This is a genomic window from Pseudomonas sp. A-RE-22 (assembly GCF_019956035.1).
GTDB lineage: Bacteria > Pseudomonadota > Gammaproteobacteria > Pseudomonadales > Pseudomonadaceae > Aquipseudomonas > Aquipseudomonas brassicacearum.
The window spans coordinates 1-88,457 of the sequence record NZ_JAHBCZ010000016.1; the positions used below are offsets into that span (position 1 = coordinate 1).

67 protein-coding genes and 1 pseudogene are annotated in these 88,457 nt (G+C 61.1%); 38 read left to right on the top strand and 30 right to left on the bottom strand.

Annotation, left to right across the window (positions count from 1 at the left end; genetic code table 11):
• Positions 1-565 precede the first annotated feature (565 nt).
• From KGA89_RS10115 to KGA89_RS10125, 3 genes are all read left to right on the top strand, one after another.
• Positions 566-1,201 carry a DUF6036 family nucleotidyltransferase gene (locus KGA89_RS10115; RefSeq protein WP_223471450.1) on the top strand — a complete coding sequence of 212 codons (636 nt, stop codon included), beginning with the start codon at positions 566-568 and terminating at the stop codon, positions 1,199-1,201.
• The gene (locus tag KGA89_RS10120; RefSeq protein ID WP_027911406.1) at positions 1,185-1,637 is read left to right on the top strand and encodes a hypothetical protein; all 453 of its coding nucleotides are present in this window, start codon (positions 1,185-1,187) and stop codon (positions 1,635-1,637) included. Before KGA89_RS10115 ends, KGA89_RS10120 begins: the two co-directional genes overlap by 17 nt.
• 337 nt (positions 1,638-1,974) lie before the next feature.
• Positions 1,975-2,238 carry a DUF6124 family protein gene (locus tag KGA89_RS10125; RefSeq protein ID WP_411740653.1) on the top strand — a complete coding sequence of 88 codons (264 nt, stop codon included), beginning with the start codon at positions 1,975-1,977 and terminating at the stop codon, positions 2,236-2,238.
• Between the two features lie 201 nt (positions 2,239-2,439).
• Here the strand turns inward: KGA89_RS10125 and KGA89_RS10130 are convergent, their stop codons facing one another.
• Positions 2,440-2,946: a murein L,D-transpeptidase family protein gene (locus KGA89_RS10130; protein WP_003205240.1), complete on the bottom strand. Its 507-nt coding sequence runs from the start codon at positions 2,944-2,946 to the stop codon at positions 2,440-2,442.
• A gap of 41 nt (positions 2,947-2,987) precedes the next feature.
• The gene (locus KGA89_RS10135) at positions 2,988-3,539 is read right to left on the bottom strand and encodes an NUDIX hydrolase (RefSeq protein ID WP_003205238.1); all 552 of its coding nucleotides are present in this window, start codon (positions 3,537-3,539) and stop codon (positions 2,988-2,990) included.
• A gap of 145 nt (positions 3,540-3,684) precedes the next feature.
• Between KGA89_RS10135 and KGA89_RS10140 the strand changes: the two genes are divergently transcribed.
• From KGA89_RS10140 to KGA89_RS10150, 3 genes are read left to right on the top strand one after another with little or no spacing between them, the layout of a single operon-like run.
• The gene (locus tag KGA89_RS10140) at positions 3,685-4,284 is read left to right on the top strand and encodes a CoA pyrophosphatase (protein WP_003205236.1); all 600 of its coding nucleotides are present in this window, start codon (positions 3,685-3,687) and stop codon (positions 4,282-4,284) included.
• Between the two features lie 16 nt (positions 4,285-4,300).
• Entirely contained in the window at positions 4,301-4,825 is a 525-nt protein-coding gene (locus KGA89_RS10145; protein WP_204127686.1) for a gamma carbonic anhydrase family protein, read from the top strand.
• Positions 4,822-5,031, top strand: coding sequence for a DUF1289 domain-containing protein (locus tag KGA89_RS10150; RefSeq protein WP_003205232.1), 210 nt, complete (start codon positions 4,822-4,824; stop codon positions 5,029-5,031). The genes KGA89_RS10145 and KGA89_RS10150 overlap by 4 nt, the downstream gene beginning before the upstream one ends.
• A 162-nt stretch (positions 5,032-5,193) precedes the next feature.
• Here the strand turns inward: KGA89_RS10150 and KGA89_RS10155 are convergent, their stop codons facing one another.
• Complete coding sequence (locus tag KGA89_RS10155) at positions 5,194-5,847, bottom strand: Pr6Pr family membrane protein (protein WP_223471452.1); 654 nt, start codon at positions 5,845-5,847, stop codon at positions 5,194-5,196.
• 3 nt (positions 5,848-5,850) lie between these two features.
• Positions 5,851-6,081 carry a VF530 family DNA-binding protein gene (locus tag KGA89_RS10160; protein WP_003205228.1) on the bottom strand — a complete coding sequence of 77 codons (231 nt, stop codon included), beginning with the start codon at positions 6,079-6,081 and terminating at the stop codon, positions 5,851-5,853.
• A gap of 498 nt (positions 6,082-6,579) precedes the next feature.
• On the opposite strand from KGA89_RS10160, the gene KGA89_RS10165 reads away from it, so the two are divergent.
• On the top strand, positions 6,580-8,994 hold the full coding sequence (locus KGA89_RS10165) for a glucose/quinate/shikimate family membrane-bound PQQ-dependent dehydrogenase (RefSeq protein WP_223471453.1): 2,415 nt from the start codon (positions 6,580-6,582) through the stop codon (positions 8,992-8,994).
• 318 nt (positions 8,995-9,312) lie between these two features.
• On the opposite strand, the gene purT is transcribed toward KGA89_RS10165, so the two are convergent.
• Positions 9,313-10,494, bottom strand: a complete 1,182-nt coding sequence (gene purT, locus KGA89_RS10170; RefSeq protein ID WP_003205223.1) for a formate-dependent phosphoribosylglycinamide formyltransferase — start codon at positions 10,492-10,494, stop codon at positions 9,313-9,315.
• Positions 10,495-10,571: 77 nt separating this feature from the next.
• Positions 10,572-11,048, bottom strand: a complete 477-nt coding sequence (locus tag KGA89_RS10175) for a preQ0 transporter (RefSeq protein ID WP_003205220.1) — start codon at positions 11,046-11,048, stop codon at positions 10,572-10,574.
• A gap of 196 nt (positions 11,049-11,244) precedes the next feature.
• Between KGA89_RS10175 and KGA89_RS10180 the strand changes: the two genes are divergently transcribed.
• Complete coding sequence (locus KGA89_RS10180; RefSeq protein WP_223471454.1) at positions 11,245-13,539, top strand: hypothetical protein; 2,295 nt, start codon at positions 11,245-11,247, stop codon at positions 13,537-13,539.
• A 70-nt stretch (positions 13,540-13,609) separates the two neighbouring features.
• Here the strand turns inward: KGA89_RS10180 and KGA89_RS10185 are convergent, their stop codons facing one another.
• Positions 13,610-14,395, bottom strand: a complete 786-nt coding sequence (locus KGA89_RS10185) for a siderophore-interacting protein (protein WP_027911403.1) — start codon at positions 14,393-14,395, stop codon at positions 13,610-13,612.
• Positions 14,392-14,967: a PadR family transcriptional regulator gene (locus KGA89_RS10190; RefSeq protein WP_223471455.1), complete on the bottom strand. Its 576-nt coding sequence runs from the start codon at positions 14,965-14,967 to the stop codon at positions 14,392-14,394. Before KGA89_RS10190 ends, KGA89_RS10185 begins: the two co-directional genes overlap by 4 nt.
• A gap of 434 nt (positions 14,968-15,401) precedes the next feature.
• Between KGA89_RS10190 and KGA89_RS10195 the strand changes: the two genes are divergently transcribed.
• The 7 genes from KGA89_RS10195 to KGA89_RS10225 all read left to right on the top strand — a co-directional run bounded on the left by KGA89_RS10195 (position 15,402) and on the right by KGA89_RS10225 (position 23,344).
• Complete coding sequence (locus tag KGA89_RS10195) at positions 15,402-15,887, top strand: CS1 type fimbrial major subunit (protein ID WP_003205213.1); 486 nt, start codon at positions 15,402-15,404, stop codon at positions 15,885-15,887.
• 126 nt (positions 15,888-16,013) lie between these two features.
• Positions 16,014-18,545 (top strand): CS1-pili formation C-terminal domain-containing protein, encoded by a 2,532-nt coding sequence (locus KGA89_RS10200; protein ID WP_223471456.1) that lies wholly within the window; start codon positions 16,014-16,016, stop codon positions 18,543-18,545.
• Between the two features lie 150 nt (positions 18,546-18,695).
• The gene (locus tag KGA89_RS10205) at positions 18,696-19,943 is read left to right on the top strand and encodes a hypothetical protein (protein WP_223471457.1); all 1,248 of its coding nucleotides are present in this window, start codon (positions 18,696-18,698) and stop codon (positions 19,941-19,943) included.
• Positions 19,944-20,005: 62 nt separating this feature from the next.
• A complete protein-coding gene (locus tag KGA89_RS10210; protein ID WP_013694143.1) occupies positions 20,006-21,238 on the top strand; it encodes a hypothetical protein in 1,233 nt (410 codons plus the stop codon).
• A 60-nt stretch (positions 21,239-21,298) separates the two neighbouring features.
• On the top strand, positions 21,299-22,042 hold the full coding sequence (locus KGA89_RS10215; RefSeq protein ID WP_038859429.1) for a pilus assembly protein: 744 nt from the start codon (positions 21,299-21,301) through the stop codon (positions 22,040-22,042).
• A gap of 44 nt (positions 22,043-22,086) precedes the next feature.
• Positions 22,087-22,569: a CS1 type fimbrial major subunit gene (locus KGA89_RS10220; protein WP_003205202.1), complete on the top strand. Its 483-nt coding sequence runs from the start codon at positions 22,087-22,089 to the stop codon at positions 22,567-22,569.
• Between the two features lie 286 nt (positions 22,570-22,855).
• Positions 22,856-23,344 (top strand): CS1 type fimbrial major subunit, encoded by a 489-nt coding sequence (locus tag KGA89_RS10225; RefSeq protein ID WP_027911397.1) that lies wholly within the window; start codon positions 22,856-22,858, stop codon positions 23,342-23,344.
• A 21-nt stretch (positions 23,345-23,365) separates the two neighbouring features.
• On the opposite strand, the gene KGA89_RS10230 is transcribed toward KGA89_RS10225, so the two are convergent.
• Entirely contained in the window at positions 23,366-26,473 is a 3,108-nt protein-coding gene (locus KGA89_RS10230) for a transglycosylase domain-containing protein (RefSeq protein WP_223471458.1), read from the bottom strand.
• Positions 26,474-27,088: 615 nt separating this feature from the next.
• Between KGA89_RS10230 and KGA89_RS10235 the strand changes: the two genes are divergently transcribed.
• Positions 27,089-28,510, top strand: a complete 1,422-nt coding sequence (locus tag KGA89_RS10235; RefSeq protein ID WP_223471459.1) for an amino acid permease — start codon at positions 27,089-27,091, stop codon at positions 28,508-28,510.
• Between the two features lie 475 nt (positions 28,511-28,985).
• Here KGA89_RS10235 and KGA89_RS10240 read toward each other — a convergent pair whose 3' ends face one another.
• The 6 genes from KGA89_RS10240 to KGA89_RS10265 all read right to left on the bottom strand — a co-directional run bounded on the left by KGA89_RS10240 (position 28,986) and on the right by KGA89_RS10265 (position 39,191).
• Positions 28,986-30,605, bottom strand: a complete 1,620-nt coding sequence (locus KGA89_RS10240; protein ID WP_223471460.1) for an FMN-binding glutamate synthase family protein — start codon at positions 30,603-30,605, stop codon at positions 28,986-28,988.
• Positions 30,606-30,824: 219 nt separating this feature from the next.
• On the bottom strand, positions 30,825-32,231 hold the full coding sequence (locus KGA89_RS10245) for an ATP-binding protein (RefSeq protein ID WP_223471461.1): 1,407 nt from the start codon (positions 32,229-32,231) through the stop codon (positions 30,825-30,827).
• Entirely contained in the window at positions 32,228-34,030 is a 1,803-nt protein-coding gene (locus KGA89_RS10250) for a DAHL domain-containing protein (RefSeq protein WP_223471462.1), read from the bottom strand. The genes KGA89_RS10245 and KGA89_RS10250 overlap by 4 nt, the downstream gene beginning before the upstream one ends.
• Complete coding sequence (locus tag KGA89_RS10255) at positions 34,027-34,986, bottom strand: cytochrome-c peroxidase (RefSeq protein WP_223471463.1); 960 nt, start codon at positions 34,984-34,986, stop codon at positions 34,027-34,029. The genes KGA89_RS10250 and KGA89_RS10255 overlap by 4 nt, the downstream gene beginning before the upstream one ends.
• Positions 34,987-35,028: 42 nt before the next feature.
• The gene (locus KGA89_RS10260) at positions 35,029-36,903 is read right to left on the bottom strand and encodes a putative bifunctional diguanylate cyclase/phosphodiesterase (protein ID WP_060614112.1); all 1,875 of its coding nucleotides are present in this window, start codon (positions 36,901-36,903) and stop codon (positions 35,029-35,031) included.
• Complete coding sequence (locus KGA89_RS10265; protein WP_039013839.1) at positions 36,900-39,191, bottom strand: EAL domain-containing protein; 2,292 nt, start codon at positions 39,189-39,191, stop codon at positions 36,900-36,902. Before KGA89_RS10265 ends, KGA89_RS10260 begins: the two co-directional genes overlap by 4 nt.
• Positions 39,192-39,418: 227 nt before the next feature.
• On the opposite strand from KGA89_RS10265, the gene KGA89_RS10270 reads away from it, so the two are divergent.
• The 5 genes from KGA89_RS10270 (at position 39,419) to KGA89_RS10290 (ending at position 44,473) form a co-directional block, all read left to right on the top strand.
• The gene (locus KGA89_RS10270) at positions 39,419-40,783 is read left to right on the top strand and encodes an HD domain-containing phosphohydrolase (protein ID WP_223471464.1); all 1,365 of its coding nucleotides are present in this window, start codon (positions 39,419-39,421) and stop codon (positions 40,781-40,783) included.
• 1,259 nt (positions 40,784-42,042) lie between these two features.
• Complete coding sequence (locus KGA89_RS10275; RefSeq protein ID WP_223471465.1) at positions 42,043-42,375, top strand: DUF6124 family protein; 333 nt, start codon at positions 42,043-42,045, stop codon at positions 42,373-42,375.
• 524 nt (positions 42,376-42,899) lie between these two features.
• Positions 42,900-43,316, top strand: a complete 417-nt coding sequence (locus KGA89_RS10280) for an NUDIX hydrolase (protein WP_003205175.1) — start codon at positions 42,900-42,902, stop codon at positions 43,314-43,316.
• 24 nt (positions 43,317-43,340) lie between these two features.
• Positions 43,341-43,979: a LysE family translocator gene (locus KGA89_RS10285; RefSeq protein WP_013694135.1), complete on the top strand. Its 639-nt coding sequence runs from the start codon at positions 43,341-43,343 to the stop codon at positions 43,977-43,979.
• A complete protein-coding gene (locus KGA89_RS10290; protein ID WP_223471466.1) occupies positions 43,976-44,473 on the top strand; it encodes a GNAT family N-acetyltransferase in 498 nt (165 codons plus the stop codon). The genes KGA89_RS10285 and KGA89_RS10290 overlap by 4 nt, the downstream gene beginning before the upstream one ends.
• Positions 44,474-44,578: 105 nt before the next feature.
• Here KGA89_RS10290 and metR read toward each other — a convergent pair whose 3' ends face one another.
• Positions 44,579-45,496 (bottom strand): transcriptional regulator MetR, encoded by a 918-nt coding sequence (gene metR / locus KGA89_RS10295; RefSeq protein WP_058546066.1) that lies wholly within the window; start codon positions 45,494-45,496, stop codon positions 44,579-44,581.
• Positions 45,497-45,605: 109 nt separating this feature from the next.
• Between metR and metE the strand changes: the two genes are divergently transcribed.
• A complete protein-coding gene (metE, locus tag KGA89_RS10300; protein ID WP_223471467.1) occupies positions 45,606-47,918 on the top strand; it encodes a 5-methyltetrahydropteroyltriglutamate--homocysteine S-methyltransferase in 2,313 nt (770 codons plus the stop codon).
• A 253-nt stretch (positions 47,919-48,171) separates the two neighbouring features.
• Entirely contained in the window at positions 48,172-49,191 is a 1,020-nt protein-coding gene (locus KGA89_RS10305; protein WP_223471468.1) for an alpha/beta fold hydrolase, read from the top strand.
• A 133-nt stretch (positions 49,192-49,324) separates the two neighbouring features.
• Here the strand turns inward: KGA89_RS10305 and KGA89_RS10310 are convergent, their stop codons facing one another.
• The gene (locus KGA89_RS10310) at positions 49,325-50,233 is read right to left on the bottom strand and encodes a LysR substrate-binding domain-containing protein (protein WP_003205161.1); all 909 of its coding nucleotides are present in this window, start codon (positions 50,231-50,233) and stop codon (positions 49,325-49,327) included.
• 160 nt (positions 50,234-50,393) lie between these two features.
• Here KGA89_RS10310 and KGA89_RS10315 point away from each other — a divergent pair, with 160 nt between their 5' ends.
• The 6 genes and pseudogenes from KGA89_RS10315 (at position 50,394) to KGA89_RS10340 (ending at position 57,967) form a co-directional block, all read left to right on the top strand.
• Complete coding sequence (locus KGA89_RS10315) at positions 50,394-52,031, top strand: 5-guanidino-2-oxopentanoate decarboxylase (RefSeq protein WP_223471482.1); 1,638 nt, start codon at positions 50,394-50,396, stop codon at positions 52,029-52,031.
• Positions 52,028-53,476 carry an aldehyde dehydrogenase family protein gene (locus KGA89_RS10320; RefSeq protein WP_003205156.1) on the top strand — a complete coding sequence of 483 codons (1,449 nt, stop codon included), beginning with the start codon at positions 52,028-52,030 and terminating at the stop codon, positions 53,474-53,476. The genes KGA89_RS10315 and KGA89_RS10320 overlap by 4 nt, the downstream gene beginning before the upstream one ends.
• A 216-nt stretch (positions 53,477-53,692) precedes the next feature.
• Positions 53,693-54,797: pseudogene (locus KGA89_RS10325) on the top strand (ABC transporter substrate-binding protein).
• A gap of 345 nt (positions 54,798-55,142) precedes the next feature.
• Positions 55,143-56,051, top strand: a complete 909-nt coding sequence (locus KGA89_RS10330) for an ABC transporter permease (RefSeq protein ID WP_223471469.1) — start codon at positions 55,143-55,145, stop codon at positions 56,049-56,051.
• A complete protein-coding gene (locus KGA89_RS10335) occupies positions 56,048-56,896 on the top strand; it encodes an ABC transporter permease (RefSeq protein ID WP_003205149.1) in 849 nt (282 codons plus the stop codon). Before KGA89_RS10330 ends, KGA89_RS10335 begins: the two co-directional genes overlap by 4 nt.
• 15 nt (positions 56,897-56,911) lie before the next feature.
• Positions 56,912-57,967: an ABC transporter ATP-binding protein gene (locus tag KGA89_RS10340; protein ID WP_223471470.1), complete on the top strand. Its 1,056-nt coding sequence runs from the start codon at positions 56,912-56,914 to the stop codon at positions 57,965-57,967.
• A gap of 135 nt (positions 57,968-58,102) precedes the next feature.
• Here the strand turns inward: KGA89_RS10340 and KGA89_RS10345 are convergent, their stop codons facing one another.
• A complete protein-coding gene (locus KGA89_RS10345) occupies positions 58,103-59,032 on the bottom strand; it encodes an AraC family transcriptional regulator (RefSeq protein WP_003205146.1) in 930 nt (309 codons plus the stop codon).
• 328 nt (positions 59,033-59,360) lie between these two features.
• On the opposite strand from KGA89_RS10345, the gene KGA89_RS10350 reads away from it, so the two are divergent.
• Both KGA89_RS10350 and KGA89_RS10355 read left to right on the top strand, forming a co-directional pair.
• Positions 59,361-59,714: a putative quinol monooxygenase gene (locus KGA89_RS10350; RefSeq protein ID WP_223471471.1), complete on the top strand. Its 354-nt coding sequence runs from the start codon at positions 59,361-59,363 to the stop codon at positions 59,712-59,714.
• A 43-nt stretch (positions 59,715-59,757) separates the two neighbouring features.
• Positions 59,758-60,003 (top strand): hypothetical protein, encoded by a 246-nt coding sequence (locus KGA89_RS10355; RefSeq protein WP_024617534.1) that lies wholly within the window; start codon positions 59,758-59,760, stop codon positions 60,001-60,003.
• 101 nt (positions 60,004-60,104) lie between these two features.
• Here the strand turns inward: KGA89_RS10355 and KGA89_RS10360 are convergent, their stop codons facing one another.
• Positions 60,105-60,725, bottom strand: coding sequence for a flavin reductase family protein (locus tag KGA89_RS10360; protein ID WP_223471472.1), 621 nt, complete (start codon positions 60,723-60,725; stop codon positions 60,105-60,107).
• Between the two features lie 298 nt (positions 60,726-61,023).
• Positions 61,024-61,434 (bottom strand): heme utilization protein, encoded by a 411-nt coding sequence (locus KGA89_RS10365; protein ID WP_223471473.1) that lies wholly within the window; start codon positions 61,432-61,434, stop codon positions 61,024-61,026.
• Between the two features lie 341 nt (positions 61,435-61,775).
• On the opposite strand from KGA89_RS10365, the gene KGA89_RS10370 reads away from it, so the two are divergent.
• The gene (locus KGA89_RS10370; RefSeq protein ID WP_223471474.1) at positions 61,776-62,531 is read left to right on the top strand and encodes a hypothetical protein; all 756 of its coding nucleotides are present in this window, start codon (positions 61,776-61,778) and stop codon (positions 62,529-62,531) included.
• Between the two features lie 124 nt (positions 62,532-62,655).
• On the opposite strand, the gene KGA89_RS10375 is transcribed toward KGA89_RS10370, so the two are convergent.
• The 6 genes from KGA89_RS10375 to KGA89_RS10400 all read right to left on the bottom strand — a co-directional run bounded on the left by KGA89_RS10375 (position 62,656) and on the right by KGA89_RS10400 (position 76,511).
• Positions 62,656-63,975 carry an MFS transporter gene (locus KGA89_RS10375; RefSeq protein ID WP_057452573.1) on the bottom strand — a complete coding sequence of 440 codons (1,320 nt, stop codon included), beginning with the start codon at positions 63,973-63,975 and terminating at the stop codon, positions 62,656-62,658.
• Positions 63,976-64,284: 309 nt separating this feature from the next.
• Positions 64,285-65,610, bottom strand: a complete 1,326-nt coding sequence (locus KGA89_RS10380; RefSeq protein WP_223471475.1) for a sigma-54-dependent transcriptional regulator — start codon at positions 65,608-65,610, stop codon at positions 64,285-64,287.
• Positions 65,603-67,369: an ATP-binding protein gene (locus KGA89_RS10385; protein ID WP_223471476.1), complete on the bottom strand. Its 1,767-nt coding sequence runs from the start codon at positions 67,367-67,369 to the stop codon at positions 65,603-65,605. The genes KGA89_RS10380 and KGA89_RS10385 overlap by 8 nt, the downstream gene beginning before the upstream one ends.
• A gap of 148 nt (positions 67,370-67,517) precedes the next feature.
• The gene (locus KGA89_RS10390) at positions 67,518-70,331 is read right to left on the bottom strand and encodes an RHS repeat-associated core domain-containing protein (protein WP_223471477.1); all 2,814 of its coding nucleotides are present in this window, start codon (positions 70,329-70,331) and stop codon (positions 67,518-67,520) included.
• A gap of 10 nt (positions 70,332-70,341) precedes the next feature.
• Positions 70,342-74,775, bottom strand: coding sequence for a SpvB/TcaC N-terminal domain-containing protein (locus tag KGA89_RS10395; RefSeq protein WP_223471478.1), 4,434 nt, complete (start codon positions 74,773-74,775; stop codon positions 70,342-70,344).
• 212 nt (positions 74,776-74,987) lie between these two features.
• Positions 74,988-76,511: a fumarate hydratase gene (locus tag KGA89_RS10400; protein ID WP_003205127.1), complete on the bottom strand. Its 1,524-nt coding sequence runs from the start codon at positions 76,509-76,511 to the stop codon at positions 74,988-74,990.
• A 378-nt stretch (positions 76,512-76,889) separates the two neighbouring features.
• On the opposite strand from KGA89_RS10400, the gene KGA89_RS10405 reads away from it, so the two are divergent.
• From KGA89_RS10405 to KGA89_RS10415, 3 genes are read left to right on the top strand one after another with little or no spacing between them, the layout of a single operon-like run.
• On the top strand, positions 76,890-77,996 hold the full coding sequence (locus tag KGA89_RS10405) for a sensor domain-containing diguanylate cyclase (protein ID WP_003205125.1): 1,107 nt from the start codon (positions 76,890-76,892) through the stop codon (positions 77,994-77,996).
• Positions 77,989-78,924, top strand: a complete 936-nt coding sequence (locus tag KGA89_RS10410; protein ID WP_003205121.1) for an iron-sulfur-binding ferredoxin reductase — start codon at positions 77,989-77,991, stop codon at positions 78,922-78,924. Before KGA89_RS10405 ends, KGA89_RS10410 begins: the two co-directional genes overlap by 8 nt.
• A 28-nt stretch (positions 78,925-78,952) precedes the next feature.
• Complete coding sequence (locus tag KGA89_RS10415) at positions 78,953-79,702, top strand: enoyl-CoA hydratase (RefSeq protein WP_003205119.1); 750 nt, start codon at positions 78,953-78,955, stop codon at positions 79,700-79,702.
• A gap of 211 nt (positions 79,703-79,913) precedes the next feature.
• Here KGA89_RS10415 and pyk read toward each other — a convergent pair whose 3' ends face one another.
• Positions 79,914-81,365 carry a pyruvate kinase gene (gene pyk, locus KGA89_RS10420; protein ID WP_003205118.1) on the bottom strand — a complete coding sequence of 484 codons (1,452 nt, stop codon included), beginning with the start codon at positions 81,363-81,365 and terminating at the stop codon, positions 79,914-79,916.
• Positions 81,366-81,420: 55 nt separating this feature from the next.
• A complete protein-coding gene (locus tag KGA89_RS30505) occupies positions 81,421-81,555 on the bottom strand; it encodes a hypothetical protein (protein WP_256212897.1) in 135 nt (44 codons plus the stop codon).
• Between the two features lie 120 nt (positions 81,556-81,675).
• Here KGA89_RS30505 and KGA89_RS10425 point away from each other — a divergent pair, with 120 nt between their 5' ends.
• Positions 81,676-82,050 carry a tetratricopeptide repeat protein gene (locus tag KGA89_RS10425; RefSeq protein WP_003205116.1) on the top strand — a complete coding sequence of 125 codons (375 nt, stop codon included), beginning with the start codon at positions 81,676-81,678 and terminating at the stop codon, positions 82,048-82,050.
• 290 nt (positions 82,051-82,340) lie between these two features.
• The gene (locus KGA89_RS10430) at positions 82,341-82,700 is read left to right on the top strand and encodes a PilZ domain-containing protein (RefSeq protein ID WP_003205114.1); all 360 of its coding nucleotides are present in this window, start codon (positions 82,341-82,343) and stop codon (positions 82,698-82,700) included.
• A 145-nt stretch (positions 82,701-82,845) separates the two neighbouring features.
• Here KGA89_RS10430 and KGA89_RS10435 read toward each other — a convergent pair whose 3' ends face one another.
• Both KGA89_RS10435 and KGA89_RS10440 read right to left on the bottom strand, forming a co-directional pair.
• The gene (locus KGA89_RS10435) at positions 82,846-84,156 is read right to left on the bottom strand and encodes a Fic family protein (protein WP_223471479.1); all 1,311 of its coding nucleotides are present in this window, start codon (positions 84,154-84,156) and stop codon (positions 82,846-82,848) included.
• 298 nt (positions 84,157-84,454) lie between these two features.
• Positions 84,455-84,811, bottom strand: coding sequence for a DUF6124 family protein (locus KGA89_RS10440; RefSeq protein ID WP_057452563.1), 357 nt, complete (start codon positions 84,809-84,811; stop codon positions 84,455-84,457).
• A gap of 1,752 nt (positions 84,812-86,563) precedes the next feature.
• On the opposite strand from KGA89_RS10440, the gene KGA89_RS10445 reads away from it, so the two are divergent.
• Positions 86,564-88,457: hypothetical protein (locus KGA89_RS10445; RefSeq protein ID WP_223471480.1), on the top strand; the 1,894-nt coding region annotated here is incomplete at its 3' end.

Sequence of the window (88,457 nt, forward strand, 5' to 3'; positions counted from 1 at the left end):
CGGGGCGCAGGGCCAGGATGTCGTTCATGTGGTGTGTCCGATGCGGTTGTAGGAGTTTTCGCTCGGTGATGGGGATCGAAGCTAATACCACTTGAATACCATGTCAACGCTGGTTTTGGCGGGTTGTCTAGATTTTCTGGGGGGCTTAAAGGTGGCTAGCTTTAAGTGGTATTAGGATGGTGTGGATAGATCGTGGGGTTACTGCGTTGGGTTGGGGGGATTAGAGGTCAGTGGTATGCATGGAGGGCGGGTTTTGAAATTTGATGTTTATTTTCGTGGTGGCCGGTGGTGGGTTGTTTATTTGGTCGGTGTGAATATCCGTTACCGCAGCAAATTCAATCCAAAAAAAGCCTATCTGAAATTTGTGCGAAACATCCCCGATCAGATGGCTGATCTGTCAGACGCCCTGAAGTTTCCGACATGTTTTTAAGGTTGTCCCTCAGAAACGGGGGCTCTAGTTTTCGGGGCCTACATCTCCAAACGCAGGGATCGCTCACTGGTCTTTGGCAAGGCCAAGTGGCAGATCCCAGTTTCAAGGAGCAACATCAGCCTCTGAGGTTCAAACATGGAAATGCCGGATACGATCGCCCCCCGCCTCAATACAAGTACCGCGCTGGGACAGGCTTTGGTTTCAATGTTCAAGTCCGTCGAAGCGGAGCTGACTTCTGAGAATGCAGTGCCTGGGGTGGTCAAAGTCATCGTTTTTGGTGGGTGTGCAGTGCACCTTTATACAAACCATCGTGTCTCCACGGACGTTGACGCCGAAATTTATGAGGCTAGCCTTCCAGAAGGCTTTCATCTTCGAACGTTACTTGCGGAAGTGCCTGAGCAATTTGTCGAAAAGTCCGGCCGTTTGATGGAACTCAACTACGACCTCCAATACAACACCAGCTTTGGTCCGATTCACGAGGACTATTGGGCTCGAAGCCTCCCTCTTGAAGAGTTCCCGGTAGAGTCTCCTCTACACGTTCACGTTGCTGCCCCTGTAGATATTGCGATTTCAAAGTTGGGCAGAGCAACGGATCAGGATATTGGCGACATCATGGCGCTCTTAAGGGCCGGCTTCATATTGACCACTGAGCTGCGTCGACTGGCATTGCAGGCAATTGATGTATATGTTGGCAACAAAGAGCCTCCAATTTCTGTTCTTACTCAAATTTTGCAAGATTATTTGGAGAATACAGATGGCGAAGCCTGCTAACCGCCACGTCCTCTCAGCCGCTCTGGACACATTGGTCAAAAGCCCGTTGGATCATGCAGATGATGCTGCACTCGTGAGCGCGGCCAAGGCTGTCTGGTATTCCAACTCGGACTTGATAAGCGCAGCTCAAGCTTTTCTGAGCCAACACACGGATGAGGTCGAGTTGCGTCGTGCAGGCTATTTGCTCGAACGGCTCACCCGATTTTCGTGTGTCACGGACAGCCGTGCGTTGGAAGTCTTCAAAGCCCTTGAGCTATTTTTACGTTCGACACCCAAGCAAGCCATAACCTCACAAACCGCTGTTGCGCTTCGCAAACGCCGTGATGAACTCGCTCTCTCTTGGGGATTGAATGAAGGTCTTGGCTTGAAGGTGCAAACCCTCCTGCCTTTTCAGACTCGGCATTATGAGGCTGAGCAGCGCGCAGCGTTTGTGTAAGCCCAAATGCCATCCTCAAAAACCGGCTTCGGCCGGTTTTTTGTTGTGTGAATGATCACTCCTTGGTCCGTCAGACGGACCGAAGTTTCCGACATGTTTTTAAGGTTGTCCCTCGGAAGCAAGGGCTCTAGCCTTTGGGTGTCGCTGCCAATTCAGCGACCGGGTTTGACCGTCCGAAAAAAATCAAGGGGCAACAGGCCCGGACGTTTTGTCCTGGGCTCCATTAATTTAAAGGAGCTTCAATTGAAAAATAATTCTGACATGCCAAAACCCGCCTCCACCCTTCCCCTACGGCGACTACGCCCCCGACAAGCTGAAAGAAGCCGCCGACCGCGCGATGGACCATTACCTCAAACCCGACGGCAGCGAACCAGACCCCCAACCCTCGGTGCAGTTGTTCAGCGTATCGGACAACGTTGACACCGAAACCTTACTAGCCAACCTCAGCGAAACCCTGGCCTCGGCCAATGCGGTGCTTAGCGACCTCCTGTTTGACTTGGACGGTTCGCGGCGGCATGTGGCGTTGGGCGTGGCGCAGATGATCGAGCTGGGAACGTTGTTGGCAAACAAGGCCTTGGACCGGGTAGAGCTTCGGACTTGATGCCACGTAACCTGTGGTGAGGGAGCAATCTCGCGCGGGGCTCTGTAGGAGCTGGCGAAGCCTGCGATCTTTTGATCTTTCGCTTGAGACTCAAGTGCCTGGGGCAAGATCGCAGCCTCGTTGCACTCGACAGCTCCTACAGGCGCAGCCCAGCGGGGACTCCCTCGCCACAAGAAGCTCCTGCCGCAGGAGGGGGAGGCGCTACGGCCGGATTTCGATCATCGTGCCATCCGGCACCAGGTTCCAGACCTCGCGCATGTCCACATTGCGCATGGCGATGCAGCCGTCGGTCCAGTCCAGCGTATGGAACAACTGCTCAGGGTTCTCTTCCGAATCAGGCGTGCCGTGGATCATGATCATGCCCCCCGGCTCAACGCCTTCGCGGCGGGCGCGGGCGGCGTCGCTGATGTTGGGGTAGGAAATATGCATCGACAGGTAGTAGTTCTCGCTGGTCTTGCGCCAGTCGATCCAGTAGAAACCTTCAGGGGTGCGCTTGTCGCCCTCGATCAGCTTGGGGCCTTTTTTGGCGCCCCTGCCCAGTGAGATGCGATAGGTCTTGAGCGGCTTGCCGTCGTTGATCAATTGCAATTGATGGGCGGACTTGAGCACCAGCACTTTTTCGATGACCTTGCCGTTGTAGGTTCCCACCGCAGAGGCCTGGGACATCGCAGTGAACGACAAGCAGAACAAGACAAGCAACCAGCGCATTGAAACGATATCCCTAGAGGTGTTGTGGCTATATTGGTTTTTTATGTATTGGCAGGCTGAGCCAGCGGTGGGATCGATTCGGATCGCACAGGGTAATCTTCGGCCCGGCGGTCCGCGTAGAAATATTCCAGGGTACGGCCCACTGTGCGGAAAGCCAGTTCGTCCCAGGGAATGTCCGCTTCTTCGAACAGCTTCACCTCCAGGCTCTCGGGCCCGGCGGCGAAATCCTCATCCACCAGTTCGGCGCGGAAGAATACATGTACCTGGCTGATATGCGGTACGTCAATCAGCGTATAGATGCTCAAATTTCGCACCCGGGCGCAGGCTTCTTCGGCGGTTTCGCGCACGGCGGCCTGTTCGACCGTTTCGCCGTTCTCCATGAAGCCCGCCGGCAGCGTCCAGTAACCGCGCCGCGGCTCGATGGCGCGCCGGCACAACAGGACCTTACTGCCCCAGGTCGGTACGCAACCGGCCACGATGTTGGGGTTCTGGTAATGGATGGTATGGCAGGCGTCGCAGACAAAACGCAGGCGCGAGTCGCCTTCGGGTATGCGCTGGGTCACCGGGTTACCGCACTGGCTGCAGAATTTCATGCTTGGATTCCTGAATGCTGCGCCTATCTTGGCGGTGCGGGCCGGTGTCGGCAAGTTGTCCTTTCGCGACACGACGCGGTGCGGGGGTTGGGCCGCTTGAACGATTGGTGCATGATGCAAGGTAGCGAATAAATCGAGAAGTCTCATGCTGGACGAGCTACTGCATCGAGTAAGCAACCATACCCCGCACGATCTGCAGGCTGACCAACGTTTCCCTGAAGCCGCGGTGCTGGTGCCGATTACCCGCAGCGATGAACCGGAGCTGGTACTGACCCTGCGCGCCAGCGGGCTCTCGACCCATGGCGGCGAGGTGGCGTTCCCCGGCGGGCGCCGCGACCCGGAAGACCCGGACCTGATCTTCACTGCCCTGCGCGAAGCCGAGGAAGAAATCGGCCTGCCGCCCGGGCTGGTGGAAGTGATCGGCCCCCTCAGCCCGCTGATCTCACTTCACGGCATCAAGGTCACGCCTTATGTCGGAGTGATTCCGGACTACGTCGAATACCAGGCCAACGATGCCGAGATCGCTGCGGTGTTCAGCGTGCCGCTTGAGTTTTTCCGCAAGGATCCACGCGAACACACGCACCGGATCGATTACCAGGGCCGCAGTTGGTACGTGCCCAGCTATCGGTTTGGCGAATTCAAGATCTGGGGCCTGACGGCGATCATGGTCGTGGAGTTGGTCAACCTGCTGTACGACGCCGAAATCGACCTGCACAAACCGCCCAAGAGCTTCATCAATACCTGACGCCCCGAGGACTCTCATGAAATACCGCCTGGGCGATGCCCGTGTCGAAACCCACCCACAGAGCTGGGTCGCGCCCAACGCCACGCTGGTTGGCAAGGTCCGCCTCGAAGAGGGCGCCAATGTCTGGTTCAACGCCGTGCTGCGCGGTGACAACGAACTGATCCTGATCGGCAAGAACAGCAACGTGCAGGACGGCACGGTAATGCACACCGACATGGGCTATCCGCTGACCATCGGCACCGGCGTGACCATCGGCCACAACGCCATGCTCCATGGCTGTACGGTGGGCGACTACAGCCTCATCGGCATCAACGCGGTGATTCTCAACGGCGCGAAGATCGGCAAGAACTGCATCATCGGCGCCAACTCGCTGATCGGCGAGGGCAAGGAAATTCCCGATGGTTCGCTGGTGATGGGCTCGCCCGGCAAGGTGGTGCGTGAACTGACCGAGGCCCAGAAAAAAATGCTCGAGGCCAGCGCGGCGCACTATGTGCACAATTCCCAGCGCTACGCCCGCGACCTGGTCGAGCAGGAACCATGAGCGCCCCTGAACGCCCGGTGCCTTCGCCCTGCGTGAACATCTGTGCGCTGGACGATGACGACATCTGCACCGGTTGCCAGCGCACCGTGGCGGAGATCACCCGTTGGAGCCGGATGGACAACGACGAGCGGCGCAGTGTGTTGGCGCTGTGTCATGAGCGGGCCAAGGCCAGTGGGTTGGTGTGGATGTTGCCAGCAAGGCGCTGATGCCGGATATGGAACACAAACCCCTGTGGGATACCTATCTGTGGGAGCAAAGCTTGCTCGCGATGCAGGCGCCCTGGTCTTCAGGTAAACCGCGTGATCTTCATCGCGGGCAAGCCTTGCTCCCACAGGTTTGACTCACACCGCTATGTGCTCTGCAGGCCTCTATTTCAACGATGCCAACCGATCCAACCCCACCACCCCCAACGCAATCGCGATAAACCCCAGCAATATCCCCCCGGCATTGATGAACACCTGTGGATAACCCAGATTCGCCACATCGATGAAAGGGTAGGGGTAAGCCGCCAATAGATCCCCGCGCAGCAGGACATAGGCGAAATACACCAAGGGGTAGATCACCCAAAGCCCGATGTGGCCCAGGCGCAAGCTGCCTTTGGGCACGTAGAGCCACCAATAGACGATGTACAGCAAGGGCACCACGTCGTGCAGTAGCTCGTCGGCCACGAACTGCCAGCCTTCGGGTTGCCAGAGGTGGCGCAGCAGCAGGTTGTAGGCCAGGCTGACCAGGGCGATGCTCACTGCGACGCCGCTGCGCACGCTGGGCAGCAGGAACCAGCGCCGGGCCGCCGACTCGCGAGCGGTCAGTTCCCAGGTCAGCACCACGGCCACCAGGGTGTTGGTCAGGACCGTGAAGAAACTGAAGAAACTCACCAGCCCGCCCAGCAGGCTCGCGTCCAGTTTCCAGCGACCAAGCAGGATCAGATACAGCTGGATGCTCAATCCCACCCAGCCCAGCAGTGCCGTCACGCAGACAAAACGCTGTCGCAGCGTGAGGTGACGACCCTGATTACTCCCCACGACTCAGACCGGCCGCTTGGTGCGCATCAACTTGATGTACAGGCGCTCGACTTTCTCCCGCGCCCATGGCGTCTTGCGCAGGAAGGTCAGGCTCGACTTGATGCTCGGGTCGCTCTTGAAGCAACGGATGTCGATGCGTTCGGCCAGGCCCGACCATTCATAGTGCTGCACGAGGGCGTTGAGGATCTGCTCCAGCGTCACGCCGTGCAGTGGATTGTTGTTGGGTTCGGTCATGGGAGGCCTTCGCGCTAAAGGTGTAAAACCGCGCACCTTAGCCGAGGTGCCCTTAGGGTGGAAGCATAGCCTTCATCATGGCCGCCCAGCGCCAGGCGCACTGTTACCGAATCCGAGATGATTCATGTCAACAAAAGCCCTTTCTCTATTGAGAACGGGACATTATCCTTGCGCCACCTGCTGAAACGCTTCTTCTGGCGTGCCGAAGCCTCTGCGTCCAGCTCGATCCTGCTGAAAGATTAAAAAACGCCCAGTGTCCAGACGCTGAAAGACAGCGCTGTCTCGGCGAATTCCTGTGGGAGCGAGCTTGCTCGCGATAACGATTGCACATTCAACCTTGAAGCCAACTGACACGCCGCCATCGCGAGCAAGCTCGCTCCCACAAGGGATCGCGGCAACCGAATTTGCCTTTTTTCAACTGAACCAAGCCCTCGCAAGATCGTCATCTACAGTGACTACTTGCGCGGGACTCCTTAAAACGTCACGGAGAAACACACTATGAGCACTGAGGGTGCTTTGAGTCGAAGCCGTCTGCTACCGAGTTTGCTCGGCATTCTGCTTCTATTGATGGGCCTGGTCCTGTTGGCCGGGGGAGTCAAGCTGAGCACGCTTGGCGGCTCGTTGTATTACCTGCTGGCCGGGATCGGCCTGGCGCTGACCGGCGTGTTGCTGATCATGGCCCGTCGCGCGGCCCTGGGCCTGTACGCGCTGGTGCTGTTCGCCAGCACCGTGTGGGCGTTGTGGGAAGTGGGCCTGGACTGGTGGCAACTGGTGCCGCGCCTGGCAATGCTGTTTGCCCTGGGCATCGTCATGTTGCTGCCGTGGTTCCGCCGCCCGCTGTTGACCGCCGAAGCCTCGGCCATGGGCACCCGCGCATTGGGCGCCGCCGTGGTCATCGCCGGTATCGCCGCGCTCGCCAGCCAGTTCACCAACCCGGGTGAGATCAAGGGCCAACTGGACCGCGACAGCGTGCCGGGCATGGCCAACACCGCACCGGCCATGCCGGACGGCGACTGGAACTCCTACGGGCGCAGTGCCCATGGCGACCGCTATTCGCCGCTGGCACAGATCACCCCCGAGAACGTCAGCAAACTGGTGCCGGCCTGGACCTATCGCACCGGCGACCTGCCAGGGCCGAACGACCCGGGTGAAACCACTGCCGAAAACACCCCGCTGAAGGCCAACGGCATGCTCTACGTGTGCACGCCTCACAGCCAGGTGATCGCCCTGGAGCCTGACACCGGCAAGGAAATCTGGCGTTTCGATCCGAAGCTTTCCACGCAAAAAGCGCAAAACTTCAAGGGTTGGGCCCACATGACCTGCCGTGGCGTGACCTATCACGATGACGCCGCGTACGCCTCTGCCGAGCAGAGCCCGACGGGTGCCGCCAGCTCCACGCCGGCCAGCACCGTCTGCCCACGGCGGATCTTCCTGCCGACCGCCGACACCCGTCTGATCGCCCTCAACGCCGACACCGGCAAGATGTGCGAAGACTTCGGCGACAAGGGCCAGGTCGACCTGACCGCCAACATCGGCGGTTTCACGGCCGGCGGTTACTACTCCACGTCGCCACCGGCGGTTACCCAGAACCTGGTGGTGATCGGCGGCCACGTCACCGATAACGTCTCCACCGACGAGCCTAGCGGCGTCATCCGTGCCTACGACGTGCACACCGGCAAGCTGGTGTGGAACTGGGACAGTGGCAAGCCGGACGACACCACACCGATTGCCGAAGGCCAGACCTACACCCGCAACTCGCCGAACATGTGGTCCATGTTCAGCGTCGATGAAAAACTCGGCATGCTCTACCTGCCAATGGGCAACCAGACTCCCGACCAGTTCGGCGGCCTGCGCACGCCGGAGTCGGAAAAATATTCCGCCGGTCTGACCGCCCTGGACATCGCCACCGGCAAGGTGCGCTGGTACTTCCAGTTCACTCACCACGACCTGTGGGACATGGACGTCGGCGGTCAACCGACCCTGATGGACATGAAGACCGCCGATGGTGTGAAACCGGCTGTACTGGCTTCCACCAAGCAGGGCAGCATCTACGTGCTGGACCGCAGCAATGGCCAGCCGATCATCCCGATCAAGGAAATCCCGGTGCCCCAAGGCGCGGTGGAAGGTGACCACACCTCGCCGACCCAACCGATGTCCGACCTGAACTTCGTGCCGCCGGTCCTCAAGGAACGCGACATGTGGGGCGTGACCCCGTTCGACCAGATGCTCTGCCGGATCGACTTCAAGTCGCTGCGCTATGACGGCATGTACACGCCGCCATCGCTGCAAGGCTCGATCGTTTACCCGGGTAACTTCGGCGTGTTCGACTGGGGTGGCATTTCGGTGGACCCGGTGCGCCAGATCGCCTTCGTCAACCCGAGCTACATGGCGTTCAAGTCGAAACTGGTGCCGGCGGCCGAAGTGGCTGGTGCCCCGGGGCGCAAGAGCGAAACCGAAGGCGTGCAGCCGAACAAGGGCGCGCCCTATGGTGTGATCCTCGAAGCGCTGCTCTCGCCAATGGGCCTGCCTTGCCAGGCGCCTGCATGGGGTTATGTCGCGGCCGTGGACCTGACCAACAACAAAACCCTGTGGAAGCACAAGAACGGCACCGTGCGTGACAGCTCGCCGGTACCGATCCCGCTGAGCATGGGCGTTCCGAGCCTGGGTGGCACGTTCACCACCGCCAGCGGCCTGGCGTTCCTGAGCGGCACCCTCGACCAGTACCTGCGTGCCTATGACGTGAAAAACGGCAAGCAACTGTGGGAAGGCCGCCTGCCAGCCGGCGCCCAGACCACGCCGATGACCTACACCGGCAAGGACGGCAAGCAATATGTGCTGGTTGTTGCCGGTGGCCACGGTTCCCTGGGCACCAAGCAGGGCGATTATGTGATCGCCTACAAACTGCCGGATTAAGCGGGAGTGATCGTTCCCACGCTCCTGCGTGGGAATGCATCCGGTGACGCTCTGCGTCATCCTCTCCACAAGCGGAACGCGGAGCGTCCCTGGCGGCGTTCCCACGCAGGAGCGTGGGAACGATCTGGGATAAAACAGGCGCTTATGAAAAAGGCGATACCTTTGCGGGTATCGCCTTTTTTTATTATCGATGTCTCCCAGTTAACTGTGGGAGCAAAGCTTGCTCGCGAAACAGGCGACTCGACTTCGGAAAGACCGCATCGCCTTTATCGCGGGCAAGCCTTGCTCCCACAGGTCACCATGGGCAAGCGATATTGGTTACAGTTCGATCCTGACGGCCTGCGAAGCGCGGGTCGCCTTGGCGCGGGCGGCTTCGATGGACTCGTCGCGGGCCAGGGCCACGCCCAGGCGGCGCTGGCCGTTGACTTCCGGTTTGCCGAACAGGCGCAGGGCGGTGTCCGGTTCGCTGAGGGCCGCGCCCAGGTTGGCGAAAGCGGTCTGGGTCGATTGGCCTTCCACCAGGATCACCGCCGAGGCCGAAGGGCCGAACTGGCGGATCAGCGGGATCGGCAGGCCGAGAATGGCGCGGGCATGCAAGGCGAACTGCGACAGGTCCTGGGAGATCAGCGTCACCAGGCCAGTGTCGTGCGGGCGCGGCGAGACTTCGCTGAACCACACCTGGTCACCCTTGATGAACAGCTCGACGCCAAACAGGCCGCGACCACCCAGGGCCTCGGTCACCGCCTTGGCGACGCGTTCGGATTCGGCCAGGGCCACCGGGCTCATGGCTTGTGGCTGCCAGGATTCCTGATAGTCGCCCTTTTCCTGACGGTGGCCGACCGGTGCGCAGAAGGTGGTGCCGCCGACGTGGCGCACGGTGAGCAAGGTGATTTCGTAGTCGAAATCGATGAACCCTTCGATGATCACTCGGCCCTTGCCGGCACGGCCGCCTTCCTGGGCGTAGTCCCAGGCTTTTTGCACGTCATCGGTACTGCGCAGCAGGCTCTGGCCCTTGCCCGAGGAACTCATCACCGGCTTGACCACGCACGGGAAACCCAGGGTTTCCACGGCCTTGCGGTAGTCTTCCACGGTGTCGGCGAAGAAGTACGGCGAGGTCGGCAGGCCCAGCTCTTCGGCGGCCAGGCGACGGATGCCTTCACGGTTCATGGTCAACTGCGCGGCACGGGCGGTGGGGATCACGGTGAAGCCTTCGGCCTCCAGTTCCACCAAGGTGGCGGTGGCGATGGCTTCGATTTCCGGCACGATGAAATGCGGCTTCTCGGCCTCGATCACCGCACGCAGGGCAGCACCGTCGAGCATGTTGATCACATGGCTGCGGTGGGCCACTTGCATGGCCGGCGCGTTGGCGTAGCGGTCCACGGCAATCACCTCGACGCCCAGGCGCTGCAGTTCGATTACCACTTCCTTGCCCAGCTCACCGCTGCCACACAACAAAACGCGGGTCGCGGTGGGCGACAATGGGGTTCCGATACGGGTCATCTGAAGGTCCTCAAACAGGAGCGGATCATCGCGGGTTGCGCGCCGGGCGAGCTTCCCATGGGAGAAAGCGCGGCATTTTACATGAACCGCCCGGCGATGGCCTGTTTGCGTAAACGCCAGGCCATGATCAGCCAGACGGCGGTGACCCCGGCGAATTTCGAGAGCAGGGCGGTGATCACCACAGCAGGCGTCAGGGCGTCGATCAAACCGAAGAAGATGAACGTGTCCAGGGGAATGCTCAGGGCCGAACTGATCCACAACCGGTCATGGAGTGGGCGCTTGGTGATCGTGAACACCAGCCAGTCGATGCACTCGGACACCGCGAATGCCGTGGCGCTCGCCAGGGCGATGGTCGGGTCCGAGGTGACATAGGACAACACCAGCGCCACCAGCATCGCCGCGATGGCACCGTGGCCGAAGCGGGTCTGCACCATGTCCCGCAGGATAAACACCAGGCCGCCCCAGGCCGACCAGATGATGTCCAGGTGCGGTGCGGCGGAAAACGCGAAGTTGATCAGCACGACACTGCTGATGTAGGCGAGCAGGAAAAGCATGGGGCGGGGTACCTGAATGGAATGTCGGCAGAACAATTGATTATCTGGCCGGGATCCGCAAGGTGATATTCAAATCCCCCGCCCAACCGCTCGTCTAAAACCTGTTCGGATCTGTCAACTCTGACAGTAGGCCCCCACGCGCATTCGAGCTCTGATAGAGCCTCGGTATATCTGTTCCATTCCGTGGGGATTACTCATGACCGACTCATCGAAAACGGCTGATTCCACCATACTTGACCTGTACCCGCCCAGCTTACCCGGCGCCACCCAGCCCTTGGCAGGCGCCGACTATGGTGTCCCCATCCACCTTTATGTGCCGCTGCCCTTCGGCTGCGAAGTGTTGGTGCAGGCTTATTGGGGCCAGCAGCCAAACGACAACGTTTCGATCAACCTCAATGGTGAGGAGGCGCTGGATAGCAAACAGACTCAGGGCCTCGATGACGATGTCACGTTGTACATTCCACATGGCAAATTGTTGCCCGGCCTGGTCAATCGACTGACGTACACCGTGAAACGCCCCGGTATGAACGATCAAACCTCGACCCCTCCGCTGGAGATCCTGTACAACAGCATCCGGCCGGGCAACCAGGACAGGTCACCGGGTGAGCCCGGGCATTCGGAACTGGTGTTGCTATTGCCGGACGAAATCAAGAACGGTGTGGGCCCAGGTTTCGTCAGTGCGACGGTCTGCGTGGAATACCCCTACTGCCGGGCCTATGACGAAATCCGGCTCAATTGTAATGGCCATGACGTATTTCACACGGTGGATGCAACCCAGGCCCCCGCCCCGCCAAACCACGGCTCGGCGACGCCTACCCGGATATGTTTCGACGTCACCAGCGCCGATCTGGTCGACGATCCTGAATTCATGTTTTCCTTCACTGTCAGAGACCAACTCTTTAACAGCCCGGATCTCGACAACGTTTGGTCGGCCGTGCAAATAGTGGAGGTGGACAAGGCCGGGCAAAGACTGTTGGCGCCGATTCCACGGGAAATCCTGAGCGAAGCGGGCGATGACCCAAGCATCATCGATCTCGACAAACTGGGTGCCAACCCGCTGTCGTTGATCATCCTGACCAGCGACCCGCGTTTTATGCCTGGGGACCTCATCGAGGCAACTTATACGGCCAAAGTCATGGGCCAGCCGGAGGTCGTGGTGCCCGTGACGGGCATTGTCGAGGTGGATGAGTTGGGGCAGAAAAAGGCCTGCGTGCTTCAGATCCCTAACGACAAGGTCTTCCCGGACAGTACCGTGCACGTGTCATACAGGTTGTTGAGGGGCACCACACCCATAGGCTCTTCAAAAACCGCAATTGCGACGGTCATCGGCACGGCACTGGGGTTGCCACCACCCGAAATCGAAGAGGCCACTGGCAGCGTGCTCGATCCTATCAAGGCCGCCAGTACACTGACCGCGCTGGTGCCGCATTACCAAGGCATGCTGAGCACGGACAAGGTGAGCGTGACCTGGGCCGGGCACGGCACGCCGGAGGGGGGCTCGCACACCACCACGCCGCAAGAGGTGGGGACGGTGGGTGAGAAACCGATCGGTCTGCCACCCGAGGTCGTGGCCTACAGTCTGGGCAGGTCGGTGACGGTCATCTACACCGTGACGCGCGATGTGACCTGGCCACCGTCGCCGCCCCTGACATTGACTGTGCTGGAGCTTTCCGCGCTGCCCAGACCCTTGATCGTGGATGCCGCCAATGGCGGTGTGGGCGCTGAGTTCAACATCGACAGCTTCGCCGGAGACTCCCGCGTCGACGTGGAGCCCTGGCCGCTGATCGCCGCAGGCCAGTGCGTGTGGTTGCGTGCTGAAGGGACTGACTTGAACGGCGTGGATTTCAGTATTGATCTGTACACCGCGAGACCGGTGAGCCCCGGGGAAGTGACTGCGGGCCTGTCGGTGGTGCTGCCGCGGACCCAGATCAATCGCTTGCGCAACGGCTCGGACCTCAAGCTTATCCTGGATGTGACCTTCAATCGCAGCGTTGATAAAAGCCAGGCCACCGCCTTTCCAATACGAACTTATCTGGTAACCCCGTTGCCCCTGGATGACGTGTCCAGATTTGAGAACAATAACTGGAATGGATGGCGCGCTGGACCGGCGGCGCAGGATCCGCGGGATTGGAATTTTGGTCAGGACGAAGGCGGACGCACATGCCTGGGCAATACAACCTACACCAATAATTCCGCCGGGATCGTGCTATGGAAGGGCTACATCGGTCTGAGGGTAGGCGCACGCTACGAATTCAGCCTCGACGCACGACGCCACAACAACACGTCCGATGCGGTGCCCAGCCTGTCGCTTGCGACGAAAACCCATGGACGTATCAGTGAGGTTGTCACCTTGGCAACGACCACCTGGCAAGTGCTCAGGGGGGAATTTGTCGCGACTGCGCGGGACATCGAGCTGCATGTCAACAGTCACCAAGCCAGTGGCATGGGCAATGACTACTACGTGACCGACATCCGTCTGCGCATGCTGTAGCCAAGGTTACGCCGTCATGAGCGAGTGATGGGAGACGATGCCCGTGGCGCAGGGGCCAGTGAACGGTCCCTCATTCTTCGTCGCTACCCTCCGCCTTCCAATACCCCACCGCCTTCACGAAATCCTGGTCCAGGCCTTTCTCCTCCAGCAACACCTTGCGAATCTGCCGCGACACCTTGCTTTCGGTCGCGACCCAGGCGTACAGCTTGCCGCCGGGCATTTCCAGCTGTTGCACGGTGCGCAGCAGGTTGTCCTGGCGGCCTTCGCGCAGCACCCAGATCACGTGCACCTGCGCCGGGCTTTGGAGCACTTGCTGTTCGGCGCCGTTTTCCACTTCCACCACCACCAGGGCACGCCGGTTGGACGCCAGGCCTTCGAGGCGGCGGGCGATGGCGGGCAGGGCGGTTTCGTCGCCGATCAGCAGGTAGCTGTCGAAGATGTCCGGCACGATCATCGAGCCCCGTGGCCCGGCTATGTGGAGGTATTGGCCTGGCGCCGCCTGGGCCGCCCAGGTAGATGCCGGGCCGTCGCCGTGAAGCACGAAATCGATGTCCATCTCCAGGGTGTCCAGGTCATAGCGGCGCGGGGTGTAGTCGCGCATCTCTGGCATTGGCCCCTGAGCCTTGCCGGCGCCGGGGTTGAAGTTTTCCAGGGCGGCATGTTCCTCGGCGTTCTGCGGGAACAGCAACTTCACGTGATCGTCGGTGCCGAGGCTGACGAACCCGGCCAATTCCGGCCCGCCGACGGTGATGCGGCGCATGCGTGGGGTCAGGTCCTGCACCCGCAACACCTGCAGGCGACGGCGTTTGATCTCGTGGGTGACGCGGTGAATGGCGTTTGGATCGACTTCAGTCATTGGCTTGACTCCGAGACAGGTGGACGGTCGGTGCTGTCGATAATGGCTTTGGCGGTGTCGTTGAGCAGGTCGCGCACCCGCCGGATTTCTTCCGGGCTCCAGTGGCCAGGATGCTTTTGCAGCGCATGCCGCAGGTTATACACCGCTTCCTGGATTTCCGGGGGACGATCATGGCCGCGCAGCGTGCGCTTGCTGATTTCAATGCGCGTGCGCACCTCATTCAACGCTTGGGCCTGGTCCTCAAGTAATAGACGTCCGGCATCGGTCACGCTGTAGCATTTTTTTCCATCATCGACGCCGCAGGTGACCATTGCGCTCATTTCCAGGAAGGACAGGGTCGGGTAGATCACGCCGGGGCTGGGGCTGTAGGCGCCGTCGAACATGTTTTCGATCCGGCGGATCAGGTCATAACCGTGGCAAGGTTGTTCGGCAATCAGCGCCAGTGACAGCAACTTCAGGTCACCGGCGGCAAAGACCCGTGGGGCGCGACTGTTACGTTCACGGCGCGCCGAGTGTCGTTCGAAACCGTCGTGTTCGTATTCGCGTTTGAAATGGGAATAAGGATCTGTCATATGCGTTCTCCGTTCTGCATAAGATAGGGCTGAGATATAACTTTGCCGTGAGATATATCTTTAAGGATGGATATAACTTAGGAACTAAGATATATCGAGTTTCGTTGCCCGCTACTTCTGATGAAACAAGACCTTACCTGAATACGATATGGCAGTGGATGATGGGATTTTGCGGCGGTTTTTCTTGACTTTGAAGGGCGCGGCGATACTGCTGGGCGTGTGGGCCGTTTCTGACATACAAACTTAAATTTTATAAAGAATCGGGTATTTTTCGCCCATTCGTGTGCCGGTTTTACTACACGCTTGTGGGAATCTGCCTGCTTTTTTTTAATTGCAAAGAGCCGATCATGCCCCAGCGTTGGAGGAGCAGATCAAGTTGTTGTTGAACTGCCACTTCAACCTTTCTCTTTATGCCAAGAACAGGTGTTAACAACATGCTCAAACAATTCGTAACCGCTGCTTCCCTGACTGCCGCTGCCTTGGGCGCTTCGCAGGTATTCGCGCTCGATGATGCACGCTCCGCTATCCACATCACCGCGAACATCCCGACCCAGCAGTTCCACGTGCAGCCACGTGACCCGAACTTCGGTAAGGATGAAATCATGAGCTACAACACGGTCAGTGGCACCCTGACTTCGCTGCGCCAGACCTTCGACGTGAAGAACACCGAAGGTTCGGTCCATGCCTACATCGAGGGTGGCCCGGCGGCGCTGTACAACGGCAGTGACTCCATTGCCCTGACCACCAACTTCAATGGCGTCACCCTGACCGCCATCGCTCAGGAAGTGGTGGATGATGCGACGTCCACTCCAGGCACCCAGGCTGACATGACCATTGTCGCGGCCAAGCCTCTGGATACCCAGAACGGTCTGTACACCGCCGACATGACCGTGATCTTCGACGCCGTGCCGCGCCCGTGATCCTGTTCGATGCCCGGTGAGTTCCAGCTCACTGCACGGGCATCGCCGCAGGCCGTCCGGCGCTCCCCAGCCGGGCGGCCAGCACCTGAAACGCCTTGATCGCTCGCAGATTATGAGAATCCGTTGATGTTTCCGATGACACCCATCGCGGGTGCGCTCGCGCTATTGTTGTGCGCGAATGCATGGGCCGCGCCGACTGCCCCCGGTACGACACCGAGAAGCCTGTTGTCCCAGGCCAAGGGCCTGCCGGCGGAGTTTGAATCGCACTTCTTCGATGTGCCTCTGGCGGTTCGTATTGAACTCAATCAACAGTACCTCGGCGAAGCCATGGTGGTCTTGTCGCGGGACGATCGTATAACCCTGCTCGAATTCACCGACACGCACGACAGCACGATAAAAGCTGTCGAGCGCGACCAATGGGCGCAGCATCTCAAGCAAGGACAAGTACTGGGCGCCTGTGAAGGCAGCTGTCCGTCAGGGCTGCTGGCCGTGCACTACAGCCTTGAAAATTCATTGGTGTCGATACTGACCCGGGATGTCGAGCGAGGCACCGAAGCCAAGCGCTATTACGATCAACCGGAAGGCGGCAGCCTCGGCCTGATCTTCAACAACCAACTGAACATCAACGGTGGCCAGGAGCAGGACACGGGCGGGCGTTATGGCCTCAATGCCAGTTCCAGCGTGGGCAACTGGAGCCAGTCGCTGGACCTTCAGCTTTCGCGTCTTGGCGGGCCGGACGACAAGCTGTACCGCGCTGTCCATGAGCTCCATACCCAACGAGAAATGGAGGGGACTTTTTTCCGCCTGGGCTATTTCACGCCCAGCTCCGATGGTTTGAATCGGCAGATCCGTTCGTTCGGCGCCAACCCGGACACCGCGTTGGGGGTGATGTACGGCAGCTCCGACAGCCTGGCGATCGAAAATCCCAAACCCAGCGTCTACCCCATTTATGTCACCGCCAGCCGCCAGGCGTCGGTGGAGATTTACCGCAGCGGGCTGCTGATCAACACTCAGGCGGTCAGCGCCGGCTTGCAGAGCCTGGACACCCGGCCCTTGCCCGGCGGTATCTATGAAGTGGAAGTGCGGCTGATCGAGGACGGGCAAACCACCGCCACCAGCCAGGAGCTGGTCTACAAGCCCAATAACTGGAGCGACGCGGAGGACCGCTGGCGCTACAACCTGTTCGCCGGGCGCGAGACCAGGCTCTGGAGCAACTGGGAAGACCAGCCCTCGGGGTTCACGACAGCGGGCGTCGGCTTCAACTACCTGCTGCATCCGCGGGTGATCCTGGGCGCCTCCACGCGCCAGGTGCAGGACAAACTGCAAGTGGGCACCTCGGTGGATTGGACGCTGGCGACCAACACCAGCCTGTACGCCAACGTCTATCAGACCCAGCAGTACGGCACCGGCATGGACGTGCAAGGCTTGTACAGCTATGGCCATGGCAGCGTGGTGGCCAGCCACAACCGCAGTTGGCTGGACACCCGCAACACCTATGAAACCCTTGCGGACGGCACTCGTATCCGCCAGCGCAACGTGTTCGTCGGCCATACCAGCAACTCGTCGCTGTCGGTCAACCATCGCTTGAGCAACAAGACCTCCGTCAACGGACGGCTGGCCTACAGCGAAGGCAATGTCCAGGGCACCGGCCTGGACCTGGGCTGGACCCAGCGCGGCAAGTTGCGCGGCAGCGATGCCAACTGGCGGCTGTCGGTGTTCGACCGCCCCGGCACCTCAAGTACCGCCGACCGGCGCAATCGCGGCGTCGACCTGAGCGTCAGCGTCGCCCTGGGCGGGCCGGGCGAGTACTGGTCGGGCAGCATCGGCACCCGCACCTCGCGGGACGGCGATCGCGACCACAATGCCTCGCTGACCTATCGCCGGGACCTGGAAGATCACGTGTTGCAAAGCGTCTCCGCCACGGCGCTGGCCGACACCTATGGCGTGGGCCTGTCCGGCATCGCCAGTTTCATGACCGATTCGCTTTACGGCGACGGTTTCGTCCAGCGCTCATCCTATAACGACAACCTCACCGGCGGCCTGAACCTGAGCAGCACCGTGGCCGTGGGCGACCAGAAAGCCGCCTTCACCGGCCTGCCCCAGGGGCGCGGCGCGGGCATGATCGTCGATGTGGAAACCGACCTGGACGATGTCGCCCTGCGCGCCGATGACTTGACCGGTGGCAGCACGGCGTTGCGTCCGGGCCGTAACTTCGTCCCTATCACCGCCTACAAAAACAGCATGGTGACCTTCGACTTCGACGGCGTGCATCCGCCGGCGGCGAACATCGAGCCTTCGCGCACCCGTTATCACCTGAACAAGGGTGGGGTGGACTACCGCAAGATCCACGTGATGAAAACCGTGACCGTGCTCGGGCGTTTGCTCGACGGGCAGGGCCAGCCGCTTCGGGGCCATCACGTGATCAACCACGCCAGTCGCGGCATCAGCGAGGTGGACGGGTTCTTCTCCATGGAAATGAATGCCGGCTCGCCCACCCTGGAAGTGCGCTACGGCAATGAGTTGTTCTGCCGGTTCCGCCTCGACCCGGACAACGCCGGCCGCGAAGGCGATGTGCTGATGATCGGTGACTTGCGCTGCACGCCGGACACCCTGGCCGATACGACGCTGGCCGAGGCCGGGACGAAGCAGCGCTCATGAGAACCGTGGGAGCAAAGCTTGCTCGCGATGAACGATAACGCCGTTCACCTGAAGACCCGGGCGCCTGCATCGCGGGCAAGCCTTGCTCCCACAGGTGAGTTGCTCACCACCTATTTGCAATGATTTGTCTTGATGTATGAGGTTGTATAAATGAAACCCTTATCGGTTGCAGTGCGCAACGTGGTCTCGGTGTTGTTGTTTGCGTGTGTGCCTATGGCCAATGCCTTGACCCAGGACATTAGCGCACTGTTCAGGCCTGACTCATCGAAACCCAACGAAAATACCTTTCTCAATACCACGCCTGTTAGCGGTTACTGCGCACAATATCCGTCGGAATGCAGGGCAACAAAGATGTTCAGCATTCGGTTGCCCTTTATCTTCAGTTCGACCAGTCCTATTCAAGCCAACCATGGGGATGCTCGACAGGGCGCGATGTTTAAACTCCCTACTACTTGGCGCACGACACAGGTGACCCATTCAGTGACGGGTGAAACCGAGGTCGTTGAAGTGCGCTGGTCCGGTATAGGTTCGACATACCGACTCTCTGGTAACGTCATCGACTTGGTAGGTGGCGGCGTGTCGCTCTTGATCGCCCATCAACGATTATGGAACGGCCTTAGTTGGGTATATGCCCCATCGCCTTGTAGATACAGCGGTATAGGGTTGTATACCAATACCGACTACACCTTCTTCTGGAAAACCCCGGTAGAGGGGGTATGTGCAAAAGGGGCCAATTATTTGATCCCTGGCTTTTCTTACCGCTATCTGGACTTTGCCTACGAACTGCGCACCCCCAACCCACTGAAAATGTCGTCCGGCCAATACACCGGGTCGCTGACTTATAGCGTCGGGCCGGGGCAGGACATTGACATGGGCGATGTCATGCTCCCCAACGATTCGGCGCTCACGCTCAATTTCAATCTTGAAGTCCAACACACCCTCCAGGTGGAAGTCCCCCCCGGCGGCAACCGCGTGGAACTGGTCCCCCAGGAAGGCTGGCAATCCTGGCTGAACAGCGGCCGCAAACCAACGCGGTTGTTTCGTGACCAGCGCTTCCATATCTCCGCTTCCTCACGTTTCAAGATGGCGCTCGAATGCCAAATCATCAGTGGCAATACCTGCGCGATCTCCGAAGCCGGCACCGGTCATGCCGTGCCGGTGGATGTCAGCGTCAGCTTGCCCGATGGCTTGACCGACGCCGCCGGGCAACCGGTCAACCGCCGCCGGTTACTGCGTGACGGCAGCGGCACCGAACTGTTCCAGCCAGGTTTCTATGTCGATCGCCGGCCGGGCACCCTGCACTTTGAAGTGGCCCGCACCAGCGTCGAAGAGATGCTCGACAGCGGCGCCAAGGCCTACACCGGCAACGTCACCGTTATCTGGGATTCGGAAGTTTAAAAAGGAGTGGCTTGGGCGGTCCGGGCCGATTTGAGGGTGAGGTAGAGATGAAGCAGTTACCAATGGCAGTGCAAGGCATGGTATCGGTGGTGGTGTTGACGTGTGCATCGACGGCTGATGCCGTGAGCAAGGATATCAGCGCGATCTTCAGGCCCGATCCCTCGAAGCCCAACCAAAACACCTTTCTCAATACCACCCCGGTCTCGGGTTATTGCGCACTGTATCCGGCGGTATGCGATGCGGAAAAAATGTTCAGCATCCAGCTGCCCATTGTCTTCGACTCCACCGGTCCCATTCAGGCCAATCATGGGGATTCCCGGCAAGGGGCAATGTTCGATGTACCGGCCACTTGGCGTCTGGCACAGGTGACCCATACGGGTACGGGCGAAACTGAAATTGTTCAAGTTCGCATCTCCGGCATAGGTTCGCGTTACCAACTTCCTGTCAGCGTAATCAGCCTGGTGGGCGGCGGTGTGGATCTCTCAACCGCTCATACCAGGTTATGGAGCGGTTCCAGCTGGAGGTATGCGCCTTCGCCCTGTCGATCCAGTAATTTTGCGACCATGAACGAGTGGATCTATAACTTTTTCTGGAAGACACCGACCGAGGGGGTGTGTGCCAAAAGGGCCAGCTACTTGATCCCCAGCATGTCCTACCGCCACTTGGATTTCGCCTACGAACTGCGCACCCCCAACCCATTGAGGATGTCGTCCGGCCAATACACCGGTTCAGTGAGCTATGGCGTTGGGCCGGGACAAGACTTCGACATGGGCGACGTCATGCTCCCCAGTGACTCGGTGATCACCCTCAATTTCAAACTCGATATCGAGCACACCCTCCAGGTCGAAGTGCCCCCTGGCGGAAACCTCGTGGAACTGGTGCCTCCGCAAGGCTGGCAAGCCTGGCTGAACAGCGGACGAAAACCGGCGCAGCTGTTTCGCGACCAACGTTTCCATATCTCGGCCTCGTCACGTTTCAAGATGGCCATCGAATGCCAGCACACCAGCGGCAACACCTGCGCGATTGCCGAAACCGGCACCGGTCATGCCGTGCCGGTGGACGTCAGCGTGACCCTGCCCGACGGGTTGACCGACGCCGCCGGGCAATCGATCAACCGCCGCCGATTGCTGCGTGACGGCAGTGGCACCGAGCTGTTCCAGCCGGGTTTTTACATCGATCGCCGGCCGGGCACTCTGCATTTTGAAGTAGCCCGCACCAGCGTCGAAGAGATGCTCGACAGCGGCGCCAAGGCCTATGCCGGCAACGTCACGGTGATCTGGGATTCGGAAGTCTGAGAGCCCTTAGGGCCAGCCATATTCAGTGAATTACGTTTAATGCATGAGGTTGAAAAAGTGATGAAGCATCTATGGGCATGGATTGGGTTTTATCTGTTTTGTGGCATGGCCCAGGCCGGGCCGCAAATTGGTGTCGGGGTGGTCTACGACTATCTGGACGGCGACAAAAGCACCTACATGAAACGGGTGTTCAACGGCGGGACGTCCACGGCATTCGTCAAGGTCAACATTCTGGAAATCATCTACAACGAGGACGGCACCTATCAGGAAGTGCCGCTGCAGAACCAGGCCAGTGCCATGGCCAAGGACGGCCTGATGGCCAGCCCGGCGCGGCTGATCGTGCCGGCCAACGGCATGCAGGGCACACGCTTGCTGTTCATGGGCAACCGTGACAAGGAGCGTTACTTCCGGGTGCGTTTCGTGCCGGTGGTGCCGGAAGCGGAGGACGAATTTGCCGTCAGTGCGCAGGAGCGCGAAGAGTACAAGAAAGAACGCGTGGCGGCGGGGGTCAAGGTCCTGGCGGGCTACGGCACGGTGTTCTTTGTGCGTCCCAAGGACACCCGTTTCGAGACGGTGATCGATGACAGCGCCAGTCGCTACGTTATGCGCAACAACGGCAACAGCGTCCTGGTGCTCGATGAGTTCAAGGATTGTGCGGTGAAGAAAGAAAACGACTGCCGGCCGACCACCAAACACCACGTCATGGCCGGTCGCGCGTTTTCGTTCGACAAGGAGGCGGGGCGTGAATATCGCTTCACGCTGATCGAGGGCGGCCAGAGCAAGACCGTCGAGATCAAGGGTTGACGGTTGCCGTCGCCGAACCGTCGTTGACGCCACAGGTAATCAAAATGTTCAAGACACTGCTAAGTCCCCTCGCATTGACCGCTCTGATGTTGCCCTGGAGCCCGGCCTGGGGCGCGGTCGAACGGGAAACCTTCGAACTCTACGTGACCATCCCGACGCTGGATTTCTATGTGCTGCCCCTCGATCCGCAGTTGGTCCAGCGTGAACAACGCTTGCCCTTCAGCACCATCACCAACGAGCTCAGCCCGTTGCGGGCGACCTATGAGGTGAAGAACAGCAACGGTGCTATCGGCGCGCGCCTGGCCGAAGAGGCGTACCTATCCAACGGTCGTGAGCGCATCGACCTGCGGGTACGGTTCAACAACGTCGAGTTGACCCTGGATTCGAATCACGTGGTGTCAGCCATCGAGGCCCGGCCCGGACGCCAGGTGCCGCTGGAAATCGCCGCCATCAAACCCGCCGACGAATACAAGCCCGGCGATTACTACGGCACGGTGCACATGGTGTTCGATGCCATTGCGCCGTGAGAAACAAAGGTGTGGGTTGGAATACGGGCTACGAGCGTCTCGGTTCTGTAGGAGCTGGCGAAGCCTGCGATCTTTTGATCTCGATCGTTCCCACGCTCCTGCGTGGGAATGTCGCCAGGGACGCTCCGCGTTCCGCTTCTGGAAGGTGACGCAGAGCGTCACGGGATGCGTTCCCACGCAGAGCGTGGGAACGATCAAAAGGTGTGGGTTGGAACCCGGCGGGAGTAAGCGCCCTCGCCACAAGGTGGTCTCCACTTCGTTTCATTACTCTGAAAAGGTATCAAGCATGTTTAGAAAAGTGATGTTCATGACGACCCTTGCAATCCTGAGTCCTTCACTGGTGCTGGCGGCTGATGATGCACGCACCGCCATCCATATCACCGCGAACATTCCCAACAAGCAGTTCCATGTGCAGCCGCGCAATCCGGACTTCGGTAAGGATGAGGTCATGCATTTCGACCCGGTGAACAGCCAACTGAGCCCGCTGCGCCAGACCTTCGATGTGAAGCACACCGATGGCTCGGTCCACGCCTATCTCGAGGGCGGCCGGGCGTGGTTGACCAACGGCAGTGACGCCATTCCCCTGCTTGTCAGGTTCAACAATATCCGCCTGACCGGTGTGTCCCAGGAAGTGGTGGATGACGCAACGTCCACGCCAGGCACCCAGGCGGACATGCACATCATGGCCTCGGACAGGGTCTACGACGGTCAGCAAGGTCTGTACACCGCCGACTTGACCGTGATCTTCGACGCGGTCCCTCGGGTTACCCTCTAACGCACCACACCACGCCGTGACTCATTGCCGCGCCACCAATGGTTTGCACTGGGTGTGACTGCCCGGTTGCAAGTAGGGCGAGAGGAACGGCGCCATGCCCTTGAGCACCTGCACTGGCAAGGCCGAGGTGAACTTGAAGTTCTGCGCCGAGGCGCCTGGCACGAAGGCGGTCAGGGTGCCGAAATGGCTTTCGCCGATGTAGAAGACGAAGGTGGCGGTGCGGTTGATCGACTTGGAACTGATCACTCGCCCGCCGGAGCCGACGGCTTCGATGCGGTTGTCACCGGTACCGGTCTTGCCGCCCATGGCCAACGGTGTGCCATCGGCCAGTTTGAAACTGCCGGCCACGCGTTTCGCGGTGCCGGCATCCACCACCTGGGACAGCGCACCGCGCAAGGCCTGGGCCACTTCCGCCGGCATCACGCGCTTGCCGTTATCCGGATTGCTCACCAGCCGTGTCTCGTAAGGCGTACCGACAGCAAAATCCAGGCTGTCGACGCGCAGCGCGGGCTTGCGGATGCCATCGTTGAGGATAGTGCCCACCAGTTCCGCCAGCGCGGCGGGGCGGTCGCCGGAGCTGCCGATGGCGGTGGCCAGCGACGGTACCAGATGGTCGAAAGGGTAGCCGACTTGTTGCCAGCGCTGATGGATATCCAGGAAGGCTTCGATCTCCAGCATGGTGCGGATGCGACTGTCGCGGGCGCTCTTGTGCCGGCTCTTGAACAGCCAGCTGTAGACTTCCTGGCGCTCGAACTCACTGGCCTTGACGATCTGGCTGAACTTGGCGTCGGGGTTGTTCAGCAGGTAACCCATCAACCACAGGTCCAGCGGGTGGACCTTGGCGATGAAGCCTTGGTCCGGCAGGTCATAGGCGCCGGGGCCGTAGCTCTGGTAGAGCCGTTCCAGGCGTTCGTCGGTGAGTTTTTCGGCTCCCTTGGCCGACTTCAAGTGCGCGCGCACGAAGCGGTTGAAGCTCTCCTGGCTGTCGTTGGGAAAGAAATAACGGTGCACGGCGGCCAGGCGGATCGCCGTAGGGCGCATGCCGTCGAGGAAGGTTTCCAGGCGTTGGCCGGTGTCCTTTTTCTGATACTTCTTCCAGAACCTGAGCAGGAACGAGGTGCCTTCGCGGTCTGCGAACTGGGCCAGGTATTCCTGGCGGCGCGGGTCCTTGTCGTCCTTGAGCAGTTCGGAACTGTTATTGGGGCCGGCATAGGTGGCGTAACGCACCAGGTCGCGCATCAGGCGGATGAAAGGCAGGTTGATCGATTCACGCAGGGCGTCGCGCAGCGTGGGGATGCGGCCATTGTCCTCGTTACGGAAGTTGTGGAAGGTGTGCAGCCCGCCACCGGTAAAGAACGCTTCTCCGGGGCTGGCTGAATAGGTGCGGTCCAGCGCGGCTTCAAGCATTTTCGGCAGGCTGCGGTCGGTGTTCTGGGTCAGGTAGTCCACGGCCCAGCGGGAGAGGCGGTCCGGCTCGGCGATGTCGACTTTCTTCAATGCCGCCGGGGTTTGCTGGGCATAGCGCTCGTGCAGCTCGGCGATGATCTGCAGATACGTGGTGAGCACCCGCAACTTGGCGGTGGAGCCCAGTTCCAGCTTGCTGCCTTCGTTGATGTCGAAGGGCTGGTCGGTGCTGTCGGTCTGCACCCGCACGCGCGAGCCGTCGGGGGTCAGTTCCAGCAGGGTGAAGCTGTAGCGCACCTGGGTGGTGCTGGTGGGGGTCAGCAGGCGTTCGCCCATCAGGCCGATCTCGGTCGCGAAGGCCGGGTCGGCCAAGCGCTTGAGGTAGTCGGTGGCCTGGGCCTGCAAGTCGCTTTGCAAGGTGCTGGTGGCGGAGAGGTCGAGGCGATCGAGGTCGTACAGCGGACGATTGAGCAGGGCTGCGAGGCGACTGCGGGCGGCGCTGATGCCTTTGTTGGTTTCGTTGGGCTGGACGGTCGGGTCCTGTACCCAGTCGCGATAACCGACCTGGCTCGCCAGGGCTGCCTCGGACAGTGCCGCATCGATCACGCCGTTCTGCGCCAACAGCCGGATGTGGCTGTCGGTCAGGCGCGCCAGTTCATCGCGACCCTTGGACAGGTAATGGGAGGGGCGGCGCTGGGCGATCATCAACGACAGCATTTCCCGCAGGGCCAAGCCTTTTTCCGCCAGGCTCTTGGGGTCGGTGGCGGTACTGAACAGCTGTTCATTGGCCCGCTTGAAATCGGCGCCGTACCAGACCCGCAAGCCTTCAGCCATGCCATGGACTTCACCATGCCCGGGCACGGCGGAGAGCGGCACGCTGTTGAGGTAGTCGCGAATGATCCGCTGCCGCGCCTCGAGGGTTTGCGGACCGGCCTGATAAGCCCGCACGCTGGCGGAAATCATCTGGCGGATTTTCTCCGCGCCGGACACGGTCAGGCCCTCAGGCGAGTGACGGTACTTCTCCAATTGTGTCGCCAGCGTGCTGCCCCCAGCGGATTGTCCCGGCAGGCTCAACAGCTTGGCGACCTGCGACCAGGCCGCCATGCCGAAGCGTGGCCAGTCTACCGCTGGGTTGGCCAAAGGTTGCTTGGGGTCGAGCAGGAAGCGGTTTTCGATAAACAACAGGCTCTGCACCACCACGGGCGGGATCGCTTCGAAGTTCGCATACAGTTGCTGCGGGTACTTGAACTGATAGACCGGTGCGGCGCGGCAGTCGGTGATAGTCAGGCCGGCCTGGATCTTTTCCGAATAGGGCACGAACAGACCTTTCTCGACGTAGCCCATCAAGGCCGGCGAGAACTGCGCCTGGGCCTGGATCACGTAGTCGCGCTTGAGCAGGCGCGGCAGGAATTCCCCCAGCGCGCTGTAGCCCAAGCGCCGGTCGAACGGGCCTGCACCCGGGTAAACGATGGCATCGCTGCGCCCCGGCTGCACCGCATAGCTCAGGGACGCAGCGTATTTGCTGATCTCCCGGGCCTGAAATCGCGAGGTGCGCATTTCCTTGGCCACCGCCAGGCCGACCACCACCACGATAATCAGCAGCAGTAACCAGAATGCCCGCCAGCCGTGTCGTGCGCGGCGTTTTTTTTGAGGTAAAGGCGCTTCTTCCATACGTTCAGTCGGGACCACAGGTTCATTCGAATCGGTTTGCCACAAAGCGCCCATAGTCGACTGATCCATTCACGCAGATTGATCGGACTTGCTTGAAGCTTAGACGGTGGTTGGCGTGGGGGGAGGGGAAATTGTCTGCCCTCGTCTGTCAGGAGGCTCCAGTGGTGCCGCTCTGTCGGTGTGATCGTTCCCCACGCTCTGCGTGGGAATGCATCCCGTGACGCTCTGCGTCACCTTCCAGAACCGGAACGCGGAGCGTCCCTGGCGACATTCCCACGCAGGAGCGTGGGAACGATCAAAAACTGCGGGCGCTGCGAAACGGGGAGTTGTCCGAAAGCCCTGCGCTAGAGCCATCTACCCATGCCAAAACATGACGCTGCACCAATGCTGTGCAATACTCGGCGCCGTTTCCGTATGACCTGAAATCCCAGACAACGCCTCTCCAAAAGCCACTTCCGACGCAGGCTTATCCCTGAATTTCCCAGGTTTTACAGTGAAACTCTCTATCCCTGGCTTTTTATACTGCATGGCCCGCTGATCCTGAGGTTGTCGTTCCACAGGACGGTCTGCCCACAAGACAGACCCGGTTTCGGCAAGGCGGCAGGCTCACCGGCCTGTGGCTTTGGACACTCGGTGGCTAATCCAATAACAAGACGAGGTTGTATCCCTATGCCTGTCGGCAATCATCTGCCCCATGGCGAGACCACCCAGGGTGGTCCGCTCAAACGTGAACTCGGTGAGCGGCATATCCGCCTGATGGCGCTCGGCGCCTGCATCGGTGTCGGGCTGTTCCTCGGTTCGGCCAAGGCCATTGAAATGGCCGGTCCGGCGATCATGCTGTCCTACATCATTGGCGGCCTGGCGATCCTGGTGATCATGCGCGCCCTTGGCGAAATGGCCGTGCATAACCCCGTGGCCGGTTCGTTCAGCCGCTATGCCCAGGACTACCTCGGCCCGCTGGCAGGCTTCCTGACCGGTTGGAACTACTGGTTCCTGTGGCTGGTGACCTGCGTGGCGGAAATCACCGCGGTAGCGGTGTACATGGGCATCTGGTTCCCTGATGTGCCCCGCTGGATCTGGGCCCTGGCGGCGCTGGTCAGCATGGGGTCGATCAACCTGATCGCGGTCAAGGCCTTCGGTGAGTTCGAATTCTGGTTCGCCCTGATCAAGATCGTCACCATCATCGCCATGGTCATCGGCGGCGTCGGCATCATCGCCTTCGGGGTCGGCAACGACGGCGTGGCCCTGGGCATTTCCAACCTCTGGGCCCACGGCGGCTTCATGCCCAACGGCGTGTCCGGCGTGTTGATGTCCCTGCAAATGGTCATGTTCGCGTATCTGGGCGTGGAGATGATCGGCCTGACCGCCGGTGAGGCGAAGAACCCGCAGAAAACCATTCCCAACGCCATCGGCTCGGTGTTCTGGCGAATCCTGCTGTTCTACGTCGGCGCGCTGTTCGTGATCCTGTCGATCTACCCGTGGAACGAGATCGGCACCCAGGGCAGCCCGTTCGTGATGACCTTCGAGCGCCTGGGCATCAAGACCGCCGCCGGCATCATCAATTTCGTGGTGATCACCGCCGCACTGTCGTCCTGCAACGGCGGGATCTTCAGCACCGGGAGGATGCTCTACAGCCTGGCGCAGAACGGCCAGGCCCCGGCCGGTTTCGCCAAGACCTCGGCCAACGGCGTACCGCGCCGCGCATTGTTGCTGTCCATCGCCGCATTGCTGTTGGGCGTGCTGCTCAACTACCTGGTGCCGGAGAAAGTCTTCGTCTGGGTGACGTCGATTGCCACCTTCGGCGCGATCTGGACCTGGGTGATGATCCTGCTGGCCCAGCTCAAGTTCCGCAAAAGCCTCAGCGCTTCAGAGTGTGCGGCCCTGAAATACCGCATGTGGCTGTACCCGGTCAGCTCGTACCTGGCGCTGGCCTTCCTGGTGCTGGTGGTGGGCCTGATGGCTTATTTCCCGGACACCCGCGTGGCGCTGTATGTCGGCCCTGCGTTCCTGGTGCTGCTGACGGGGCTGTTTTATACCTTCAAGTTGCAGCCGACGGGCGATGTACAGGGTTCGGTGCGTTCAGCTTCGTAACCTGATAGTGCTGTCAAACAAGAGCCCCGGTCGGAATGACTGGGGCTTTTTCGTAGGAATGAACCTAACCGTCCGTCGAAATCCCATCCGAGCTATGGTGCATGGTGTCCTTCAGCGAGCAAAGCCGCCGAGGCCAGGCGAGTCCGGTCCATAGTGTCAGACCTTCGATATGCTCGGTGAGGACTGCCCGACCACCGACATACGGACAAATCCAGACGAACCCAAGGCCGCGGAAAGCGAAGCAAAACCAACCAGATCGCGACGGGTAAACGTCAGCACCTTCCGTGACGAATGAACCATCGGGGTGGATGGTTAATCGTGAGGAAGTTGGTGTCTACTGTCAGAACTTACAGGTGGGTCGTATATCTGGAACAAGAGCCGGTGATGCGATGTTCTTCAGGGAGTGATAACCCCGTGGTGAGGGGGCAAGCTCCCTCGCCACAAGGGCTTGTGTGTACCCATAAATATCCGGTGTTTATGCCGCTGCTATTTCCTGCGGCTCAAAACTGTCCGCCCGCGCCATCTGCCACATCCGCGAATAAAACGCTCCATTGACCTCACCCGTCAGCAATTCCCCTGGCTTGAGAAACACATGCAACTGAGAGAACAACTTGATCTCAGTCGCCGACATACGCCGTACCAGATGTTTGGGCTGCAATTGCGACGGATGCTCAAGCCCGGCGGCGGCGAGCATTTCGGCCAGGGCCTTGAGGGTGTTGCGGTGGAAGTTGTAGACCCGTTGGGCTTTATCCGGGACGACCAGAGCGCGCTGGCGCAGGGTGTCCTGGGTGGCGACGCCAGTCGGGCATTTGTTGGTGTGGCAGCTTTGCGACTGGATGCAGCCGATGGCGAACATGAAGCCACGCGCGGCGTTGGCCCAGTCGGCACCGATGGCCAGGACGCTGGCGATGTCGAAGGCGCTGACGATCTTGCCGCTGGCGCCGAGCTTGATCTTGTCCCGCAGGTTCAGGCCCACCAGGGTGTTGTGCACGAACAAAAGGCCCTCGCGCAATGGCACACCGATGTGGTCGGTGAATTCCACTGGCGCCGCGCCCGTGCCGCCTTCCTTGCCGTCGACCACGATGAAGTCGGGCAGGATCCCGGTTTCCAGCATGGCCTTGGCGATACCCATGAACTCCCACGGGTGACCCAGGCAGAACTTGAAGCCCACCGGTTTGCCGCCGGACAGTTCGCGCAGTTGCTGGACGAACTGCATCAGTTCGATCGGCGTGGAAAACGCGCTGTGACGTGACGGCGAAACACAATCCTCGCCCATAAGGATGCCCCGGGTCTCGGCGATTTCCCGGGTGACCTTGTGCTTGGGCAAGATCCCGCCATGGCCGGGTTTGGCGCCCTGGCTCATCTTGATTTCAATCATCCGTACCTGCGGGTTCTGCGCCTGGGCGGCGAAGCGTTCCGGGTCGAAGCGTCCGTCGGGGGTGCGACAGCCGAAATAGCCGCTGCCCAGTTCCCAGGTCAGGTCGCCGCCGTGTTCGCGGTGGTAGGGGCTGATGCTGCCTTCACCGGTGTCGTGGGCGAAATTGCCGAGCTTGGCCCCCTGGTTCAACGCCCGGATGGCGTTGGCGCTCAGGGAACCGAAGCTCATGGCCGAGATGTTGAACACCGACGCCGAGTACGGCTGGGTGCATTGCGGGCCGCCGACCGCCACGCGAAAACCGCTGGGATCGCTCAGCGGGGCCGGGCGCATGGAATGGCCGATGAATTCGAAGCCGGTCTGGTAGACGTCGATCAAGGTGCCGAACGGCTTGTCGGCGCTTTCGTTCTTGGCCCGGGAATACACCAGCGAGCGTTGGGCCCGGGAGAAGGGCAGGGCATCGCTGTCGGATTCAAGCAGGTACTGGCGGATCTCCGGGCGGATGCCTTCGACCAGGTAGCGGATGTTGCCCAGGATCGGGTAGTTGCGCCGTACGGCGTGGCGGCTTTGCAACAGGTCGAACACCCCCAGCAGGCTCAACAGCCCGGTCACCAGCGCGATCGGCCAAAGCCAGTCGTGTTGCAGGAACGGCAGGCTGGCGAGGGTGAAGATGACACAGCCGGCAAAGAAGGCGTAGCGACTCAGCAGAGACAGGCTCATACGGTTTCCTTGGGAGGGAGCGATTGGCGAGACATTAGCTTGGAATGCGACCTGTGGCGAGGGCGCGGGGTTGGTGTTTCGATCGTTCCCACGCTCTGCGTGGGAATGTTGCCAGGGACGCTCTGCGTTCCGATTCTGAAATGTGACGCAGAGCGTCACTGGATGCGTTCCCACGCAGAGCGTGGGAACGATCAGAGACAATTTGAACTGCCGGGGGGCTCAGCTCGCTTGCTTCATCTGCCGCACCGGCAATTCCACGCGGAAGGTGGTGCCGACGCCGACTTCGCTGCGTACCGTGATCTCGCCGTTGTGTTTTTTCACGATGCCGTAGGACAACGACAGCCCGAGCCCTGTGCCCTGGCCGATGGGTTTGGTGGTGAAGAACGGGTCGAAGATTTTCTGCAGGGTATCGGGGGGGATGCCCGAGCCGTTGTCGGCGACTTCGATCCATACGGTTTCATCACCGACGCCGTTGCGCAGGGTGATGGTGCCGCGCTCGGGGCCGATGGCCTGGGCGGCGTTGACGATCAGGTTCATGATCACCTGGTTGATCTGCGACGGCAGGCATTCCACCTCCGGCAACGGCGTGTACTCCTTGACCACGTCGGCCTTGTACTTGATTTCATTGGCGACGATGTTCAACGTCGAATCCATGCCCTGCTGCAAATTGGCCATCTGCCATTCCTGGCTGGAATCGACGCGAGAGAAGTCCTTCAGGTCCTTGACGATTTGTCCGACGCGGCCGATGCCATCCTTGGACTCCTTGATCAGCAACGGGATGTCCTCGACGAGAAAGTCCAGCTCCACCTGTTCGCGCAGCTTGCGCAATTGCACCACCAGCTCCGGCGAGGCGATGGCCCCCTCGGCGCTGCCGTAGGCGCTGAGCATTTCCTGGAGTTTGCCGAAGTAGCCGTCCAATGCCCCCAGGTTAGAAGAAATGAAGCCGATCGGGTTGTTGATTTCGTGGGCCACCCCAGCCGCCAACTGGCCCAGCGAGGCGAGTTTTTCCGATTGCACCAGTTGGGTTTCCAACATCTTGCGTTCGTCGATTTCCATTTGCAGCAGCTCGCTGGCCTGTTTGAACGCCTGGGTGCGTTGTTCCACCAGGTCTTCGAGCTTGTTCATTTTCAGTTGCGCACGGGAGGTCATCTCCCATTTGGTGGTCAGGGTGTTGGCCATCTGTTGGACTTCGATGTTGTCGAACGGCTTTTTCAGGATCAGCAAACGGTCGTGGCCGTTCAGGCGATCGAGCAGTTCATCCCAGGAATAATCCGAATACGCGGTGCAGACCACCACTTGCAGCAACGGATCGCGTTTCCAGAGTTCTTCGATGGTCTTGGCGCCATCCCAGCCTTCGGGCATGCGCATGTCGACAAAGGCCAGGGCGTAAGGACGCCCTTTTGCCGATGCCTCCAGCAACTTGTTCAGGCCTTCCTGCCCGCCATAGGCCGAGTCGAGTTCGAACACCGTGGCGGTAGGTTTTGGTGCATCGCCGAACAGCGCGCTTTCCATGTCCAGCAAGTCAGCGTTGCTGTCATCCTCCGGCGTGAGGATCTTGCGGAAATCTTCATGAATGGCGGGTGTATCGTCGATCAACAGGATGCGGCGGTTACTCATGCTATTCATGGCTCACCTTCTGCAAGTTTCAGGGGCAGTTGCAGTTGGAACGTCGCCCCCCTGCCTGGCCCCTCACTGTGGGCGGTGAGGCGGCCTTCCATTTCAATGGCCGCCAATGCGCAGCTGTGCAGGCCAAAGCCGTGGCCGTCCTTACGCGTAGTAAAACCGTGGGCGAAGATGCGCGTCATGTTTTCCTCCGGGATACCTTCGCCTTCGTCCTTGACGCTGATTTGCAGGGTCTGGCCATCGACGACGGCAGCCTTCAGGGTCATGTTACGCGCATGATTGGAAACCCCCGCCATGGCGTATTTGGCATTACTGATCAGGTTGATCAGGATCAACAGCAAGCGGTGCTTGTCACCCATGATCCGCGGCACTTCGCCGTATTCCTTGATCACCGTAACATGGTGACGGGTCAGGGCGCCCGAGTTCATGCGCAGGGCATCTTCAAGCAGCTCGCTGACTACCAAGGGTTCCAGCAGGCTGTTGGCCCCGGCATAGGATTGCTGCGTGGAGACGATGTCCTTGATGTGGTCCACGCTTTTGCTCAACTGGGCCAGTTCGTCGGTCAGGCCCTGTTGCTCTAGCGCGATGGCCTCGACCAGTTGGTTGAGGTAACCGGGCAGCAGCTTGCCTTTGGCGTCTTCGGTGAGAAAGTGCCCGAGGTCATCGGCGTGTTCGTTGATCAGTTGCATCGCCTTGCCCAGCCCCTGGGCCTTGCTGCTGCGCAGTTTGCGGCTGACCAGGTCGGCGGAGATGTTCACGCTATTGAGCACGTTACCGACGTTGTGCAGCACGTTGGTGGCGATTTCCGCCATGCCGGCCTGGCGAGCGGTGTCCATCAATTCGCTCTGGGTGTCCTTGAGCTGACGGGTCCGTTCTTCAACCCGCTGTTCCAGTTCATCGTTGGCGCTTTGCAGGGCGTTGTTGACCCGTTTGATCTCGGCGAAGCTGCGTACCAGCCGGATCGCCAGCCAGATCAATATCAATACCAGGAACGTGGCGAATACCAGCAGGTAGATGTGGTTACGTTCGTATTTGGCCGCGGCTTTGCCCTGGTCTTTCTCCAACAGGTCGGTAATGGTGTCCAGGTGCCTGGCCACGGGAATCGCTTCAATGGCCTCCAACAGCTCATTGACCCGCGGTTGTTCGCGCAGGATCAGCGCGATGTGCCTGCTCAGGATGTCAACGGGGCCTTGAAGCCCCTGGGGCATGCGCTCCTTGTTGACGTCCAGCCGGTTCAGTCCCAGCAGCACGTCGGCAGCTACCTCGGGGGTGCTGAGCTGGGCGAACTCCATGCTGCTGAGCAACAGGTCATAGGTGTCGATGGCGACGTTTTGCAGCTGCAGCCGCTCGGTGTCAGCCAGCCGGGCGAATTGGGACTGGATGTCGTCTTCGGCGGCGGGCAGGAAGGCCATGGAGTTGCGCAGCACCGCGTTGTGGGACTTGAACTGTTCCACCAGCCGGGTTTTTTCCTTGATCGCCTTGAGGTACTCGTCGCGCTGGGCTTCCCAGAGCGACGGTTTGTGGCGCCCGGGCTCCGATTCGATGGCGTCCAGACGCTGCCATAGGCGCGACATTTCGTGCAGGGGCGAGACCAGGGGGTCGTAGTTGTGGGTCAGGGCGATCCGCGACTTGAGCACCTCGTTGTCCCAAATGGCGTCTTGCTGCTTGAGCAGGCGGATCAGATCCCGGGACTCAATGTACGAGGCGGCCTGCTGGGCCCCCGAATTGACGTACATGAACAGCAGGACCGAAGCCAGTAACAGGCCGATGAACGCAAGACCGAGGCGACGGAGAGTGGTCATAGAGGCTTGCCTTCCGATTCACCGGTCAGGGTCTTGAGGAATTCGACGATCAGGGTCGTATCGTTTTTCAGAGGCTCGCGACCCAATTGGTACTTGAACATGACCTCCACCGCGCGTTCCAGGGTCGGTGCCGACGCGTCATGGAAATACGGGGCGGTGACGGCCACATTGCGCAGGCTGGGCACCTTGAAGACCTGGCGGTCGGCTTCGTCGCCGGTAATGTTGTAGCGTCCTTCGTCGGCTCGGGTGGGATTGCCCCGGTCCTTGATGTAGTCGCCCATGACCCCGAACTTCTGGAACATGTTGCCGCCGATGTTCACGCCTTGGTGGCAGGCGATGCAGCCGTACTCCTTGAAGCGCTGGTAACCGAACTTTTCCCGGGGCGTGAGGATGTCGGTATTGCCCAGCAGGTATTGGTCGAAGCGCGAATTGGGCGTCTGCAAGGTGCGCTCGTAATCAGCCAGTGCGCCCTGGATATTGGGCTTGGTCACGCCATCGGGGTACGCGTCCTTGAAGTCCTTGGCATAGCCGGGGTCATCGGCGATGCGCTTGACCACGGCTTCCCAGGTGCTGCCCATTTCCACCGGGCTGGTCACGACCGCGTTGACCTGTTCTTCCAACGTGTCGACGCGGCCATCCCAGAACTGGTGGAAGTTCAGGCCGGCATTGAACACGGTGGGCGTGTTGACCTCCACCGGCTTGCCATCGAAGCCTAAGGAAAACGGCTTGTCGTCGGCGCCGCCTCTGTCCAGGCGATGGCAACTGGCGCAGGACAGGGTGTTGTTGACCGACAGCCGCGGGTCATTGAACAGCCGCAGCCCCAGTTGGACGTGCTTGGGGTCCAGGGCCGGAGCCGGTGGCAGGGGTTTGAGGGGTTCGTCCAGTGGCTCGGCGTGAGCGGTCACGCTTGATCCCACGAGCAGGCCGAGAGCCAGAATCAGTCCATGTGACGCCATGGGATGCTTTCCTTGAAACTTTGGTTGATAACACTCAGGTGTTCACGAAAACGGGTTCTGGCGTTTTTCCCACTCGGTCATCCAGTCGGCGAAGGCCTGCGGTTCGACGGCCTTGCTGAAGTAATAACCCTGGACCTCCTCGCATTGGTGCTTCTTGAGAAATTCCAACTGCTCGAGGGTTTCCACACCTTCGGCAATGATGTGCAGGTTCAGGCTCTTGCCCAGGCTGATGATGGTGCTCACCAGCTTGGCGTCGTTGCTGTCGATGCTCAGGTCACCGACGAACGACTGGTCGATCTTCAACACATCCACCGGAAATTTCTGCAGGTAGCTCAGGCTCGAATAGCCGGTGCCGAAGTCGTCGATGGCCAGGCGAATCCCCAGCTGCTTGATGGCCTTGAGGATGGCGACCGTGGTATCGACGTTCTGCATCAGGACGCTTTCGGTGATCTCCAGTTCCAACTGTGTCGGAGCCAGGCCGGTTTCCTTGAGGGTGCGGGCGATGCCTTCGACGAAGCCGCGCTGGCGAAAATCGATGGCCGAGATGTTCACCGACAGGTACAGCGGGCGCATGCCCTGGGCTTGCCAGCGGCAGGCCTGCTGGCAGGCTTCCTGCAGCACCCATTGGCTCAGCGGAACGATCAGGCCGCTGTCCTCGGCCACTGGAATGAAATCCGAGGGATAGACCAGGCCATGATCCGGTCTGTCCCAGCGCACCAGCGCCTCGACACCGACCACCTTGCCGCTCTTGAGGTCGAGCTTGGGTTGGTAATGCAGCACGAATTCCTTGCGTTGCAGGCCCAGGCGCAGGCCGGATTCGATGGTCTGTTGCTGTCGGGCCCGGCGGTTCATGTCTTCGGTGAAAAACCGGTAGTCGTTGGGGCCGGTTTCCTTGACGTTGCGCATCGCTGTCTCGGCTTTCTTGATCAGCGCCACGGCGTCGAAACCGTCGGTGGGGTACACGCTGATGCCCAGGCTCGCGGTGACGCTCAGGTCATGGCCGTCGATGGGTTGCGGGGAACTGATGGCCGCCAGCAGTTTGTCGGCCACGCCTTTGGTCTGTTGCGGGTCGACGACATCTCCCAGTACCACCACGAACTCATCGGAACCGTAGCGAAACACCGAATCGGATTCACGCACCACGGTCGCCAGTGCCCGGGCCACTCGCTTGAGCATTTCATCGCCCACGGGATGGCCCAGCGCGTTATTGATGCGCTTGAAGCGGTCCAGGCCGATGAACATCACCGCCAGTTGCCGGTCGTGCCGGCGGCACTGGGCCATGGCCTGGGTCAGGCGGTCGCCGAGCAACATGCTGTTGGGCAACTCGGTGAGCACGTCGTATTGCAGCAGGTGGGACACCTTGAGCAATTCCTGGACGCGCTCTTCGATCGTGCGTTCCAGGCTGCGCATTTTTCTTGCCGCATCCTGGGCCAACTGCCATTTCCAGGTCATGGCGCTGGCCATCTGGCGGATTTCCAGGGTGTCGAAGGGTTTTTTGAGGATCAGCAACTGATCGTCGAACTCGATCCGTTCGGACATGGTTTCCCAGGAGTAGTCCGAGAACGCCGTGCACAGGGCGATTTGCAGGCGCGGGTCGGCCTCCCACAGCGCCTCGATGGTTTGCAGGCCGTCCCAGCCCGGTGGCATGCGCATGTCGGCGAACACCAGCGCATAGGGCTGGCCTTCGGCCTGGGCGCGCTTGACCAGTTCCAGCGCCTCCTCGCCCTGGTAGGCCGAGTCGATCTGGAATTGCAGCCGGCTGACCTGCGGGGTGCCGAACAGCAGGCTCTCGGTGTCGTCCAGTGAGTCATCGCTGCCGGCGCTGGGGCTGAGGATCTTGCGAAAGTCCTGGTGGATCGCGGGCGTGTCGTCCACCACCAGGATTCGCCGGTTGGCAGGTACCGACATTGGATTCATGGATTGCTCTCCGATAGCTGGCTCGCCGGTCGGGTCCAGTGGTCTGTCGCCGGAACGATGGTGCCGGCCTTGAGCAGTTCGGCGGCCTGGTCGCTGTCGACCACGGTGCTGAAGTAATGCCCTTGGGCCTGCATCTCCCCGCCGCTGGACATCAGCGTGGTGCGTTGCTCCTGAGTCTCGACGCCCTCGGCAATGATCCCGATGCCCACGTCCCGGGCGAAGTTGATGATCGCCCGCAACGTCGTGGCGTTTTCGGGGTCGGCGTTGGCGCTGTCGAGGAAACGCTGGGCAAGCTTGAGGTGATTGACCCGGTAGGTCTTGAGGTAATCGAACGAGGAGTACTCGGTGCCGAAATCATCGATGGCGATCTGCACGCCCAATTCGCAGAGGCGCGGCAGCACGTCGTTGTGGGTCCACTTGGTCTGGGCCAGGGTGGCTTCGGTGACGTCGAAGCGCAGGTCCCAGGGCGCCAGTTCCCAGCGCGCGGTGGTGCGCAGCACGTCGTAGATCAGTTCCGGCCCGGTCTTGAGCTGGGTCAGGGACAGGTCGATGGCGATCACCGGGGGCGCCATGCCCTGGTCGCGCCACTGGCGCATTTGTTGGCAGGCCTGGTCCAGCACCCAGTGCCCCAGGCCAATGATGATCCCGGTTTTCTCGGCGGCGGGCATGAAGACCGCCGGTTCCAGCCAGCCACGTTGGGGATGGTTCCAGCGTACTTGCACGCCCATGCCGAGGATCTTGCCGCTGCCGAGGTCGACTTCCGGCAGGTAGTGCAGGTGCAGTTCGTTGTTTTCAATGGCTTGGCGCAGGTCGTTGGCGAGGGCGACCCGGTCGGTGACTTCCTGGTTAATTTCCTCGTTATGGAAATGGTACTGGTTGCGGCCCTTTTCCTTGGAGCGGTACAGGGCCATGTCGGACTGCGCCATCAGGCTGTCGGCACTCAGGCTCTGCGGGGTGTACAGGGCGATGCCGATGCTCACCGAGATCCGCACGTCGTTGCCGTCCAGGGAATAGGGCGCCACGAGCGTATCGCGGATCTTGCCCGCCAGCGCGGCGCAATGGGTCGCTTCATGGACGTCCAGTTGCAGGATGGCGAACTCGTCGCCCCCCAGGCGTGCCACCACGTCGTTTTCCCGGGTGCAGCCCTTGATCCGCTTGGCAACTTCCTGCAACAACAGGTCGCCGATGGGGTGACCCAGGGTGTCGTTGATCCGTTTGAAGTGGTCCAGGTCCAGGTAGAACATCGCAAACGGCGCCGCACCCCGACGAGCGGCGGCGAAGGCCTGGTGCAGGCGCTCGATCATGGTGGCGCGGTTGGCCAGTCCGGTCAGGCCGTCGGTGCGGGCCAGCAGGGCGATTTTCTCTTCGGCCAGCTTGCGCTCGGTAATGTCGAGGATGATGCCTTCTATTTCCAGCAACAGGCCTTGCTCGTTGCGCACCGGGATGTAGCGGTTTTCTACCCAGCGGTACGTGTCGTCGCCGGTGCGCATGCGGAACTCGATGGACGCGCCTGCGGTGTCGCGGTCCAGGACACGGACCATGGCCTCATGGACCTTCTCCTGGTCGTCGGGGTGGATCAGGGTTTGCGCCCAGTCCGGAGAATTGGTCAGTTGCGCTGCGGAATGGCCGAACTTGGTGATGTTGTGGGAGATGTACATCAATGCGAACGGCGGCTCGCCCCGCAGGCGATAGAGAATGGTCGGGCTGTTCTGCACGATGATGTTGGCGTCGGCCAGTTCGCGAGTGCGTTCCTCGACCGCGCGCTCGAGCATGTCCATTTTCAGCGCCGCGTCTTCGGTCATCTGCCATTTGACGGTCAAGGTGCTGGCCATCTGGCGGATCTCGATGGCGTCGAAGGGTTTTTTCAGGATGAGCAGGCGATCGCCCAGTTCAAGGCGATCGGCGATGTCTTCCCAGGAATAATCCGAGTAAGCGGTGCACAGGGCCACCTGCAGCTTGGGATCGGCGCGCCACAGCCGTTCGATGGTTTCCAGGCCGTCCCAGCCCGGCGGCATGCGCATGTCGATGAACGCCATGGCGAAGGGTTGCCCCTGGGCCAGCGCCGTTTCGACCTTGTTCAGGGCTTCCATGCCCTGGAATGCCGAATCGAGCACGAAACTCATGCAGGAAACCGCCACAGGCGAGCCGAACAGGGCTTGTTCGGCGCTGCTCAGGCTGTCCTGGGTGTTCGCCTCGGGGCTGAGGATCTTGCGGAAATCCTCATGGATAGTCGGCGTGTCGTCGACGATCAGGATTCGCCGATTGGTTTTATCCAACGGCAGGCTCATGGCCGTGCACCGTTTTGATGCTGACTATAGAACCCTGGAAACATCTGATATCCCTTTCGCTGGCATGAGTATTCGGCCTGTACTTGGCCCTTCATGGGGTACAGCATAGTCGCCTCATCGGGATACGCTCGGTCAGTGATGGCAAATGTGTCTAAATATTCGCAATCTACTAGCCTGTATTTCGGGGGTAAGGTAGAACGGTTGTCGTGAATAGGAGGGGGTTTCAAATGGAAGATCAATCGCAGGATGTTCCGGTAAGAAAGCCAGCGGTGCTGTTGGTCGATGACGAAGAGTCGATCCTCAATAGCCTGCGTCGGCTATTACGCAGCCAGCCATACGAGATCCTGCTGGCCGACAGTGGCGCCAAGGCCCTGGAAATTCTCAAGGAGCGGCCGGTCGACCTGGTGATGACCGATGCGCGCATGCCGAACATGGATGGCGCCACATTGCTGGCCGAGATCCGCAAGCTGTACCCATCGACCTTGCGCATCCTGCTCACCGGTTATGCCGATGTGGACATGATGACCAAGGCCATCAACGAGGGGCAGCTCTATCGCTACCTCAGCAAGCCCTGGAACGATGAGGAACTGGTGCAGGCCTTGCGCCAGGCCCTGTCCCACCAGCATTCCGAAAGCGAGCGCCAGCGCCTCGAAGCGCTGAACCGCGAGCAGAACCAGCAACTCAAGACCCTTAACGCCACCCTGGAAAAACGCGTGGCGTCGCGCACCTCCGAGCTGCAGCAGACCGCCGACATGCTCGATTTGGCCTATGACGAGCTCAAGCGCAGTTATGTGACCAGCACCGAAGTGTTTTCGCTGATTGCCAACCTGCGCCTGCCCAAGGCCAAGCAGACCAACCGGCAGATCATCGAGTTGATCAGGGTCTATAGCCGGCTGCATTTCCTCGATGAGTCCACCGACCGCGACCTGACCATGGCCGCGGCGCTCTACAACATCGGCAAGCTGAGCTGGACCGACAACATGATGGTCACGCCCGCCGACTTGCTGCACCACAACGAACTGGATCTCTATCGGGCCTATCCGAAGCAGAGTGAGTCGCTGCTGATGACCCTGGACCCGATGAAGGACGCGGCGCGGATCATTCGCCATCACCAGGAGCGTTGGGACGGCAGCGGCTTCCCCGAGCACCTCAGGGGCGAGGCCATTCCGTTCGGTGCGCGGCTGTTGAAACTGGCGGTGGACTTCATCGAGCTGCAGCGCGGGTTGATCCTGGAGCGGCAGATGAACAGCGACGAAGCGCTGGTCTACATTCGCAAGTACGCTGGCAAGCTGTATGACCCGGATATGATCGAGGATTTCATCAAGGCGTGTGCCGAATACCTGGAAGACGTGACCCTGTCGGACCCGACGGTACAAGTCTCCACCACGCGCGAGTTGACCGCGGGGATGATCCTGGCGCGCAACCTCAATGCCGACAACGGTATGTTGCTGCTCAACGCCGGCAAAATCCTGAGCGGACCGTTGATCGAAAAACTCATTGCCTTCGAATCGATGGAGGGTGCGCGGTACAGCGTGTTCGTCAAGATCCCCGAGGAGGCTGACCCTGCGGCGCCGAAGCCGATTTTGGGGTGACTGGGGGTTGGGGTGGATTGGATTGGATTGGATTGGATTGGGTACATATCCGTTGCTGCGGTAACGGCGGCTTAGGGTTCCGCCCTGACGGCGGGTCACTTTTGGAAGAGCGCCAAAAGTAACCAAAAGCGCTTTGCCCCACCACTCGGCACCTCGCCTAGGCTCGGTGTGCCCTCACTCCGGCATTGCTCCGTGGGCCGCCGCGAAGGGCCATCCATGGCCCACGCGGCTACCTCGGCATCCATGCCGAGGTGCCCACTGCGCAATACCTGCGTTCGGCCATCGTGGTTAACGGGGCGCCGAGATCAACGTCCACCACGAGGCGGCCTTAGAGCCGACCTGGCTCTTCTGGTCGTACACCCATCAGACCTGTGGGAGCAAAGCTTGCTCGCGAGGCGGCCTAGTAGCCGACCTGGCTCTCTTGGTCGTACACCTGTCAGATCTGTGGGAGCAAAGCTTGCTCGCGAGGCGGCCTAGTAGCCGACCTGGCTCTCTTGGTCGTACACCCATCAGACCTGTGGGAGCAAAGCTTGCTCGCGAGGCGGCCTAGTAGCCGACCTGGCTCTCCTGGTCGTACACCTGTCAGATCTGTGGGAGCAAAGCTTGCTCGCGAGGCGGCCTAGTAGCCGACCTGGCTCTCTTGGTCGTACACCTGTCAGATCTGTGGGAGCAAAGCTTGCTCGCGAGGCGGCCTAGTAGCCGACCTGGCTCTCCTGGTCGTACACCTGTCAGATCTGTGGGAGCAAAGCTTGCTCGCGAGGCGGCCTAGTAGCCGACCTGGCTCTCTTGGTCGTACACCTGTCAGATCTGTGGGAGCAAAGCTTGCTCGCGAGGCGGCCTGACAGCCGACCTGATTCTTCCGGTCGTACCCCCCGATCCCATTGTGGGAGCTTGCTCGCGAAGGCGGCCTGACAGCCGACCAGGATTGTGGGAATGGTCGGACAATCCTCCGGGTTGCAGCAGATTTTTCCGACGAGCTCTGGCGGTTGCCGGGTGGGAAGGGCTGTCGCTAGTCTTTTCCCGTCGCTGCAAATTCAGCGGCCGGGCTTGGAAATCCGATAAGTAGACGGCGCGAAAGCGCCCTTCATGACGTATGCTTGCGGTCGTTTTTTGACCATGCTTTCGTTATGGCAGCTGTGCGCGGGAGACCTTCGGGTCTGTCGGGCTCGTTTACCCCGGTTTTCCAACCTGCGTACGGCTGCCACCCCTCGCTTGGAAACGAACGTGGCAGCTCCAACCTGTAGACGGAGTGTCACCCTATGTTCAAAGCCACACCCAATCCCCCCGAAACCGATCCCCAAGAACTCGATGAAGCCGCCAAGCGCGCCATCGACCATTATCTCGACCCCAAGCCTCAAGCCAAAAAGAAAAAGCCTTCAGGTCAACTGCTCACCGTCGTGGACGGTGTCGACACCGAAAGCCTGCTGGCCAACCTCAGCGAAACTTTGGCCTCAGCCGATGCCATGGTCAGCGACCTTGCCTTCGACCTTAAAGGCTCGCGATGCCATGTTGCCCTTGGCATTCAGCAACTGATCGAGCTGGGCGCTTTATTGGCGAATCGGATGCTGGATAACGTCAATACACAACCCTGACCACACCGCGCGCAGAAGCGAGAAGGCTCGCCTCCACAATTGGACCGGGGTACGACCGGGAGAGCCAGGTCGGCTGTCAGGCCGCCTCGCGAGCAAGCTTTGCTCCCACAGATCTGATGAGGTGTACGACCGCAAGAGCCAGGCCGGCTACTAGGCCGCCTCGCGGCGGACGTTGATCTCGGCGCCCCGTTAACCGCGCTGGGCCATGGATGGCCCTTCGCGGTGGGCCCACGGAGCAATGCCTTCGTTCAGGCACACCGAGCCTAGGCGAGGCACCGAGTGGTGGGGCAGGAGCGCTTTGGTTACTTTTGACTGGGTCGGCTTCCGGGCTTTTCAAAAGTGACCCGCCGTCAGGGCGGAACCCTAAGTCGCCGTGACCGCAGCAACGGATATACACACCAACCCCAATCGGTCGAAACTGACCACAGGAACTGCACTGATTTTTAGTCCAGCACCAGGCTTTGCTCCCACCCCTACGCGTTGTAATCTCCCCGTCACTTTCCCGGCCAAGGCTTCGATCACCCATGACCACTTCCCTCATCCGCATCGCCGCCGCCCTGTTGCTCGGGCCGGATGGTCGAACCTTGCTGGTGCGCAAGCGCGGCACCCGGGCCTTCATGCAGCCGGGCGGCAAGATCGAGGCCCATGAACAGCCCGTGCAGGCGCTGGCCCGTGAGCTGGAGGAGGAGCTCGGGCTGCAGATCGACCCGGCACAGGCCCGTTACCTGGGCGTATTCAGCGCTCCGGCGGCCAACGAGCCGGGGTTTGTCGTGCAGGCCGAGGTGTTTTTGCTGAGCATCGACGCCCCGGTTTCGCCGGCTGCCGAAATTGAAGAGGTGTGCTGGATCGACCCGGCCGGCGACAGCAATCTTTTGCTGGCACCGTTGACAGGCGAGGTGATCCTGCCGTTTTATCGAGCGACACTTCTCGCTACCTGCTGATTCACGCCTCAAGGACTGACGCTCATGATTCCATTGCCGGACCTGTTGATTTTCGCCGCCGCCGCGTTGCTGATGGTACTGACGCCCGGCCCGAACATGATCTACCTGATCTCCCGTTCGATCTGCCAGGGCCGCAAGGCCGGCGTCACCTCCCTGCTGGGGGTGGTGGCGGGGTTCTTCGTGCACATGTTCGCCGCGGCCGCCGGGTTGACGGCGGTGTTCCTGGCGGTGCCTGTGGCCTATGAAGTATTGAAGTGGGCCGGTGCGCTGTACCTGTTGTGGCTGGCCTGGCAGGCCGTCAAGCCGGGCGCGCGTTCGCCCTTCGAGGCCCAGCAATTGCCGGCGGACTCGACGCGCAAGCTGATCACCATGGGCTTTCTCACCAGCGCCCTGAACCCCAAGATCGCGGTGTTCTACCTGTCGGTGTTCCCGCAGTTCATCAGTCCGGAACACGGTTCGCTGTTCACCCAGAGCATTATCCTGGGCCTGACCCAGATCAGCGTCAGTTTCAGCGTCAACCTGTTGATCGCCCTGTTCGCTGCCGGCATTGCCTCGTGGTTCGTCCATAACCCGACCTGGCTGGCGGCGCAGCGCTACTTCATGGGGTTTGTCCTCGGTGCGCTGGCGTTGCGACTGATGTTTGAGCAACGGCGTTCGGCATGAGCATCCGACGGTTGAGGGCCGGCGATGCCCAGGCGTATCGCCAGCTGATGCTCCAGGCGTACGCACTGCATCCGCAGGCCTTCACCTCCAGCGTCACCGAGCGGGCCGAGCTGCCTATCAACTGGTGGGAGTCACGCCTGGGCAGCCGGCTCGATGTGCTGTTGGGGGCGTTTGTCGAGCAGGAATTGGTCGGCATCGTCGGCCTGGCCCTGGAGCCTCGGGAAAAAGCCCGGCACAAGGCGCTGCTGTTCGGCATGTACGTCGCCGATGAACAGCGTCATCGCGGGCTTGGCTACCAACTGGTCCAAGCCGTCCTCGCCGAAGCCCGGCGCCATCCCTTCCTGCGCCTGGTGCAACTGACCGTCACCGCCGGCAACGACCCGGCGCTCAAGCTCTACCAGCGTTGTGGCTTCGTCCTGTATGGCCTTGAGCCGATGGCGATCTGCGTGGGCGACGAATACCACGACAAAATCCATATGTGGCTCGAGCTCTAACCTCTCCGCAGATCCCCTGTGTGTGGGCTTCTGTGGGAGCAAGGCTTGCCCGCGATGCGTTTTCGCAATCGCCATCGCGGGCAAGCCTTGCTCCCACAGAAGCTATCACCGAACGGCACTGACCCCATCCAATGTCGAAAACGACGTGTCCTTGGCCGTCAGCAAAAAGTCGCGCATGTACGGCGCGTCGAGCATGTCGGTGCGCACCGCCGCATACAACGTGGCAAACAAGCCTTTCTCCCCCAGCCGCTTGGCCTTCACGTAGCCCCGCGAGCTGTATTCATGCAGGGCCCAGTGCGGCATGCCGCAGACGCCGCGACCGCTGGCCACCAGTTGCATCATCATCACCGTCAGTTCAGAGGTGCGTACCTGGGCCGGTTCGATGTCGGCCGGTTCCAGGAAGCGGGTGAAGATGTCCAGCCGGTCGCGCTCCACCGGGTAGGTGATCAGGGTTTCGCTGATCAGGTCCTCGGGCACGATGTAGGGCTTGCCCGCCAGTCGATGCTGGTTGGCCACGGCGAGCATCGCTTCGTAGGTGAATAGCGGCACGTAGGTGATGCCGGCCAGTTCCAGCGGGTCGGAGGTCACCACCAGGTCGAGGTCGCCCCGGGCCAGGGCTGGCAACGGCGCGAAGGCGAAGCCCGAGGCCAGGTCCAGTTCGACTTCCGGCCAGGCATCGCGGAACTGATCGATGGTCGGCATCAACCACTGGAAGCAGCTATGGCACTCGATGGCCATGTGCAGCCGTCCGGCGGTGCCGCCCGCCAGGCGGGCGATATCCCGTTCGGCGCCGCGCAGCAAGGGCAGGGCGGCATCGGCCAGTTGCAACAGGCGCAGGCCGGCGCTGGTGAACCGTACCGGCTTGGTCTTGCGCACGAACAACTGCATGCCCAGGCGCTCTTCCAGTTCCTTGAACTGGTGGGAGAGAGCGGACTGGGTCAGGTGCAGGCGTTCGGCGGCTTCGACCAGGCTGTCGGCTTCGCGCAGGGCGTGCAGGGTCTTGAGGTGACGGAGTTCAAGCACCGGAGTTGCTCCATGAGTAAAACTTGTGATCAACACGAAAAGGTTGAGTTTGTCTCATGCAGGGTCAGCTGTCGACAATGGCGCCATCTTTTACAGGAGGACGCACACCATGGCCCTGGCCCACACCCTCGGTTTTCCCCGCATCGGCGCCGACCGCGAACTGAAAAAAGCCCTCGAAGCCTACTGGAAAGGTGACCTGGCCCCGGCCGCGTTGCAGGCGGTGGGTCGCGAACTGCGGGCCCGGCACTGGCAATTGCAGAAAGACGCCGGCATCGACCTGCTGCCCGTCGGCGACTTTGCCTGGTACGACCAGGTGCTCAGCCACTCCTTGACCCTGGGCGCGGTTCCACAGCGTTTCCACAGCACCTTGAATGCCCAGGGCCGGCCGACCCTCGACACCCTGTTCGCCATGGCCCGTGGCGCCACGGCCAGTTGCTGCGGTGCCGACCACGGCCAGGCACAATACGCCCAGGAGCTGACCAAGTGGTTCGACACCAACTACCACTACCTGGTCCCGGAGTTTTCCGCCGACCAGACCTTCGCCCTGAGCTGGGAACAGTTGTTCGATGAAGTGGACGAGGCTCATGCCTTGGGCCATCAGGTCAAACCGGTGATCATCGGCCCGTTGACCTACTTGTGGCTGGGCAAGGCCAAGGGCGAGGCGTTCGACAAGCTCGACCTGCTGGAGCGCCTGCTGCCGGTCTACGGGGAAATCCTCAACCGCCTCAAGGCCCAGGGCGTGGAATGGGTGCAGATCGACGAACCGATCCTTACCCTCGATCTGCCTCAAGCCTGGAAGAGCGCTTTCGAGCGGGCTTATCACATCCTCCAGTACTCGCCGCTGAAAAAACTCGTGGCCACCTATTTCAGTGGCCTGCAAGACAACCTCGGCCTGGCGGTGAGCCTGCCGGTGGACGGCTTGCACATCGACGCGGTACGTGACCCGGAACAACTGGGCCAGGTGCTGGACCGCCTGCCGACCTACAAGATTCTTTCGGTGGGCCTGGTCAACGGGCGCAACGTCTGGCGCTGCGAACTGGAACAGGCGCTGGCGCAGTTGCAACCGGCCCAGGAGCGCTTTGGCGACAACCTCTGGGTCAGCACCTCGTGCTCGCTGCTGCACAGCCCGGTGGACCTGGAGCGTGAAGACCGCCTCGATCCGGAACTCAAGAGCTGGCTCGCCTTTGCGGTGCAGAAATGCGGTGAAGTCGCGGTGCTGCGTGATGCCCTGAACGATCCCCAGGCCCCCGCTGTGCAGCAGGCCTTGGCCGACAGCCGCCAGGTGCAGGCCAGTCGCGCCAGCTCGGCACGCATTCACAAACCCGCGGTCCAGGCGCGCCTGGCGGCAGTCGGGCCGCAGGACAGTCAGCGACGTTCGCCGTTTGCCAAGCGCATCGAACGCCAGCGCGCCCGTCTGAAACTGCCGGCCTTTCCCACCACCACCATCGGTTCCTTCCCGCAGACCCCGGCCATTCGCCTGGCACGCCAGGCCTACAAGCAAGGCAAGTTGTCGGCCAATGACTATCAGGACGCCATGCACACCGAGATCCGCCATGCCGTGCAGATCCAGGAGCGCCTGGGCCTGGACGTGCTGGTGCACGGTGAAGCCGAGCGCAACGACATGGTGGAATACTTTGCCGAGCAACTGGACGGCTACGTCTTCACCCGTTTCGGTTGGGTGCAGAGCTACGGTTCGCGCTGCGTGAAACCGGCGATCATCTATGGCGACATCAATCGGCCGAGCGCCATGACCGTCGACTGGATCCGCTACGCGCAAAGCCTGACCGACAAGGTCATGAAAGGCATGCTCACCGGCCCCGTGACCATGCTGATGTGGTCGTTCCCCCGCGAAGACGTGTCGCGCCAGGTCCAGGCGCAACAACTGGCCCTGGCCCTGCGGGACGAAGTGCTGGACCTGGAAAAGGCCGGGATCAAGATTGTGCAGATCGACGAGGCGGCGTTCCGCGAAGGGATGCCGCTGCGTCGCGGGCAATGGCAGGAGTACCTGGATTGGGCGGTTGACGCGTTCCGTTTGTGCGCGTCGGGGGTGGCTGATGAAACCCAGATCCATACCCACATGTGCTACAGCGAATTCAATGATGTGATCAAGGCCATCGCCGACATGGATGCCGATGTCATCACCATCGAGACTTCGCGTTCGGACATGGAGTTGCTGGAGGCTTTCGAGGCGTTCGACTACCCGAACGACATCGGCCCGGGCGTCTACGACATCCACTCGCCACGGGTGCCGGACACGGCCGAGATGGTTGCGCTGATGAGCAAGGCGGTAAAACGGATCGCCGCCGAGCGGCTGTGGATCAACCCCGACTGCGGGTTGAAAACCCGGGGCTGGCCGGAAACGGAAGCGGCACTGGTGAACATGGTGGCGGCGGCGCGGCAGTTGCGTAGCCAGCTGGCCTGAAGCTGACGCATGGGCGGGTACCTGTGGGAGCAAAGCTTGCTCGCGATGAAGCCAGCGCGATTTCTCTGGAATCGAGGTACCTGTATCGCGAGCAAGCTTTGCTCCCACAGATACATCCTTACCCACAGATATATCCTTCGCGCAGGTAACCATTGGCAATCTTCATCAAACTGTCACGCAACTGTGGCAGCGCGCTTGAACAAACTTCATCAGACTCGCGCTCTACTGGGGTTCTGCGTTTCGGTGTTTCTTCATGCGTGTATTCATTTTCCTGGCCGCGTTGTTTTTCGGCCTGCCGTCGATGGCGGCTTCTCGGTGTGACATCAATGTTGCGACCCAACGGGTCGATCTGGATCAGGTGAGCCTGGCCTACCAGAGCGTTGGCCGTGCTTCGGATCCAGCGCTGTTGCTGGTGATGGGCCTGGGTGGGCAGTTGATCCATTGGCCGGACGAAGTGGTAGTCGCCCTGTGCGAGCAGGGTTTCCGGGTGATTCGCTACGACAACCGCGACGTCGGCCTGTCCACCTGGCGCCAGGCTCCCGGCAGCGCCAACCTGACCTTCGAAGCCCTGCGCTACAAACTCGGCTTGCCCGTGGCCGCGCCTTATACCTTGACCGACATGGCCGATGATGGGCTGGGGCTGATGGACGCCTTGCAGGTGCAAAGCTTCCATGTGTTGGGCGTGAGCATGGGCGGGATGATCGCCCAGCACATGGCCGCCATGGCGCCGCAGCGGGTCGAAAGCCTGACCCTGATCATGACCAGTTCCGGTGCCGAAGGCTTGCCCGCACCCAGCGCCGCGCTGGTGCAGTTGCTGTCGCGGCGCAGTGCGCCGAATCGCGAAGCGGCCCTGCAGCAGCAGGCCGATCTGCTGGCCGCGTTGGGCAGCCCGATGGTGGTGGATGATCGCCAGGCATTGCTGCATCAGGCCGCCGTGGCCTATGACCGGGCCTTCAACCCCGAAGGCGTGAAGCGCCAGATCATGGCGATCATGGCCGAGCCGAGTCGGGTGGCGCTGCTCAATCAACTGCGGGTGCCGACCCTGGTGGTCCACGGCACCGCCGATCCTTTGCTGCCGGTGATGCACGGCGTGCATCTGGCGGCGCACATCCAAGGCAGCCAGTTGAAGTTGATCCCGGGCCTGGCCCATCGTTTCCAGGAGGCATTCAAGGCGCCGTTGCTGGGGGCCGTGTTGCCGTATCTGCAGCAGCACCGTGAAGACACGTCGCACTGGGCGCAGATCGAGCCGGTGCAGGCGCCTAATCTGCTCTGATCTTGATCGTTCCCACGCTCTGCGTGGGAATGCATCCCGTGACGCTCCGCGTCACCTTCCAGAAGCGGAACGCGGAGCGTCCCTGGCGGCATTCCCACGCAGGAGCGTGGGAATGATCAAGACCGCGTCGCCTTCATCGCGGGCAAGCCTTGCTCCCACAGGACCGCGCCTGGGCCTGCTCCACCAACCACCCCATCAATTCCTGCAACGGCCCCGACACTTGGGGTTTGTGCGGGTGCACCAGGTGATAACCCAGGCCGGTCTTGACCTTCAGCTCGAACGGCATCACCAGCCGGCCGGCGCTCAGGTCGTCGCCGATCAGCGACCAGTCGCCAATCGCCACGCCAGTGCCTTGGGAAGCCATGGACATCGCCAGGTCCAGGGTTTCGAAATGCTGGCCCTTGCTGACATTGCTCAAGTGCACATCGGCCGCCGCCAGCCAGGCGTTCCAGTCGCGCTCGTCACGGGTGGGGTGCAACAGCAGGTGTTGTTGCAGGTCGGCGGGTTCACGCAGCGGCACCGGGCCTTCCAGGATCGGGCGAGAGCAGACGGGCGTCAGTTGTTCATCGAACAGATGCACGCACGCCAGCGAGGCGTCAGGTGGTGGGCCATAGACCACCGCGGCGTCGAAGGCTTCGCGCTGGAAGTCCACGCCGTGCCTGACCGTGGTGGTCAGTTCCACCGGCACGTCCGGCCGTTCCTTCTGCCATTGCAACAGGCGCGGCAGCAGCCAGCGCATCACGCAGGTCGGAGCCTTGAGTTGCAGGGTCTGGCGTTTTTCGCCGACCTGCTCGACCGCTTCGCCGATCAGGCTGAACACCTGCTGCACTCGGGGTAGCCAGGCCTGGCCTTCGGCGGTCAGGCTCAGGCCGCGTGCCTGGCGCTGGAACAGCGCATAACCCAGATGATCTTCCAGCCCGGCGATCTGCCGGCTCACCGCGCCCTGGGTGATGTGCAGTTGTTCGGCGGCCCGGGTGAAGTTGCAGCATTGGGCCGTGATCAGAAACGTGTGCAGCGCCGGCAGCGGGGGAAGTCGTTTCATTTCGGATCCAAGCCATGACGTGAGGACATGGCTAGTATGACTTTTTATCCATTGTTGCCGCTATGGTCGGACCGTTCCAATAACGCCATTCCCAAGACAAAAAAGGGTCCCGCCGCAGGCTGTGCGAGGCCCTTTACACGACAAGAAAAAGGCAATGGCAATGGCGACGTGCGGCGAAGTATTGGTCAAGTTACTCCAAGCGTATGGCGTGGAGCAGGTGTTCGGCATTCCTGGCGTGCACACCGTCGAGTTGTACCGCGGGCTGGCCCGTTCCAGCATCCGCCATGTGACCCCGCGTCATGAACAGGGCGCAGGCTTCATGGCCGATGGTTACGCCCGGGTCAGCGGCAAGCCCGGCGTGTGTTTCATCATCACCGGCCCCGGCATGACCAACATCACCACCGCCATGGGCCAGGCTTACGCCGATTCGATCCCGATGCTGGTGATCTCCAGCGTGCAGTCGCGCAGCCAGTTGGGCGGCGGGCGCGGCAAGTTGCATGAACTGCCGAACCAGGCTGCATTGGTGGGTGGGGTGGCGGCGTTTTCCCACACGCTGATGTCCGCCGCTGAATTGCCCGGCGTGCTGGCTCGGGCGTTCGCCGTGTTCCAGGCTGGACGCCCGCGGCCGGTGCACATCGAAATTCCGTTGGACGTGCTGGTCGAAGACGCCGATGCCCTGCTCGCCAGCGTGCCGGTGAACATCAACCGCGCCGGTGCTGCGCCGAGTGCCGTGGCGCAAATGGCGGCAACGCTGGCATCGGCCAAGCGGCCATTGATCCTGGCCGGCGGCGGAGCCCTCGACGCGGCGGCCGAATTGACCGAACTGGCCGAACGCCTCGGCGCGCCAGTGGCGTTGACCATCAATGCCAAGGGCCTGTTGCCGGCCCGCCATCCGTTGCTGATCGGCTCCACCCAGAGCCTGGTCGCCACCCGCGCGTTGGTGGCCGAGGCGGATGTGGTGCTGGCCATCGGCACCGAGCTGGCCGAGACCGACTACGACATTACCTTCGCCGGCGGCTTCGAGATCCCCGGTGCGCTGCTGCGCATCGACATCGACCCGGACCAGACCGTGCGCAACTACCCGCCGCACCTGGCGCTGGTGGCCGACGCCCGCGTCGCCGCCCGGGCCGTGCTCGACGCCTTGAGCCAGCCCCCCTTGGCCGAGCGCCGTGACGATTGGGGCGCTACGCGTGCCGCCCGGTTGCGCGCGGATCTTCAAGGCAGTTGGGACGCGGCGACCCGTGCCCAGACCTTGTTTCTCGACACCGTCTTGCAAGCGCTGCCGGAGGCGGTGTTCGTCGGCGATTCGACCCAACCGGTGTACACCGGCAACCTGACCTTCAACCCGGAGCAGCCACGCCGCTGGTTCAATTCATCCACCGGCTACGGCACCCTCGGCTACGCCTTGCCAGCGGCCATTGGTGCCTGGCTAGGTGGCAAGGACCGGGGCCACGGTCGCCCGCCGGTGGTGTGTTTGATTGGCGACGGCGGGTTGCAGTTCACCCTGCCGGAACTGGCCAGCGCCGTGGAGGCGCGCACGCCGGTGATCGTGCTGCTGTGGAATAACCAGGGCTACGAAGAGATCAAGAAATACATGGTCAACCGCGCCATCGAACCGGTGGGCGTGGACATCTACACCCCGGATTTCATCGGCGTCGCCAAGGCCTTGGGCTGCGCTGCCGAAGCCATCGACGGCGTGGCGCAACTGCACGCCGCGTTGCTCACCGCTTGCGACCGGCAGGGCCCGACGCTGATCGAGATCGACCAGGCAACCTGGATGGCGCAGGTGTCGAAATGAATTTTCCTACGACGCAAGACGGGCTGTACATCGACGGTGAGTGGTTGGCCGGCGATCAACCGCTGCGGGTGATCAACCCGGCGACCGAAGCGCTGCTGACCACCGTTTATGGCGGCGATGAGGGCGCTGTCGATCAGGCGTTGAACGCGGCGACCCAGGCTTTCACGCACTGGTCGAACACCACCGGCGCCGAGCGTGGCGCGATTCTGCGCCGGATTGCCGCTGGCGTGCGGGACGCTCGTGAACGGTTGATGCACCTGCAATCGAGCAACAACGGCAAACCGCTGTTCGAAGCGGCCATCGATGTCGACGATGTGGTCGCCACCTTCGAGTATTACGCCGAGTTGGCCGAAGGCCTGGACGCCCGGCAAGACAGCCCGCTGGCATTGCCCAGTGCTGATTTCAGCGCACGCCTGCGCCGCGAACCCTGCGGCGTGGTCGGCCTGATCGTGCCGTGGAATTTCCCGATGGTCACCACGGCCTGGAAACTCGCCCCGGCGTTGGCTGCCGGCTGCTGCGTGGTGCTCAAGCCGTCGGAGGTCACGCCGTTGCCGGAGCTGGAACTAGCGTCGATCATCGCCGAATGCGGGTTGCCCGACGGCGTGTTCAACCTGGTCTGCGGCACGGGCCTGGCAGTTGGGGCGCCATTGGCGGCGGACCCGCGCGTGGCAAAGATTTCCTTCACCGGCAGCAATGCGGTGGGTGTGCAGGTGATGCAACGGGCGGCGGAAACGGTGAAGGGCGTGAGCCTGGAACTGGGCGGCAAATCGTCCCTGCTGGTGCTGGCCGATGCCGACCTGGACCTGGCGGTGGAGCTGGCCTGCGGTGGTGGTTTCTTCAATGCCGGGCAGATGTGTTCGGCCACCAGTCGTGTGTTGGTCGCCGATGAACTGGCCGATGAATTCCTGCAACGGCTCAAGACCCGCGCCGAGGCGATCCGCGTGGCCGACCCGTTCGACCCGGATGTGGAGATGGGCGCGCTGGTGAACCAGGCGCAATACCAGCGGGTGCTGGGGCACATCGACCGTGGCTTGAGCGCCGCAGCGACGCTGGTGTGCGGTGGGCAGCGACCCGCGCATCTGCCGCGCGGCTTTTTTTTACAGCCGACAATCTTCACCGACGTGCCCCTGGACAGTGCGTTGTGGTGCGAAGAGATCTTCGGGCCTGTGTTGTGCGTGCGCCGTTTCAGCACCCCGGCGCAGGCGATCGCCCTGGCCAACGACAGCCGTTTCGGCCTAGTGGCCAGCGTGGTCAGCCGTGATACGGCGGCTGCCGAAGAGGTGGCCAACGCTTTGCAGGCAGGGCTGGTGTGGATCAACGCGCCGCAGGTGATTTTCCCCCAGGCGGCGTGGGGCGGTTACAAACAGAGCAGTCTCGGCCGCGAATTGGGGCCCTGGGGATTGGCCGCGTTTCAGGAAATCAAGCATGTGATCCGGGCGGTCTGACGGCACGTTATCAGGTCACGCATGCCTCGAAAAAAGGCATGCGCCAGGAACATGGCTCCAATGAGTTTTTTTCGATAGTCAGGGATTTTGCACAACCTCAGGATGGCCGCAGACGGCGGTGAAGCCCTTGTTGTACGGGGCTTTGCTCGACGTCGAACGGTGCGGGCGCAACGGTTTTTACCCACCTCATACTTAAAAGAATAAAGGGAGTCCTCCATGGGCGAGCATGATCTGAACAGACGTCAATTCATCAAGACTGCAAGTGTGGTTTCGGTAGCGGCGGCCGCCATGAGCGTGCCCTTCATCAGCGCCCGGGCCAGCGATACGCGGTTCGTCGGCAAGACCCTGCGCCTGCTCACCTGGTCCGATGACACCGGGCTGGCGGCGTTGCGCAACATCGCCGCCACCTTCGAGGCCAAGACCGGGGCCAAGGTCATTGCCGACCGCACCGGCAGTACCTCGGAAATGGTCGCCAAGCTCAAGGCCGGTGGTGACCGGCCGCAGTACGACATCATCACCCTGGCCGGCGTCGGCGCCGAGGGCCTGGCCGCCGCCGGGCTGTTGGGAAAAACCCGACCTCAACCGCATTCCCAACCTGGCCGACGTGCCGGCGCAATACCGCACCGGCGCTGGCGGCCATGGCATCGGTTACCTGCTGTGGTGCAACAGCCTGGTCTACAGCACCCGGACCTTGAGTCAGGCGCCGGACAGTTACGCCGCGCTTTGGGATGCGGAGCTGGCGCCGAACATCTTCCTGCCGCCGCCGAACTGGACCGAGGCCATGGACCTGATCATCATCGCCGCCAAGCTGGCCGGTGGTGACGAACACAACATCGAGCCCGGCTTCAAGAAACTCGCCGAGCTCAAGGACCGGGTGGTGACCCTGGGGGAAAACCCGAACCAGATCGCCGAGTTGTTTCGCACCGGCTCCCTGGACATGGGCGGCTTGTATGCGCCAGCGTTTTTCCCCAAGCAGATCCGCGACCCGGCCTACAGCCTGGGGGCGACGTTCGGCATGAAGGAAGGTTTCTATACCGACCTGATGCTCTCGGTCATGCCGAAAAACCGCCCGGGCGACACCGACCTGGCCTACGCCTTCATCGACCACTCCCTCGACCCGCTGGTGCAGGGCAAGATGGCCGAAGACATCTTCAACGGCCCGGTCAACGCCAAGGCCATCATCTCCAGCGAAGCGCGCAAGAGCCCCTACATCCTGACCCCGGAGCAAATCGCCGACAAAGCGATCATGCACGACAACGCCTTCCTGGCGACGGTGCATGACCAATGGATCCGCCGGTACACGGAAATCTTCTCTTCCTGAAACGAACGCCCGACACCGGCTGCCCAGCAATGCGGCCTCTGTGACCGCCCGAGAACCAGTGTGGGAGCGGGTTTGCTCGCGATAGCGGTGAGTCAGTTGCTGGAGATGCTGACTGTGCCGTCGCCATCGCGAGCAAGCTCGCTCCCACAGGGGCATTGGGGTGTGCATTGGTCTTGCGGCCCAGCCGAGAACCAGTGTGGGAGCGAGCTTGCTCGCGATAGCGGTGGTTCAGTTGATGGAGATGCTGACTGTGCTGTCGCCTTCGCGAGCAGGCTCGCTCCCACGGGGATTGGGTTGTTTTGAGATTGTGTTTGTTCTGTCGTTTTCCACTGACGAGATCTTGCCATGGAACACCTACCATTAACCCGTCACCAGAGTGTCGCGCCCATGCGTCCACCCCGGGAGATTTCCCCCACCCGCCGAGCCTGGCTGTTCCTGTCGCCGTCGATGTTGTTTCTCGGCGTGCTGATCGCTGCCAGCCTGTTGGTGCTGCGCATGAGCGTCGGCACCAAGGGCGCGGAGTGGAGTGGGTTCAGCCTCGCCAGCTACGGGCAGTTGCTGGAGCCTTATTACCTCAAGTCCCTGCTGCTGACCTTGCGCCTTGCGTTGATCAGTGCGGTGATCGCCGTGCTGCTGGCGATCCCTGTGGCCTACACCATGTCGCGCCTGGCCTCGCCGTTGTTGCGGCGGGTGTTCCTGGCGGCGGTGCTGTTACCGCTGTTGGTCAACCTGCTGCTGCAAAGCTATGGCTGGCTGGTGATCCTCGGCCCTGCCGGCATGCTCAATCAGGCGCTCATGGGCCTGGGCCTGATCAAGCGGCCGATCATGCTGCTGTACAACCAGAATGGTGTGTTGATGGGCCTGGTCCAGACGGCCTTCCCGCTGGCCGTGCTGCCCATCGCCAGCGCCATGCGTGGCGTTGCCCGCAGTTATGAAGAGGCCGCCGCCACCCTCGGCGCGAGCCGCTTCCAGGTGTTTCGCCAAGTGGTGCTGCCCATGAGCCTGCCAGGGATCATTACCGGCGCGACGCTGGTGTTTGCCTACAACGCCAGCAGCTTTGTCGTGCCGCTGCTGTTGGGTGGGCGGCGGGTGCCGATGTTGGCTGTGATGGTCCACGACCAGATTGCCCCGTTGATGAACTGGCCCGCCGCGTCCGCTGCAGGGGTGGTGCTGATTGTCACCACGCTGATGATCATGACCCTGTCCGAATATTTCACCGGCCGTCGTCGACGGATGCTGGAGGCTTCTCAATGACCGCGTTGAGCAAAAAACGCCAGTCGCTGTTGCCCGGTGAAACCGGGCGCGCAGTGGGGCTGCTGTCGGGTTTCATCCTGTTGCTGGCGGTGCTGCCGATCCTGACCATGATCGTCATGTCCTTCAGCGGCGCGGCGAACCTGGACTTTCCGCCGAGCAGCTACAGCCTGCAATGGTATCGGGCGGCGTGGCACACCTTCGTATCGCCGGATGCCAGCGACGTGCTGAGCCTGGGCCAGGCCATGGGCACCAGTTTGTTGGTGGCCTGCCTGACGATGATATTCGCCACGCTGATCGCGGTGCCGGCGGCCTACGCGCTGACCCGTTGCGAGTTCCGTGGCAAGGCCGTGGCGTTGCAACTGATGTCGCTGCCGCTGGTGTTTCCCATGGTGGTGCTGGGGTTGGCGCTGCTGCTGGTGTTCGACAGCCTGCCATTCCAGATGACCACCTCGCGACTGGTCATTGCCCACGTGATCCTCGCCTTGCCGTTCGTGGTGAAGAACTGCACCGCCGCCATGCTCGGTATCGGCAGTGAAGTCGAAGAAGCCGCGCGAATGCTCGGGGCGACACCACGGCGGGCCATCGTCGATGTGGTGGTGCCGTTGATGAAGTCGGGGATTCTCGCCGGGATGCTGCTGGCGTTCATTGTCTCGTTCAACGAATTCACCGTGACCTATTTCCTCTACACCATCGATGTCATGACCGTGCCGATCTGGATGTACAGCCGCACCGTGTCATCGCTGGACCCCACCGTTTTCTCGTTTGCCGTGCTCATCGTGCTGATCGATTTCGTGTTGATCTGGGCGTTGGAGAAGCTGGTGGGCGAGGGCGGCGTTTCCTTTTGATTTCGAGGTGAAGACATGACTGGACTGATACTGGAAAACGTCGAGAAGCATTACGGCTCGGCCTGCGCGGTCACGGACGTGAACCTGCATTTGCCCGAGGGCAAACTGGTGTGTTTCCTCGGGCCTTCGGGCTGTGGCAAGACCACCTTGCTGCGCATGATCGCCGGCCTGGAAAGCCTCAGCGGCGGCGAAATCCGCCTGGATGGCCAAGACATCGGCCACACCCCGGCGCACCTGCGCAACTTCGGCATGGTGTTTCAATCGCTGGCCCTGTTTCCCCACATGACCGTCGGCGAGAACATCGCCTATCCGCTGAAGCTGCGGGGCGTGGGCAAGGCCGAGCAACAGGCGCGGGTGGTGGAGTTGCTGGAACTGATCCAGCTCCAGGCGATGATCGACCGGCCCGTGGCGAAACTGTCCGGCGGCCAGCGCCAGCGCGTGGCGATTGCCCGGGCCATTGCCGCCCGGCCGAAAATCCTCCTGCTGGACGAACCGCTGTCGGCTCTGGACGCGAAGTTGCGCGAGTCGATGCAAGTGGAAATCCGCCAACTGCAAAAGCGGTTGAACATCACCACCATTTTGGTGACCCACGATCAACGCGAAGCCATGACCATGGCTGACATCGTCGTGGTGCTGGGGGAGCATCGGGTGCAACAGGTCGGTACGCCGATCGAGATCTACCGGCACCCGGCCAATGAGTTCGTCGCCGACTTCATCGGCTCAGGCAACATTTTTCCGGCGACCACCCTGGGCAACGGACGGGTCGGGCTGCCGGGCGGGGACACGCTGGACGTGCCGGCCAGCCATAGCGTCATCGCTGGCGAGAAGATCAAGTTGCTGGTGCGCCCCGAAGACCTGCAACTGTCCTCGCCCCAGGCCTCGGCGGGTAACCGGTTGCTGGGCAAGGTGACGTTCGTGCGGGACATTGGCGCGACCGTCGAGACCACGGTGGAGTGTTCCGGGATCTCGTTCACGGCGCTGAACACGCCTTGCCAGGGCATGGACCTGGGCATTGGGCATGCGGTGTCGGTGACCATACCGGCGCAGGCGTGTCGGTTGCTCGGTGCCTGAGTTCAAGAAATGAGGTGCTTTTACTGGCCTCATCGCGAGCAAGCTCGCTCCCACAGTTGATTGTTGTGAACAGCGAACCCCTGTGGGAGCGAGCTTGCTCGCGATGGGGCCGGCCCAGTCAACACAAACCCCAGGTCAAACAGTCATCCGCAACCGCGCCAGATCCCGCAACGGCGGCGCACCGAACAACCGGCTGTACTCGCGGCTGAACTGCGAAGGGCTTTCATAACCCACCCGATACCCCGCCGCCGAGGCTTCCAGCCCTTCGGCCAGCATCAGCCGCCGGGCTTCCTGCAGGCGCAGTTGCTTCTGGTATTGCAGCGGGCTCATGGCGGTCATGGCCTTGAAGCGGTGATGCAGGGTCGAGACACTGAGGTTCACTTCCCGGGCCAGGTCATCGATGCGCAGCGGCTGTTCGAAATGGCCGTTGAGCCACTTGATCGCCTGGCTGATGCGATGGCTCTGACTGTTGGCGATAGCGATTTCGTACAGCCGATAACCCTGGGGACTGCGCAGCAGGCGATAGAGGATTTCCCGGCGCACCAGCGGCGCGAGCATGGCGATGTCTTTCGGTGTATCGAGCAACCGCGCCAGGCGCAGCACGGCGTCGAGCGTCGGCGTGTCCAGGCGTTCGACATACAGCCCCCGTCCGGCGGGGCGGGTCGGAACACCCAGGGGGCCGGCGTCGGCGATCAGTGCGGTGATTTCCGCCGGGTCGATGTCCAGGCGCAGGGCGAGGATCGGCTCTTGCGGCGAAACGTCCGCGATGCAACCGCTCAACGGCATCGACACCGAGACCACCAGGTAATGGAGCGGGTCATAGTTGAAGAGCTCATCCGCCAGGCGCACCTGTTTGCTGCCCTGGGCCATGATGCACAGCGCCGGTTGGGCCAGCACCGGAGCGAACTTTTGAGGCTTGCTGTGGCGCGACAGGTTCAGCGAGCCGATGGCCGTGGCATAGCTGCCGTCTTCGCTGGTATTGCGGTCGATGATCGACGCCAATTCGGCGCGCTGTTGTTCCAAGTGCGTGTCCAGCGGGACGTGGGCGTGGTCGAGTGGCGACATGCCGGGATCCTCAGGCGATAGGGAGCGATGAACAAAAGCTTATGTTTGTGCAAGGCGCAGCGGTAGCAACATCCTGTTGAAAGCTTGCCTGATCCTGCACGGCGCAAGGGGCCATGACGCTGCAATGCTGTGGAAACTTGCTTGAAACCTTTTGTTTCAACTTCCCTGGTTTCGACCGGATCGATGGCAAATTTTGTGATGCCGATGCGCAGGATTGTGCAATGGGTCGGCAGGAATCGACTAACGAAACTGGCGTCGTGGCGCTTAACCTTTGATCCTGTCGCAGCCTGTCCCCGGCTGCACAACGGATTACCTGGGAGGGTTGAACATGACTACACAGATCCCCGTCAGCCACATGACTTTCGTCCGGGCCCGTGCCGGTTGCTCCAGGCAACTGGGGGCGCGCCTGAGTACGCTGATCGCGCCCTCGCGCCTGGCTCCCGGTTGCTTGCACTTTGCCTTGCAGCAATCGCAATGCGACGCTGATTTGTGGCTGGTGTCGGGGCTGTGGGTCAATCAGCCGTCGATGGATGCCTACTTCAATTCACCGGCCATGGCGATTTTCGCCGAGCTGGTGCAGGACCTGGTGGTGAGCAGCCTGGATTTTCATACCTTCAGGGAAGTCTCCGCCGCCCAGGCGACCGAAGGGTGCCGGGCGCAGGTACACAAACTGGCCGGTTGAAGGTTTAATGAGCGTCATTTTCCACCGCCAGGATGCACAAGACATGGCACGTAAAGCCTTTGAAACCTTTGAAGCTGTTTCCGCCGTCGTTCCCAAGGAAGGCGGCGGCTACCATGCCGCCATTGCCACCAAGGCCATCGGCGGCTCAGGCGCGCCGCGCTTCAACAAGATCCTTGAAGAGCAGACCTTCGAAACCGCCGTCAAAGCCGATGAAGCGGCAGCCCTGCAACTGACCCACCTCAAAGGCGTCGACGACGAGGGCGGCTTGGTCTGGAACCCACGAGATTAACGCTGTGGGAGCAAGGCTTGCCCGCGATGAAGGCACGCGGTCTGTCTTGGGAACCGAGGGGCCTGCATCGCGGGCAAGCCTTGCTCGCACAGTGCAATCTTCTATCGAGGGCGATGCATCTTGAACAACGCCTCAGGCCCCAACTGGAAATAATCCGCCGGCCCGCCACCGCGCAAGATCGGTTCGGCGGCGGCAGTGTCGTATACCCCATCCTTCAACAGCCACTTGGCGATATGCACGGCGACTACTTCGCCGAGGATCAGCCAGCTTGGCACCAGCCCTTTGTCCGCCCGCTGCAGTTGAATGATCTGCGTGACCTTGCATTCGAAGGACACCGGGCTTTCGGCGACGCGCGGAACCTGGATTACCCGTGACGACGCTGTCGTCAAACCCGCCAGTTCGAACTCATTGACCTCTGGCGCGACCGTCGCGCAGCTCTGGTTCATCTGCTCGGCCAGCGGGCGCGTGGCCAGGTTCCAGGCGAATTCGCCGGTCTGTTCGATGTTGTTCAGGCTGTCTTTGCGCCCGACGCTGGAGAATCCGATGATCGGCGGGATGTAGTTGAAGGCGTTGAAGAAACTGTAGGGCGCCAGGTTCAGGCGGCCTTCGGCATCCTGGGACGAAATCCAGCCGATGGGGCGCGGGCCAACAATGGCGTTGAACGGGTCATGGGGCAGGCCGTGGCCGTTGGCGGGTTCGTAGAAATGGATATCGTCGGGCATCGGGCCGGGTCCTGAATGGTTTGAAAACGAAGGGATAGTGCAAGGGTTGGTGAGTTATTTCCAGCCGAGCAAGCAAAACCTGAGCGCCCGATACCCTTGTGGGAGCGAGCCTGCTCGCGATAGCTGTTTACAACGCGCAACCGTTGCCGCGTCGGATGATGTCATCGCGAGCAGGCTCGCTCCCACATTAGTTCTTCAGTGATTTTCACTTTGTGCTCGACTAAGACTGCCCGTTTTCCTGTGACCCATAAATAACTAAGCCCGGCCGAAGCCGGGCTGTGAGGGTGTCGTTCTCGGATTAGCTGATGGCAGCAGTGTTAGTGCGGTCGAAGCCATCTTCAGCGACGGTAGCGCCGCCAGTGCGGTCGAAGCCATCTTCAGCAACGGTAGCGCCGCCAGTACGGTCGAAGCCATCTTCAGCGACGGTAGCGCCGCCAGTGCGGTCGAAGCCATCTTCAGCAACGGTAGCGCCGCCAGTACGGTCGAAGCCATCTTCAGCGACGGTAGCGCCGCCAGTGCGGTCGAAGCCGTCTTCGGCGACGGTAGCGCTGCCAGTGCGGTCGAAGCCATCAGCAGCAACGGTGGCAGCGCTAGTACGGTCATAACCGTCGGCGGCGATGGCCGAGCTGGTGCGGTCGAAACCGTCAGCGGCGAAGGTGTTGGCAGCGAGTACGGACAGGGTCAGGGCGAGGATCAGTTTGGTTTTCATGGTGGTTACTCCTAGGGGGCGTTGGCGATGTGCCTTGCATGGGTTGAATGCTACGCCAACTAAGTTGATTGAAAAGCGCAAAATAATGCTAAAAACAATCGATTAAATAGATATTAAGGGCGGCGTATGCAATTCGCTTCCATCGTCGGAGCGAACGTCGCGCAGGTCATCGATCAGGTGAGCCCAAGATGCAGCACCAGCATTAACGGGTGATTAATCGCTGTTTTGGCTGTGTGACAGATTTTTCATACATTCCCGACCTGTTTTTCACCCATGCATCTCCAGTCTGCCCCCCCATGGTCACCAAGAGCCTGCCGTCACACACTGGAGATTGCCCTGCGATGAATAAATTGCCCCAAATTACCCTGGCCTTCTGGGTCATGAAGATCTGCGCGACCACCCTGGGCGAAACCGCGGGGGATTTGCTGTCGATGACCCTTGATGTCGGTTACGCCATCAGCTCGCTGATTCTGATCAGCGTGTTCGTCCTGACACTGGTTACCCAACTGATGGCCAAGACCTACAAGCCGATGCTGTACTGGATCGTGATCCTGTCCACCAGCACTGCGGGCACCACAATGTCCGACTTCATGGATCGCACCCTTGAGTTGGGTTACGCCACCGGGTCGATGATCCTGATTGCGATTCTGTTGGCGATCTTCGCGGCTTGGCGCCTGAGTGGGGATTCGCTCAACGTCACCAAGGTGCAGACCTTTCGCGGCGAGATGTTCTATTGGATGGCGATTCTGTTTTCCAACACCTTGGGCACCGCGCTCGGTGATTACCTAGCCGACGATTCGGGCCTGGGCTTTGCCGGCGGCGCATTGCTGATCGGCTCGACCATTGCCGTGGTCGTGCTGCTCAAGTACTTCACCCGCATTTCGTCAGTGGTGTTGTTCTGGATCGCGTTCGTGCTGACGCGCCCCCTGGGAGCGACGCTGGGCGACTTGATGACCAAGCCTCATGACAAGGGTGGCCTGGACTTCGGCACCATCGGCTCGTCGGCGGTGCTGGCGGGGATATTGATCGTGATGATCGTTGGCGCAACCTATGCGCAGAACCGTTATGGCAAGCAGGGCGCTGCTGAGTTGACTTGAAACCGAGTCGTCTCCAATCGCGAGCAGGCTCGCTCCCACAGGGATTTACGCCAACCCTGTGGGAGCGAGCTTGCTCGCGACGGGGCCATCACCGTCACCGTTGCAGTGACTGTGGCCCCCTCTGTCAGTCAGTCACGATCCGCGAGTGCTTACGGGTGTCTTTCATGGTGATGTACACCAGCAGCGACACGGCGATGCAGGCCGTCACGTACCAGTAGTAGCCAGTTTCCATGCCGATGCTCTTGAACCACAGGGCGATGTATTCAGCGGTGCCGCCGAAGATCGACACGGTCAGTGCGTACGGCAGGCCGACGCCCAGGGCGCGGATTTCGGTGGGGAACAGCTCTGCTTTCACCACGGCGTTGATCGAGGTGTAGCCGCTGACGATGATCAGCGCGGCCATGATCAGGAAGAACGCGCCCCACCAGGTCTGGATGGTGTGCAAGGTGGTGAGGATCGGCACGGTGAACAGGGTGCCGAGGATGCCGAAGGCGATCAGGATCGGCCGGCGGCCAATCTTGTCCGACAGCCCGCCGATCACCGGTTGCAGGCACATGAACAGGAACAATGTGGCGGCAGAAATGGTGGTGGAGTCGGAGATGCTCATGCCGACGGTGTTCACCAGGTATTTCTGCATGTAGGTGGTGTAGGTGTAGAAGGCCAGGGTGCCGCCCATGGTCAGGCCGACCACGGTCATCAGTTCCTTGGGATGGCGCATCAAGGTGCGCATCGCGCTTTCCTTGGCTTTTTCCTTCTTGGTGAACGACTCGGTTTCTTCCATGCCGCGACGCAGGTACAGCGCCACGATCGCACACAGCGCGCCGATGGCGAACGGGATGCGCCAGCCCCACGCATACAGCTGTTCGGTGGTGAGGAACTGTTGCAGCACGATCAGCACGCCCAGGGCGATGAGCTGGCCGGAGATCAGGGTCACGTACTGGAAGCTGGAGAAGAAGCCGCGACGTTCCTTGGTCGCCATCTCGCTCAGGTAGGTCGCCGAGGTGCCGTACTCGCCACCTACCGACAGGCCTTGGAGCAGGCGGGCAAACACCAGCAGGATCGGCGCGCCGACACCGATGGTTTCGTAGCTCGGGCTCAAGGCGATGATCAGCGAGCCGAAGCACATCAGGTACACCGAAGCCATCAACGCCCGTTTGCGACCGGCACGGTCGGCGTACAGACCCATCAACCACCCGCCAATCGGGCGCATCAGGAAGCCCACGGCGAAGATCGCGGCGGTGTTGAGCAATTGGGCGGTGGTGTCGCCCTTGGGGAAGAAGACTTTGGCGAAGTACAACGAGAATGCGGCGTAGACGTACCAGTCATACCACTCGACCATGTTGCCGACCGAGCCGCTGAAGATCGATTTGATCCGGCTGGCGGTGGTTCTTTCACGGGCGGGCACGGCAGCCGACCCAAGGGGCAGGGCGTTGGAGTTGTCCATTGAAGGATCCCTTCGTTTAATTGTTTTTGTGGAGCGCGTGGGAACGCAGCCTGACAGGGCTATAGCAGGAGCTGTGCCAGGTGACAGAAGGCCGGTTTAGAGGGGGGCATGGCGCTAGGTGAGCGGAAAATCGCTCATTGTGGCTGGGGGTGTGGGCGGGAATCCGCTTATGCAGGGAGAGGGTTGTTGTCTGTACTGGCCCCATCGCGAGCAAGCTCGCTCCCACATTTCGTCCGGCTTACACATGCCCCTGTGGGAGCGAGCTTGCTCGCGATGAGGCCGGTACAGACCCAAAGAATTCAGCGGGCCTTACAAAAACATCTCCCGACTCAACCCATGCCGCTGCATCTTTTCATTGAAGGTGCGGCGTGGCAGTTGCAGTTCTTCGAGCACGGCTTTCACATCGCCTTTGTGCCGGGTCAGGGCGGCGCGCAGGCATTGGGCTTCGAAGGCTTCCTGTTGGGCCGCGAGGGATTGGCCCGGCTCCGTCTCCAGGACGGGGAGTTGATCCAGCCCCAACACCTGGCGTTCGGCGACGTTGGCCAGCTCCCGCACGTTGCCCGGCCAGTCGTGGCTGAGCAGATGGCTCAACTGCGGGCCGCTCAGGGGCGCGGCGGGGCGACCCAGGCGTTCGGCGGCGCTGTGGGTGAAGTGTTCGAACAGCAAGGGAATGTCCTCGCGCCGTTCGCGCAGCGGTGGCAGGCGCAGTTCGGCGATGTTCAGGCGATAGGCCAGGTCTTCGCGAAAACGTCCGGCCCGGGCTTCGTCCAGCAGGTCGGGCTTGGTGGCGGCGATGATGCGCAGGTTCACCTGGATGCTCTGGTTGGAGCCCAGGCGTTCGAGCTTCTGTTCCTGCAACACCCGCAGCAACTTGACCTGCTGGGCCAGGGGCATGCTCTCGATTTCGTCGAGAAACAGCGTGCCGCCATCGGCGTATTCGAGCTTGCCGATGCGCTTGCCCTGGGCGCCGGTGAAGGCGCCGCTTTCATGACCGAACAGCTCCGCTTCGAACAGCGCCTCGGGAATGGCCGCGCAGTTCAACGCGACAAAGGGTTTGCTCGCCCTCGGGCCGAAGTCGTGCAGGCAACGGGCGACCAGTTCCTTGCCGCTGCCGGTTTCGCCGCGGATCAACACGTTGACCGGCAGTGCAGCGAGGTCCAGCACCTGGCGCCGCAGGTTTTGCAACGCACGGGAAACGCCCAGCAGCGTACCATCGAGGCGACCCCGGGCGTCGGCCTGTTCATGCAAGCGACGGTTTTCCAGGACCAGGGTGCGCTTGTCCAGGGCCCGGCGCAGGCTGCCGAGCAGGGCTTCGGGGCTGAAGGGTTTTTCCAGGAAGTCGTAGGCGCCGTCGCGCATGGCCTCCACGGCCATCGGCACGTCGCCGTGGCCGGTCAACAGAATCACCGGCAGGTCCGGATCGCGGCGGCGTACTTCGGCCAACAGCTCCAGGCCACTGAGGCCGGGCATGCGCACATCGCTGAGGATCACTCCAGGGAAATGCTCCGGCAACCGGGCCAGGCATTCATCGGCGCGGCTGAACAACTGCACCTGAAACCCCGACAGGCTCAACCATTGCTCGACGGCGCTGCGAATGCTGCCTTCGTCATCAACGACCATGACTGAATCAAGCATTCAGTTGCGCCTCCTGATCAATGGGCAAGGTCACGCAGAATACCGCGCCGTGCTCATGGTTGTCCGCCGTCAGTCGTCCACCGGATTCATGGATGATTGCAAACGAAACCGCCAGCCCCAGACCCAGGCCATCGCCCACCGCCTTGGTGGTGAAGAATGGATCGAACACCTGGGCCAGGTGTTCCTCGGCGATCCCGGTGCCGCTGTCGCTGACGGTCAGGCGCCACAATTGCTCATCGGCTTCCAGGCGCACTTCCAGGCGCTTGATGGGTTGGTCGGCCATGGCGTCGAGGGCGTTGCGCAGCAGGTTGATCAATACCTGTTCGAGGCGGATCGCATCGCCGCGCACCCAGGCCGGTCGAGTCAGGTGCAGCACGGTGCTGATCTGTTCGTCGCGCAGGCGCGTGTCCAGCAATTGCAGCGCCTGGTCGACCACCGCCGCCAGGTCCAGGCGTTCGCGCAGGCCACTGGGGCTTTTGCGGGCGAAGGTCTTCAGGTGACCGGTGAGGGCGGCCATGCGGGTCAGCATGTCGTCCACCGGCTTGAGGGCCTTGTAGGCGTCATCGACCCGACCATGATCGAGCAGCAAACGCAGGGTCGCCAATTGCATGCGTTGGGCGGTCAAGGGCTGGTTGATTTCATGGGCCAGGGCCGCTGACATCTGCCCCAGTGCCGCCAGCTTGGCCGATTGCACCAGCCCGTCCTGGGCCGTGTGCAGATCCCGGGTACGTTCTTCGACCAACCGTTCAAGCTCTTCGCGGCTGCGCTGGCGCAACTTTGCCAGGCGCCAGCGCTGGTTGAGAAACAGCAGCAGGAACACCAGCGCCAGCCACGACCCGGCGGCCGCGAGCCCGGCGTTGCGACGGTCTTCGAAGGCGATCTGCGGACGGCGCAGCAAGTGCAGCGTCCAGCCTTCGGCGGTCAGCGGCAAGGATTCCCACAGGTAGTCCGTCGAGCCATCGGGCGTCTCGACCCGGGCCAGATGGCTATTGTCGTCAAAGCGCCGCAACGTTTCGTAAGCCAGCGGTTGCAATGGTTGCTTGTCATATTGACGGGTGGCCTTGAGCTCGGCGCGGTCGCTGTCGCTCAGCGGCTGCAAGTGCCGATAACGCCAGCCCGGGCGGTTGGCGATGAAGATGATGCTCCGGGCATCGCTGACCAGCAGGGTGTCGCTGCCTTGGCGCCATTCGCGCTCCAGCTCCGGAAACTCCAGCTTTACCACCATCGCGCCGAGGAAGTCATCATTGTCGCCGGTCACCGCACTGGATAAGAAATAACCCGGAATACCGCTGGTCACGCCCACTGCATAAAACCGCCCGGTGCCCTGGGTGCGAGTCTGGATGAAGTAGGGGCGGAAACCATAATTGTGCCCGACGTAGCTGCTGGGCAGACGCCAGTTACTGGCCGCCACGGCGAGGCCTGTATGGTCGAGCAATTCAAGCGTGGACGATTGTGCGGCGCCGTTGATTTTTTCCAGTTTGCGATTCAATGCATCCTGTTGCGTCGCGCTCAGCGAGCCCTTGAGGGCATCACGCAACTGCGGGTCCAGCGCCAGCACGGCGGGCAGGGCGCGGTAGCGTTCGATCAGGGTGTGGAGGGAGTTGGCGTACAGCGCCAGTTGCTGGCTCGCCCGGCTAGCATCTTCCTCCAGGGCCACGCGCTCGGCATGGCGCACGGCGAGGACGGCGGCAAGGGCTGCGCCGGCGAGGATCAGGACGATGGCAAGGAGCAGGCGCAAGGGGCGCGGCATTGCGGGCATTTGATTGTTTCAAGGGCAGGGCAGGGATGGGCACGATAGCACGCCGAATTAGCGGCTGAATCGCCGCTATCGAGAGCCAGTTCGTAAAGAGGTTCACATTCGGCGTTGAAGCAAGCCGATCCGCCGCTTTCGCTTCAAGACAAACCGGCTATCTGAGCATGCTTTGGGTCTTCTTCAGTTGAACGATCGTGGCTTTCATCTGAAGTCTCAGGTTTTGAGGCGTGTCGCCACTGGATTCTCCGAATAGCTTTTCCAGCGGCTGGTAGGTATTGGTAGCGCCGAGTTCCGCCTTATTGAACAGCTTGTCGATGTAGTCCATTTGTGCGTTCAGCACCTCGATCATGCCATTGATGTACTCGTCGGCCCGGGCGATTTTTTCCTCGGAAAGTTCACGGTTGGCGCTGCGGATTTCGTGAATGATCTCGATTGTCCCGAGCACTGTACCCACCGCGGCCCCGATTTCGCTGGCGGTCACGTTTCCACTGGCTTTCAGCGCGATTTTGGTGCCGGTGACAGCCGCTTCCTTGCCGGCTTTCAAGACGTTTCGGGTGGTGGGCGCGGTCACGGCATGGAGCAGGTCCTGACCTTTCGCCTTGGCATACTCGTCCAGATTGAGGTGCCTGTATTCGCCTCTCTTCACGATGCGGCTCGGGTCCAGTTTGCGGGTCTTGAAGTTGACCGCTGCGCTCAGGCTCAATCGCTCCAGTGCATAGTCAAGGCCAATGCTCACGCCTTTGCTGGTCGTGAACCCCAGCGCGGCCCCCAGGATGATACCGGGTGGGCCCGCAACGCTGCCCAGTGCCGCCGCCCCCATGCCCACCGCGATGCCCGCGCCATAACTGATGACCTGCGCGCCAACATGAGCGCCGACACGTACCGCGGCGGACTGGGCGTGAGCCGCTACCGAGCGATGGCTTTCCAGTTGGGTCTGCGCTTCGCGGGCCCTGCGTGAAGTCAGCTTCAGGATGTCCTTGAACTTGGCTATCTCCCGGTTCAGTTTGTGTTTTTTCTTCCGCCCTTCATGGTCGGCCGCGGCCTGCGCTTTCCTGTCATCCCTCTCTGCCTGTGTCTCCAGGATCAAGCCTTGGTCGTCGGTCAGCGTCATCGGGTTGTTGCCGACGAATCCATACAGGTTCAACCCGTCGACAGTGCCCGCCGGGTCCGGGCTCAACCAGCGCTGCAACCACGGCGGGTAATAACGCGCACCGTAGTAATACAGGCCACTGGCATCCAGCTCCTTGCCCGAATACCGCAAAGTCTTGTAGTCGACTTCTATTCTCGAACGGGCGGCCTGCCAGCTGGTACCACCGAACGGATAGTAATGCTCAAGGTTGATCAAGGCGCCCTCGCGGTCCAGCTCCAATGTGCTGGAGCCCAGGTGGTCGTCGAGGTTGTAGCGCAGTTGGTCGGCTTCGATGCCGTCCGGTTGGCCGGCTTCCCAATGCAGGCAACGGACGCTGCCGTGGGCCAACGCAAATGTGATGATGTGCAATTGCTCCCCGTGGCTGCTCGTGCGGATTTCAAGGTCCGGCAAATAACGGGTTTCGTGGCGGGTACTGGCGGTGATGTGGGTCTTGCTGACCCGCTCGCCCAGGCTGTAAAGGTAGGTTTCGTCATCGTCGGCCATGCCGTTGTCGCGCTTGAGCAATGTCACTCTGCTGAGCTGGTCGCGGGCATTCCATACCAGTGGCTGGGCACCGCGTTGCAAATACAATGGGTTACCGTGGGCATCGAACAGCGCGTCGAAATCCGGTTCCGGGTCGTCTACTGTCCAGCGCACGCCCCGGTTGCTGTGGGGGGCGATACGCAGTGCCTGGGTGTGATTGTTGCCTTCGCGAACATGCCGCAGTTGAGTCAGGTTGTGGCCGCTGTCGTAGGTGTAGAACTGGGTATAGTTGAAACGGACGGAGGGGTCGATGGGAACGACCGGGGCCGGTAAACCGGGCAGCAGGTGTGGTGTGTCTCCCTCCAGGCCGGTGGCGCTGGTCAGGCGATAGAGCGAGTCGTAGGTGAACTCACGGTGAGCGTCCATGCGCTGATTGGCAAAGTACAGGGTGCTCACTGTCTGGTCCTCGATGCGCAGCACATTGCCCACGGGGTCATAGAAATAGGCCAGGTCCTGGCGCAGGGCCTCACCGGCTTTTCCTGTCTTGAGGGTGCTCATCCGACCATCCGCCGGATCACGTGTCCAGCGGCTGGTCACGCCGTTGGCGGTGTCCTGGCGCTCGATCTGGCCGGCTGCGTTATAGAGGGTGTCCAGCAAAATCGGTTGTGATGCCTCATGGTCCTTGAGTTTCAGGTCCGCTTGTCTGAGTTGCCCGCAAACGTCCAGGCGTAAATCATATCGGTGGCCGCCGGCGTCAGTCTGGCTTACCAGTGCGCCGAGGGCGTCCCGGGTTTGTGTACTGGTATAGGGGATAGCGTCGGCAAAACTGCGTACCTGGCGCAACGATTCACCCAACAGACTGTAACGGTCGAGGCGCAAGGTGCCCGAGGTGTCGGTCTGCTCCAGCAACTGCCCACGCAGGTTATCTACGGTGTCTTCAGTGGCGTCGGCGTAGGTGAACGTTTCGGCATTCGCCTGGCCATTCTCCTCCAGGGCTAGCGGGCGCAGCTGGTTGTCATACTGCGTGCGCCAATGGTTGCCGCGCGCATTCCATACCTGCAAGGTTTCACCCGCCAACCCCGGCAAGGCCAGGCGCCATCCAGCGTCGACGCTGTCGGTCTGCAGGGGGCTGGCCAGGAGGTTGTAGACCTTGGCCTGATTGGGTTTGGGGGCATGGTCGAACAGACGTGGGTCCCATTGCTCGGTCAAATGGCCGGTTACGTTGAACCGTTGACGAGTGATCAGCGCGGCTGCGGGGGCCTTGGCCTGGCTTCGCAGATAAGCGATCTGCCGCACCGGCAGGCCACGGCCATCGACGGCAACGATATCCGGGGTTCGGGAGTGAACACTGTTCATGTCGGCCCTTCTACGATGAACCATCGAATGGCGCGGTATCGTTGTAATCGTGATCGCACTGGTACCACGGGTGATAGACATGCCAGGCCTCATGCCCCTTGGCATTGACGACTTTGACCAGCCGCCCCGGCGGGTCGTAGAACTGCCGGTCGTGGTAGCCGTGTTCACGCAGCGACGCGTCGTTGATGTAACGCCAGGCATCGGCGAAGTAAGGGCGGTAGACCCGCGTGACCAGGCCTTTGTTGTTGTACTCGACCCGTTCGCTGACGCGCCAGCGCGGGTTGGCATCATGTTGGATCGGCCGCCCATCGTCGCCCAATCTCAGCGAGCCGTCCTCGGCCACGGCATAGGCTTGCCCAGGCTCGACCAATTGCTTGCTTTGCAGCGGGCGACCAAAACCGTCGACGGCGCTGACGGCGATGCGGATCTGTCGCAGTCGATCATCCGGATAGCGATCGGCGCTCAGCACGACGCTGTGGGCCGGTTCCCGGGTTGTGGCCTGGATCAGCATCCAGAGCAGTTCCTCGCCGGCGCTCCGGGTCTTGAGCCGGGCCAGGCGAATGCGCGCCGAGGCGCGAATGTGGCCGCTGGGCAGCACGTAGCGGGCGCTGATCCATTCATCGCGCTGCTCCGGCAACACCAGCGCCAGGTCGAGCGTGCCCATCCAGCTCAAATCTTCGATCCGTACGGCGCTGGCCATGTCGCCCAAGGTGTCCGCCGGATTTTCAATGGCGTGAGCGGGAGACAGGTCTTCGGGCGGCTCATAAGTATCGATGGAATCGAAACCCGCCGGAGCGCCATTCTCGGTGCCGTGAAAGGTGATAGCCAAGGGCACGCCGTCCGGGCCATAAAGCGCCTCTTGGACATTGTCGTTGGCGTCGATGATTTTTCGTGGCAGCAGCGAGTGATAGTTGTATTCGATGTGGGTTGCGCAGCCGTCCGGTAGGGTTACGGCGATGGGCATCAGGTGATAGGCGTCATAGTCGGTCGTGGTAACGCCATGGCTCTGGGTTTCCTGCAACGCACTGGCATGGAAGAAACCTTCCAGCGGCAGGTACGTGGTGAAACTGAGTTTCCTTGACCACAGTTCCTGCGCAGCGTCCTTGCCTGGGTCTTCAGGCAGGAACAGCCTCATGGGTTCGAAGCCAATCGTTTCCAATTGCTGGCGAATGTCGAACGGGTCTGGCACGGCGTCATAGGCGTCCAGCGCCTGCTTGTCGAACTCGGCCACTTCCAACGGACCGGGCAAGGCCTGGAACAGGATAGTGTTCGATTCATCGCGCAGGTAGGTTTGTTCGTCAAGACTGATCAACACCCGGGCAGCTGTCCACTCAGCCGAATCCTGATGTTCCAGGAAGCATTCATAGCTGACCTGTTGCGGGTTCAATCCTTCGGGGAGGTTTCCCTTGGGGCGTCGCAACCCGTTGGTGCGAGCGCGCCAAGGGAGGCCGAGCTTTATGCGCAGTCCGGTCTCGTCGGACAGGTCCAGTGATTCGGATCGGCTCTCGATGATATGGAAGATCTGTTGCTGATCGTCATGGGCATCGCGCCACCAAGTGTTCTCGTCTTCGTCTTCGAAGGGGGGATTATCATTTGCGATCAGGCGTCGGGCGTAATGAACGACGAAACTGTGCACCGGCTGGCCGTAGTGATTCCAATTCAGGGAGATGCCGTGCTGGGCTTGTGGGTCGTTGATAAACCCATCGTATTGAAGGCTGACTGTTTCCAGTGCCAGTACCAATAAGCTTTTATGGCCCGCATGAGGTTGACGCAACAGGTAGCGTTGTTGCGTCACGGTGTAGGGTTGGAGCATGGCGATGGATTCGGCGTGGTGGGTCTCGCTGCGCAATACATGGCCAGCCAAGGCGTAGGCCATTTCCCGGGCGGTCTCGGGGTCGGGCGTGATGATCTGGTCGGCTCCGTCCTGTTCGTGGAAACGAGTCAGCAATGTTGGGCCCAGCACTGGCGCGTCGTTGTCGGCTTCGAAACAATCCTTGAGGGGCTGGTCGACGCTACGACCGGTGTGAAACCAGGTCTTGACCAGTGCCGGCGCGGTAAAACCGCTGTCCAAGTCTGCGGCGGGGGTTTCGCTGTCGAGCTGATAAAGCCGGGCGAAGCCTCGGAATTCACGCTGAAAGCTGTCGTAGTCGCCCTCGAAATACGTGAAGCGCTGGGTCAGGCAATTTCCAGTGATTTCGTCCAATTGTTGCTGGCTGGCCACCAGCGGCAAAGCCATGGGTAGATGGCAGACCGGCGGCTGGGAGCGTTTCAGGATCTGCTGTTTTTCGTCCAGCCAGAACTGCGCGCTGCTGCGGTAGGCCAGGCTACTGCTGTAGCCCATGTTGTTGTTCGTGGCGCTGAGCAGGTAGGGCCGTGTCGCGACGAAGTCGTAGCGCCAATGGCGCGGTTTCAGGTCCGGCGTGTGATGGGGAACACTCAGGATCAAGCTGGCACAACCCACGCCTTGCAGATCGGCCAGGGTGACTTGGCAGAGGCGGTCATAGCGCAGGCCGTCGGGCCACTGGACCCGCAGGGGTGTTTGCTCCAAGCCATTGCCGCCGCGGTTGAAGTAGATCTCGAAACAATCGCTTTGCAGATAAATCAATGCGGGTGCCCCGGAGCCATCCAGATCGGCGATCCGCACCCGCTCGGCATCGAACTCGCTATAGGTGAAGGGTAGGGCACTCACGACGAAGCCCGCCCCGAAATGTCCATGGCCCAGGTTCGGCCAACACTTGATTTCATTGCAGCGAATACGGCACAGCTCGGTGCTGTCGCTGCCGAGCATATTGCCAAACAACACCAACTCGCTGCGCACGTCGCTGAACAGGGGCAGGTCGCTGTCCGGTTCATGGGGGACGTCCACGCCGGGGGCGAAACCCTCTTCCCGCAGATTGGCGTAGAGCCGCACGCTTTTCGGGCCGATCAGGGCCAATGAGCGCAAGCCGTCGCCGGACAAGTCGCCCAGTTGGGCGGCGGGATGCAGGAATTCGCTGGGGAAGCGCTTGAAGTCGGTAAAGGTCGACCAACTGCGGTCGGGGTTGAGGGTATAAAAGCCACTCATGCCGGGTTGGGCGATGACCCAATTGAGACGACCGCTGCCGGTGAGGTCCGTCAGTATTTGCATCACCGCCGAGTTATCGGTGGCGATCGGGATGCTGGGCAGCATTGACCAGGGACCATAGCTGATTTCATCATGATCTTCGCTCTCGCCGCGCTCAGGCTCGCGGTAGTACCAACTATCGGCATGGCGGCACAAGAAACCCGGAATGCCTTCGCCGTAGAGGTCGACACACTGGTAGCGACGACCGTCTTCCAGGGCGGGCATGGTTTCCAAGGCAAAAAATGCCGCTGGCTCAAGGTTCGGCTCGAAGTCGGTGTATCGGAGTTCCACCGGAGGGCTGTATCCGACCCGACCCTCGGCATCCCAGTCTAGATAATGGGCGGCGGTCAACAGGCTGTAGCCCAACTCGGTCGGGGTGTATTCCAACAGCAACCGACGCAGCAGCGCGGGTTCGTTGTCGGCTCCGGCAGGGAATTGGTGAAACATCAGCACCTGATGGCACAGGCGCCGGGTGCCCACCTCGAAGCCGTACCGGTAAGCGTGGATAGGATCGCTGCGTAGTTGCCAGGCGTTTTCGTCGAGGGCGGTCCAGGCGGGTTTTTCCTCAAGTTCGAGGGGGCGTTGGCCGTAATCGAATATCAGGTGAAAGTGCCAGGCCAGTTCGGTCGGGTCTTCAACTTCAAAGCAATACAAGGTTTCGCTGGCCGTGGCGTTGCCATAACACAACCGTTGCAGGTAACGCTGGGCGCTATAGTCGTGGGGGCCGTCAGGGGGACAGGGGTCGGCCTTGTATTCGTAATAGATGTGCTCGCCCAGCGGGCTGACTTCTTCCAGCAGCAGCCATTGGGCAATGCGCGACGGGACCTGCGGGTCGGCAATACGTGACGTTGTGCTTTTCCCATAGCAATACACGTGGCCGTTGCTGCCCTGTACTCGCCAGAACGGATGGCCATCGATGGAGGTCCAGAGTTCATAAATGTCGAAGGTGCTCTCGACCCTCGGGTAATAGCGCACCACCGCGAAAATACGCTCGCCCATCTTGCGGCTGGTCTGCCGCTCAAGATCTGGCCAGCGATCCACCCCATCGGGGCCGACCATGACGTCGTCTTCCCCGTAGTGCGGGACGCCATTACTGGTCTTGCGGCTGATGCTGGGGACCGACAACTGCATGCCGATGCCGAACAGGCCATTGCCGTTTTGGCTGTTGTATTGCAGAGCCAGGTCCGGCGTCAGATGCCGGGCGCTCGACACGGGCAGCGGCAACTCGAACGAGGCGGCGCCCCTTGTGCCTACCGGGCCGAGGCTGTTGCCGAGGGTCGCGATTGACGCGCCGCCGGCAATGGTGGGCGTGATGATCTGGAGGGGGGCTTGCTCTGCCATTGAAGGTTCATCCCTTTGATCCGCGCCAGGGTTGATCCCCGGCCAGGGTGAGGATGCCAAGAGAGAGCAGGGGTGTAACCTGTCAGATCTGACAGGTGGGTGGGTGCAGCCGATGAATGGCTGTGCTCGCTCCCACAGGTTTTTGGTTGAGACATGAAAAAGGCCGGTGGGCTTGTCGCTCACCGGCCTTCGTCACAACGCTTGCGTGCGGGTTACTGCACTTCCACCGCCAGGCTTTCGCTGATCTTCTGCTGCCAGATCGCTGGGCCTGTGATGTGCACCGACTCGCCTTTGCTGTCCACGGCGACGGTCACCGGCATGTCCTTGACCTCGAACTCGTAGATCGCTTCCATGCCCAGTTCGGCGAACGCCAGGACCTTGGATTTCTTGATCGCCTGGGCCACCAGGTAAGCGGCGCCGCCGACGGCCATGAGGTAGACAGCCTTGTTGTCCTTGATCGCTTCGATAGCGGTCGGGCCGCGCTCGGATTTGCCGATCATGCCCAACAGGCCGGTCTGCTCGAGGATCTGGCGGGTGAACTTGTCCATCCGCGTGGCCGTGGTCGGGCCGGCCGGACCGACGACTTCGTCGCCTACCGGGTCGACCGGGCCGACGTAGTAGATGAAGCGGCCCTTGAGGTCCACCGGCAAGGTTTCACCCTTGTTAAGCATCTCGACCATGCGCTTGTGCGCGGCATCGCGACCGGTGAGCATCTTGCCGTTGAGCAGCACGGTTTCGCCCGGTTTCCAGCTCTGCACGTCCTCCGGGGTCAGGGTGTCGAGATTGACGCGACGGGCCGACGGGCCGGCTTCCCAGACGATTTCCGGGTAGGCGTCCAGCGGTGGCGCTTCCAGCGACGCCGGGCCGCTGCCGTCGAGCACGAAGTGGGCGTGACGGGTGGCGGCGCAGTTGGGGATCATGCACACCGGCAGGGAGGCGGCGTGGGTCGGGTAGTCCATGATCTTCACGTCGAGCACGGTGGTCAGGCCACCCAGGCCCTGGGCGCCGATGCCCAGTTGGTTGACCTTCTCGAACAGCTCCAGGCGCATCTCTTCGATACGGTTCTGCGGGCCGCGAGCCTTGAGCTCATGGATGTCGATGGATTCCATCAACACTTCCTTGGCCATGACCGCGGCTTTCTCGGCGGTGCCGCCGATGCCGATACCGAGCATGCCCGGTGGGCACCAGCCGGCACCCATGGTCGGAACGGTTTTCAGCACCCAGTCGACGATGGAGTCGGACGGGTTGAGCATGGCCATCTTCGACTTGTTCTCGGAGCCGCCGCCCTTGGCCGCCACGTCCACTTCCACGGTGTTGCCCGGGACGATGGAGTAGTGGATGACCGCCGGGGTGTTGTCCTTGGTGTTTTTACGTGCGCCTGCCGGGTCGGCGAGGATGGAGGCACGCAGGACGTTTTCCGGCAGGTTGTAGGCGCGACGCACGCCCTCGTTGATCATGTCGTCCAGGCTCATGGTCGCGCCATCCCAACGCACGTCCATGCCCACGCGCACGAACACGGTCACGATGCCGGTGTCCTGGCAGATCGGCCGATGGCCGGTGGCGCACATGCGCGAGTTGATCAGGATCTGCGCCATGGAGTCGCGGGCTGCCGGCGATTCTTCGCGCAGGTAGGCCTCGTGCATCGCCTGGATGAAATCCACGGGGTGGTAGTAGGAAATGAACTGCAGGGCGTCGGCAACGCTCTGTATCAGGTCATCTTGCTTGATCACGGTCATGAGTCGCGCTCCTCTCTAAAGACGGGAACATTCAATAAGGTGCCGGCCGCTGGGTGCATCGGTCGACGGGCGGCACCTCTATAAGGCACGCCGGGCATGCTGGCGCGACGCTAAAAAGGCGCGGCAGTATATCGCAGGCTAGCCCCCCTGTGGGAGCAAGCCTTGCTCCCACAGAAGCTTTGCTCCCACAGCCCAACAGAGCGGTGCACAGGTGACGTGTCAGGCACCAAACCACTGCGTCAATATAGGCCATTGCTTTGACGCCATTTTTCTGCTCCAGAATTGAATGGTCATTTGTCCTACACGCCACTAAAGTGGCGTCTGGCCTGTAGCGTAGGACGCCTCCTGTCAGTTTCCTTTCCCATGGTGAGTCAACGATTGACCCATAACGCCATTCAACGTCTTTTGCTGAAACGCTTCGCTTTGGCGGCCGCGACGTACGCGCTGGCACTGGTTTTGTTGTGGCTGGCATTTTTCAGTGGTCATTACCTCGATTCGTTGCGCGGTGTCATCATCGGCAGCGTGTTGGTCGTGCTGTGCCAGGCCGGGTTGTTCGCGCTGTTTATCACCGACCGTAACCTGCGCTTCGCCGACCCCAGCCTCACCGAAGCGCAGGTGCTGATCGGCCTGGGCTGGCAGACCTGGATGATGGCGCACCTGGACCAGGCCCGGGGCGTGTTCCTGGTGTTTTATGTATTGATCCTGTTGTTCGGGCTGTTCCACCTGTCGCGCCGGGCCTTTGTGCGCTGCGCGTCGCTGGTGTTCATCAGCTTCACCGCGATTACCCTATGGGACGGTTACTTCTTCAGGCTGCCCGATCCCACCTTGGCCGGGTTGCAGGTGGCCGTGCTGTTTCTCGTGCTGGTGTGGCTGGTGTTTTACGCCCGCTACGTCCAGATATCACGCCAGCGCATGCGCCAGCGGCGGTTTGCCTTGCAAGCGCACCAGGACACCTTGCGCGGGATGATGCGCCAGCTCGAAGACCTGGTGGCCACCGATGAGCTGACCGGGCTGTTCAATCGCCGGCACTTCCTGCGCCTCGCTTCCCGCGAGCTCAACACCCTCAGGCCCGGCATCGCCCATGGCCTGGCCCTGATCGATCTCGACCATTTCAAGCGCATCAACGACCTGCACGGCCACGCTGCGGGCGACCAGGTGCTGCAGGCTTTTGCCGCGGTCGCCACCGCGTGCCTGCGCGAGGGCGATGTATTGGCCCGATATGGCGGCGAGGAATTTGTCATGCTGCTGCCCGCCTGCGACCCCCAGCGCCTGACGGCCTGCTGCGAGCGGCTGCGGCTGGCGTTCACTGAAGTCGAGCTGATCGGTCTGCAGGTCGGCGCCCTCAGCTTGTCGGCGGGCATGACGATGCTGGAAATGGGGGATGACCTGGACAACGCGTTGCAGCGTGCCGACCAGGCCCTGTACCGTGCCAAGCGAGACGGCCGCAATCGGTGCGCTGCCGGCTGGGAGAACACCGATGCCTGAACTGACAGTCGCCGGTCGGCAATGGACGGTGGCGGCGGGCAGTAACCTGCTGGACGCGTTGAACGGCGCCGGTGTGGCGGTGCCCTACAGTTGTCGCGCCGGCAGCTGCCACGCTTGCCTGGTGCAGTGCGTGGGCGGCGATGTGCGCGACAGCCGCCCCGACGCCCTGAGCCCGACGCAGCGCGACCAGGGGTGGCGGCTGGCCTGCCAATGCCAGGTGGTCGAGGATGTGCAGATCCACACCTTCGACCCGCAACGCGACGGCCAGGCCGCTCACGTGGCAGCAGTGGATTGGCTCGGTGGCGAGGTGCTGCGCCTGCGCATCACCCCCGAGCGGTCGCTGCGTTATCAGGCCGGGCAGCACCTGGTGCTGTGGGCCGGTGACGTGGCCCGGCCGTATTCCCTGGCGAGCCTGCCCGAGGAAGACCGTTTCCTGGAGTTCCACCTCGATTGCCGCGAGCCCGGCCAATTCATCGAGGCGGCCCGGCAGATGAAGGCCGGCGACCCGATCCGCCTGGGCGAACTGCGTGGCGGTGCCTTGCATTACGACCCCGACTGGCACGACCGGCCGCTGTGGCTGCTCGCCGCTGGCACCGGCCTGGCGCCGTTGTTTGGCTTGCTGCGCGAAGCTTTGCGCCAGCATCACCAAGGCGCGATTCGCCTTATTCACGTGGCCCATGATGGAGCCGGGCATTACCTGGCCAAACCCCTGGCGGCGCTGGCGGCCAAGCATCAAAACCTCAGCGTGGAGCTGCTGACCGCGGCCGAGGCGCCGTCCGCCTTGGCGCAACTGCGGCTTGTTTCGCGGCAAACCCAGGCCTTACTCTGCGGCCATCCCGACCGGGTCGAGGCCTTCGCCAAGCGCTTGTACCTGGCCGGCTTGCCGCGCAATCAACTGCTGGCCGACGTCTTCCTGCCCCGTGGTTGAGCGCTGATCTTCAGACGCGAGACCGACCATGACCGAAACCCTGTTGCTCGACCGAGAACGCGGCCTGCTGACGGTGCGCTTGAACCGTGCGGAAAAGAAAAACGCCCTGACCCGGGCCATGTACAGTCAACTGGCCCAAGCCCTGGCGATGGCCGATACCGACCCGCAGATTCGCGCAGTGCTGCTCACCGGCTCCAGTGACTGCTTCACCGCCGGCAACGACATCATCGACTTCCTCGAACAACCACCGAACGACCTCGATAACCCGGTGTTCCAGTTCATGCTCAGTCTGCTCGATTGCCGCAAACCGGTGATCGCCGCCGTGGCCGGGCCGGCGGTGGGCATCGGCACCACATTGCTGCTGCACTGCGACCTGGTCTACGTCAGCCGGGACGCGCGGCTGCGTATGCCGTTCGTCAACCTGGGACTGTGTCCGGAGTTCGGCTCCAGCCTGATCCTGCCGCGGCTGCTGGGCCAGGCCCGGGCTGCGCAATTGTTGCTGTTGGGCGAGGGCTTCAGTGGTGAACAGGCGGTCGCCTGGGGCATTGCCACCGAGGCGCTGGACAGTGGCGAGGCGGCCTTGGCCAAGGCTCGGGAAGTGGCGTTGCGCTTCGAATCGCTGCCGGCTGAAGCGGTGAACATCAGCAAGCAACTGATGAAAGCGCCCGACCGGGAGCAACTGCTCAGGGTGATCGAAGAAGAGGGCAGGCTGTTCACCCAACGCCTGCGCTCGCCCGAGGCGGTAGCGGCGTTGTCGGGGTTTATCAACAGGCATTGAGTTTTGCAGCGCCTGGACTGGCCCTATCGCGAGCAAGCTCGCTCCCACAGGGGGTTGGGGGCGAGCGGAAAGTCTCGGAACACCACAGAACCATTGTGGGAGCGAGCTTGCTCGCGATGACGGCAGTTCAGGCACTGCATTCTCCGAGAGCAAAAACCAAAAAGCCCCGCCATTCACATGGCAGGGCTTTTGTTTTTCAGCGCTCGGTCACTCAGACCATCGGGTCGCCAACGTGCAGGATTTTCATCCCGTTGGTGCCGCCGATGGTGTGGTAGCTGTCGCCCTTGGTCAGGATGACCCAGTCGCCAGTCTGCACCACGCCACGCTTGACCAGTTCATCCACCGCCGCCTGGCTGACTTCGCCCGGTTGCAGGGCGGCCGGGTCGAACGGCACGGTGTAGACGCCACGGAACATGGACGCGCGAGCCTGGGTTTCGCGGTGCGGGGAGAACGCGTAGATCGGCACCGAGGAGCGAATGCGCGACATGATCAGCGGTGTGTAGCCACTTTCGGTCAGGGCGATGATCGCCTTCACGCCCGGGAAGTGGTTGGCGGTGTACATTGTCGCCAGGGCGATGCTTTCGTCACAGCGCTCGAAGGTCTTGCCGATGCGGTGGCTGGAAGTCTTGCTGGTCGGATGCTTTTCAGCGCCGATGCAGATACGCGCCATGGCCTGCACCGCTTCAAGCGGGTAGAGGCCGGCGGCGCTTTCGGCCGAGAGCATCACGGCGTCGGTGTAGTCGAGCACGGCGTTGGCTACGTCGGACACTTCGGCGCGGGTCGGCATCGGGTTCTGGATCATCGACTCCATCATCTGGGTCGCGACGATCACCGCTTTGTTATGGCGGCGTGCGTGCAGAATGATCTTCTTCTGGATGCCCACCAGCTCGGCGTCGCCGATTTCCACGCCCAGGTCACCACGGGCCACCATCACGGCGTCGGACGCCTTGATCAGGCCATCGAGGGTTTCGTCGTCGGCCACGGCTTCGGCGCGTTCGATCTTGGCCACCAGCCAGGCAGTGCCGCCGGCTTCGTCGCGCAGTTGACGGGCGTATTCCATATCGGCGGCGTCACGCGGGAAGGACACGGCCAGGTAGTCGACTTCCATTTCCGCGGCCAGCTTGATGTCGGCCTTGTCTTTTTCGGTCAGGGCCGGTGCGGTCAGGCCACCACCGCGACGGTTGATGCCTTTGTGGTCCGACAGCGGGCCGCCGATGGTCACGATGCAGTTCAGTTCGGTGGCGGTGGCGGTTTCGACGCGCATCACCACGCGACCGTCGTCGAGCAGCAGCTCGTCGCCCACGCCGCAGTCCTTGACCAGGTCCGGGTAGTCGATGCCGACCACTTGCTGGTTGCCTTCGGTCAGCGGATGGCTGGTGGAGAAGGTGAAGGCGTCACCGATCTTCAGCTCGATGCGCTTGTTGGCGAATTTGGCGATACGGATCTTCGGGCCTTGCAGGTCACCCAGCAGGGCAACGAAGCGACCATGCTTGGCGGCGAGGTCGCGCACCAGCTTGGCACGAGCCTTGTGCTCGTCGGGGGTACCGTGGGAGAAATTCAGGCGGGCAACGTCCAGGCCAGCCAGAATCAGCTGTTCGAGAACTTCCGGCGAATTACTGGCCGGGCCAAGGGTAGCGACGATTTTGGTGCGACGGACGGACATGCAAGACTCCTCAAGTTCAAGCGCCAGCGAAGGCTACTATGCTCTTTGGGTGTAGTCATTGTTCATATGCACTACTTTTTCGTTTGTTTTTCGAAATGAACATTCCTGAAAATTTTTGCGCCTTGGATGAGCTTTCAAGTACAGCTTGGTGGTGAGCTGGAATGATCTGTGGGAGCAAGGCTTCATTCATGTCACTGTGCCTCCATCACTGATCATCCTCCTTATCAGAAGGACAAAGCCCAGTTCCATTTTTCAGGCTGAAGATTTTCCCACCCAGGTCGATACAGAGCTCAAGACAGGAGAACCTCCCATGCGATTCGTGCTTTTCGTTGCCCTGGCCCTGAGCGTCACGGGCTGCACCCGTTGGTCGATGAACCACCACATGAACCTGGCCTACAAGGCCTATGACCGCGGCAATTGCGAGCAGGTCATGCTCGAACTGTCCCAGGTCGACCGCGCCAGCCGTGCCCGCCGCTACATGCAGCCGGAAGTCTCGATGCTGCGCGGCCAGTGCCTGGAACGGCAGAAGCTGTTTATCGATGCGGCGCAGACCTACCAGTTCATCATCACCCAATACCCTGACAGCGAATACGCCTTCCGCGCCCGCGCCCGGCTCGAGACCCTGCAGAGCCTAGGCCATTATCCGACCCGCAGCGCGTCGGCGATGCGCCCGACGGCGTCCTGACAGGCTCATCAAGCCATGGCCGGGGCGATCCCTGGCCACAAGCGCCTGGCGTGTTTTTGTTTATGAAAGGTGTACGGACGGACTGGCTGCCACACGACCATGAGCTATATTTGTACAAATCGTCATTAGAGCTAAATCTCTAACTTCAAGCGGCACCTGTGACCGGCGGCAGTAGGGCCTGGACGCTTGCGAGCGTCTGGCACCGGGATCGGGGAGAGCGAGCTGGCGTGTGCTCGTTCCGAAGTATTAGGTTGCCCCGATTCGGGGTCGTTCAAAAAGCGATACAGGACATGTACAAAAAGCGGCGAATCGAACGGCAGCAGTTGCCGTGTTTCCTGAGAGTGTTCAATGGCGTCAACGGCAAGCCCATCGGTTTCTTGGGCAACGTTTCTGCAGATGGCCTGATGCTGATCAGCCATTTACCGTTGATGGTCGGCGCGGACTTTGACCTGCACCTGAAGATCCCTTCCGATGAGGGACCGCAGCAGAACATTGTGCTCAGAGCCAATTGCCTGTGGTGCCGCGAAGACGTGACGCCGCAGCATTTCGACGCCGGTTTCAGCCTGAAATGGGCGCCGCCGGAGTACGGGCAACTGATCAGCGCGTTGCAGCAATATTTCAGTTTTTATCCGTTGCCGGAGTCAGCCTGAAATCAGGCCATGGAATAACCAGCCTGGTTGATGCCTCTGTGGGAGCAAGCTGTGCTCCCACAGGTTACTCAGAAACAGTCCAAAGCTTCAGCGCTGAACCTTCGCCTCGTTATCCAGCAACAACACACTGAGTCACCGTCACAACTTAACCCATTTGGAAATGCAGGTTCGCAAAGATCAATCCGGCGAAGCGTGCGGGCAAACCCGCTTCCACCGTGCGGGATCTGGGGGTATTACTGACCACTATCCCCGCTTCGATCAAGCGGCCCAGTTCTTCCGTTGCAAGCCGATCCTTCAAACCTGTGAACACCTTAAACTCCGCACGCGGCATCGCACCTTGGGTGAGAAGAGCCAACACAGCAGCTGCGCTGGTGGGTCTGATACCGGCACGGCGAAGGTCAGGATCCGTAGAGAACACCTGAACAACCTGTTCGCGCAACCTGGCTGGGTTTAGCGAGGTCGTCATGTAATCAATCTGGTCGTGGCAGACATCGAGCATGAACTCAATGAAGTTGAAGTAGTGACGCTGTGAGAGTTGGCCGCGCCCGTCATAGTCACCCTCACGAGGGCGATCAGCCAAAGCGAGGAAGCGATAGTACTCATCCTGCCTGCGAGCCAGACCACGAGACAGTGACCAGAGGGTAGGTTTCAGCCCGAGATGAACAAGTTGCAGGTGGGTGAGCATCCGAATCACTCGGCCATTACCATCAAGGAAGGGGTGGACAAGCGCCACTCGGTGATGACCCGCCAGGGCGGCGATCAATTGGCGCCGCGGATCCTTTATTCGTCCGTAATGCAACTGCAGATGCTCAAGCATGGGCAATACAGCTGCGGCAGCTGGAGCGACATGTGCGCCAACCTGGACCTGCTCATTCTCTTCGGCCCGCAGTCTGCCGGGTTCCATCATGCGACCATCGCCTAGGGTCAGGTCCTGCGTAGAAGCACCCATGAACAGCCGACGATGGAGGGTAGCGATCAACTTGGGATCGAACATAGCGGAGAAGTTATCTATTGGGCGCATGCGAAGCACCCGCTCCATCACCTCCTGCTGCGTCATGTGTTGCACGGCAAGCTCTTTGAGTTCCTTTCTTTCCCGTTTCGGTATCGTGCGTGCAGCCTGGAGGTCAGCGATCTCAGTTCGATGCCCTTCGATCAGATTCGAGTAGTAGGTATTGGTGATGCGCAGCAGGCCCGCCAGTTGCTTCGATGTCTCATCGGCGAGCCGTCCGGCAAGAAATTCTGCCTTACGCGGCAACTGATCCGCGGCCTGAATGATCGAGTCGGGCAGATTTTCTGGCAGTACCGGGTCAAGGTACGTTTTCGAGGTAATCATCATTTTTTGCTTCCAGTGAACAAAACGGCAATTTCTGCGGAAATTTATGCGGAAAATAAAACGGCCGATAACGCCCGTGGTTGCTTGGTTTAGTGATGCCGTACGATAGATTGTTTTCAGCATTTTGCGGATTTTTATGCGGAAAACTTAAAATTGATTAATCAGCACCTGCACATGTGCGCAAGCGTCGAAACGGCGGAGAACCTATAGGCTGGAACTGGCAGGCGAGATCATGATTCTGGCCTGGCATTGGCTTGATGCCCTATACGTTCCCCAAACGTGACACCTGTAGGAGCTGCCGAGTGCAACGAGGCTGCGATCTTTTTCCAGACAATTGAGTCCTGAGCGAAAGACCGTCGGATCAAGATCAAAAGACCATCCGAACGCGGCCCGAGCCTTCGGCAGCGCCTACAGGGCGCTTTCAGCGCTGAACCTTCGCCTCGTTATCCAGCATCTTCTCCAGCAACAACACCCCCATCTCGCCCATCTGGTGAATCGCCAGGGCCAGGTTGCGCGGGGCGCCTTCCAGGTCTTCCGATAAATCCAGAATCAGCGTGCTCACCGAGCAGAAGGTTTCGTAGGTGTGCGCGAGCATGCCTTCGGGGTCGGCGTCGGGGGCGACGATGAAGTAATCGAGTTGTCGTTCGGGTTTGCCTGGGTCGGGCTTGAGGTAATGGTCCAGGGCTTTTTGCGCGGCTTTGTCGAGCTTTTTAGTGTTGAGGGTTTTGTGAGCGGATTGTGAATCGGTTCTCGGGGGATTGGGTGTTGGTTTGATCATATTCACTTCTCTTTGATAGTGCTGCCGCCCGGCTCGCGACTAAACGAGGGGTGGCGGCTGGACGCAGGTTAGTCGACCGGTGAGAAGTGAAACCGGCGCGCCCGAGAGCGCCCTGCGAACAGCCACCATCAAGTGCGGGGGAAAGGAGAACCCGACTGGATGACGCTTATGCACATCACTTCACTACCGGGCGACTAAACCCGATCGCTGGTTATCAGCGACACGAATCAAGTTACGGGGCAAGGCCAAGGCGCACAAGCCGGCGGATTCTGGCGGATCTGTAGTCCGTTGCGCAAGACGCTGTAGTCATTCGGATGTTGCCTTGCGCTGGGTCCCGCCACTCGTCGGCACTGTCAGAACTAACAGGTGTTTGAGTAGACCGAGTGCCATTTACTGGTACCAGGAAACCTCCTGACGATATGGCTGACCGTAATGCCTTTTTGATTCCGATTAATAGTTAAGGAGTTAGTCATGGGCGCTGGCGATGATTCTGAAAAAAACGAACTCGAAGATGCGTCAGGATACAATGCAAAGGACCTCAATAAAACTGACGGTGCTCTTGAATCGGAAGATGATGTTGCTTTTCCTAATGCTTTAACCGGGGAAGTTTTTTTAGAAGCGGCGAATTCCAGTCATCCCCTTCTTTGGGCGAACTTTGCCGCCTGGTATACATGGTCCCCCAATGGCAGATCCTTGGAGCTGAGCAACTTTAAATACAGTGCGAGAGATAATGGTCGAAAGAAGGGTAATGTCAATATAAGACTTCAGTCGGCAGCTGATACCGGGTGGCGCGAGTTGACTACAAATGGAGATCAAAACGCGGAGTGGCATGGAATTCCTGGAACACTGACGGTGGCGGGGGATGTGAACTCTGTAGTGGTTAATTATGATTATACGTATGACTTGAATAATGTAGGTGACCCACACTTGGGAGCTAATAGAACCTATAGGTTTATTCCCGCTGCTCCAGTCATTACAGGGCCACAAGGTTACATTAGTGACTTGCCAGTCACGGTTTCAGGTATTGGTGCTGCATTCGCCGATGGCACGGTTACCGTTCATAACGCTAATGGCGACGGTGTGTTGGGGCCAGTGGCGAATCTTTCTGAAGTCGGCATATGGGCAACAACGATCAACATGCCGAGCGGGTTGGAGACCCTAACGTTCTACGCCATACAAAAAATAGGAAATGCGATATCTGGAAAATCAAATCAGAAGACCATTGACTGGGCCCCGACGACACTGACAGAGCCCGCAGCGAACGCCATCGTGCGCGCCGACCAGCTTGTCTTCAAGGGTAAAGGATTTCCAGGCAACCGAATTTGGGCGGTTTTCCCCAATGTCGGCACCGAGCTGTCTGAAAGAGCTTCCGTAAACACCAATAAAACGTGGCAGGCCGAGGGTAAACTCCTGGCCAGTGGACGCTGGTCGGCACAGGCTGCGTATCAGTCGGGGAGCGAACCCATTAGATATACCGAGGAGCACCGTTCCTTCACTGTTTTAGGTAAACCGAGCATCACCCGGTCCACAGCCACTAAGGATATGAGTTTCACGGTATACGGAACAAATGGGATGGATGGCGCCAGCGTCGAAGTTAGGCTTGATGTGATTGGTACCCCGGTAGGCAAAGGCACAGCAGCGACGAACGGCTCCTGGAATGCCAGGGTACAAGTACCGCCAGGGATGATTTCTTTGGTGGCTGAACAAACCTATCAAATCGCGTCGGGACTGAGCACTGCCCAGGCGTTTAAAGTGCGCCCCCCCAAACTGACCGCCGTCACCGTCACCACCCCGACCGATACCTCAGTGAAATTCGAAGGCGACGGCTATACCGGCTCAACCGTCGAGATCACGGTCGTCAGCGGCCCCAACGTCACAGCGCCGGCCCCTGCGCCGGTTAACGCAGGCCGCTGGAACACAACCGCGACAAACTGGCCCTTTGGCTCGTACAGCCTGCGGGCTATCCAGCGGTTTCCCGACGGTGCCAATGGCTGGATTGACTCGCAGCCATACACCTTCCCCGTCAACCTGATACTTCCAGACCCGACCGATATCACCTACACACCGGTCTACCAGCCCGTATTCTCGGGTAAAGGGTTCAACGGTGCGACGGTGATGCTGTTCAATCCCGGTGGTGCGTCGAAGGTGGCGCCGGATGCTGGCGTGTCGTCCGGTCAGTGGCAGAGCAGGGCATCAGAGGTTTGGGGGCCGACATTCAAACGGAAAGTCCATATCAGGCAATACCTGAATGGAGCACCGTCGCCGACCTGGCAGGAAATCGAGGTCACCATCCCACCGCTGGCACCGGTCATGAACGTGCCCGTGGAAAATGGCCTCTCGCCCAACCTCAATGGCACCTGCTGGCCGGACGCGGTGCTGACACTCACATTCAGTGACAGCACCACCGAACACCCCGTCGAGAATAACAACGGCACCTGGAATTTCCGCCGCACCGAGCCGTTTGCACCCGAGGTCATCCACACCGCGACGCTGATCCAGACCGCCGCCCAGCAACCCTCACCTGCAGCATCCAGAACCTTCACGGTCGTTCTGCCCATGCGCCAGCCAGTGATCACTGACCCCATCCCCAATGCCGAGGTCGGTCGCGAGCTGATCGTCCGCGGGCGTGAGGGCATGGCCGAGGCATCGATGCAAGTGCGCGACGCCCAATTTCAAACGGATCTGGGCGAGCCCAAGGTGCTGACTGCCGATGGCGAATGGTCTGTCGAGCTGCCCGTGCTGGCCTTTCGTCGCTACACCATCGACGCGCAACAGACCCTGCGTGGGGTGCCTTCCGAGCGCAGTGAGACGGTGACATTCGAGGTGGTGGTATTGCCACCGGTGTTTGACGTGCCGCAGCCAGGCAGCGACCTGCCGCGCACTATGGTGTTGTCTGGCACAGGCATGCCGGGCGGGCGGGTCGATGTCTGGCTGCTGGGCGCCAGTGAGCCGTTGATCGAGGATATTTTTGTGGGCGCCGAAGGCTGGAAAGCTGAAGTGACGCTGCCGGTGGGCGAGACCACGATTCTGGCCCGGCAACGCTTCGAAGGACGGACCTCCAAGGACACTGCGCCGTTGACCTTCAACGTCGTCCCGGCTGCCCCGTTCATTGAAACCCCGGCCACCGACGAGCACATCGGCCGGCGGGTGGTGGTGTCGGGTTTCGGCGTACCGGGGGATACGGTGACGGTGAAACTGGGTGACGCTGCGCTGACGGTGTTGGGCGATAGCCCGGTGCTGGAGGATCGTACCTGGTCGGTGACGGTGGCGTTCGATCACCCCGGCGGCCTCTACGACCTGATGGCCGTGGCGTCGAGCGAAGGTTTTCATTCTGCCGATTCACCGCCGCGGCCGGTGGTGCTGGGCACCTATCGACCTTCCATCGACGTGCCCGTGGCCGGAGGCTGGGTCGACAACCCGGTCAACTTCGAAGGTCAGGGCCGGCCGGGCATCGGCCAGGTGGTGAGCTGGTTCAACCCTGATCAGGTGTGGGCGACGGGTCTCCCCGTCGCGGCCAGTGGTTGGGAAGGCGGGGCGTCGCAGGCGCTCTCGGCTGGCGGTAACTGGTGCCGGTTCGGACAGACCATCACCGACACGGTGGACGGCGCGACGGCTTCCGATTGGGTTGAGAGCCGGCGCGCCGTGC

What these genes read in the sequence shown, in the direction of transcription:
- KGA89_RS10400 (WP_003205127.1), bottom strand. Translation starts at nt 76,511, where the DNA reads ATGACCGTGATCAAGCAAGATGACCTGATACAGAGCGTTGCCGACGCC.
- KGA89_RS10180 (WP_223471454.1), top strand. Translation starts at nt 11,245, where the DNA reads ATGACCGACTCATCGAAAACGGCTGATTCCACCATACTTGACCTGTAC.
- KGA89_RS10265 (WP_039013839.1), bottom strand. Translation starts at nt 39,191, where the DNA reads ATGAGCCTGCCGTTGGATAAAACCAATCGGCGAATCCTGATCGTCGAC.
- metE (WP_223471467.1), top strand. Translation starts at nt 45,606, where the DNA reads ATGGCCCTGGCCCACACCCTCGGTTTTCCCCGCATCGGCGCCGACCGC.
- KGA89_RS10285 (WP_013694135.1), top strand. Translation starts at nt 43,341, where the DNA reads ATGATTCCATTGCCGGACCTGTTGATTTTCGCCGCCGCCGCGTTGCTG.
- KGA89_RS10240 (WP_223471460.1), bottom strand. Translation starts at nt 30,605, where the DNA reads ATGAGCCTGTCTCTGCTGAGTCGCTACGCCTTCTTTGCCGGCTGTGTC.
- KGA89_RS10320 (WP_003205156.1), top strand. Translation starts at nt 52,028, where the DNA reads ATGAATTTTCCTACGACGCAAGACGGGCTGTACATCGACGGTGAGTGG.
- KGA89_RS10270 (WP_223471464.1), top strand. Translation starts at nt 39,419, where the DNA reads ATGGAAGATCAATCGCAGGATGTTCCGGTAAGAAAGCCAGCGGTGCTG.
- KGA89_RS10355 (WP_024617534.1), top strand. Translation starts at nt 59,758, where the DNA reads ATGGCACGTAAAGCCTTTGAAACCTTTGAAGCTGTTTCCGCCGTCGTT.
- KGA89_RS10215 (WP_038859429.1), top strand. Translation starts at nt 21,299, where the DNA reads ATGAAGCATCTATGGGCATGGATTGGGTTTTATCTGTTTTGTGGCATG.
- KGA89_RS10130 (WP_003205240.1), bottom strand. Translation starts at nt 2,946, where the DNA reads ATGCGCTGGTTGCTTGTCTTGTTCTGCTTGTCGTTCACTGCGATGTCC.
- KGA89_RS10395 (WP_223471478.1), bottom strand. Translation starts at nt 74,775, where the DNA reads ATGGCAGAGCAAGCCCCCCTCCAGATCATCACGCCCACCATTGCCGGC.
- KGA89_RS10345 (WP_003205146.1), bottom strand. Translation starts at nt 59,032, where the DNA reads ATGTCGCCACTCGACCACGCCCACGTCCCGCTGGACACGCACTTGGAA.
- KGA89_RS10340 (WP_223471470.1), top strand. Translation starts at nt 56,912, where the DNA reads ATGACTGGACTGATACTGGAAAACGTCGAGAAGCATTACGGCTCGGCC.
- KGA89_RS10360 (WP_223471472.1), bottom strand. Translation starts at nt 60,725, where the DNA reads ATGCCCGACGATATCCATTTCTACGAACCCGCCAACGGCCACGGCCTG.
- KGA89_RS10260 (WP_060614112.1), bottom strand. Translation starts at nt 36,903, where the DNA reads ATGAATCCAATGTCGGTACCTGCCAACCGGCGAATCCTGGTGGTGGAC.
- KGA89_RS10220 (WP_003205202.1), top strand. Translation starts at nt 22,087, where the DNA reads ATGTTCAAGACACTGCTAAGTCCCCTCGCATTGACCGCTCTGATGTTG.
- KGA89_RS10370 (WP_223471474.1), top strand. Translation starts at nt 61,776, where the DNA reads ATGAATAAATTGCCCCAAATTACCCTGGCCTTCTGGGTCATGAAGATC.
- KGA89_RS10230 (WP_223471458.1), bottom strand. Translation starts at nt 26,473, where the DNA reads ATGGGCGCTTTGTGGCAAACCGATTCGAATGAACCTGTGGTCCCGACT.
- KGA89_RS10290 (WP_223471466.1), top strand. Translation starts at nt 43,976, where the DNA reads ATGAGCATCCGACGGTTGAGGGCCGGCGATGCCCAGGCGTATCGCCAG.
- KGA89_RS10410 (WP_003205121.1), top strand. Translation starts at nt 77,989, where the DNA reads ATGCCTGAACTGACAGTCGCCGGTCGGCAATGGACGGTGGCGGCGGGC.
- KGA89_RS10120 (WP_027911406.1), top strand. Translation starts at nt 1,185, where the DNA reads ATGGCGAAGCCTGCTAACCGCCACGTCCTCTCAGCCGCTCTGGACACA.
- KGA89_RS10190 (WP_223471455.1), bottom strand. Translation starts at nt 14,967, where the DNA reads ATGACAGATCCTTATTCCCATTTCAAACGCGAATACGAACACGACGGT.
- KGA89_RS10375 (WP_057452573.1), bottom strand. Translation starts at nt 63,975, where the DNA reads ATGGACAACTCCAACGCCCTGCCCCTTGGGTCGGCTGCCGTGCCCGCC.
- KGA89_RS10430 (WP_003205114.1), top strand. Translation starts at nt 82,341, where the DNA reads ATGTACAAAAAGCGGCGAATCGAACGGCAGCAGTTGCCGTGTTTCCTG.
- KGA89_RS10150 (WP_003205232.1), top strand. Translation starts at nt 4,822, where the DNA reads ATGAGCGCCCCTGAACGCCCGGTGCCTTCGCCCTGCGTGAACATCTGT.
- KGA89_RS10350 (WP_223471471.1), top strand. Translation starts at nt 59,361, where the DNA reads ATGACTACACAGATCCCCGTCAGCCACATGACTTTCGTCCGGGCCCGT.
- KGA89_RS10165 (WP_223471453.1), top strand. Translation starts at nt 6,580, where the DNA reads ATGAGCACTGAGGGTGCTTTGAGTCGAAGCCGTCTGCTACCGAGTTTG.
- KGA89_RS30505 (WP_256212897.1), bottom strand. Translation starts at nt 81,555, where the DNA reads ATGAATGAAGCCTTGCTCCCACAGATCATTCCAGCTCACCACCAAGCT.
- KGA89_RS10125 (WP_411740653.1), top strand. Translation starts at nt 1,975, where the DNA reads ATGGACCATTACCTCAAACCCGACGGCAGCGAACCAGACCCCCAACCC.
- KGA89_RS10280 (WP_003205175.1), top strand. Translation starts at nt 42,900, where the DNA reads ATGACCACTTCCCTCATCCGCATCGCCGCCGCCCTGTTGCTCGGGCCG.
- KGA89_RS10205 (WP_223471457.1), top strand. Translation starts at nt 18,696, where the DNA reads ATGAAACCCTTATCGGTTGCAGTGCGCAACGTGGTCTCGGTGTTGTTG.
- KGA89_RS10275 (WP_223471465.1), top strand. Translation starts at nt 42,043, where the DNA reads ATGTTCAAAGCCACACCCAATCCCCCCGAAACCGATCCCCAAGAACTC.
- KGA89_RS10250 (WP_223471462.1), bottom strand. Translation starts at nt 34,030, where the DNA reads ATGACCACTCTCCGTCGCCTCGGTCTTGCGTTCATCGGCCTGTTACTG.
- KGA89_RS10315 (WP_223471482.1), top strand. Translation starts at nt 50,394, where the DNA reads ATGGCGACGTGCGGCGAAGTATTGGTCAAGTTACTCCAAGCGTATGGC.
- KGA89_RS10185 (WP_027911403.1), bottom strand. Translation starts at nt 14,395, where the DNA reads ATGACTGAAGTCGATCCAAACGCCATTCACCGCGTCACCCACGAGATC.
- KGA89_RS10160 (WP_003205228.1), bottom strand. Translation starts at nt 6,081, where the DNA reads ATGACCGAACCCAACAACAATCCACTGCACGGCGTGACGCTGGAGCAG.
- KGA89_RS10195 (WP_003205213.1), top strand. Translation starts at nt 15,402, where the DNA reads ATGCTCAAACAATTCGTAACCGCTGCTTCCCTGACTGCCGCTGCCTTG.
- KGA89_RS10365 (WP_223471473.1), bottom strand. Translation starts at nt 61,434, where the DNA reads ATGAAAACCAAACTGATCCTCGCCCTGACCCTGTCCGTACTCGCTGCC.
- KGA89_RS10390 (WP_223471477.1), bottom strand. Translation starts at nt 70,331, where the DNA reads ATGAACAGTGTTCACTCCCGAACCCCGGATATCGTTGCCGTCGATGGC.
- KGA89_RS10380 (WP_223471475.1), bottom strand. Translation starts at nt 65,610, where the DNA reads ATGCTTGATTCAGTCATGGTCGTTGATGACGAAGGCAGCATTCGCAGC.
- KGA89_RS10330 (WP_223471469.1), top strand. Translation starts at nt 55,143, where the DNA reads ATGGAACACCTACCATTAACCCGTCACCAGAGTGTCGCGCCCATGCGT.
- KGA89_RS10200 (WP_223471456.1), top strand. Translation starts at nt 16,014, where the DNA reads ATGTTTCCGATGACACCCATCGCGGGTGCGCTCGCGCTATTGTTGTGC.
- pyk (WP_003205118.1), bottom strand. Translation starts at nt 81,365, where the DNA reads ATGTCCGTCCGTCGCACCAAAATCGTCGCTACCCTTGGCCCGGCCAGT.
- KGA89_RS10305 (WP_223471468.1), top strand. Translation starts at nt 48,172, where the DNA reads ATGCGTGTATTCATTTTCCTGGCCGCGTTGTTTTTCGGCCTGCCGTCG.
- KGA89_RS10135 (WP_003205238.1), bottom strand. Translation starts at nt 3,539, where the DNA reads ATGAAATTCTGCAGCCAGTGCGGTAACCCGGTGACCCAGCGCATACCC.
- KGA89_RS10415 (WP_003205119.1), top strand. Translation starts at nt 78,953, where the DNA reads ATGACCGAAACCCTGTTGCTCGACCGAGAACGCGGCCTGCTGACGGTG.
- KGA89_RS10435 (WP_223471479.1), bottom strand. Translation starts at nt 84,156, where the DNA reads ATGCTGAAAACAATCTATCGTACGGCATCACTAAACCAAGCAACCACG.
- KGA89_RS10255 (WP_223471463.1), bottom strand. Translation starts at nt 34,986, where the DNA reads ATGGCGTCACATGGACTGATTCTGGCTCTCGGCCTGCTCGTGGGATCA.
- KGA89_RS10245 (WP_223471461.1), bottom strand. Translation starts at nt 32,231, where the DNA reads ATGAATAGCATGAGTAACCGCCGCATCCTGTTGATCGACGATACACCC.
- KGA89_RS10335 (WP_003205149.1), top strand. Translation starts at nt 56,048, where the DNA reads ATGACCGCGTTGAGCAAAAAACGCCAGTCGCTGTTGCCCGGTGAAACC.
- KGA89_RS10385 (WP_223471476.1), bottom strand. Translation starts at nt 67,369, where the DNA reads ATGCCCGCAATGCCGCGCCCCTTGCGCCTGCTCCTTGCCATCGTCCTG.
- KGA89_RS10145 (WP_204127686.1), top strand. Translation starts at nt 4,301, where the DNA reads ATGAAATACCGCCTGGGCGATGCCCGTGTCGAAACCCACCCACAGAGC.
- KGA89_RS10140 (WP_003205236.1), top strand. Translation starts at nt 3,685, where the DNA reads ATGCTGGACGAGCTACTGCATCGAGTAAGCAACCATACCCCGCACGAT.
- KGA89_RS10115 (WP_223471450.1), top strand. Translation starts at nt 566, where the DNA reads ATGGAAATGCCGGATACGATCGCCCCCCGCCTCAATACAAGTACCGCG.
- purT (WP_003205223.1), bottom strand. Translation starts at nt 10,494, where the DNA reads ATGACCCGTATCGGAACCCCATTGTCGCCCACCGCGACCCGCGTTTTG.
- KGA89_RS10210 (WP_013694143.1), top strand. Translation starts at nt 20,006, where the DNA reads ATGGCAGTGCAAGGCATGGTATCGGTGGTGGTGTTGACGTGTGCATCG.
- KGA89_RS10310 (WP_003205161.1), bottom strand. Translation starts at nt 50,233, where the DNA reads ATGAAACGACTTCCCCCGCTGCCGGCGCTGCACACGTTTCTGATCACG.
- KGA89_RS10235 (WP_223471459.1), top strand. Translation starts at nt 27,089, where the DNA reads ATGCCTGTCGGCAATCATCTGCCCCATGGCGAGACCACCCAGGGTGGT.
- KGA89_RS10175 (WP_003205220.1), bottom strand. Translation starts at nt 11,048, where the DNA reads ATGCTTTTCCTGCTCGCCTACATCAGCAGTGTCGTGCTGATCAACTTC.
- KGA89_RS10440 (WP_057452563.1), bottom strand. Translation starts at nt 84,811, where the DNA reads ATGATCAAACCAACACCCAATCCCCCGAGAACCGATTCACAATCCGCT.
- KGA89_RS10225 (WP_027911397.1), top strand. Translation starts at nt 22,856, where the DNA reads ATGTTTAGAAAAGTGATGTTCATGACGACCCTTGCAATCCTGAGTCCT.
- KGA89_RS10425 (WP_003205116.1), top strand. Translation starts at nt 81,676, where the DNA reads ATGCGATTCGTGCTTTTCGTTGCCCTGGCCCTGAGCGTCACGGGCTGC.